Below are 114,380 nucleotides of genomic sequence, written 5' to 3'. Positions count from 1 at the left end.
CAGCCGTTACCGTGTCAATGTCTTCCGCTTTGGCCGCTTGATTCAAATCGGCTGCTTTGTTCTGGTTTAACGTTTCCTGGGCTTGATTAAAGGCATCTGTTGACATATCAGCCTTCTTTGCATCCAATGCCTTCTGAGCATCATCATATTTCGTTTGAATGGCTGATTTTACACCGTCCTGGGCTTTTTGCAAAGCTTCTGGATCGTTATAGCCATCCGTTTGAACGCTCTTAGCAAAGTCCGAATCCGTTGAAACGTCAGGAATAGCGGAAGTTTTTTCCGATGAATCAATGGCATTGGCCACATTATTAAAGTCATTGGTGACTTTATCAATCAAAATTTGCTTATCTTTTGATGTAAGTCCCTTGTTTTGGTTAATTTCATCAATTTTAGCCTGCGCAATTTTGGCAGCGTTTTGACGTGCGGCCTTCTTTTGATCGTTCATCTTTGCCAAGTCGTCTTCGGTGGCTTTTTTAATCTGTTCCACTTCATCAGCATTTTTAACGGAACCGTTCGTTAACGCTTCTGTTGCAGCACTTGTTGCTCGATCAATGGCATCTTTTTGAGCCTGTTTTTGGCCATCTGTTAGATCACCATTTAAATCAATGGCATCCTTGGCCGCTTGGGCTTTTTGATCTAAGTCATCTTTTGCCGAAGTGGATTTCTGCTTTAATTCTTCAGCAGCTTGTTTTGCCCGTTCTTCGACAGATGGCTTGTCTTGATTATCCTTAACAATCTGCTGAATGTCAGCTGTTGGATCGTTTTGCTTCTGCAGATTCCCTAAATCATCCTTATCCTTTGAACCATTAAGGGCTGATTTCGCAGCATCCGCTTTGTCTTGAATCTGCTTCTTTGCTTCCGTCTTTTCGTCTGACGTTAGATTGGTTAATTGGTCGATTACGTCCTTTTGAGACTGCGCCTTGGCCTGAATGGCCGCTTGCGCCTGTTGAATTTGATCAGCCACAGCAGCATTGGCTTGATGGGCTTGATCAATTTCTAGTAACAATGCCTTTGTTGTCTCATCCGTTGTCGCATCAATGGCTGCTTGTGCGTCTTGAGCGTTTCGGATATGTTCTTCCAGCTTTGCCTTTGAAGTGTTTAAAGCATCTGTTTGGGTTTGCTTTTCTTTTTCGTCAAGTGTTGGATCACCCTTAATTTGATCAAGTTTTGCCTGAATGTCATTCGAGCTTTCAATCTTCTGAATCAAAGCATTTTTTTGATCATCCAACGACTGGTCCGCACCCTTTGTATCTGCGGTAATGGCGTTAGAAAAAGTCGTAGCGGCCGCGTCAAAGTCGGAGGCCATCGTTGCCTTCGAGATGGCATCAAGATTGCTTTGATAATCCTTGTTCAACTGCGCAATTCGCTCTTTTTTCTCAGCTGCTGTCAGCGTCGTATTAGCATTGATTGCTTCTGTGGCAGCGTCATATTGATTCTTTGCAGTTGTAGCTGCTTCACCCTTTCGCTGATCAAAGCTTTCGGCAGCCGTGATTTTAACGTCTTGGTAGGCGGGCATTGTACCCGTACTATCTTTCAGCAAACCGTTCAAGGTATTGTTCAGCGAATCAACGGCCCCTTTTTCATCCGTTTGTGACTGATTGTTTGCTGATTCAACGGCTTTCGTCAACTTTTGTGTATCAGCGGTCACTTGCGCTAGCAAGGCATCTTTTTCGGATTGCGAAAGATCCTTATTGTCATTAATTGAAGAACGCATCTGTTGATCAGCTAATGAAATCGCAGCTTCCGCTGCCTTAATTCGATCTGCCATCGTCGGGTTCTTGTGCGCATCTTGTGCATTGGCCACGGCACGAGCAACGATGTCGTCAACGTCTTGGGCATTATCCTTTTCGGCGATGTCCTTTTCAGCCTGGTCAATAATTGTGTCAATATCTTTTTTCTTTGTTTCCTTCGTTTGACTATCCAATGTGTTGTCTTTATCGACATCACTCTTCAAATCTATTCGATATTGTTCCAACTTTTTTGTTGCTTCTGCCTTTGCCTGCTTCGATTGGTCACCAGATTTCAAGGCAGCTGCCAACTCAGTGGTCAAATCGGATTGATTACGCATCTGAATTTTTGGTGTTGGGTAGGCAACATCATTACCAGACGCACCATCGCTTTTATTAGAAGTATAAGCAACTCGCAACGTGTCATCCGTCGTTGTAAAGGCATCTGGAAGTGTAAATGAAAGTGGCGTATCTTTCGACTTACCCCCCTTCACACTCGTTTGAGAGTAGGTATTACCGTTCTCCGTCACCGTTTTAGTTGTATCACTAGTGGCTGATTTATCACCAGTATAGTACTTTTGGATGATACGGAAAGTTCCTTTCATCCCGTCGTCTTGTGAACGTTTTCCAATTTCTACCCAAACGGAATTATTTGATCCGCGAGGAGTTATTGTAATCTGTGTCTTTCCACCAACATAGGCAGCGATGAGGCTGTTTGTTGCCTTATCCTTACGGACAAAAACATTATTAACCTTATAATCGATTGACTGGTTACCATCCTTAGCAACCCCCGTTACCGTTTTCAAGTTAACCCACTTACCCGCAACAGCCGCTTCGGGGTCTGGATTTCCTTTACTATCTATGAAGGTCACATCTTGCACTGAGGCATATTCATCGTGATTACCAGTAGCATTGTCAATGGTTGACTGGGCATCTTTTGTGTAATCATGAGTTGTTGTATTGGTCGTTAATGATGCAGCTTCATCAGCAGAAACCGTCATTCCTTCCCCTACAAGGGGCATGGTAGGTGTTGTATTTAAGAAAGTCGTGCCTGACAAAATCGCAAGTGCCAGCAAGGTCTGCTTCGCTAATTGTTTTTTTGTAAACGGTCGTGATATCATCTTGAACCCCTCAATAGGTTTTTATTTTCATTTAATCCTTGTTAATATTAACTGCTGAAGAGAGAATTTAGGTTACCAAAAATTGAACTTTTATTTCGAAAACGGTGTTTTTCTGTTAAATTTTTGTCAAAATAGTCAATAATTAGTATTGTTCTAAACAATTTTGTAAGATATTATAAATATGTTTAAGAACTTTAGAATTTTATTTATTTTTTCTAAAGAAAAAAGGCACCCCAATGGGTGCCTTTTAAAATTACAATTACATAATCGTCACTGAATAGGACTTATCATCCGACTTTCGAACCAGGATGGCCTGAGTTTCGTTAGCCGTCTTAATCGTAATTTGAACCGGTGCTGATGAAGGGAGAAACTTCACGGCAGCTGAATCGACGTAGTTAGCAAAGGCCTCGATTTCAGTCTGTGAATAGAACTGGGTCGTGACCGTGACCTTCATGGACGTCAGCTTTGAATTCGTGAAGTGGCCAACCGCCGTTGCCCCAGCAATGTTTGGGAAGAAGTTGGCGATATCGTTATTAAAGTTGGTAAAGCCGGTGTTTTCATCCGTTCCAATGGAGGAAGAATCGGAACTCTCCTTCGGGAAGACAACGGTCTTATCATCGATATCCGTCCAGGCCGAAATGTTTGTACCGGACTTTGACGTTGCCTGTGAGTAGAAGGAACCACCACCAAGGGAATCCTCAGAGGCGTTGGCATACATGGCGATCACAATCGGAATGTTTTTCGCCACACCGGTCTGTGCGCGGATCTGCTTAATCAACTTCGGTGCAATCTTCTTACCGTAGGCAATGCGATCAGCTTCCGAAATCGTCTGGTAGTAGTTGGCCCCGTACTGTTCCTTTTGGTAGGTGTCTTGGGTGTTCATCGCCACACCAACGACCATACCGGCCAACTTCAAGTTGGAACCATCCTTGGTCATAAAGTCTTGTTCGGTCAGACTTTGAACGTAGATGGGGTTACGTGACGAATCGGTTTTCCCGTTATCCTTAGGATTTAAGCCTGTCATATTCGAATCAGTTTGACGGGCTAAGAGGCCACTAACCGTGTCAGAAGACAGGTACTGCCCCTCTTGGAAGATGTAGCGCCCCGTCTTGAAATGGGTCTTGGCCAAGTTCAAGAGGCCGGACTCGAAGTCCTTTGTATCAACGGCGTTACCCTGTGAAGTGGCCGTCAGACCACGGGCGGCAGAGGTCAGGTAGTGACCGTCTTTGATGACCGTCTGATACTGACCAGCCCCGTTTTGTGTGAGCTGAACACCCTTGGTCTTTGAAACGGATGGGGAAAGCGTGGCCCGGTTAACAAAGAAAAAGAAGAGTGCCAGGACAATGACAACCCCGGCAGCAATGAAGAGCCAAGTCTTTAATGTTATACGTTTAAGCATGAATCGTCCTCTTTAGAAAAGCGCGCTTTTTAAGCCTGCTCATTTTGTTGTGCGGACAGGAATTCCTGTTCGTTCCATACCGTGACACCAAGGTCTTCGGCCTTTTGCAGCTTCGATCCGGCATCGGAACCGGCAATCACTAGATCGGTCTTCTTTGAAACCGAACCCGTGACGGAAGCACCATGTCCTTCCAGCCAGGCAGCAATTTCGCTACGCGAACTTACTTCTAGTTTACCAGTCAAAACAATCTTTTTACCATAGAAAAATGAATTTTCGTCAATTGGGCCTTGGTCCGACTTGTAGGCCATGTTGACGCCAGCCTGGGAAAGTTCCGCCAGGAGTGCCTGAGCCTCTGGTTCTTTGAAGTACTTGACCAAGGAATCGGCGATGGCCTGGCCAATCCCATCGATGGCCACGACGTCTTCAACGCTGGCTGAAGCGACTTGGCCAAGGTCGGCAAAGGACTGGAGAATTGTTTTGGCTGCCTTGGCACCCACCAAGCGAATGCCCAAGCCAAAGAGCAGGCGGTCGGCGGAGTTTTCCTTCGAAGCGGCGATGGCAGCCAGTAAGTTATCGGCCGACTTTTCCTTAAACTTATCCAAAGTCAACAACTGTTCACGGTTCAAGGAATAGATGGAAGCCACGTCCTTGACCAAGTCCTTGTCGAGCAGCTGGGCCACGATTTGTGGGCCTAAGCCATCAATGTTCATGGCGTTTCTGGAAGCAAAGTGCGTTAGTCCCTCGGCAATCTGAGCCGGACAGGCTGGATTCATGCAGCGCAAGACCACTTCGCCCTCCACGTGGACCAAGTCGGCCCCACAGGCCGGACAAGTCGTTGGAATTGGGTAGGGTTTGGCATCGGCCGGACGCTTTGACAAGACAACCTGACCGATTTCAGGAATGATGTCGCCGGCCTTGTGCAAGGTCACCGTATCGCCAACCCGCACGTCCTTCATCTTCAAGTAGTCCGGATTGTGCAAAGAGGCCCGCTGAACAGTGGTACCCGCCAGCAAAACCGGATCCATGGCCGCCGTTGGTGTGACCGCGCCAGTACGGCCAACCGTCCATTCGATGTCACGAACAACGGTCTCTTCTTCTTCCGGTGGGAACTTATAGGCGATGGCCCAGCGGGGGACTTTGACAGTGTTGCCCAAGTCAACCTGGTCATCAAAGTTATTCACCTTGACCACGACGCCGTCGATGCCGTATGGCAGGCTGTCGCGCTTTTCGGTGTACTCTTTCAAATAGGGCGCGATGGCTGACATCTTCTCAATGACCCGGTTATCGGGGTTGGTTGGCAAGCCGAGCTCGCGGAACCGGTCCAAGAGGCCAGCCTGTGTGCTGACACCAATCTGATCAGGTTCGGCCGTGTAGTACATGAAGGCCGAGAGATTGCGCTTCTTGGTTTCACGAGCATCGAGTTGGCGCAGCGAACCGGCCGCCGCGTTTCTTGGGTTAGCAAAGGGTTCTTGCCCGTCGGCTTCCCGCTCCTCGTTCAACTTGGCAAAGGAAGCCTTTGGCATGTAGATTTCACCACGGGCCTCAAAGGTGACCGGCTCCTTCAAAGTCTTTGGCACATCGTCAATTGTGTTGACGTTAGCCGTGACATCTTCACCGACTAAGCCGTTTCCACGGGTCGATGCCTGCACCAACTTTCCCTGCTCGTACTTCAAATTGATGGCCAGCCCATCAATCTTCAACTCCAGGTTATACTTTGGCTGAAAGCCGAGGGCCTTCTTGGTCCGATCTTCCCATTCTTGGAGTTCCTCCAGTGAAAAGACATCACCCAATGACAGCATTGGCACGGGGTGCTGGACCTTTGGCAAGCCGGACTTGGTTTCGGCCCCACCCACGTTTTGGGTTGGTGAATCCTGGCTAATGAATTGTGGATAGGCCTGCTCTAAGGCCTGCAAACGGGCGTACTGCGCATCGTAGACGTGGTCTTCAACAAGCGGTGCATCCTTTTCGTAATAAGCAATGCCATAATCGGTCAAGCGGTCCTGCAAGGTCTGAATTTCATGCTTGGCCTCTTCGGTCGTTAACTGCTTAATGTCTTTTTGCTCTGCCATGCCAACTTCCTTTCCTACCTGCAAAAAACTATGTACGGGTGGTGAGCCTTGGTCCAGTGGCCAGGTAAGCAATTGCTTCCCCCGCCGCTGTCAGGCTCAGTCACACCTTTTTAAATCATTTTCTCAATTGGCCTTTGTAATCGGTGCAAAGGCTGCCAAGAGCTGCTTAATGCCGTCTTCTGGGAAGGCGACTTTGAGCTCCTGGTCTTCTGAAGAGCCGGTCACGGAAACAACCGTGCCGATCCCCCACTTCTTGTGCGAAACCTTGTCGCCAGCCTGCCAAGAAACTCCTTCGGCACCGGTCGTCTTGCTTTCCGACTTTTGAACGGCCGAGGCCTGAACCGGCCGACCGTTGTAGGTCGTGGCCGTTGCCCGCAAGAACTTGGATGACAAGCCCGGCTGCGTGGCTGCTGAACCAGCAGGATAGGCCTTTTCAATCAAGTCGTCCGAAATCTCATCGATAAAGCGCGACGGTTGGTTGGCCTGGGTCTTTCCGTAGAGCAAGCGGGAGAAGGCGTTGGTCAGAAAGAGCTTTTGCTCGGCACGGGTAATCCCAACATAGGCCAAGCGGCGCTCTTCTTCCAACAAGTCCTCGTCTTGGGCGGCTCTGCCCAGTGGGAAGAGGCCCTCTTCTAAGCCAATCAAGAAGACCACTGGGAATTCCAATCCCTTGGCCGCGTGCAAAGTCATCAAGGTCACCTGACCCGAGTCCTCTTCCACGTTGTCCAAGTCGGCCATCAAGGCCGTCGATCCCAAAAAGTCGGTCAGGGGGTTAATGGCGTCTTCCGCATCGGCATCGTACTTGGCCTCGAATTCCTTGGTAACCGAAATAAATTCGTCCAGGTTTTCCAGACGGGACTGGGATTCTGGATCGGACTTTTGCTGCAGTTCCTTCCGGTAGCCGGACTGGTCCAAAATCAAATCAGTTAACTCGGAAACTTCGAGGAATTCGGCCTGCTGAATGAAGTTGTTCATCATCTCGGCAAAGGCCAGTAACTTCGTAGCCGCAGCTGGACGAATGTCCGGCGCCATTTCGATTTGGTCAATGGCCGAAAGCATTGGCAGGTTGATTGAATCGGCAAAGGCGAAGAGACGATCGATAGTCGTTTGACCAATCGACCGCTTGGGCACGTTGACAATCCGTTCGAAAGCGGCGTTGTCGGCCGGATTAGCCACCAATGACAGGTAGGCCATGATGTCCAAGATTTCCTTGCGGTCGTAGAACTTGTGCCCACCAACGATGGTATAGGGAATGTTGGCCTTCACCAGGGCTTCTTCCATTGCACGGGACTGAGCGTTGGTTCGGTACAAGATGGCAAAGTCGGACAGGGACTTTTTCTGTTCACGCTGCCCCTTTTGAATCTTCCCCAGCACATAGTAGGCTTCGTCTTGAGCTGATTGGGCCCGGTAGTAGGTAATCTTATCGCCCTTGCCGTTTTCGGTCCAAAGCTTCTTTGGCACCCGTTCGTTATTGTTGTTAATGACGTCGTTGGCCGCATCCAAAATGGTTTGTGTCGACCGGTAATTCTGTTCCAAGAAGACGGACTTGGCCTGTGGCCAGTCCTTTTCAAAGTTCAAAATGTTTTGCATGTTAGCGCCGCGCCAGCCGTAGATAGACTGGTCGGCATCCCCGACAACGGCCAGGTTTTGTGAGCCCTGAGCCAGCAAATTAACAATCTTGTACTGGGCATCGTTGGTGTCCTGGTACTCATCAACGTGCAGGTAGCGGAACTGTTCTTGGTAGCGCTTCAAAACTTCCGGCACCTTTTCGAAGAGTTCAATGGTCAGCATGATCAAATCGTCAAAGTCGACCGACTGCGCTTGCCGAAGGGCCTTTTGGTAGGCCTTGTAGACCTCAGCTACCCGTTCTTCGTAATAGTTGCCGGCCTGCTCGGCATAGTCCTTTGCCGTCAGCAGTTCGTTCTTAGCGTTTGAAATCGTGCCTAGAATGGTCCGGGGATCGTACTGGTTAGAGTCCAGGTTCAATTCATTGACCACCCGCTTCACCAAAGTCTTTTGGGCCGATGAGTCTAGGATGGTAAAGTTCTTCCCCAAGCCAATTTGTTCGCCATCCCGACGCAAAATCCGTACAGCCAAGGCGTGAAAAGTCGAGACCCAAATCATCTGGGCCTGTTCGGGATCAACCAACTTGGCAATTCGTTCGCGCATTTCCCGGGCCGCCTTGTTCGTAAAGGTAATGGCCAGAATGCGCCAGGGTTTAACATCCAGGTCCTCAATCAAGTGGGCCACCCGGTGCGTCAAGACACGGGTCTTTCCAGAGCCGGCCCCCGCCATAATTAAAAGCGGTCCCTCTGTCGTACGAACCGCTTCGGCCTGCTTATCATTCATTCCCTTGGTAAGTTCTTCAACCGTCATTTTACCATCCTAAAAGTGTATTCTTGCTTCCTATATTTTAGCATAGACTGGCCAATTTCTCCCGTTTTCAAGGGGCCTTTTCGTCTGCAAAAGTCCGGTAAAGGCAAAGAAAAAAGCCTGATAAATCAGACTTTTTTTACCACTTTATGTTGCTAAATCAAAGCGGTGTAGCTTGTACTTTTCAATGACTTGAACCAATTTAGTAGCGTAATCCGGATCCGTTGCGTAGCCATCGGTCATCAAACCCTTGGCCGCATCCTGATAGGTCTGTGCCGATAGCACGTGGGCGTACTGGGTTGGATTCCAAGAAGTCCCCTGCTTTAACAACTGGGCGTGAGCCAGCATCGAAGCCTGCCAGCTCGGATAGGAAACGAAGGCCGCATCAACCGTCACCCAGGTGCCGTCCTGGTACTCCTTTGTTGGCATGGTGACCGAGGCTTGGCCAGAAGCGGCCTTCACCCCGTAGAGATTATGGGCCTTTTGTGCAAGCGCCGATTGGCCGTAATCCGATTCCAAGGCCGCCTGGGCCAGTGAAATCGAGGCAAAGACACCGTATTGCTGCTGCATCTTTTGTGCATAGGGCGCCCAGGCCTTTAGCTGCTGAACCCGTTGGTCTTCAACTTGGGCCTGCTGCCGATCAGCCAAGAACTGTGGGGTTAAAGCGGCGGCTGCGATAACCAAGGTTAAGAGGGCCAGTAGGGCAATCAAATAGCGACGACGGTCTTTCTTACTTCGTGGTAACTTCAGCCACTTTCTTCGATTTTTTCTGGCCATGGTCCCCTCCTTTCTTGGTCTTTCTAATTTAAAAGTATACAACTTTTCCAAGCATCCTCCAAAAAGCAAAGCTAGGCAAAAGAAAAAAGCCCAGAAACTGGACTTTTTCGGGATTGTCTTACTTCTTGTAGGTTGAGCCCTGCACGTTAATGCTCTTCTTGTTATCCGCCACTTGGAAGGCGACACCACGAATGCCCCCTTCTTTTGCCTGGGCTGAGCTCTTATCATAGAGAAGCACCAAGACGTGATCCTTGACATAATACTTACCAGTCAACTTTTGGCTCGTGTCCGAGGTGCTGTAGAGCGTGTAGGTATCCTTGGTAAACTTGATGGCCGTGCCACCATCCTTATACTTGTAAGTGCCAGAAAGGCTGTTTTGGTCTTCGTAGGCCTTGTAGCCAAAGCCGGCGGCTGCCAGCACAATCACAACAAGGACGACGATCCCCGTAATCCAACGGGCTTTTTTCGAGAGCTTCTTAGGGTTTAATTTTTCAAGTGACAACTTTTTCATGGGTTGATACTTCCTTTCCTCTCTAGGGTAGTCTTCTGAATTGGAATGTCAAGTTTCTTTTACGCCAGTCACAGCCCGTTAAAGTCAACAAAAAAGAGCCGCTTTTAAAAGCAGCTCTTTTTCTTTATTCAAAGTTTGAATCGTCATCCAAGAAGGTATTCAACACTTCTTCGACCATTGCCCATTCGGCATCGTCTTCGATTGGCATCAAGTCGCCATCCTTGGCTTCACCGTCTTCTTCAGGGTTGAAGATGTAGGCTTGAACGTCGACCTGTTCGTCTTCTTCGACGCCGTCTGGCACCAAGAGGATGTAGGACTTGTCAAATTCTTCTGAGTGGAAAGTAAAGAGGACTTCGTACAAAGCCTCGTCACCGTTATCATCCACGAGGGTAATCTTATCAATTTCGGGGTTTTCTTTTGCCATGTTTGCTTCCTTTAGTGCTTAGTTTTTCGTCAACTTACCGTTGGCATCCAAGTAGTTTTGCAAGATGAATTCGGCCGCGATTTTATCGATGACCTTTTTACGCTTCTTACGTGAAACGTCGGCCTCTTCAATCAGCATTCGTTCGGCTTGCACCGTTGTCAAACGCTCGTCTTGAAAGTCCGTGGGCAAAGAAAAGCGGTCTTCAACCATCTTGGCGTATGCCCGAGACGCTTCGGCACGGGGGCCTTCGGAGTTGTTCATGTTTTTGGGCAGGCCCAAAACAACGGCTTTGGCACCGGTCTCCTTGATGATTTCACCAAGGCGGTCCAAGCCAAAGACCTTTTCATCTTCGTTAATCCGGATGATTTCAACACCCTGAGCCGTCCAGCCCATGGGATCGGAAACCGCCACACCAACTGTTTTGGAACCTACGTCTAATCCGAGTATCCGCATTACTTTTTCAAATAGGCGTGCACGAGTTCTTCGATAATCTCGTCACGTTCGTGCCGCTTAATCAAGTTCCTGGCATCGTGCAGGCGAGGAATGTAGGCCGGGTCACCAGACATTAGGTAACCAACGATTTGGTTGAAAGGATTGTAGCCCTTTTCTTCCAAAGCCGCGTAGACCAATTCCATGGTTTCGTGAATATCCTTTGGCTCCTGCTGACCGAAGTCAAAAATAGCGGTTTGATCACTTACGCTCATCGTACACACTCCTTTCTTTAATAAATCTTAAGGCTCTATTGCTTGCCTCTAGTTTAACACGATTCCACATTTAAAATGAGGAATTCCTTAAAAAAGTCGGTGCCGGTCTAGACCTCAAGCAGAGACCCTAACCAACACCGGCTTTTCCATTAACTTAGGCCTCCGCCAGGATTTCCTTGGCCTTTTGCAAAGCGGACGGAATCTGGGCTTGATCCTTACCACCGGCCTGAGCCATGTCCGGACGGCCACCACCGCCACCACCAACGATTGGCGCAATGGCCTTGACCAAGTCACCGGCCTTGACACCCTTGCCATTGGCTTCCTTATCAGCAGCAACCAAGAGGTTGACTTTTTCACCGATGGCAGCGGCCAAGACCAAGACGTTTGAAGCGCCCTTGTCCCGCCAGGCATCGGCCATTTGACGCAGACCATTGGCATTTTCAACCGTTACCTGGGCAGCCACAACGGACAGTCCGTTGATGTCTTCGGCCTTGTCCAACAAGTCCGAAGCCTGCGCGGCCGCTAACTGGGCCTGCAAGGCAGCCAGTTGGTTCTTGGCATCCTTCAGCTCGTTAGCCAAGTCCGACACGCGGTCTGAAACAGCCAGAAGGCTTGGCACCTTGAGGTTCTTTGCAATCGCTTGCAAAGTCTGCTCTTCGGCCTGATAGTCCGTCAAGGCTGGCAGAGCCGTCTTGGCTTCGATTCGACGAATACCAGCAGCAACACCGGCCTCTGAAGTGATTTTAAAGAGGTTCAACTCAGCCGTTGACTGAGCGTGTGTTCCACCATCGAATTCCTGGTTGTAATCGCCGATGGAAACAATCCGGACCGTGTCGCCATACTTGTCGTCAAAGACGGCAACGGCACCCAACTTCTTGGCGTCTTCAATGGACATTTCTTCCCAGGAAATTGGCAGGTTCTTTTGAATCTGCAAGTTGACTTCGTCTTGCACCTTGTTCAAAGTTGCTTGGTCAACTGGTCCTTCGTGGTTAAAGTCGAAGCGCAAGTATTCCGGTTCAACCAATGAACCGGCCTGGTGAACATCCCCACCAATCACGTTCCGCAAGGCTTGATCAAGCAAGTGCGTGGCCGTGTGGTTCAAAGAAACGGCCCGGTGCCGTTCCATGTCCACGGCCAGGTTGACCACTTGGCCGACTTTGACGTCTTCAGCCAAGGTCACTTCGTGGATGTTTTGACCATTTGGGCCGGCCTGAACGTCGGCTACTTCGGCTAAGATGTTGCCAGCTTCATCCTTCACCGTTCCCCAGTCGGCCACTTGACCACCCATTTCAGCATAGAAAGGCGTTTGGTCAAAGACCAACCAGGCGGTTGCTCCAGCCTTGGCGGCGTCCGTGTTAACGGCCACGCCAGAGGCATCATGGGCAATGATGGCCACAATCTTGGCCCCATCAACAGCCGTCTTCGACCAACCAACGTAGGTTGAGTCAACCGTCAAGTCCGTCAACGCCGCGTTTTGAACGCCCATGGCGTGTTCCTTACCGCGGGCGCCACGAGCCCGGTCCTTTTGTTCTTGAAGGGCCTGCTTGAAGCCTGCCATATCAACGGTCATGCCGACTTCTGCTGCCTGTTCGGCCGTCAGTTCAACCGGGAAACCGTAGGTATCCGAAAGCTTGAAGGCGTCTTCACCTGAAATTTCTGTCTTACCAGCCTTCTTGGCCTCTTTAACAAAGTCGTCAAACATGGCCAAGCCAGACTTCAAGGTCTTGTTAAAGCGCTTTTCTTCGGCCGTCATGATGGATTCAATCAGCCCCTGCTTTTCCTTCAATTCAGGATAAAAGGCGTCAAGCGTGCCAACCATGGCCGGAACAATCTTAGCCAAGAAGTTTTCTTGGATACCCAACTTTTGTCCGTGCAAAACCGCCCGGCGAAGGAGTCGGCGAATCACGTAACCACGGCCTTCGTTCGATGGCTTGGCCCCGTCAGCAATGGCAAAGGCCACGGCCCGGATGTGGTCGGCGATGACTTTGAAGGAAACGTTGTCTTCCGTGTCCTTTGTTGTGTCGTAGACTTTACCAGCCGTCAAGGGTTCGGTTGCCCGGATAATTGGCAAGAAGAGGTCCGTGTCAAAGTTGGTCCGGCCGTTTTGGAAGACGGAGACCAACCGTTCGAGACCCATCCCCGTATCAATGTTTTTGTGTGGCAATTCTGGATAAGTTGAATTATCCGTCAAGCCAGGCAAGTGGTTGAATTGGGAGAAGACAATGTTCCAGATTTCCAAGTAGCGTTCGTTTTCCCCACCCGGATACATTTCAGGATCATCGGCAGGCAAGTCCGCAAAGGCCTCCCCACGGTCGTAAAAGATTTCGGAATCAGGGCCGGAAGGTCCTTCTCCGATGTCCCAGAAGTTGTCTTCAACTTCGTAAATGTGCCCGTCGGGCAAGTCGGTCTTTTCTTCCCAGATCTTCTTTGATTCTTGATCCTTTGGGTAGACCGTCACGTAGAGCTTTTCCTTGTCCAAACCGTACCATTCTGGTGAGGTCAACAACTCCCAAGCCCATGGAATCACTTCTTCTTTAAAGTAATCACCGATGGAGAAGTTTCCCATCATTTCAAACAAAGTGTGGTGCCGGGCCGTCTTTCCAACGTTTTCGATATCGTTTGTTCGGATGGCCTTCTGGGCGTTGGTCAGACGGGGCTTTGGTGGGACAACGGACCCGTCAAAGTACTTCTTCAAAGTTGCCACACCCGAGTTAATCCACAAAAGGGAGGGGTCGTTTTCTGGAATCAGTGACTTAGAAGGCACCACCAAGTGGTCCTTTGATGCAAAGAAATCCAAAAACATTTGGCGGATTTCTGCTGATGATAATTCTTTCATCTCAAGCTCCTTTTAAAACAAAATAAAAAGCCATCACAAAGAGCGGACGCGTGACCGTGGTACCACCGCTGTTTGTAATGACTGAAAAAGTCTTACCTCAAACCTTGTAACGCCAGGAAAGCGCCCTTTCGGGCTTGCAATTGGGAGCACGGTAAGGAAATGCCTAACCCCTCTCACCAACCGGGGTCTCGCTAGAAGACACTTTGATCACCGCATGACCAATCAATGTCTTTATTATAGCATAGAGAAGACTCGGCAGACGGCTTAGTAAAGAAAAAAGTCGCCCAAATCCAATTGGGCGACTTTTATAAATTACTTTGAATTTTTAGCACCATAGAGGGCGTAGACAATCAAGCCGAGGACAAACCAGCCGACCGAATAAGCTTGTGCTTGCGCGTCCAGCGTGTAGAAGATGTAGGCCGCACCCAGGGCTGCCAAGGCTGGCAAAACCGGGTAGAGCGGCATCTTAAAGGATGGAACGGGCAAGTCAACGCCCTCGCGCTTCCGCAAGGCATAGACGCCAAGGGAAACCATGATAAAGGCAATCAGGGTTCCAGCCGAAATCAGCCCGGCCAACTCCGTAAAGGAGAAGACGGAACCAACCAGAATGGCAATGACTGACAGGGCAATCAAGGCGTTGTTGGGCTGTCCCTTGTCCGATACCCGGCCAAGGAAGGATGGCAGAAGGCCATCGCGACCAAAGGCGTAGAGCAGACGCGAACCAGCCAACATCATCCCAATCAAGCCGGTAAACATTCCAGCCAAAGCGACGACCGACAGAATGTGGGAAGTCAGCGTGTGACCAGAGGCCAACAGGGCCCAGGCAGCGGGTGCAGCGTTGTTAGCATACTTGCTATAGTGGAACATGCCGACCAAAACAAGGGAAACCGTCACGAAGAGTGCGGTGGCAATGATTAAGGAACCAATGATTCCACGGGGCATGGTCTTTTGCGGATCCTTGGCCTCGGCCGAATTGGCCGCGATGGAATCAAAGCCAATGTAGGCTAAGAAAATCTGTGAAGCACCGGCCGCAATCCCCTGCCAGCCGCCAAAGTCCGTCCCCGGTACGTGGGCCGGCACAAAGTGGGCGTAGTTACTTGGGTGGATGGCCGTTGCCCCGACGATGATGAAGAGGACGATCACGCCAACCTTCAAGACAACCAGGGTGTTTTCCACTTTGGCCGTGTTCTGGGTTCCGCGGTACAAAAGCGTGGCCACAATCAAAACGGCCAAGAGGGCGAAGAGGTCAACCACCCCACCCTTTCCAGCAGAAAAGGGATTGGCCAGGGCCGATGGCAGCTCCCAACCAAAGGAGGAAAGGAAAAGCTTCATGTTGGCCGACCAGCCAGAAGCCACAAAGGCAACGGCGATGAAGTATTCGGCCAAAAGCGCCCATCCAGCGATCCAGCCAAAGACTTTACCAAAGACAACCGATGCCCATGAATAGGCCGAACCGGCAAAGGGCAACACCGAAGCAAACTCGGCGTAGGCAAAGGCCGTTAGGCCTGAAACCACGGCCGCTAAAATAAAGGAAATCGTCACGGCGGCCCCGGCGTGGGTGGCGGCCACAATTCCTGGCAGGGTAAAGATGGCGGCCCCAACAATGGTTCCGACACCAAGTGCCAGCATTTCCTTCACACCTAGGGTCTTTTGCAAGTGCTGATCCGATTGTTCAAAGGCCGTTGGATCAGCCTTTCCGAACCAATTGCCACGCGTTTTTTCAGTCATTTTTCGCCTCATACTCTTTTAATCAAACTAGCCTCTACTCTACCAGCAGCAACCCACCTTGTCAATTAGAACAGCCCATTCCGCCCGCTTTTTCCAACAAAAAAATCCGACCTTTTCGGTCGGACTTGAACAACTTATTCAGCTTCTTCGGCGGGTTCTTCAAAATCAACGGTGTCGTTGACTTTTTTAGCCCGCTTAAAGTACTTGGTAATCAGGTGTGAACCCTTACCCCAAGCGTAGAAGGCCAAAGCCACGATGACCACCATCAAGAAGTCCCATGGGTAGTGAATCCAACCAATTCCGTTGAATTCCGTTGACCCGATGTAGGATTCGATTGACAGGGCAATCAAGTAGAAGAGCAACCAAGAGGAACCTTGGAGCTGCTTCTTCAGACGTGACCAGGCAAAGCCTTGGCGCCACTCGTAGAAGAAGTAGAACGGCAGACCCAAGATAATGATCATAATCACTTCAATGGTCGTTGGCCACATTGCCCAGTAAGTGGCCAACGAAGCCAAAACAAAGGCCAAAGGTGCCATCCACTTCATTGACTTCGACTTGAATGGTCGGGTGAATTCCGGTGCCATTTCACGCAGTGACATCACTGTCACAGGTCCAGTCAGGTAGGCAATCAGGGTTGCCGTTGAAATCACGGCCGCCAAGGTTCCCCATGAACGGAAGAGCGAAACCATAATCATGGACAAGACCGCATCGGTCACCATGGCCATACGAGGAATCCCGTACTTTTCGTTAATCTTTCCAATGAATTGCGGAATGTGCTTATCGGAAGCCATGGCCGCCAAAACACGTCCCGTTGAAGCCGCAAAGGAAACACCGGTTCCGAATGGCGAAATGAAGGCATCCGTATAAAGCAGGATGGACAACCAGTTCAAACCAACCAAGATGGCCAAATCAGCGAATGGTGACTGGAAGTCAATGCCGTGCCAGCCGTACTTGGCAATTTCAGACGGTTCGATTGCCGTAATGAAAGTCGACTGAATCAAGATGTACAGGATCGCCGCAATACTCAAGGAAATCACGATACCACGTGAAATATCCTTGGTCGGGTTCTTCACTTCCGAACCAAAGTTAATGATGGTTTGGAAGGCATTGAAGGAGAAGATAATACCAGAAACGGTCGTGGCCGCAAAGATTGGCGCCGTACCGTAAGGCATAAAGTCATGCATGTTCGATCCATAGTTTGATGGGTGGAAAGAAGCAATCGTCAACATAATGATCGTCAACAACGGCACACCCAACTTAAAGAAGGAAATGAATGACGTAAACTTAGTCAAAAGTGAAACCGACCAATAGTTCAAGAGGGTAAAGATAATGATGAAGCCAAAGACCACCAACAAACCAGGTGTGGTGATCTGATTGTTTTCCAAGAAGTGGTGGGTCCAGTTTGCCCAAGACCATGGCCAAGTAGCCATGTATTGAACAGCCGCCACCGCTTCAATTGGGATCAAGGTGATCAAAGACACCCAGTTGGCCCATGAGGCAATGAAGCCGAGCAAGGAACCGTGTGTATACTGGGCAAACTTCGACATTCCCCCAGACTGTGGAAACATCGTTCCCAATTCAACATAGGTATAAGCAATCACACCAATGACAACCGCACCGACGATCCAAGAAATAATCGCCGCTGGCCCCGCCACACGGGTGGCCTCCCAAGATCCAAAAAGCCAACCAGATCCGATTAAGGAACCAAGACCCAGAAGAACCAGCTGCAATAAACCAATTTTTTTAGATTTCATAATAACCTTTCATCTCATTTTCAAAGTGACCACTCCTATGTGGACATCCGATGGTCACTATTTTACCAGACTGAAAAAAAATTGCAAAACGTTTTTTATTCAAGCAAAAAAGCCACCGGTTTTCCCGGTGGCTTTGGATCTTATACTAAGACCGCCGTTAAAATCAAGATAATGGCCAAACCAGTCAAGGAAATCACCGTTTCCAAGACCGTCCAAATTTGGAAAGTCTGCTTAACCGTCAAGTCGAAGAATTCTTTGAAAATCCAGAATCCAGCATCGTTAACGTGAGAAGCAATCAATGAACCGGCTCCGATTGCCAGGGCAACCAAGACAAGCAGGAGATCACCGTGTGGGTTAGCAGCCAAGATGCCGTTCACAACACCAACGGCCGTGATACCAGCAACCGTGGCAGAACCAACGGCGATTCGGAGCAATGAAGCAACCGCCCAGGCAAAAAGCACAATGGCGACTGGTGACATCGAACCAGAAGAAGAGAAGAGGTCGGCAATCTTAGCAGACATTCCGGAAGTAACCAGAACACCACGAAGTGCCCCACCCCCACCAACAATCAACAAGATACCGGAAACGGCGTTCATTCCTTCGTTCAAGGAAGCACCAACCGTCTTCATGTCACGCTTTTGCATGAGACCCATGGTAAAGATGGCCAAGACAAGGGAGATCGTCATCGCAATCGCTGGATTGGCGAAAAAGTCGATTACCTGGTAAACCATGTCCGGGTTCTTTGGCGTCTTACCACCGGTCACAACCAGCTTGTAGATGGTTGCGATAATCATGAAGACCAAGGGGAAGACCGAAGTCAAAACCGAAAGACCAAAGGAAGGCGTCTTGTCCAAGTCGTATTCCTTCACGTCACCAACGGCTTCGATGTGTTCCTTAAATTGGAAGGCATCCGGTGCGTACTTCTGGGCCAACTTCGTAAAGACCGGTCCGGCAACAATGGCCGTAATCACGGAAACGAAGAGACCAACGATCAACATCAAGCCAATGTTGGCGTTCAGCTGTGAAGCAACCGCCGTTGGGGCTGGTTGTGGTGGCAAGAAGCCCTGGGCAGATGAAAGCGCAGCGGTCATTGACACACCTAAGTAGAGCAATGGCACACCGGCTTCAATGGCAACCGCGAAGACGATTGGGATCAGCAAGACCATTCCAACACCGAAAATCATGGAGATTCCAATGATGAAGGACGCGAGCAAAACCGCCCATTGCAAACGCTTCAGGCCAAACCAGGCAATCAGCGTCTTGGCGATGCGGTATGAACCACCGGCATCGGCAACCAAACGACCAATCATCCCACCAAAGATGAAGATAACCGCGTTTGAACCAAGAATGTTTCCCATTCCCTGGTTACCCAAGACGGCGTCTGGAATCTTAGAGGGGTTCATGCCCAAAAGAAGAGCCAGTACAACAGCCGTAATGACCAAGGAAACGAATGTGTTCAATTTGAATTTGGTGATTAAAAGCAACAAAAGCAAAATGGACAGGATTAACATGATAAATTCCATCGTATTTGTTAGGGTTCCCCCTACTCCTTACTTTTTGTCAGCCGGCCGCGCATGCTTACGCTGGAAGTCGGCGATGTTGTCGTATTCCGTTTGCAACTGACGTGACAAACGGATAAAGATTGGGGCTAACTCACGGTAAGCCTCAAAGTTTTCAGGTTCTGGTTGGTAAGTGTTGGACTTCCCAATGTACTTTGAAATTTCGTACAGGTCGTCGATTTGACCCAGGGCCTTTTGAGCCACCACAACGGCAGCCAAGGCACCGGATTCAAAGGCTTGTGGCACCGTTACTGGCTGTTCGAAGATGTCGGCAAACATTTGACGCCAGAGTGGTGAACGGGCAAAGCCACCCGTTGCCTGGATGGACTTCAATGAACCAACGACTTCTTCTAAGGCCAAGGAAACCATGTAGACGTTAAAGGTAATTCCTTCCAAAACGGCACGGAGCATGTTGGCCCGGGTGTGCGAGTGGTTCAAACCGAAGAAGGAACCGCGGGCGTTGGCGTCCCAAATTGGGGCACGTTCCCCACCCAAGTAAGGGTGGAAGAGGAGTCCATCGGATCCGGCTGGAATCTTCGAAGCGATTTCAGTCATCAAATCGTAGGCATCTTGACCAAGCAAGGCGGCCGTAGACTTTTCAGCATCGAACAGGTTGTCCTTTGCCCAACGGAAGACATCCCCTCCGTTGTTGACTGGTCCACCAACAACCCAGTGGTCCTTGTCCAAGGCGTAGGTAAAAGTCCGGCCCTTTGGATCGATGACCGGCTTGTCGGAAACGACACGGATGGCACCGGAAGTTCCAATGGTAATGGCGGCAACACCCGGTTGAACGGCGTCGACACCAAGGTTTGACAATGGGCCGTCACCGGCACCATAAACGAATGGCACGTCTTCTGGAAGGCCCAAAACAGCAGCCAATTCCTTGTTCATGCCGGTTTCATATTCATATGGTGAAACCGTTTCAGGCAGCTGTTCCTTTTTCACACCAGTGACTTCCAAGGCCTGCTTATCCCAGTCCAGGTCAAAGATGTTGAAAAGGCCCGTTCCAGAAGCAATGGAAATGTCCATCTTGTTTGAACCAAACAAGCGGTGGAAGAGGTATTCCTTAATTCCCAAGTAGTGGGCTGCGTTCTTGTAGATTTCTGGTCGATCGTTCTTTAACCAGAGCAACTTTGACAACGGTGCCATTGGGTGAATTGGCGTTCCGGTCTTTTGGTAGATTTCCATCCCCAAACCAGTTGACTTCAATTCTTCCGTGTAATTAACGGCCCGGGTGTCCGCCCAGGTAATCACCCGAGTCAATGGGTGCCAGTCCTTATCAAAGGCAATCAGCGAGTGCATGGCCGACGAGAAGGAAACCGCTTTAATGGCGTTTCCCTTCCCCAGTTCTGCCTTTCGCACAACGGCGCCCAAGGCATTCGTGAAGGCCACGAAAATTTCATCCAAGTCCTCTTCGGCCATGTCGGTCGTTTCCCGGTAAAGGGGGTAACCGTAGTTAGCCTGAGCAACGACTTGGTTTTGGTCATCGAACAAGACGGCCTTGGTGGACGTCGTCCCCAGGTCGATTCCAATCATGTAGTCCATGTCACGTCTCCATTTTTGGTAAATACAATACAAAATGCTAAGAAAATTACAGTAATGTTACCGCTTACTTTACCTAGCAAACAAAAAGCCCCCGCGGTGGGAGCTTTTTAAATGGCACTTAAAGCTTACTTAGCTGAGTCCATTGCGTGGCCACCGAAGCCGTTACGCAATGCAGAAACAACCTTTCCAGTAAACGTGTCTTCTTGCAATGAACGGTAACGCATGGCAAGTGACAAGTAGATAACTGGTGCTGGAACTTCCAAGTCAAGTGATTCTTCAACGGTCCACTTACCTTCACCAGATGAGTGCATAACGCCTGAAATCTTTGACAACTTAGGGTCCTTAGCGAATTGTTCTTCGATCAATTCCATCAACCATGAGCGAACAACGGAACCATTGTTCCAAAGCTTGGCAACAGCTTCGTAGTCGTAATCGAATTGTGAGGCTTCCAAAACTTCGAAACCTTCGGCGATGGCTTGCATCATACCGTATTCGATACCGTTGTGGACCATCTTCAAGTAGTGACCTGATCCAAGACGACCCGTGTACAAGTAACCGTCCTTTTGGGCGATTGATGCAAACAATGGTTCGATTTCCTTCCATGCGGCTTCGTTGTCGCCACCGATCATGAAGTTACCACCGTTACGGGCACCTGACATTCCACCAGACGTACCAGCATCGAACAAGTTGATACCAGCAGCAGTCGTGCGCTTGTTTTGTTCAAGGTTGTCCTTGTAGTTTGAGTTTCCACCATCGATGATGATGTCGCCCTTTTCCATCCTTTCGATCAACGTGTCGATCGTTGAGTTGGTTGGCTTTCCGGCTGGAACCATGACCCAAACAACCTTTGGTGATGGCAACTTTGAAAGCATGTCATCCAATGAGTTCACGCCTTCAACCTTGTCTGAGTAAGCATCGGCTTCAGCGACAAAGTCCTTGTTCAAGTCAAATGCAACAACTTCGTGGCCATTGTCAACGGCGTTCTTAACCAAGTTAAGACCCATCTTTCCAAGACCAATCATGGCAAACTTCATGTGTATTACCTCTTTTTAATATTTCATCTTTTTACTACATGTCCTATTATATGAAAATCTTTTTCAGAACACAACCATAAATTGAAAATAACTTTCATCTCCGGTATAGTGAACAAAGATAAAGGATAAGAAGATGAAAGAAAGTACAGCCCGGGTCATCTTTGCCCAGCTTGGCAAAGAGCCCAACACCTATAACCAAACCGAACAAAAGTTGGTTGATTACATCACGACAAGCATTGACCAGGCTGCCTCGGACACCATTCAATCAATGGCGGAAAAAACCAAGGTCTCAGCGGCGTCCATCTCCCGTTTTGTCAAAAAAATCGGTTTCTCCTCCTACCGCGACTTTTCCGTTGCCCTGGCCAGCTACCAGCAAAACAAGCCGGCCTTGGACCTCTTTGGCGAAATCCTCGATGACGATAACACGAAGGCCATCACGCAAAAAGTCTTTTCCGGCGCGCAAAACGCCCTGACAATGACCCAGGACGCCCTGCGTACGGAAACACTGGAAAAGGCCCTTTCCTGGTTGATTTCTGCAAAGCGGGTCGGCTTCTTTGGAATCGGTGGCTCCTCAATTGTCGCCTTTAACGCCTACCATAAGTTCTTACGAACACCAATCGACGTCATTTCCCATCCGGACTATGACATTCAGCTCATGCAGGCGGTCAAACTAACGCCTCAGGACACGGCCGTCGTCATCTCCCACTCCGGTCGAAACGACGACACGCTCTTTTTGGCACAGAAGTTAAAGGAACACCGGGTCCCCTTCATCGCCATTACCTCCTTTGCGGACTCACCGTTGGCCCAAATGGCCGACATCGTGCTGCTCTCACTGGCTGAAGAGGTGAACTACCGTTCGGAATCCATGTCTTCTCTGATTGCTCAGCTGACCATCGTCGACACTCTCTTCACCTTAACCGGCTCCAAGTTGCCCAAGGCAACCCAGGCCGTTGTTGACACCATGCGTGACGTCATCGAAGGTACCAGGCGTCACTGATTAAAACCATCAAAAAAGTCGAACAGGATCAAAGCTGTTCGACTTTTCTTTTTTACTTTTTATTTTCAGCCTTTTTCTCGCGGGCTTCGTGGGACGAAAGCGTGAATTCGGATTGCTTTTCAGCGCGTTCCTGCTGACGCTTTTGCTCTTCTAGCTGACCGGCATTGGCCCTTTCAAATTCGTGTTGCTTCTCCATTTTGCTCACCCCTCGAAATGCTTCTTCTCGGCTTCAAAAGCCTCATTGTCATAACGGGCATCCTTGTGCTTTGCGTGATCCACCGCATCACTGTGGTGTTCATGTGTTTCGGAAACCTTGTTTTGGAACTTTTTTTCGGCCGCTTTTTCAAATGATTCACGGTTTTCTTTTAATCCATCACGTTCTGTTGCCATATCATGAACCTCCTTTTCACTACACCCTCATCTTAGCACTCTGAAAGAGACTTTCAAGGCAAAAGAACAAGAAAAAAAGAGCCAAACCTAACGGTTTGCCTCCTTTTCAAGCAGTCAATTAATCTTCTTTTTTCACCATGGCGATGGCCTGGTTCATCAGCATGTCGATGGCTACGTAATTTCCGCCACCCTCGGGCACGATGATGTCGGCGTAGCGCTTGGTTGGTTCAACGAATTGGTTATGCATGGGCTTAACCGTTGCCGTGTATTGTTCAATCACGCCCTCGACCGTCCGACCACGTTCGTGCGTATCCCGTTGGAGACGACGGATAAAACGAATGTCGTCATCGGTATCAACATAGACTTTCAAATCCATCAGGTCACGAACACGGGCATCGTTGAAGAGCAAAACTCCGTCAACAATAATCACATCGCCCGGTTCCACGTGTGTGGTCTTGTTCGAACGCGTATGTTCCGCATAATCGTAAACCGGCGTGTCAACCGCTTGCTTTTGGATCAACTTCTCCAAATCAGCGACAAAACGGTCCGTTTCGATGGAGTCAGGATGATCGTAGTTTGTCTTCATCCGTTCTTCCATTGGCTTTTCGGACTGATCCTTATAGTAGACGTCTTGTTGGAGCAAAATCGGATTGTTATCCGAAAGACGGGTAATCAAAGCCTTCGAAACAGTGGTCTTCCCTGAACCCGAACCACCAGTTATCCCAATCAAAAAAGGTTTCTTTGCCAAAATAGCCTCCAGTTGCCTTGCATGCTGTGCACCTAAATTTTATTATCCCACCTATTTTACGTGATTAAAAAAACAAAAGCTAGTAAAAAAGTCGGTCAATGACCGACTTTTCCAATTCTTATTTTTGAACCTTGATGCGGCTGGCCAAAAGATAGCCAGAAAGCGGAATCAAGATAAACCAGGCGGCCGTCAAATTCAAGGAAAGACCGTAGCCATGATTCTGGTGGAAGAAACCAATCAAGATTCCCGCAACCAAAATGGAAAGGGCCCCGATCAGCTGACGCATGGTCGTGATAATGGCTGTTCCGTGCGAAATCAAGTGCTTTGGCAAGGCGTTTGAGGCAGCCGTCACGGCCGGCATCATGATAAAGGCGTTACCACCCTCCAAGAGCATGGCCCCGGCAATGGCTAAGATGATGACTTTGGTACCAAAGACCGCCAGCATCAAGTAGCCAGCTACCATCATGGTTGAGCCAATCAAGACCAAGGGGCGCAGGCCAATTTGGCCAAGCAAACGGCCGGACTTGGGGTTCAAGTAAGAAAGGAAGGTTGCTGCTGGAATCATCAGCAAGCCCGACCAAAGCGGTGCTAGGCCAAAGACTTTTTGGAAGTACAGGGGCATGATGACCGTGGCGGTGATTAAGCCAGAGTAGGACATTCCCGTCAACAGCATGGCTGGCAAGTAGCCCCGGTGTTCAAAGACGCGCAAGTCCAAAAAGGGATTGTCCTGACGGAGCTGACGGACAACAAAGAAGACCAACAGGGCGATTGACACAAGCAAAGTCACCGCCAAAGTCCAGGACCAGCCCTTTGCTGGCAAGATCGAAACCGTGTACAAAATACCGGCAAAGCCAATCAGCAAGAAGGAGGAGAGGGAGTCAAAGTCCCGCTTGTTCATTGGGTGGGTGTTTTCAATCTGGCTTTGCATAAAGATGCTTAAGACCAGCAAGACGATGAAGAAGAAGGCGAAGAGTACTCGCCAAGTTCCAAACTGCAAAACAATACCGGAGACAATTGGTCCCACAGCCAAGGCCGAAGACATGACGAGGCCAACGGCCCCCATGGCCACCCCGCGCTTTTCTTCCGGCGTGTTTTCCATAATGACGGCCTGGTAGGTTGGAAAGAGCGCCCCAACGGCCACCCCTTCCAGCAGGCGGCCGACGACGACACCAAGAAAGTTTGGCGTGACCATGGCAATCCCCGTTCCAACTAAGAAGACGGCAATAATCAGGTTCAGCAACTTCTTCATGTGCAGGTTATCTAAGAGCCACGGTGAAACCGGCATCACCAAAGTCATTGCTACCATGAAGCCGGACGTCACCCACTGCACGGCAGCGGCATCAATGCCAAACTGCTTCATCAAAATGGGGTAAGCCGTCGTCATCGTCGACTGCGAAATTGACATGGTAAACGATGTCAGCAAGAGCATCAACGAAAATGGGGATAATGATCGAATATTTTTCAAGGTACTTCCCTCCCGAATAGTTTCCTCTAGATAGTTTAAAAGAGGGCCGGCAAAAAGGCAACTACTTTACCATCATTCTAAATAAAAAGGAGCGAATCCAAGTTCGCTCCTTTTTATTTGGTTGATTGCCGCTTGACCATTGTGTAGGGCAAGACGACCTGTTCTTCGTCCAGGCTTTCCTTGTCCATCAACTTCGTCAACAGGCGCATGGCAACGGCGCCAATGTCATACTTTGGCTGATCAATCGATGAAATTTCCGGCCGGGCCACCATGGTAAAAGTCGTGTTGTTGGCCGAGACAATTTCAATCTCGTCCGGCACCTTCTTACCCATGTCCTGCAAGCCGTTCAAGACACCCAGGGCGACTTCGTCGTCATAGGCAATGACGGCTTCGGCACCGGCTTTTTCAATCGCTTCTGCCAGGTTCTGCCCGTCTTGGTAGCTTCTCGCGCCTGCAAAGATCAGCCCCTCGTCCAGGGCAATTCCCCCTTCCGCCAAGGCCTTTTCATAGCCGGCACGGCGGTAATCCTGGTCGATGGCTCGGTCATCTGAGCCAAGCACCAGGGCCAGTCTTTTCTTTCCGGCCTGCAAGAAGTTGTCGGTGACTTCAGCAAAGGCCTTCTTGTAATCAATGTTTACGGAAGGCAACACCCGGCCGTGGTTGACCGAACCTGCCAGGACAACAGGCACATCGGTCGCCTGAATGGCCGCTAAGACTTCGTCTGATAGCTGGCTACCCATGAAGAGCAGACCGTCGATTTGCTTATCCGCCAGGTTCCGCACGGCCGTTAAGGCCCGCTTGGGGTCGTCATCGGTGTTGGTCAGCAAGACGTCGTATTGGTACATGTTGGCCACGTCATCAATGCCCCGGGTCAACTCGGAGTAAAAGAGGTTGGTCATGTCTGGCATGACCACGCCCACCGTGGTCGTCTTCTTAGAAGCCAGGCCACGGGCCACGGCGTTTGGCCGGTAGCCCAATTCCTTGATGGCCGAAAGGACTTTGTCACGGGTGGCTGGGCGAACGTTTTCAGAGCCGTTTACCACGCGGGAAACCGTCGCTAAGGAAACGCCAACTGCAGCAGCGACATCGTAAATTGTGGCGTTTTTCTTTTCTTCGCCCATTGCTAAAACCTCTTTTGTAAGCGCTTAATTCGCCATTTATCATAGCAAAAAAAAGGCCCGTCCGCAAATGGACGAGCGATTGAAACCAGCCAGAAAAGGGGACTTAATCCTCAACTTCTTGGGCAATCCCCTCTTTTTTGTACTGCAAATAGATAATCCACAGGAAGCAGGCGTTCGATAGAATGAAAAAAATCGACACGGCCACAATCGTGAGTAAAATGCTCAGGTCCATGTGGAAGGCCCAAACAAAGAGGGCCGGGTAAATCAATAGGTTTAAAAAAGCCCAGAGTATCTTCAGTCCAGTATATGACATCGTTCTTCTCTCTTCTTCTCTCAATCCTTTGCTTGTAGAAACAACCGCCCACGGCAACGCCCACAGCGGTAGCGTTTCGTATCAACGGGCCGAACCCGGTCAAAGGCGTGCCCGTTTTCGCAAAGGTAGTGGTACTTTTTTGACAGGCTCCGTCTGGCCCCAACGTCCGGCGCATAGCGGCTGCCCCCAACCTGTTTTAGCAAGACTTTGAAATCTCGATTAGCATGCTGGTAGCCGCGTCCTGCTAAGTGTAAGTGGTAGTGGCAGAGTTCGTGCTTGATAATGGCGTCAAAGTCGGCCCGGTCGGCCATCTTGGGATTAAAGTCCAAGTGATGGTCGGACAGATGGTAACGGCCACCGGTTGTTTGCAGGCGGCTGTTAAAGACAGCCTGGTGCAGAAAGGGCTGTCCAAAGGAAGAAAGGGACACCCTTTCAACCCGCTCTTGTAAAGCGACCTGCTCAGGCGTCCCAATTTTCTTCTGCCAGCTAGCTGACTTCTTTACCTGGACCTTTTTTGGTCGCCGGCTAAAAAGATTACTTACCCTGGCGTTCATAAATGTAGTCCGTGACCTTGTTCAAAGTCGTCAATTCGTCGAGATCCTCGTCTGGAATTTCCAAGTCGAATTCGTCTTCGACTTCAACAACGAGTTCGACAACGTCGATTGAGTCGGCCCCAATTTCCTTGACGAAGTCCTTATCCCCCTGAATTTTGTCCTTAGAGACGTTGAAGCGTTTTGCCACTTCGTCTTCGAGTTTCGCATAAATCTGCTCTTTCGATAAGGCCATTGTTCTCTCCTCAAGCTAAATCAAATCGAACTAATACTACCACAAAATCCACCTCTTGCGAAATTTATTTTGCGTTCTTTTTTACCTTCATCTTTTCGGCGTTTTCTTTAATAAAGTCGGCCGTCTTACCAACCAGGTTTTCTTGAACCATGCGTTCAATCTGACCCATTGAATTCGCAACCGCCTTGGCCTTTGCTGAACCGTGGGTTTTAACAACTGGGGCCTTGACACCAAGCACAACGGCCCCACCGTTTTCCTGGAAGTCCAGCTTGTGCTTCAGGGACTTGAAGGCAGGCTTTAGGAGCAGGGCACCCAAAAGGCCGCGCAAGCCGGCCGCCTTAATTGACTGCTTCAGCTGATCTAACATGGTCAGCGCCGTTCCTTCAATGGCCTTCAGCGTTGCGTTTCCGGAAAAGCCATCGGCAACGACCACGTCGGCCGTGCCTTCCATGATTTCACGGGCTTCCACGTTACCAAGGAAGTTGAAGGCATCCGTGTCCTTCATCAACTGGTGTACCGCCTTGTGGACCTCATCCCCCTTGTCTTCTTCGCCCCCGTTGTTCAAGAGACGAACGCGGGGATTTGAGATCCCCATGATGTTTTCAGCATAGAAGCTACCCAAAATACCGTACTGGTAAAGGTGGGAAGGCTTGTTTTCGGCGTTGGCACCGAGGTCCATGAAGACGAACTCGTCGTTTTTGCCACCAAAGCTAGGGAAAGCCGTTGCCAAAGCCGGGCGTTCAACACCCCGAATCCGGCCAACGATAAAGATGGCAGAAGCCAGAATGGCCCCGGTGTTTCCGGCAGAAAAGAAGGCATCGGCTTCGCCGTTTTTAACGGCCGTTGCGGCTTGGACCATGGATGAGTTTGGCTTTTCCTTCATGGCCTTGACGGGTTCTTCGCCCATTTCGATTTCTTCGGTAGTTGGTACCAAAGTCAACCGGTCCATGTTTTGGATCAGTGGCTTAACCTTTTCTTCGGTTCCAAAGAGCAGGAATTCCAGCCCTTCATAACGGTCACGGGCCTCTTCAACACCCTTTACAATTTCATCTGGGGCAAAGTCGCCACCCATCGCATCAATCGCAATCTTAATCACAGTCATTCTCCTTGAACTTTCAGTTTTTTATTAATCAAAATGTCGAAAGGCCGCCATGGTCTCCGACAAATGGGCCACCAGGGCCGCGTTTTCAGGCTTTTCATCCCAGTGCTCGGAACGGACCAGCTTCAGGGCCTCTTCTTGAGCAATCGTCAGCATGGTCAAGTCCTTAACCGGGTCACCGACTTTGAAATCCGGCATTCCCGACTGCTTGGTTCCCAAGATATCACCAGGGCCACGCAGTTCCAAGTCCCGTTGGGCCAATTCAAAGCCGTCGGTGGTCTCAACTAGGGCCGCCAGCCGTTCCTTTCCATAGTCAGTCTTTGGATCGGCTAAGAGGATGGTGTAGGACTGCCGGTCGCCACGACCGACACGGCCACGCAGCTGATGCAGCTGTGCCAGCCCAAAACGGTCAGCATCTAATATTAACATAACCGAGGCGTTGGGCACATCCACCCCAACTTCGACCACGGTCGTTGAAACCAGGACTTGGATTTGATTGTCGGAAAAGCCGGCCATCAAGATATCCTTGTCTTCTTTAGGTAAGCGACCGTGTAAGAGGCCAACGGTGTAATTTGGCAGGGCCTCCTGCAGTTCCTGATAGACGGCCGTGACGTTTTGCACGTCCAGACTTTCCGACTCTTCAATCAAGGGGGTGACTACGTAGGCCTGCGCCCCCTTGGCCAACTCACTTTTAAGCAGGGCCATGGCCTGGTCATACTGGCGGTTGGATAGCTGCCTGGTAATGATTGGCTTTCGACCGGCTGGCAATTCATCAATCACCGAGACTTCCATTTCCCCGTAGGCCGTAATGGCCAGGGTTCGCGGAATCGGTGTCGCCGTCATCGCCAGAATGTCGGGATTGACCCCACCCTCGCGCAACTTGGCCCGCTGTTTCACCCCAAAGCGGTGCTGCTCGTCAATAACGGCCAGCCCGAGGTGGTGGAAGTAGACCCCATCCTGGACAAGGGCATGGGTTCCGACCACAATATCGATATCGCCTGCCTCCAAATCCTCTAGGATCTGCCGGCGCTGGGCCGCCTTCAACCCGGAGGTCAAGAGCTCGACGCGCAAGTGGATGCCGGCCGAATCAAAGAGCTTGGCCAGGCCCTTAGCATGCTGCTGGGCCAGGATTTCCGTCGGTGCCATAATGGCCCCCTGGGCCCCGGCGGTGACGGCCGCATACATGGCAATTGCAGCCACGACGGTTTTTCCGGAACCAACGTCTCCTTGTAGGAGGCGGTTCATGTGCTGGGGGGCGGCTTGGTCGGCCAAAATCTCATCGACCACCCGCTTTTGCGCACTCGTCAATTCAAAGGGTAAGGCCTTAACAAAGTCAGCCACCCTGGCCTTGTCATACTGCAGCGCTTCGCCTAAGAAGGACTGGTCGGCCTGCTTAACCAACTGCAAGCGCATCTGGAAGAGAAAGAATTCTTCAAAGGCGGCCGAACGACGGCCGGCCTTCGATTCGACTTTGTCAGTCGGAAAGTGGGAATATTCGACCTGCTGGTTTTTGTCTAGGAGGCGGTATTTTTCACGGAGCTCGTCTGGCACCAAATTGGGCAACTGCCCGCGCAACTGGCCCCAGGCCTGCTCGACCAGCTCAGCGATGGTCTTGGCCTTAATAGCCTTGGAAACCGGATAAATGGGGGCCAGCCCATCGATGGAAGCCGGCACCAGTTTAATGGCCGTCAAGGCCGCCTTCGCTGCGTTATAGGTGCCGTAAATGGCCACTTCCTGGCCGACTTCCAGGTTTTTAGCGATCCAGGGTTGGTTGAAAAAAGTCACCCGGACGTTTTCGCGATCGACCAGCAAGCCCAGAACCGTTTGCGACCGCTTGCCAAAGCGGCGGACAACGGCCGGTGTGGAAATCACACCCTTAAAAGTGACTTTTTCACCGTCTAACGTCTCGGACGGCAGTCGTTCGCCCAAATCGTCATAACGGTACGGATAATAAGAAAGGAGGTCGTCAATGGTGAAGATCCCAAGGCCCTGCAAGGCCTCTTCGCGCTTCGGCCCAACGCCGCTTAGAACCGACACTTTGTCTGATAAGGCAATCGCCATTGACCAATCCTCCCCTCTTTCAATAAGCATTATTTTACCACCGACAAGAAGGAATTGGAACGTGGCGAGCAGCCCCTTAACAGCAGCAAAAAAGGCAGTACATCGCGCACTGCCTTAAAACTATCAAACTTTTTAAATTTTAGTGAATGTAAATCGTCACGATGGTCAGTAACCCGAAGAAAATACCAGGCACGTTTGAGATGATGATTGGCCAATCCTTGTAGGTCTTCAACCAACCATAACCCGTCCAAAGGGTTGCGTTAATCATTGCAACCGCTGGTTGAACCGGGTTCACTGGGTTTCCGGAGAAGTTGGCGATAATTTGGGGGATGTACGAAACGTACATCAAGATACAAGTTGCTGTGGCAACCTTAGAAAAGAGCTTCAGCATCTTGATTCGTTTTTCGTCAACAACCTTCTTTTCTTCCGGATGGACATAATTATCAACACGCATTCCCATGAATTGTATCTCCTATTCCATTATTCGCTTGAATAATTGACTTTAGTATAACATATTTATCAAATAAACAAGACTTTTTGTTACAAATATGCTCAATAATTATTTTGATGATAATCCCTTTTATCAGTATGAATTGACTTAATTTGATATTTATATAATTATATTGTTCAAATAAACACATTTAAATGTAACAAAGTCGCGTTCCTTCTCCCTTTAAGCTACTTTGGAATAGTAGCAGCAGTCAGCTGCCTTTTTCGTTATGCTAATCAAAGAGAAGCGAAGAATCGAAAAATTTCGTAGAATTTGTTTGAAAGGCGGTGAAGAGATGAATGAAAAGCAAAAAAATTCCGACAAACCTAGAGCTAATCGCCTCACGGAAAGTACATTTGATGAAGTAGAATTTCAGTTTTGCCAAGTTATTAACCGTCTGGACAACATTGATAATCGACTCAAAAAAATTAATCAGAAATTTGATGATCATACGACAAAGTTACACAACTTTGAAATGAACATGGACCGCCACTTCCATTCATTGAACGAAGGCTTAATCGCCCGAATCGAACGGAATAACCGACAACAATGGGACTGGAACATCACCATCTTAATTGCAACGGTGACCTTAGTGCTGACGATGGCCCATTAATCCCCTAATTCAATGAAAGCCTCGGCTATCCAAGCCGAGGCTTTTTACAAACAAAAAAGGCCATCTTCCAGGAATCCTAGAAAATGGCCGAAAAGGTGGTAACCGGAATCGAACCGGTGATCAGGGTGTTGCAGACCCATGCCTTACCGCTTGGCTATACCACCAAAAAAGCGTTAAACAACGCTTATGATTATAAAGAAAAAGCCCGACTTTTTCAACTGTGAAAAGAGCGAAAAGTCAGCGATCCGCGAATTAACCGAGCTTATTATCCAAGAGGACCTGCTGCATGGCCTTTTGAATTTCTTCTGGCTTGACCCATTCCTCGAAGTGATCCGTTTCAATGGGCAATTGCTCGTAGGTCTTGTTCAGGTATTCCTCCACGTTGAGCAAGTAAGAGGAACGAGGCACGTTCATTTTCAAGATCCGCACTTCCTTGATCAGGCCGTGATTGGCGGCGTATTCAGCCCGCGAGTTCTCGGTGACATTACCCAATTCATAGTAGACCGTCCCGTCGTTGCGCGTGATTTCTTCAATTAAATTAAAGGTCTGATTCATTTAAAATGTTCCTTCCTTCTTTTTTAAAGGCCCGCTCGACCATGAAGATGGCCAAAGTGATGGCACAAAGAATCCCAATCATCCCCAAGAGCATGGTGATGATTTCAAAAATCAGCAGCTTGCCGTTTAGAAATTCCGCAAGCGAATAATGCAGGCGGAAGAACCAGACGAGCAAGGGAATGTTGGCCCCGAGCATCCCAAAGAAAAGGGTGTTGATGGCGGTTCCCAGAATCTGTGAACCAATCACCCGCCCCTGCTTTGCCAGGTTTTCTTCAGTAATGGCCGGCGTTCGTTCGACGACTTCAAAGAGGTCGGCGGTCACGGCCATGGCGGCTTCGGCAATGGCCCCCAGCGCCGAAATGACCATCACAATGATGGCCAGGTTTGAAAAGTCGATTCCCACCGCAAGCGACAATCCTTCCAGTTCATCAGAATTCTCCAGCGTATAACCCTGAAGGTGACCGAAATGCTCGGCTAAATAGGCCAACAACAAGATCAGGAAGAGAACCAAAACCGAGGTCTGCCAAGTGATGGACAATACCCGTTGCCGTCCGGCCGAAAGGTAGATGGCCACCGACAAAATCAAGATGGCCATGATGGGCAAGACCACCAAGGGGGCAAAGCCCCAGTTAACCAGGGTAATGAGCAAAAAGATCAAGAGGCAGTTTAAAAAAAGGCCAAAGAAGGTCAGCAAGCCCTGCTTACCAGCAACGGCAAAGAGGGACAGTAAGAGCAGGATAATTAACAAGAAAATGGCGTTCATGATTCGACGCCCCCTCTCTTCTTAGTCAAGACCTTGGCCGTCAAAAAGGCGGTCACCGGCACCGACCAAACAATACCAAGGGCCGAAACAACCGTTTGCAGAATCCCTAGATTCATCGTTTGATCGAGAATATAACTCCAGTTATTGCCGTTTCGAAGCATCAAGACAACCATCGGAATCGTTTCGGCAATGAAAATCATGAACAAAACGTTGGTTAAGGTCCCTAAAATTTCACGGCCAATCGACAGCCCGCCCTGAAAGTAATCGGAGAAGGGACGGTCGGACTTTTCCCGGTGAAGGCCAAAGAGGCCGGCAACGATGTCGCCCGACTCATCCATGACGGCCCCAAGCACGCCAATCACGGCCTGGGCATAGAAGATGGGCTGTGGCACCTGGGTCACGTAAGCCATCGTTTCAAAGTGAACACCCTTGGCCCCGGTTAGAGCAATCACCAAGGCCATGGCTAATAGCGCGAGCAAAGTCGCCACACAAGTGGCGACCCAGGTAATCATGGCCTGAACGCCCCATCCCAAGACAAAGTAGAGGGCCAAGGCCGAGAGGACAATGGCCAACAGAGAAAAGACGGGCAAAACCGGCAAGGACCGGGCCGAGGAATCCCAGAGAATCACGGCCAAGAAGAGCAGAGCGTTGACCAGCACCGAAAGCATCAAAAAGGAAAACTTCCGGGACTTCATGGCCAAGAAAAGGCCAGCAACCAACAAGCCAGTAAGGGCAAAGAGGACGGCATCCCGCTTCGGCATGTCGACCTGGTAGTCCCCCGAAAGCTTCTTCAAGAGCAACTGGTCATGGACTCGGTAGCGGTCACTTTCGGCCTGTGAAGCCGTGTAGGTGTTGTCGACTTTGATTACCCGATTGGAACGGTTTAGCAGCCGAATTGTTAATTCTTGCTGGACCGTGCTGTCCTGGTTACCGTGCTCGTCCGTTTCGCTTTCGGCCGGATGGTTGTGAACGGCCGTCACCTCACCAACCGGTTGCTGGTAGAGGCCGCTGTTTAGGCGACCAAAAAGAAAGCAGAGCAGTGCTACCGCCAGTAGAAAGAGAATTTTTTTCCAGCTTGCTTTCATGAAAGGACCTTCTTTGCAAATTGCTTAAAAGATTACCGCTTTAACCGACGGTTTTCACCGGCCATGGCAACCGGCTTTGATAGGAACAAGACGCGCTGCATCAAACGGGCAGCCTTACCGGGCTCCAAGCCATCCTTGGTCTGGGCCAAATACTTCTCTAGCGACTGCAGGTCAAAGTTAGACGTAAAGCAAGTCGTTAATTCGTGCTGCATCCGGTACTCCAGGATAACGGCCAAGACCGAATCACGGGACCAGGAAGACAGCGTATCGGCACCCAAGTCATCCAAAATCAAAACCGGTGCCTTCTTGGCATCGTCAATCAAGGCCAAAAGGGACTGGTCGCCATTGGCCCCAAAGGAGCCCTTCAAGCGTTCAATCATGGTCGACCAGTGAACCATCATAACCCCGATGCCATTGTAGGCCAAGGCGTTAGCCAAGGCCCCCATCAAGTAGGTCTTGCCCACGCCAAAGTCACCGGACAGATAAACGCCAGGAATAAATTCGGCATCCTGCCCCTTTTCCTTTTGACTAACCAGCCCCGAAAAAGTCGCCACAACAGCGGCCACAGCCGGTGCCCGGCCTTCATCATTGGCCACCTCTTGCACGATTTGATTCAAGTCGGCCTTGGCCACGGCCTTTGGTACGGCAATGGAGCGGAGCAAGGCCGCCTGACGAAGCGTCTTTTTCGTTTCTTCGGTTGGTTCATAGGCCACGTGCGGGTAGCCCTTTTCAACCACCAGGGTTGGTCGGTAACCTGGATAGAGGGCCGGTTTTCCCGCCTCTTCCCGCTTCTTTTCACGAACGAACTCGAAGAGGTCGGTAACAGCCACAACGAGGGCGTCTTTTTTCAAAATGGCTTGGTTTTTTGCAAAGAAAGCCTGAATATCCGAGTCGGCCTGAATGGCTTCAAAGGCCTTGGCCGCCTGGTCGTTGCCCAGCTTGGGGTAACGTTTTTGAAAGTCTTTGAGGACGCTTGCTAAATCTTGCATGGATTAATCCTTCGTTTTATAGTTCTTCATCAAGTCCAGGGCCTCTTTGATTGCCGCCTCATCAACCGGTTGCTTGGCTGCCGTTTCATTGGAGGCAAAGGCCGGCTCCTGCTTATTAAAACTGCTGCGCTGCCAGTTTTTGGCAGCCGGCTTCTTGGCCTGCTGACTGCGGTTTTGATGGGCCTTAATGGCGGCCACGGCCTCTTCTGCCGTTTTCACCCCGGCCTTGGCCCAGGAATTGGCGATGGCATCGACCAGATTTCGCTTCAAATCGGCCTGATCCATGTTCACCAGCACCTGGTAGGTCAGGATGTTAATCGCCGGCACCGGTAGCACACGCTGGTCCAGCAGGTTCTTTAAAATCTGCCGCTCACTGTTGGTGACATAGCCGGCGTTTTGTTCCTTAATCTGCCCGATAAAGTCGACTGGCGACAGGTCGTTGGCCGCTTGATAAAGCGCGTCCAAGGCCTTGTTGCCAGTCTTTTTTGCTGGCTTTGCAGCGGTTGTTTGGCCACTGTCCTGGCTGGCTTTCTGAACCACCGGAGCGGATCCCTGACCAGCCCCCTGATCAACCAGCTGTTCCTTTCGCTGCTTGGAAGACCAAGTCGAAGCCAGGTAGGCTAAAAAGTTTCCCTTGTTCAGCTCGTGGTCGTCCAAGTTAATTGAGCGAGTCACGGCCGTGGCCATTTCGGCCTCGTTCAAACCGTACAAGACCTGCTCGGTCAAAATCAGTTCCCGGGCCTTTTCCAACTTGTCTTTCGTCGTGCCGTGCACGAGCGAGGCCATGCCAGCAAAGTCAAAGGCGACCTTGTCCAAGTCGGTCTTCAAGGCGATTTGGTCCTGCTTCGTCTGAGCAATTGAAAGCTTTGGCTTCAAGGTCGTATCCGGCAGGTCGAAGACGGATAAAAAGGAAGCCGACTGATCGGACTCGTTTTGCAACGGCTGCCCCTGTTCAGCCGCGTAGCGCTTGGCCAAAGTCAGGTAGCGACTCTCCCCCACGTAGTGAAAGAGCAGGCCGGACAGCAGGTCTTCTTTGAAAAAGTCGGCCGCAGACAGGGGTGCCTGCAGCAAGTAGCGCACGGCCGGTTGACCGTTTTGCCAGCCACTGTAGTGCTTTAATAAACCGACCCCCTCCAGTGCCCGCCTGGCGCGAACAAAGTCCGGTGCGGATAAGGAGAGCGTGTCAAGCAACAAGTAATGGTTTGAAAAAGTCGCCGGCTCGCCTGGCAAGGCCGCCCCTTTCTCTTCAAGAAGGAACTGGTAGAGGGCGTAGCCCTTGGGTCCCAAAAAAGGCAGGTAAAGGTTAAAGAGCCGGACTAGGTCGGAAGCCGCCACAGGGACCGCCTGATCAATGACCAATGCACTGGCCGCTTGAAAGTCCTCGTTTCTTTGCTCAATCATGGCTGACCTCCACTGTTGACAGATAGTCGCTCACCTTTTGTTCAAGTTCTTCTGCCGTGCCCTCGTTTTCAATCACGACGTCGGCCTTGGCCACCTTTTCTTGGATTGGCAGCTGGGCCTTGATGCGCGACTGGGCCGCCCATTCATCTAGGTGGTCGCGGGCCATGAGTCGTTCCAACTGCTGCCGCTCTGTCGCTGCCACCACAACGACCTGGTCAAACCAGCCCGTTTGGTCGTACTTTTGCTCATAAAAAAGGGGGATGGCACAGAAGACCACGGCCTCGCCCTTCATCTTGAAAAAGGCCAACTGGTCCCGAATGGTCGATTGAATTTCTGGACTGGTAATTTTAGTCAGCTCCTTTAAAAGGGCTGGGTTGGTGAAGACTTTTTCACCGAGGACCTTACGGTTCAAAACCCCGTTTTGGACGATTTCTTGACCAAAGGTTTCCTTGATTTCTTCTAGGGTGTGGGTCCCTGGTTCGACAACCTGTCTCGAAACCAGATCCGCGTCAACCACCTTGTAGCCGGCCTGCCGAATTTGATCGGTAACCGCTGATTTTCCGGAGGCGATGCCACCGGTAATGGCAATGACTTTCATGAACGAACTCCTTCAATCGCTTGGGCAAAAACCTGGGTCGAGTATACCACTCGGCAGGTGTTCAGGTAGGGGGTGACAAAGAAATCGGCTAAGCCGAGGGTCAAAAGACTCAGCAGGCGCCAGCCGATAAAGGACAGTTCCAGGAGAAAAAGTTCTCGTTTTCGTCCGGTCATCACCCGTCGTGAAATCGTGACATAATCGGTCAAAGAGCCCTGCTTGCGGTCAAAGAGCAGGTCCATCTTGTAAGCGTAGTAGGTCTGCGAGTAGGAAAAGACTTTGACGATGGCTGGAAAGAAGAGAAAGGACCAGAAGAAGAGTTGAATTTTCTGCACGAAGGCCAGGAGAAAGGCTTCTCCAAAACGCTTAGGGGCAAAGCCTTGCAAGGCCACCGCATAGCCGCGCTTGACCGTTGGCTTTTGAAAAAAGTCGACGATCGCCCACTTAGCAGACCAGGTCAACAATAAGAAGAGAGCGCCAAAAAAGGTCTTTGACAAATACCAGTTAGCAGAAGCGTCCTTTGGTGCAAGCACGTAGCCGGAAAGAAGAAGGTAGACGGAACCCCAAAAAAGGACGCTCTTTAAGACTTGGCTGATAATCAATGGCCAGGTGGCCTTTAAGCTGTTTTTGTACTGTTCTTTTAATTGTTTTTTAGCCGTCAGCTTCACGCGCCGGCGGGAAATGGCCACAAATTCTGTCATACTACTTTCAATTCACACTTATTTTTTAATTTGGCACTTGGGGCAAAACGTCGTGCCCCGTTGGCCGACTTTGATTTTGCGCAAAGTCGTTCCACAGCGCAGGCAGGGTAACTTTGCCCGGCCATAAACCTGCAGTTCGTTTTGGAAGTGCCCGGTTTCACCAAAGATGTTGGAGAAGGAATGGACCGTCGTGCCATGATGTTCGGTCGCCCGGCTGATTTCCTTAATGATGTTTTCGCGCAGTTCGCCGAGTTTTCGGGTCGAAATTTTATCGGTCGTCGTTTCCGGATGAATCCGTGTCATCCAGAGGACCTCGTCGGCGTAAATGTTTCCTAGGCCGGCAATGTTTGACTGGTCCAGGAGGAAAGTCTTCACGACCCGGTGACTCTTATGAAAGATTTCCTTCATATAATCCAGAGTCAAAGCGTCCTCGGTTGGTTCCGGTCCCAGGTCCTTTAGACCAGAGACATCGTGTAGCTCTTTTCCCGTTGGCACTAGCGTCATTCGACCAAAGCGGCGGGTGTCGTTGTAAAAGAGCTGCCGGTCGTCTACCAGGTGGAAGGCGACTTCGGTGTGCTTGTGAAGCGCGGCCCCTTCGGGTTCAACCGAGTACTGCCCTTCCATGCGAAGGTGGGAAACCATGGTTTGATCATTGGACAAACGGAAGAGCAGGTACTTGCCCCGGCGATCAATCCGGTCGATGGTCGCACCGGTCAAATCCTTTTGAAAAAGCTTCAAGTCCGACGTCACCACCTTTGGATAAGGCACATCGACCCTTTTGATTTTGGCCCCTTCGACCAAGTTTGTCAGGCCGCGGCGAACCGTTTCTACTTCCGGGAGTTCAGGCATTTCTCTTCCTCCATCTTTTTCACTCGAATAGTCCCAAAAACAATCCATGAAGATTGCAGATGAACCCTTCAAATAAATGATTTCCTAAAGCTTAATTTTACCACAATTTCTAGCCACAACTGGCACTTCAAGCTGGACTTTCAACAGAAAAAAAGTGCGAGGAAGCCATTCATTTTTGCTCTCATTCTTTGTTAAATTGACTTAAATTCCCTTTAAAACTAGCCACTTTCATTGACAGTAAAAAGAATGTCACTTATCATTAATAGGCGTATCAGCGCCTGTTTCAGGCGACTTTTGTAAAGATAAAAAACAATGAAACCTTCCACTATAAGGGCAAACAACCATGGGTAAAAACAGCAGTACAACACAGAAGATGGGCTTTATCAGTCTGATTCTCTTTGGCATTAACGCCATTATCGGTTCCGGTATCTTTCTGCTTCCTTCAACCGGCATGAAGCTCTTTGGGCCGGCCAGCATCCTGGTCCTGCTCTTCGACGGCTGCCTGGCCTTTTTCATCGCCATGTGCTTTGCCGAATGTGCTTCCTACTTTAAGGAGTCCGGTGGTGCCTATGTTTACGCCCGCGAGGCCTTTGGCCGCTTTGTCGGCTACGAGGTCGGCTTTGTCACCTGGGCCATTTGGATCATTGCGGAAGGAACCATGTACACTGCCTTTGCCACGGCCCTCGGTGGTATCTTCCCCAACCTGGCCAACCCGACTGCCAAAGTCGTCATCATCCTCTCCTTGTATTTGGCCCTGATGGCCTTAAACATTTCCGGTGTTCATTTAGCAACGGTCATGCAAAACATCGTCACCGTTGGAAAGCTGGTGCCCATCTTTCTCGTGATCTTAGTCGGTCTCTTTTTCATCAAACCGGTCCACTTTGACCCCTTCTTCGTTCAAAAGCTGACAACCGTGCCCAACTTTGCCACGGCAGCCGTCACGCTCTTTTACATCTTTTCCGGCTTTGAACGGGTGGTTATCACCGCCGGCGAAATGGAGAACGTCCAAAAGAACCTGCCCAAGGCTCTCTTGATTTCCCTTGGGACCGTTGTGGTGGTCTACATCCTGGTCATGGTCACGTCGATTGGGGTTCTCGGGGACCGCTTGGCTAGCTCCACCGTTCCTTTAAAGGACACCATGCAAGCGGTTGCCGGCAACTTCGGCGCTAACCTGATTTCCTTTGGAACCATTGTGTCCATTGGTGGTATCTGTCTGGCCTCTTCCTTTGTTTCACCACGGTCTGGTTTGGCCCTGGCCGAAAACAAGATGATGCCCCAGTACTTAACCAAGAAGAACAAGAAAAACGCCCCTTACGCGGCCATCATCACGTCATCGACGATCTCAATGATCGTGGCCTGCTCTGGTTCCTTTGCGGTTTTAGCGCAGATTTCCGCCGTTTCCCGCTTTGCCCAGTTCATCCCAACCATTTTGGCCGTTTTGGTCTTCCGTAAAAAAAGGCAACAAGACGCCGGAGCCTTCCGCTTACCTGGCGGTCCGGTTATCCCAATTCTGGCCTTGTTAGCTTCTCTTTGGCTACTTAGCCACGTTTCGCTGACAAACTTGCTCTGGGGCTTGGGTGCTTTGATCGTTGCGGTGCCATTCTACTTCCTAACCAAGAAAAACCATGCATAAAAAAAGCAGGCATTGTTCGTAGAGAACAATGCCTGCTTTTTTGTTTTATTTTTTCGACTGATAGCCATCAATAAAATCGAGAATCTCTGTTAAACGCCCCTTTGTCAGCCGGTTCATAAATTTTAAAATCGGGCGACTAAACCAATGATGAACACGACCCCTCTGCTTATCTTCTTCAAAACGTTTTTGACCCAATACAAAGTCAGATGTTTCATTTTTCGCTTCGTTAGAAAAACTCGAATGATAAGAATAGTCTCGATTATAAAGACCATTTTCATAGTTTTTCTTAATTTCATCATGTAGATTCATTGTTCCACCCCCTACTTCTGATGAAAATATCGACTTCTTAACGAATAGAAGATAATTGGCACGAGAACCAATAAAGTCGTAATAATAAAGAGGCTAATCTGCAAATACAGTTCTTGTTGCGTTTGCATTCGTTCGACAATCTCGTAAACATAATAACCAGGAAAGACTTTTTGGATTGCTCCGTAAAGATCTAAAAGCCAGTTATGACCAGGAAAAAAGGAACCCCATGGGGCAATTAAAAGGGAGGCTCCCATACTCAAAGGCATCGCCAGTGCTGAAATCGTTTGTCCATCAAGAATAAGGCCAACAAAGAACCCAATAACAGTCAAATAAAGTCCGAGAATCATGATGAGAATTAACAACACGAAGAAGCTTTTCGTCCAGGGAATCTCCTGATAAGCCGTTCCAATCAGCAGTAAGACGAAGCAAATCATCGCGTTTAACACAAATTGAACGACTAATTGATCCGATAACCATGATTTTAAATCATAATGAGAAACGTGACTTTGCAAGCGATAATACTTTTTTGTATCACAAATCTTTTTCGAGAAGGTCACTACTGAATTACCAGCAATGCCGATTACTGCAGCTGTAAAAAAGAACAAATACTGGACGTTTTCGCCCAAAAAGCTCATCTCCTTACCAATGTTCAACATTAAAAGGTACCAAAAAGCAGGAAAAAGTACCGTAAAAAGGATAAAGCGTTTATTGCGAAAAGTGTTTTTCACTTCCAAATACTTAATCATGCTCGTTCCCCCTTTTGGTTTTCACGTCGATACCACTGTTCAATTGTCTGATTATTCGAATGAATATTGGCCACTAATTCATCTGCCGCGATAACCCCATCTTTCAGTAGCAAAACACGGGTAAAGTATTGGTCAATTTGATTAAAGTCATGTGTTATGGTCAGTACACTACCTGTCACATGCTCAAATGAATCCCAAAAATCATCAATCGATTCCAAGTCCATTCCAACAGTCGGTTCGTCTAGTATCAATAATTTAACTGGACGAAGCATGGCGATTAATAAACAAAGGCGTCGTTTTTGCCCACCAGAAAGTTTTCCAACCGCTGTTTTTAACTGAGATTCCAGATTAAATTGACGAATTTTTTGATTGATTAATTCTCTATCAGTGACTCGCTGAATCTGTGCTGATAACGCGACCTGTTCGTTCACACGATAAGTATTAACTAACAAGTTATCTTGCGGCATGATAGACAAATCGTTTTTGGGGTTGTAATGTCGAATAATCTCACCAGCATCTGGCTTCGACAAACCGACAATCAGATTCACTAGGGTCGACTTTCCAGAACCATTACTACCTAGCAAGGCAATTCTTTCGTGACTATGAATCGATAAATTAATGTCCTTCAAAACGGGTGAATCGAAACTTTTGGACAAATGTTTACTTTCTAATAAAACTTCCCGTGATTGACTTTTTCCTACTAAAAGATAGTCCAAATCAACGGCAAAGATCTCAGCTAGCAAAATCAGCTTATCAATTCCTGGTTCGACTTCGCCATTTTCCCATTTAGAAATAGATTGACGAGAAACAAATAATTTCTTAGCAAGTCCTTCCTGCGACAACTTTTTCTTTTGACGTAATAAGACTAACTGCGTTCCAAATATATTTTTCATAAATGTACTCCGCTTCGTTTATTTTGTAGCTGTCTTTCAGTATAGGGGAGCTAAACCCTTTTACAATAGGGCTTTGCAGATTTCCCGCCCGTATTACGGGCAGAGGTCGCCACTAGATTTAATGTTAAAAAATGCCGCTAAATCCCCCCATTTCTATATAATAGCAAAGAAAAAAAGCTCGCCAATGGCGAGCTTTTAATCAATCAAATAAAACTACTTATTTCGATTCACGCTTCTCCGCCCACTTTGGCTTTCCCTTGTTCTTCTTTTTACGGGCCTGGTGCTTTTGCTTGGCCTTTTTCAAAGTCTTGGGGTCTTCCTGCCTTTTCAAGGCTGCCTTTTTAGCAGCAAAGCCCTGACCGGCTTTTTTAACGGAAGCATCAGCCCCCTGGCTTGCCTTCTTTGCCTGGCCCTTACGGGTGGAAGATACCGATACAGCGGCTGGTCGACTGTCCTCTTCCTCAGATACTTCTGAGACGGATTCAGCCTTTTTGCCCTTTTTATCGGCAACCGAAGCCCAGGAGAACTTCACTAAGTCCAGTTCTTCTGGCAAATACTGTTTGAGCATGCGAATGTCGTGGTCGTTTCCAAGAGTCAACACCTGACCCTTTTGTCCGGCACGGCCGGTACGACCGGAACGGTGTAGGTAGGTCGTCAGATTGCGTGGTAACTGGGCGTTGACCACCAATGGCAGCCCCGTGATATCCAACCCACGGCCGGCCACATCGGTTGCCAAGAGCAAATCCAAGTCACCCTTCTTGAAGGCCTTTAGGGCATCCGCTCGCTTCAAGTGGGACTTTTCATTGTTTCCAACGGACATGACCGAAGCGTGCTCGTGCCGCAAGGCCGCTTGAGCAGCCACCAGGGCATTAATCGAGTTAAAGAAAACCAGGGCCTGAACGTGCCGGCGGGCTAATTCAATCAAGACCTTGTGGCTGGAACGGCCGTCAACGTGGAGGAAGGTGTGGTCGATTGTTTCAGGCGAGCGCTGGCCAACCGAAACCGGCTTGACGCTCTGGCCAAAGAGACGAGCCACCCAGGCCAAATCGACACCGGATGTGGCTGAAAAGAGGGAAACTTGCTGCAAATTGGGCAGGTTTTCAGCGAGTTTTTCCAACTCTGCTGCGTGTTCCTCCGTCAAAGTCGCGTCAGCCTCATCAACCACCAGCATGGAAAAGTGGTTGGTCTTCAAGGCCTTGCCGTCAATCATCGTTTGGATACGGCCGAGCGTGCCGACAACGACGGCCGGCTTATCCTTCTTCAGCTTTTCCGCCTGGCGCTTCCCGTTGGCGCCGCCAATCAGAGCGGCGACTTTGACACCAATCAGGGCAGCATAGGGCCGAATCACCTGGGCTAACTGCGCGCCCAATTCCTGTGACGGCGCCAAAATCAAGAGCTGGTGGCCCTTCTTAGCCAAATCCAAACGGGAGAGCAGAGGCAGGGCAAAGGCCAGGGTCTTTCCTGAGCCAGTTGGGGCCAAGCCAAAAAGCGACTGCCCCTCTGAAAGTGGTTCGAAAAGGGCCTCTTGAATGGGCGTTTTTTGCTCAAAATGTTTCGTAAATTCTTGTTCAAGTTCGGGTAAAATCATGTCATTCTCCACAGCAATATCCGCTGTTTACTTTTCTTTATTATAGCAGTCAAGGCCGTTGTCATAAAAAGGCCGAAGCGACTTTTCCAATAAAAAAACCTGGTCGCCCAGGTTTTTTCTTAATCAGAATATTCAAAGACAAAGTTTGTATTGTTAATCCGGACGTCGTCGCCATCCTTGGCGCCGGCTTCACGGAGCTTGTCGTCAACGCCCATGTGGCGCATCTGACGGGCAAAACGCATGACTGTTGCTTCACGCTGCAAGTTGGTCATGGCCGCCAGCTTTTCAACTTCTGGTCCAGAAATCATCCAGCAATCAAGCTCAGCATCCCAGTCAACCGACAGGTTAACCTTCTTCTCTTCATACTTGTAAAGCTTGGCTTCGCCCTCGGTCTCTTCTTCAACCTTGTAGGCAGCTGGAACCGGTGCCTTATCGAGCATGTCGGCCGTTGCCCGCAAGAGCTTATCGACCCCATCGTGGGTGATGGCGGAGATGGCCATGATTTCAGGCTCGACCTTGAGACCGGAATCTTCCTTGACCTGCTTGACGAATTCCTGGTAGTTTTCCTCAGAATCCGGCATGTCCATCTTGGTTCCAACCACGATTTGTGGTCGTTCTAAAATGGTTGGATCGTACTGCTCCAACTCGGTCAAAATCTTGCGGTACTGCGTGTAGGGGTCCTGTCCTTCGATTCCGGACATGTCAACCAAGTGCAAGATAACCCGCGTCCGTTCGACGTGGCGAAGGAACTGGAAACCAAGACCAACGCCTTCGGAAGCACCCTCAATCAAACCAGGCAAATCGGCCATGACAAAGTCACGGTCATCCTTCAAACGAACCATGCCGATGTTTGGATCGATGGTCGTAAAGTGGTAGGCGGCAATCTTTGGCTTGGCGTTTGAGACAACGGAAAGCAAAGTCGACTTACCAGCTGACGGGAAGCCAACCAGGCCAACGTCAGCCAGAACGCGCAGTTCCAACTTGATGTTACGGACCTGACCTGGTTCCCCGTTTTCGGATAATTCGGGGGCTGGGTTAGCCGGTGTGGCAAAGTGAATGTTGCCACGGCCACCGCGACCACCACGGGCTACCAAGAGGGTTTGCCCTTCGTGGACAAGGTCGCCCAGGACTTCACCGGTATCAACGTCGGTGATGATGGTTCCCTGAGGGACTTTGATGACGCGGTCTTCGGCCGAAGCCCCGGTCATCCCCTTTGTACCACCCTTACCACCGGATTGTGCCTTGAAGTGGCGGTTGTAACGAAAGTCCATCAGAGTCCGAAGACCTTCATCGACTTTCAAAATGATGGAGCCACCATGGCCACCATCCCCACCAAAGGGACCACCCATGGCAACAAACTTTTCGTGACGGAAGGAGACGATCCCATCGCCACCCTTGCCGGCTTTTAATTCTACTTGTGCTTGATCGACGAATGCCATGAACCGGTCCCTCTCCTTTTTATCCAATCGTGCTACAGACATTTAAGTTTATCACAGAACAGACTGCTTTCCTAGCACCAAAGGCCTGATATAGGGATAATTATACGCTTTTTTACTTGGATGAAAAAGGAATCCCAGAACCCATCAAAATACCTTAGAAAGTCCGGGACTTGATTTGAAAGCTAGTCCCTGTTGAGCTGTTTTTTCAAGAGCACAAAAAGGAGCGCCAACAATAGCAGCCCATAGAGGCCAAGCCAGGCCATTTCCGCGGTCGAGCCTTCCAATCCGGCCTGCAAGAGCCAAAAGGGCAGGAGTCGACTCAGCCAGGCCAACCAGTCGGGGTAGTGACTAATGGGAGCCAGGGTTGCCGAAACAATCGGTAGGCAGGCGACCAAGAGGTTACTGCCAAAGAATGGATTCTCCCCTCTTAAAAAAGGCAAGCTCACTAGCAAGCCAAAAAGGATGGCAAAGCAAAGCGAAAGAACTAGCCAGCAAAGCAAGGAAAACGACAGGCCGATGAATTGTCCGGTCAGTGAAAAGAGCAGGTATAAGACGACTCCCTGACCAGCAGCAATCAAGAAGGTAATTTGAATGGCGGTTAAAAGGAAGAGCCGGAGAGCAAAAACAGTGCCAAAAACTTCCTTTAAGAGGCCATTGTCCCGGGCTTTCACCAATAGCTGGGCCATGACCACAATGCTTTGAATCATCATCATTAACGACAGGTAAGGCCAGAGGCCATCCCCCAGAATTCGTTGATTCGTCAGCAAGGTATAGAAAAGCACGGTAAAGAAGGGCTCTAACAAAAAAGTCACCAGGATGGTCTGCCAATTGGAGAAAATCGACAGATTCTTCGCTAATGTTTTAACCAACATTTAGGGCACCTCCAGTTCGCCGGTCACCCGAATCCGTTTCAAAACGGTTCGAAGGGCAAGGCTGGCCTAGCCAGAAGATCATGACGATGAACCAGAACAAAAAGCCGCTAAAGGACCAGCCGTTCCCGTTCTTCAGGAGTTGAATGGGCCAACGAACGGGAATTAAGGGGGCGACTTTGCCAAGAATGGACCCCTGAAGAAGGTTTTGGCCAAAGAGGCCAGAGAGGATTAAAAGCGGGGTGACAAAGAGGCTTTCGTAGACAAAGGCGTTTTGACTGAGCAAAAAGAGCGAAGCCAGAACGTAAGTAATTGGCAAAGCCGACAGCCAAAAGAAAAAGAGCAGAGCAATTGATTGGCTACTAATTGCCGGCCAGCTACCCCCGTTCAATACAAAAGTCGTCAGAATAGCAATTGGTAAGGCAATCAAGCCAAAGGTCGCTGAGGAAGAAACCAGAGCAGCCAGTGCTTGCCACGCGTTTTTCGAGGCGTTGACCAAGTAGACCAGAACGCCCTGGGACCGTTGAAAGTGCAGGATGCCGGCGGCGGTCACGGCGCTGTTCCACATGCCAAAGAAGGCGGCCGTCATGACATCTTGTCCAGTCAACAACGAACCAGTCGCGTACTGGACCAGGTAGCGAAGCAAGAGCAGGCCGACCGTGCTTGTGAGCACCAAAAAGAAAAAGTAAGACTGGCTTCCATAACGCCTGAGGTGAAAGGCATACATTTTGAAAAAGGTCATGCTAACCCCCTAACCGCTTCATGAAGGCCAAGTAGGATTCTTCCAAAGTCGCCGGCCGATCAATTTGTCGGACACCGGAAGCCTGAGCCATTTCTTCGACGGTTCCGGAGAACTGGACCCGTCCGTCATAAAGCAAGTGAATCTCGTCGGCTAGATTACTGACTTCTTGCAAAATGTGGCTGGTCAGCACAATCGCTCGACCACTCTTGGCAATGTCTGCAATTAGTTCTCGTAGGCGGGCAGCCGTTTCTGCATCGACCGCGTTGGTCGGTTCGTCTAGCAGCAAAAGAGAACTCTCCTTCAATAGGCCACGGGCGATGTGCAAGCGCTGCAGCAAGCCCATCGAAAGGGCGGACACCTTCTCTTTCCGCTTTTCTTCTAGGGTCACTTGGCTCAATACCTTTTCAACTCGTTTACGCCGTTCTTTACCCGGAATCCCCATCAAAGTCGCAAAGAAAAAGAGGTTTTCTTCCACCGTTGCGTTTTTATAGAAACCATTACTGCCACCAAAGACCACACTGACCGCTTGATTTAAGACTTCCAAGTGATTGGTTTGATCTTGGCCACCCACCAATACCTGCCCACTATCGGCCGTTAAGTAGCCCGAAAGGATCTTGAGCAGGGTCATCTTCCCTGCCCCGTTTGGTCCGATGAAGGAAATGATTTGACCGGGGACCAGGTCAAAGGACAGGCCCTTTAACACCGGTTTCTCCTGATATTTTTTCGTCAAGTCGCGGACGGATAAAAGGGCACTTCCCCCTTTGTCATTCTTCATACCCACTCTCTCCTTTTATGAGTTACTCCATTATAGCCAGAGCCCTTCAACCAAGTCTAGTTTTTTTCTAATAATATTCTCATTTATTCCGGATATTCATCTTCAAAACAAAAAAGTCAGCAAGCACTTGCTTGCTGACTTTACGATTAATTCTCACTTCTCCACCTTCGACTGCGATAGCGACCAGTGCACTAACTGGGCCGTCTTTTTCGACAGGCCGAGGGCCTGAAGCTCTTCGGGCGAGGCTGCTTCAATCTTGGCTAAGGAACCAAAATTGCTAAGCAACTTCTGCCTGGTCTTTGGGCCGACACCGGAAATGGCGTCCAGCCTTGAAGCCAGGGACTTTTTCGAGCGGGACTTGCGGTGGAAGGTGATGACGAAACGGTGCACTTCGTCTTGCACTCGCTGGACTAGGAAGAAGCCCTGCGAATGGTGGTCGAGTGGCACGATTTCTTCGGTCTTGCCCGAAATCAAGTCGGCCGTCTTGTGCTTGTCGTTTTTGACCATGGCCGCAATGGGGATATCCAAACCTAATTCGTCTTCTAAGACTTCCTTGGCTGCGTGCAGCTGAGCCAGTCCCCCATCCATCAGAATCAAATCGGGCATATCCTCGTGTTCCTTTAACAGACGAGAGTAGCGACGGCGGATAACCTCTTGGGTTTCCGCCCATTCGTCGGCCTGATGGACCGAACGAATCTTGTACTTTCGGTAGAGGTCCTTGTTGGGACGGCCGTCTTCAAAGACGACCATGGCCGAAACAATCTCATCCCCCTGGGTGTGCGAGTGGTCGAAGGCTTCGATCCGATGGCCCATGGAAATGCCCAGGGCATCGGTCACTTCCTTCATGGCCTGGGTGGTCTTTTGCTCGTTTAGCTCCATCAGGCGGAACTTTTCTTCCAGGGCAATCCGGGCGTTCTTTTCAGCCAGGTCTAGCAGGTCCTTCTTTTCACCTCGAACCGGCGTTCGAACGGGCAGATCTAAGCCCTCAGCCAGGAGCTCGGTGTCAATCACCTTCGGCACCAACACCTCCTTTGGCTTTTGAATGTTTTTTTGCAGGTAAAACTGCTGAATAAAGGTCGTTAATTCATCAACACCGTCTGACACCACCGCAAAAGTCTGCTTGGACTGTCGAATCAAGCGGGCCTGACGCAAGAAGAAGACCGAAACGGTCATCCAACCCTTGTCCATGTGATAGTTGAAGAGGTCACGGGGCGTCGAATCCTTTGAAAGCACCCGCTGACTTTCCACCGTTTCATCGATGTACTTCAGCTGGTCACGGAGGTCGGCCGCCCGTTCGAACTCCATCTTTTCGGCTGCCTCGTCCATCTCCTTTGCCAAGCGCTTCTTGACGACTTTGGTATCGCCGGACAAGAAACGCTTAATGCGGTCAACCTGGGCGTCGTATTCGGCCATCGGCACGGTCTTGAAGCAGGCCCCCAGGCACTGGCCCATTGAATAGTAAAGGCAGGGCCGCCCCTGCCGCCCCTTACAGCGACGCAGAGGATAGTTCTTTTCCAAGAAATGCAGGGTTTCTTGGGCGGCAAAAACGTTTGGATAGGGACCGAAGTAGAAGGCCCCGTCCTTTTTCACTTCGGACACGAGGGCCAGTCTGGGGTTGCGTTCCTGGGTGACTTTGATATAGGGATAACCGGTCCCGTACTTCAGGCGGATGTTGTAGTAGGGCTTGTACTTTTTGATTAGCTCGTTTTCGAGCAAAAAGGCCTCTTTATCCGAGTTGGTCACGATAAAGTCAAAGTCAACAATGTTGGCCACTAATTCCGCCGTCTTCCCCTCGTGGTCCTGCTTAAAGTAGGAGCGCACGCGGTTCTTCAGGTTCTTGGCCTTGCCGACGTAGATGATTTTACCGGTGTAGTCCTTCATTTGATAGGACCCGGGTTCGGCTGGTAAAAGAGACAGTTTGTCTTCAATATGTTTAGAAGTCTTTGCTAGCATAGGTCCATTATATCCTTTTAGTAGCAAAAAGACCGCCTGTTGAGCGGTCTTTTGGTGAAGAATTGTTAGCTTAAAGCGCCTTAGTTCTTCTCGTCTTGCTTAATGGCAGCCTTGATAAAGCTGTGGTACAAGCCTTCCGGCTTGTTTGGACGAGAGATGAATTCTGGGTGGTACTGTGCGGCAATGAAAAAGTCGTTCTTTGGATACTCGATTACTTCCATCAACTTGTCATCGGGTGACGTTGCGGAGAAGAGCATGCCGTTTTCTTCGAATTGCTTGCGGTATTCCGTGTTGAATTCGTAACGGTGACGGTGACGTTCTTCAACTTCTGGCTTGTTGCCATAGGCTTCGGCCGTCTTTGATCCTTCCAAGAGGCAGGTTGGGTAGAAGCCAAGGCGTTGCGTTCCACCAAGGTCCGTCACTTCGTTTTGTTCGTTCATCAAAGAGATGACCGGGTGCTTGGTGTCCGGGTTCAACTCGATTGAGTTGGCATCCTTGTAGCCCAAGACATCGCGGGCGAATTCAACGGAAGCCAACTGCATACCCAAACATACCCCAAGGAAAGGAATGTTGTTTTCACGGGCATACTTGATGGCCTGAATCTTTCCTTCGGTACCACGGGCACCAAAGCCACCGGGAACCATGATACCGTCGTAGCCCTTCAAGAGCTTTTCAACGTTATCGGCATCCACCGTTTCGGAGTTGATGTGGTCAATGTGCACATCCGTGTTTTCGCTGTAACCACCGTGCTTCAATGATTCGTTAACGGAAATGTAGGCATCGGGCAGGTCCGTGTACTTTCCAACAACAGCAACCTTGATGGACTTCTTTGGATGCTTGATCCGTTCGACCATTTCGGCCCATTCCTTCATGTCGGCTTCGGGTGCCTTCAACTGCAACTTGTCCAAGACCACGTCATCCATGTGCTGGGCTTGCAAGTTCAAAGGAATTTCGTACAAAGTTTCCACGTCTCGTGATTCGACAACGGCCTTTGGATCGACGTCGGTAAAGGTGGCCAACTTGTTAACCAAACCTTCAGTCAATGGCTTTTCCGTACGCAAGACCAACATGTCTGGTTGGATTCCAAGTGAACGCAACTGCGTTACTGAGTGCTGGGTTGGCTTTGTCTTTGCTTCCCCTGCAGCACGGAGGTAAACAATCAATGACGTGTGAATGTAGAAGACGTTTTCGTTACCAAAGTCGGACTTCATCTGACGCAAGGCTTCGATGAATGGCAGTGATTCGATGTCGCCAACCGTTCCACCAACTTCGACGATCACGACGTCGGCATCCGTTGATTCACCGGCTTTGACAATCTTGTCCTTGATGGCGTTGGTAATGTGTGGAATGACCTGAACGGTTGCCCCGTTGTAGTCCCCACGCCGTTCCTTAGCCAAAACTTCGGAATAGATTCGACCCGTCGTGACGTTTGAGTACATGTTGGTGTTGATGTCCATGAAGCGCTCATAGTGCCCCATGTCCAAGTCGGTTTCCAAGCCATCACCAGTCACGTAAGTTTCACCGTGCTGGTATGGTGACATCGTTCCTGGATCGACGTTAATGTATGGATCCAACTTTTGGATGGCCAACTTCAGTCCACGGTTCTTCAACAAGCGTCCCAAAGATGCCGCCACAATCCCCTTTCCAAGTGAGGAAACGACCCCACCGGTCACGAAGATGTACTTGGTTTGTTTCTTAGCCATAATGCCTCCTGTAGCTCTGCCTTGCTCACGATCTCATCCCGATGGGTTTCGGTCAACCGCTTTATATAAAATAGAAAAACTCCCAAGCAAATGCTTGGGAGCTATAAACGTATTCACATTAAATGTGAGCCCTAATATATATTACTGATTGCCCCTATTGATGTCAAGAAGTTTCCAGAGAAAGTCAGCCGATTTCTCTAGACCAATTTCTCAGCCCTTCCAATGCCAGGGATCGGCGTGCCAAGAAGCATAAGACGCCGTCTTTTCATCCGACAAGCCGACTTTGTCACGGTATTCGGCCAGCAACGTCGAATAGGTCACGATGGGCTTAAAAGTCAGCCCGGCCGCCGCAAAGTTCTGGTTAGCATCCGGAAAGCCGTAGGAGAAGATGCTCAGCACCCCAGTCACCTGGTAGCCGGCTTGCGAAACCGCCTTGGCGGCTTTTAAAACCGACCCACCGGTGGAAATCAAGTCGTCAATCAAGAGTACCTGATCGCTTTCGTTTAAGACCCCTTCAATCTGGCTCTTTGTCCCGTGGTCCTTTGGCTTGGAGCGGACGTAGACCATTGGCAGGTCGAGTGCTTCGGCCACCAGGGCGGCCTGGGGAATGCCAGCCGTGGCCACGCCGGCAATCACCGTGGTCTTCGGATAGGCTGTCTTAACCAAATCCGCCAGTGCTTCAGTAATCAAACGCCGGGTCTTTGGATAGGAAATCGTCTGTCGCAAGTCCGTGTAGATGGGCGAATGAATGCCCGAGGCGAAGGTAAAGAAGCCCTCTTCCTTAAATTGAACAATCTTTTCCTCAATCAACTGGTCGATAATCGTCTTTGCAATTGTCATCAAAACGCCCCCTTAATTTTCTTTCAAGCTGTCTTGCCAGTCTGCTAAATACCGTTCGTAGGCCCTTTTTGGTTGGGCACTCTGATTGATTGGGCGTCCAACCACAATGGCCGAAGCCCCGGCCTTGTGCGCCATTGCTGGCGTGGCCACCCGAACCTGGTCGCCAACCTGATCATCTGACATGCGAATGCCGGGTACCAGGTAGAAAAAGTCATCCCCTAAAACCCGCCTTAAATCTTCAACTTCCAAGGCCGAGCAAACCACGCCATCACAGCCGCTATCCTTGGCCAACTGAGCCAGGGAAAGGACCTGCTCCTCTAAGGAAAGGCGGCAGTTTTGCTCCTTGGAAACGACTTCTTCTGAAGCCGAAGTTAGTTCAGTAATGGCCAAGAGCTTTGGTGCGGGCAGGCCACTTTCGGCAGCGCCAGCAGCCAAGCCCCGCTTGGCTGCTTGAAGCATTTCTTGGCCACCCATGGCGTGGACCGTCACGTAGTCGACACCCAGGCGGGCCAGCTGCAGCATGGCCTTCTCAACCGTGTGCGGGATGTCGTAGAGTTTCAGATCCAAGAAAATGGCGTAGCCCTGTTCCTGGAGTTTTTGTAAAATCCGGGCCCCCTCTTTGTAGTAAAGTTCCATGCCGACTTTGACCGTCTTGCCACGGCCGTCTGGGCCAAGCGCCTTGGCCAATTCCATGGCCGCCTGCTGATTGGCCAGGTCAAAAGCTACCATTAATGGTCGATTCATCATGCTTCCTTTCACAGTTCACGCAGCTGTCCACGAAAATCCGACAGACTTTCGTAGCCCTTTTCAGCCATAATGGCCTGCAACTCTTCCGTTAGGCGGTCGTAGACACCAAGGCCTTCCTTAATCACCTGAGTACCGACCGAAACCATGTCGGCGCCGCAGAGAATGTGGGCGAAGACATCGGCCCCACTGGTTACCCCACCGGTTCCAATAATGGCAATCGATTCGTTCAGGCGCTGACGAAGGGCCCGAACGTTGGCCAAGGCCGTTGGCAAAATCATGGCACCACCCAGGCCGCCAAAGCCACCCTTTGGCTTCGTCACCACCTGTTCCTTTTCCACGTCGACGACCAGGCCGTTTCCAACCGAGTTGACCGTGTTAACGTGCGTAATGGGAAAGTCGTTTAGGACCGCCGCAATTTGATCGAAGTGAACCAGGTCGAAGTAAGGGGGCAGCTTCACGCCGATTGGCTTGGTGAAGAAGGCAAAGACCCGCTCCAGGAGCTTACGCGTCGCGACAAAGTCGTAAGCCGTCTGCGGCTTACCGGGAACGTTTGGGCAAGACAGGTTCAGCTCCGTGATGCCCTGATAATCCGAGTCCTGAACGTCCATTAAGACTTCCAAAACATCCTCTGCGGACAGTCCGGCCACCGAAAGAATGGTTGGCTTGGCCGTTTCCTGCTGCACGTAATCCAAGTAGAAGGGGTAACCCAGGTTGGGCAGCCCCATCGAATTGATGGAACCGTAGGCCAGGTCGTAGTAGCGCGGACTCTCGTTTCCTGTTCGTGGCAAAAGAGTCGCAGACTTGGTCACAATTCCGGCCAGGTTGCTAGTTGCTGCAAGGTCTGCCAACTCTTCTTTTGTCTGGCAGTGAATGCCTGAGGCATTTAAGAGCGGTCCGTCAAAAGTCACTTGGGCGAGTTGGGTGGTCAAATTCTTCTTCGTCATCTTCTTATTCTCCTAATGCTTGGCTTTCCATTTCTTCTACAGTAATTGTCAACGTTTGGCAGTATGCCAAGAAGCTATCAATGGCCGTTAACATGGCCACCCCTTCATCCCGGGCCAGCTTCCGCAGGGCCTCCTTTTCGCTGGCCTCCTCTGCCAGCAAGTCATTGGTATCAACAACCACATCAACTTGTTGACTAGAAAAGCACTCCCTTAGAGCCGCTTCTCCCTCAATTCGTTCAACAACAAAGCCTTCTTTGCTCAACCAGTCGGCCGTCTGCCCACCTGCCAAAAAATGACAGTCGGCTTGAGCCAGTTCGGTCAGCGCACCTTTGGCCAGCGCTTCTTCTTTTGGATTTAGATCCAAGAAAATTCGGCTACCCGTCTGCAGGTCGGGCAACTTGGCCGAGAGGAAGGCCTTCTTCAGGGCTTCCAGATAGGTATTACCGGAGCCAATGGCCTCCCCGGTGGACTTCATTTCCGGTCCCAGGGTTTGGTTGATTTCCGGTAACTTTTCAAAGGAGAAGACCGGCGCCTTGACGTGCACCTGCTGATCCTCCGGCGCTAATCCAGAGCAGTAGCCCAGACTTTTTAAGGAGTGACCCAAGGAGACCAAAGTCGCTAACTGGGCCATCGGCACCTTCGTTACCTTGGACAGGAAGGGCACCGTTCGCGAAGCCCTGGGATTGACTTCAATCACGTAGGGTTCGTTTTCGTGGATGACGAACTGAACGTTCATCAAACCAACCACCTTCAAATGGCGGGCCAACTTCGTGGCCGCCAAAATCATCTTGCTCTGAATGGCAAAGGACAGCTGTTGGGGTGGGTAGACGGCCATGGAATCACCGGAGTGAATACCGGCCCGCTCGACGTGCTCCATGATTCCTGGAATCAAGACGTCCTGCCCATCGGCAATCAAGTCCAGTTCTGCTTCTTGCCCAGTCAAATAGGAATCGAGCAAGACGGGATGGTCCCTTGAGACTTTGACCGCTTCTGTCATGTACCGTTCCAGTTCGGCGGGCTTGTCTAGGACTTCCATCCCCCGCCCACCAATGACGTATGAGGGGCGAATCAACAATGGGTAGCCGATTTTTTCAGCTGCTGCTCGAGCCTCTTCGACCGTCGATGCCGAGGCCCCCTCGGCCTGAATCAGGTCGAGTTCCTGCATTACTTGGTTAAAGCGGTCCCGGTCTTCGGCCTGGTCAATCATGGCCAGATCCGTGCCGAGAATCTTCACACCGGCCTTGGCCAAGCCTTCCGCCAGGTTGATGGCCGTTTGGCCACCGAATTGCACCAAGACCCCGATTGGCTGTTCCAAATCGATAACGTTCAACACGTCTTCTAAAGTCAGCGGTTCAAAGTAGAGCTTGTCAGAGATGGCAAAGTCCGTGGAGACCGTTTCCGGATTCGAGTTTTGAATGATGGCTTCGTAGCCAACCGCCTGCAGGGCTTTAACCGCGTGAACCGTGGCGTAGTCGAACTCGACACCCTGCCCAATTCGAATTGGGCCCGAACCAAGTACCAGAACGGATGGCCGCTTTGTCTTCACCGACTCATTCTCCTCTTCGTAAGTAGCGTAGTAGTAAGGCGTCTTTGATTCGAACTCCCCCGCGGCCGTGTCGACCATCTTGTAAACGGGGCATATGTCAGCAGCCAAACGTTCCGCTCGCATCTGCTCCTCACTTTTTCCAGCAAACTTTGCCAAAGTCGCATCGGAAAAGCCGTAGATTTTCGCCTTTTCCAACAAAGTCCGGTCGGTCGGCTTGGCCAAAAAGGCCTGCTCAATTTCAACAATGTGAGCTAACTTGTCTAGGTAGAAAAGGTCGATTTTGGTGATGGCATGCAGGCTTTCAATGCTCTTCCCCCGCCGAATCAGCTCAGTCAAGAGGAAGAGTCGGTCTTCTTTGGCCGGCATCAGCTCTGCCAAAAGTTCTTCATCCGTCCGATTGTCTAGGCGCTCGCCAAGCAGGTCCTTTTGGTCGACTTCCAGGGAACGGACGGCCTTTTGCAAGGATTCTTCAAAAGACCGGCCAATCGCCATGACCTCACCCGTTGCCTTCATCTGCGTGCCCAGGGTCCGGTCAGCCGTCTTGAATTTATCGAATGGGAAACGAGGAATCTTCGTCACCACGTAATCCAAGGCCGGTTCGAAGACCGCCCAGGTCGTCTTGGTGATCGGGTTCTTAATTTCGTCTAGCGTCAGACCGGTTGCAATCTTGGCCGCCATCTTAGCAATTGGATAGCCCGTCGCCTTGGAGGCCAAGGCCGAAGACCGAGAAACCCGGGGATTGACTTCGATGATGTAGTAGTGAAAAGAAGTTGGGTCCAGGGCCATCTGGATATTGACACCACCCTCAATTTTCAGGGCCCGAATGATCTTCAAGGCCGAATCCCGCATCATTTGATACTCCCGGTCGGCCAAAGTCTGAGTCGGCGACACGACAATGGAATCACCGGTGTGAATCCCGACCGGATCGACGTTTTCCATGCTGGCAACAATCAGGGCGTTGTCGGCCCGATCCCGCATAACTTCGAACTCGATTTCCTTAAAGCCGGCAATCGACTGTTCAATCAGCACCTGGTTGACCGGTGACAGATCCAGGCCATGGGCGGCAATCGCTTGCAGCTCCTCTTCGTCGTGGACAAAGCCACCGCCCGAACCACCCAGGGTGTAGGCCGGGCGGACAACCAGGGGAAAGCCAATCTTTTGGGCAATGCTTTTAACTTCATCCAGACTTTCGGCAATGGCTGATTCCGGCACCGGCTCACCCAATTCGTTCATTAAGTCCTTAAAAAGCTGACGGTCCTCGGCCTGTTCAATGGCCTGTAACTTCGTCCCCAGCAATTCAATGTTCATGGCCTGCAGGAGCTTCGAATCGGCCAGCTCCTTGGCCAGGTTCAAACCGGTTTGCCCACCGAGCGTTGGCAAAATGGCGTCCGGCTCTTCTCTTCGAATAATCTTGGTTAGAAAGTCCTTGGTCAGCGGTTCCATGTAGACCCGGTCGGCCACTTCCTCATCGGTCATGATGGTCGCCGGATTCGAATTGACCAGAACCACTTCGTAGCCCTCTTCTTTTAAGGCCAGGCAGGCTTGGGACCCGGAGTAATCGAATTCCGCTGCTTGACCAATCACAATTGGTCCGGAACCGATCACTAGAATCTTATGTAAATCCTTACGCTTTGGCATGGCGGCCTCCCCCTTGCATTAAGGTGATAAAGTTGTCGAAGATGTACTCACTATCGTGTGGGCCCGGGCAGGCGTCCGGATGAAACTGAACGGAAAAGGCGGCTTTGTTCTTTAGGCGCACCCCTTCGACCGAACGGGCGTTGATTTCCTCGTGGGTGATTTCCAAGTTCGTGCCTTCCAGCGATTCGGCCGCCACCGCATAGCCGTGGTTTTGCGAGGTGAAGTGCTTGGCCTGCTGGTCAATGTCCCAAACGGCATGGTTGAAGCCCCGGTAGCCAAACTTCATCTTATAAGTTTGAGCACCGTTGGCCAGAGCAAAGAGCTGGTGCCCTAAACAGATGCCCAAGAGTGGGTAGGCTTCTTGCAGCTGTCGAATCAGCGGAAAGGCAAAGGCGTAGTCGGTCGGATTCCCCGGCCCGTTTGACAAAAGGACACCGTCTGGCTTTTCGGCTGCGACTTTTTCAAAGGATGTCTTGGCGTCAAAGAGCGTGACGGCAATGCCCCGCTTTTCTAAGGCCTTTAAAATCGAGTTCTTCATGCCAAAGTCGATCAGGGCAACGTGCAGCTGCGCCCCCTCTTTTTTGATTGACGCGGCCGCCTGCTGCTGGCGGGCCCTGCGTGCGGCCAAGAGCTGTTCGTAATCTTCTGCAAAGAGTCGGTCAATTTTTTCTTGGTCCAAGTCGTTGACCAGGACCGCCTTCATTGACCCCTCTTGTCGAATCTCCTTGGACAGCTTCCGGGCATCGACACCCTGAATGCCCACCACGCCGTTTTGACTGGCGTATTCGGCTAGGGACATGACGGAGCGGAAGTTCGACGGCCTCCTGGCCAGTTCCTTGACGATGATGGCATCGACCGCCGGTTGGTCGGCCTCATTATCGTCCAAGTTAATCCCGTAATTACCAATCAAGGGATAGGTGAAGACCATGCTTTGCCCGTAATAGGACGGGTCGGTCATCGTTTCCTGGTAGCCGGTCATCCCCGTTGAGAAGACCACTTCCGTCAGCAATTCCTCATCTGAACCAAAGGCCTCGCCCTGGTAAATCGAACCGTTCTCTAAAACTAAGTAACGTGCCATTCCTACCTCCTCAATCCTTCGAAAATACTGCTTCCCCGTTTACAAAAGTCGTCACGACCAGCCCGTGGACTTTTTGACCGGCAAAGGGCGTATTCTTCCCCTTGGAGTGAAAGTCTTTCGGGTCAATGGTGAAGGTCGTCTTTTCATCAATGAGAACCAAGTCGGCCGGATCCCCTGCCCGTAGCTGCCCGGCATTCTGCAAGCCAAAGGCTTCGATTGGCTTTTGATTCAGCCAGGCCACCGCCGTCTCCAAGTCCACCAGGCCAGAGGCCACGAAGTGTTCGTAAACCAGGGCAAAAGTCGTCTCCAGGCCAACGATGCCAAAGGCGCAGTCGGCCATGGAGCCGGCCTTATCGTCGGCCGTATGGGGAGCGTGGTCGGAGGCAATCAGATCGATGGTGCCATCGAGCAAGCCGGCGATTAGAGCCTGGCGGTCTTCCTTGCTGCGCAAGGGTGGATTCATTTTGTAGTTGGGGTCATCTGCTTGAACCATCGATTCGTCCAAGAAAAGGTGGTGCGGTGACACTTCGGCCGTAATTGGCAATCCGGCTAGCTTGGCCTGGCGGATCAAGTCGACCGATTGTTTACTGGAGACGTGGGCCACGTGGTAGCGGGCCTGAGTTGCGCGGACCAATTCGATATCACGAGCCAGTTGCGTGCTTTCGGACAGGGCCGTTAGCCCCTTTAGTCCCAAGCGTTCCCCTGCCTTTGGATCAACGACGCCGCCATTGGCCAGGCCATTGTCTTCCAGGTGAACGGTGAGGAGGCCGTTGACTTTTTTAACAGCCGTTAAGGCGGTCAACATCGTTTGGGCCTCTTGAATGCCGTGTCCGTCGTTTGAAAAGGCGGCCGCTCCGATGGCCTTTAATTCCGCCAGCTTGGTCAACCGGTTAGACGTTAAATCCTCGGTGATTGCAGCGATTTGGCCAACCTTCACCAGGCCCTTTTCCTCGTTTAAGGCCAGCTGTTCTTTCAGCCGCCCCTCCTGATCCACGACCGGCAGCACGTTTGGCATGGCCAAGACCGTGGTAAAGCCGCCGGCTGCAGCAGCTGCCGAACCGCTTCGAATCGTTTCCTTTTCGGTCAGCCCCGGTTCGCGAAAGTGAACGTGCACATCGACCAGGCCGGGGAGGGCGGTCAGCCCCTTGGCATCGATGATTTCGGCACCGGGCCAGGCCGCTACAGAAGCTCCCACGCCAGCAATTCGCCCGTCTTCGATGACGATGGCGGACAAATGGCCGTTAATTCGAACGTTTTTAATAATTTTGTTCATGATTTCTTCTCCACTAAGCCCCGCTTTTCAAGGATTCGACTCAAAATGGCCATCCGGGCATAAACCCCGTTTTGCATTTGGGCAAAGATCCGGGAATGCTCGCTTTCAACCAAGTCCGAATCAATTTCCACCCCGCGGTTTACCGGAGCCGGGTGCATAATGATGGCCGAATCCTTCAGGTGCTTGGCCCGCTCCTTCGTCAGCCCGTAGGCCTCGTGATAATCGCTCGCCGTATAAGTGGCCACCCCGGCTGCTTGCATTCTTTCCAATTGGACCCGCAAGCACATGAAGACGTCGACTTCGGGCAGTAATTCGTCGACCATTTTAAAACTTCCGTAGGCGGCTAAGTCCTCCGACCACCATGCTTTCGGCCCCGCAAAAGTCAGCTCCATGCCCAGTTCCTTGAAGATTTTGGCATCGGACTTGGCCACCCGGGAGTGACTCAGGTCCCCGACGATGGCTACCCGAATACCTTGAAAGTGGCCGAAGGCCTTTTTGATGGTCATGAGGTCAAGCAGGGTTTGTGAAGGGTGGACCCCAGCACCGTCACCGGCGTTAACCATGGACAGCTGAATTCGGTCATCCTGCACCAAGTCTTTGTACCAACCGGTTTGAGTGTGGCGAATAACGGCCAAGTCCATGCCAATGGCCTGCACCGTCTTGACCGTGTCGGCCAGGCTTTCCCCCTTTTTTACCGAGGAGCCGTTGACGTTCACGTCAAAGCGCTGCAAGCCAAGGCGCTGCTCCGCCATTTGAAAGGAGGTCACCGTCCGCGTCGAATTTTCAAAGAAGAGGTTGGCCACCGAGACCGCCCGCTTCAAAGTCGGCACCGCCTGACCATCCTGATAGGCCAGAGCCAAGTCGACCAAGGCCAGCAAGTCCTCCTTGGACAAGTCCGCTAAATCCACCATGTTTTCTACTTCAACTGCCATCTCTTCCCCCATTTACCCGACAAAAAAAGCCCTGATCTGCGATCAGAGCTTTACCGTTTGATATCTTATTGGGGCCTTCCGCTAACAGCTTGGCTTTTTGCTTGCACAAAAAAGCTGTCCGTCTTCATCTTTTTTGATGGACTGCTCCCAGTTCGCCCGGGAGGGGTCAACCGCAATCGCATACCTTGGTGATTCTCTGATCAGCATTAAAGGTGTGATTCGATTTTTTCTAGCTTACCACTTGTTATTTAAGAAAACAAGGCAATTAAAAAGTCTTTCAAAATCAATCGACTTTAAAAGACCCTTTTCCTAATTATTCAGCTGCTGCTTCAGCCTGCTTAGCCGCCAGGTCCTGCTTCAAATAGTCGTAGAAGCCGGCGTAAGTCAAGTACATGTATGGCAACAAGATGATCATGCCAAGTCCAAAGACCAGGTTAGCCAAAATCAACCAACCCAAGAAGGACAAGATCAAAACAAAGTATTCCCACTTGTGACCGTTCATCAACTGACGGGAACGGGTGATGGCATCACGGAAGCGGATAGCTTCCCCATTAGCCTTGGCATCCTTGTAAACGTAGAAGGCCTGCGAGTAGGCAAGGCCCTTAATGATTCCCGGTACAAAGAAGAGCATGGTCCATAGGACGGTCCAGATGAACTGCAAAAGGCCAACCCCAATCGTGCCCAAGAAGAGACCCTTTTCCCGGTACACTTCAATGGACTGCAAAAATGGGTGGGCCTGCTTTTCTTCCGTGCGGAAGAAGTTCAACAGGGAGTAGGTGGCCGCCGTTCCGGCAAAGAAGGCCAGAATGCCCATGGCCGAACCATCCCCGACTGACAAGTAGTTACCCGTTCCATCCAGCCATGGGAATTGGCCGTTTGCAATCGCTACTGTATCAATCGTCTGGAAGGCCCGGTCTCCAATCCAACCAAAAATAACGGCTGGCAGGGTCACAAGAACCAAATAAATCCAGTTGTTTGCCAATTGTTCCTTAGCCTTCGCCTTGATTTGACGACGTACTTCTCTCTTTGTCATGTTTCCTCCAACGATTCCAATAAAGTATCTCTAATGTAACATGTTCAACCGGACTTTCCAAACAAAAAAGGCGCCCGAAGGCGTCTTTTCAAAAATTATTTGGCATCCTTGCGGTGCCTGATAAAGTAAACCACCAAAACCAAGGCCAGCAATGAGAAACCAATCAAGAGTGGAATCTGCGTATCTGGGTTGATGGTCATGAAGACCAGGGTGATGATCAGCATGAACATGGCGAAGTAATTGGAGATTGGCGAGAGGGCCAACTTGAAGGGGTGCCCTTCCAAGTACTCAGGGTGTTCCTTGCGGAACTTAATCTGTGACCAGAGGATGACAAACCAAGGGACCATTCCTGGCAAAGTCGAGGCCGAGTAGACCATGACGAAGATCTTTGACGAATCATGCCAGATCAGTGGTAACAAGGCGTTCAAGACGATACCGAGCAGGATTCCAGCCGACATGGCCAAAACCGCCACTTCTGGCACGCGACGCTTGGACAGCTTCAAGAACTTAGGTGAAATCTCCTTGTTCATAGCCAGCGTGTAAAGCATTCGCGATGACGAGAAGAGCCCGGAGTTCAAAGCTGAAATGGCCGCCGTCATCATGACGAAGTTGATGATTCCAGCAGCGGCCGTAATTCCAACACGGGCGAAAGTCTCAACGAATGGTGAACCGACTTGGTCCAACTGGTTCCATGGGTAAATCGTGATAATCACAAAGATCGAACCAACGTAGAAAATCAAGATACGGGCCACGATTGACTTGATGGACTTAACAATCGCCACCTGTGGGTCCTTGGCTTCACCAGCAGTAATTCCAATCAATTCAATGGCCTGGTAAGAGGTCATGACAATGGACAAGGCGAACATGAAGCCCTTGATTCCCCCAGCAAAGAAGGAACCGTGTGACCAAAGGTTTGAAAAGCCAAGCGGGTGACCGTGGTTACCAACACCAAGCAAGATGACCAAGAAGCCCAGGATAATCATGAAGACAATCGTCAAGACTTTGATCAAAGAGAACCAGGATTCCATGGAACCATAGGCCTTGACCGTAACCAAGTTAGCAGCCGTCAAGGTTGCCAGCACAATCACACCGGTTACCCAAGTTGGAATACCCGGCCACCAGTAGTCGAGGTAGACACCAACGGCAATCGTTTCAGAAATTCCAACCATCAGCCACTGGATTACGTTGGCCCAGACCGTTAGATAACCAGCCGCCGGGTGAATGTAGTGCTTAGCGTAGTTGGCAAAGGAACCAACCTCCGGATCGATATACAACATTTCACCCAGGGCCCGCATCACAATGTAGAGAACCAAACCTGAAATCAGGTAGGCCAAAATAACGGATGGTCCGGTCCAGGCAATGGTTGAGGAGGCCCCCATGAAGAGACCAACACCAATCGTGCCACCCAATGCAATCATTTCCATTTGGAAAGATGAAAGGGAGCGATTTAATTCTTTATTATTTTCTGCCATAAGAGACACTCCTAAATTTCAGTTCAGTTTTGTGTTAACAAAAAAGGCGTCCCTAGCCAAAAAGCTAGGGACGCCGGCGCGTGGTACCACCCAAATTTGCTACGTTAACACACGTAACCTTAATCTGACCGAGGTAACGGTTGGTCAAACCGGGCATACTTTCACGCGCTACTCGTATGTCGTTTCAAAAGAGGTAGTCTTCACTTAGCCCGACCGCCATTCTCACCAACCATGACGTCGCTGTATACCGGAGCTAACTTACTCGTCCTCTTTACGTTGTGTCTATCATATCCGATGAAAAAATGAATTGCAAGACTTTTTAAATAAAAAATGAAAGAAAAATGAAAAAAGTAGCAAGGGCTGTTAATTTGAAGGCAAAAGAAAAAGCGTAAGACATTGCTGTCTTACGCTTTTTTGGAAATCACCCAAGGTCTCCTGATAAGAATATCAGTGCTTCCGCTCGGATTCGAACCGAGGACCTTGGGATTAAAAATCCCCTACTCTAACCAACTGAGTTACGGAAGCAATCAGTGCTTAGCACAGTAATATAGTTTACAGAAGCCCCCTCAAAAAAGCAAGCGTTTTTGAGGGACTTTTTCTTAAAAATTACTTCTCTTCGTCACCGTCAGAAAGGTCGTCCAAGTCGTCTGAACCAGCCAGTTCCGTCAAGTGCTCATCGATGGATTCGTCCTTTGAGTCTTCGTCATCGGCGTCGTCATCATCGTCCGTCTTGTCTTCTTCCGGAACGTCGTCAAAGTCGTCGTCTTCCGGATCGTCGTCGTTGTAATCGATAACATCATCATCGTTGGCGTTATCGGCAAAGACGTTGACCTTCTTGGCCGTCTTCTTTTTCTTCTTTGGCTTTTCTTCTTCGTCATCGATTTCGTGGATTGATTCATCGATGGCATCGACTGGATACCATGAACGCAAGGCCCATTCGTTGTTTCCAAGGGAAATGAATGAACCATCCGTGTTCAAGTCCGTGTAGAACTGGGACAAACGAGAGCGGAAGCTTTCGTCATCAACACCCAGGAAGTTTTCGATGGCTTGTACCAAGTCAGCAAAGGCCATGGCCTTCTTTTGCTCGGATAGGATGGCTGTGGCAATTTCCACAAGCGCCATTTCTTCTTTTAGTTGACCGTTTTCAATTTGTGACATGGCTTTATATCCTTTCGCACTTCTAACTAGTTAATAATACTGAATTATTGGACAAAATGCAAGGAAACCTGGTATTGTCCGACAACTTCCCCGTTGGCTGAAAGGGCGTAGTTCAGCAGGACTTTACCAGTGCCCGCCTGCTCGTCAATGGCAACCAGCAAATCACGGGTGTTGGTGTCAAGCAGCATCATGCCAGCAGCGGTCTGGTAGGGCTGGTGTTCGACCAGGCCCTCTTCGAAGACCAGCCGGGTCTTAGTCAGGTTCGTTCTGGTAATGGCCACGCGGCCCTCTTCGATTTTAACCAGGACTTTGGTGACCGGTTGTTCCGGCAGTTCCTCTTCGTAGGTCAGATACCAGGCGGCCCCCTTTGCCACCAAGCGGCCTTCTGCTTCTACTCGGTAGGATTCATCCCCCTCGTCTTGGTAAATTTTTGATTCAAAGCTGACTGTAACCGCTTGTCCGACCATTTCTATCCTCATTTTTCGCAAGTTTTGCTGCTTTCTATTATAATAGGTATATCGACGAAGGGAAAGGTGAAACTTTTGGAAAAACTAGCCCAAGAAAAAGTCCTCCGGGACCCCATTCACGACTTTATCCACATTCAAGATCAACTCATTTTGGACCTGATTAACACCAAGGAATTCCAGCGCCTGCGCCGGGTTCAGCAGCTTGGTGTGGCCAACACGATTTTCCACGGGGCCACCCACGACCGTTTCGGTCACTGTGCCGGCGCCTACGAATTAGCACGGCGGGTCACTGACTACTTCTGCCAATACTACGCGACTAAGGAAGAAGGCGATGGCCTTTGGAATCCCGAAGAGCGGATGGTCACCCTGGCCGCCGCCCTCCTACACGACGTTGGTCACGGGGCCTTCTCCCACACCTTCGAGCACCTCTTTCACACGGATCACGAGGCGATGACCCAGCAAATCATCATGGGCGATACCGAAATTCACCAGGTGTTGCTCCAGGAAGGGCCAGACTTTCCTAACAAAGTCGCTTCCGTGATTGCCAAGACTTACCCCAACCAACAGGTTGTCCAGCTCATTTCCTCGCAGCTAGACGTTGACCGCATGGACTACCTCCTGCGTGATGCCTACTACACCGGGGCTTCCTACGGTGAATTCGATCTGTCGCGAATTTTGCGAATGCTGCGGCCATACGAAGGCGGCATTGCCGTCAACATTGGTGGCATGCACGCCGTCGAATCCTACCTGGTGGCCCGCTACCAGATGTATCTCCAAGTCTACTTCCACCCCGTTTCGAGAGGAATGGAAATTCTCTTGGAGCACTTGCTCGGCCGAGTGAAGGAGCTCTTAGCCGCCGGGGAAGAACCCCAATCCCTGGTCGGCCCACTACTGGCACCGGTCTTTCAAGAGGACCACGACCTGACGGTTCACGAATACCTGCGCTTGGACGACAACCTCTTCCTAACGGCCATCAACGGCTGGCAGGATGCCGATGATACCATCTTGGCCGACCTTTCCCAGCGTTTCTTGCGCCGCAAGCCGCTCAAGTCCATCCAAATCAACGAGCAATCGGCCCCTCACCTGGATAGTCTGGAAAAGATTGTCAAAGAGGCTGGCTTCGACCCCCGTTACTACACAGCCCGCAACGATGCCTACGACTTGCCCTACGACGATTACAAGCCAGCGGCTAAAAAGCCTCGGACGCAAATCGAACTAGTTCTGGCCGACGGCAGCCACCAGGAGTTGTCTGAACTGTCGACTTTGGTTGGCGCCATCAAGGGCCGGGCTTCCTTGGATCAGCGCTTCTTCTTCCCAAGAGAGATGCTGGACAATGGCCCGGACGACCTCTTCACAGAGGTCCACGCGGACTTTCAATCACTCATTAAAAACGACACCTTTATTCCGGGTGAAGATTAAAAAAGCAGGCCTCAGCGGCCTGCTTTTTTAACACATCAAACGAATCACCCAATAAAAAAACGCCCTTAGGGGCGTTTTTTTATTATTTTTACTTCACCAAACCGTCCAAGGCTTTCACAACAGCGGCTTCCTGTGCTTCCACCAATTCGACACGGTTTTCAATCATTTGGGCATCGACCACGATTTCGCGGGCGATTCCCGGCTGATCCTTCTTGTCATCAAAGAAGGCGTTGAATTCATCCAACTTTTCACGGCTCTTAAAGATGCGGGCAATCACTGTGATATAAGAAGAGAAGGACATGTCCCCACCGAGGCGGTCAACCAACCAGTCCCAGTTCTCTTGGAACCAGGCCCAGGCAGCATCTTGGCCAACGGGGTTGGCCAAAACACCGGCAAACCAGTTACGCAGATCCTGTGGCTTGATGACAGCTGGGTCCTTAAAGGCAGCAATCAATTCCTTAATTTGCAAAGGATTTGGCGTTGCGGCCAAGGCAGCGGACAAATCCCGCTTCAAGGAAGCGTTTGACGTTTCCTGGTAGTCAGCCAAGAGACCGGCAAAGGTTTCTTGCTGATTGAAGTTCACCAGTTCGTTCTTCAGTACTTCGGTGCGACCATCAGCCGCCAGCTTTTGAGCGGAACCAGCCGCTTCAAATGCCTTGTGAGCCTCTTCTAACAGTGCTGGGTTCTTACCAAAGAGGGCAGCACCCACAACCACTGGCCGAGCCAGTTCATCCGAAACGGAATCGCTTGCCTTCTTGGCCAAGCCAAGGGCTTCAAAGCGTTCTGTCGACAAGCCACGGGTGAAGACTTGCAAGTAGGCTTCCGTCTTGGAGTCTGGTTCGGCAAAGACTTTGACAGCAGAGACGGCCTGGTAGACAAAGTCTTGCACAAGGGCCGATTCCGAGTTGGCCAAGAGTGGCAAGACCGGCAGGATGTCGGCATAGCCAACCTGGTTATCCTGGGCAAGCAAGAGGGCGTTTTGCAGGAACTGAGCCTGGTCAATGGCTGACAAAGTCGTCAACGCCTTGACCTGTTCGGCCAAAATCTCATCATCGTAAGAAACGATGTAGTGACCGGCGTTGCCGACGTTCAAACGGAATGGTCCGTCGGAAGCGGCCTTGATTTCTGCCCAATCACCCAAGTCGGCGCTTTTTTCCGTCAGCAACTTTGGCAAACCAGGGGCTGAGGCAGCCAATGGCACTTGCCAGAGGCGCTTGTCGTCTGCTTGCTTGTCACCAAGAACAAATGGTGTCTGGCGGACTTTGACACGACCGTCTTCGATGGCCACGGACAAAACGGGGTAGCCCGGTTGGTCCAACCAGGTCTTCATGATGGCCCCGATGTCTTGACCGGAAGCAGCCCCGAGGGCGGCCCAGAGGTCATCACCAGTAGCGTTGCCGTAAGCCTTTTTGTCGAAGTAGGCCTTCAAGCCCTTACGCAAGGCATCATCGCCAATCAAGGAACGGAGCATGACCAGCAAGTGAGCGCCCTTGGCGTAAACGATGGCTGGATCGAAGAGGGCGTCGATTTCTTCTGGGTGGTGCACGGCCACGTGGACGGGCTGAACACCTGGCAAGGCATCACGGCGGAAGGCAGCTTGCACGTCGTTTGCGTTGAAGCTTTCCCAGATGTGCCAGTCGGGTTCGATGGCGTCAATGGCCACGAATTCCATCATGTTGGCAAAGGATTCGTTCAACCAGAGTTCGTCCCACCACTTCATCGTTACCAGGTCACCAAACCACTGGTGGGCCAATTCGTGGGCGATCACCGTGGCAACAACCTGCTTCATGGACAGTTCCGTGTTATCGGGATCGACCAAGAGGTAGGCTTCCCGGTAGGTCACCATTCCCCAGTTTTCCATGGCCCCGGCTGAAAAGTCTGGCAAGGCGACTTGCAAGGACTGAGCCAGTGGGTATGGTGTTTGGTAGAAGTCCTCGTAGAATTCAATCGAGCGCTTGGCAATGTCCAAAGCGAAGTCCAAATCCTTTGCAGGGTGGGCCTTGGTTGCGTAGACGCCGACTTTGATACCGGACTTGGTCTTCGTTTCAATCGACTGGAAGTCACCAAAGGCAAAGGCCACCAAGTAGGTTGACATCTTGACCGTCTTTTCGAAGTAGTGGACACCGTCTTCGACGCGTTCTTCTGGCATGTTGGCAATGGCCACCTCACCAGGCTGTTCGTCAAACTTCAAAGCCAATGAGAAAGTCGCCTTGGCTTCTGGCTCATCGATCCCTGGAAAGGCCTGGCGGGAGAAGTAAGTCTCAAACTGTGTTGAAACGACTTGCTTGTCTTGCCCGTCGACTTGGTAGTAGGAAGGGTAAATTCCGTTCATGTTGTCGGTCAAAGGCGCCTGGTATTCGACTTCGATGGTTTGTGGGCCGACTTTTTCGACGTTAAAGCGAATCTGGTCGGCTGCGTCATCAACCGTAAAGTCGACGGCCCGGTCGTTGACTTTGACGGAAGAAACCTTCAAGTCGTGCTGGTGCAAGGCGATGGCTTCACGCTTGGCCTCCCCGTTCACGACGGTCTTTCCCTTGATCAGCTTGTCTGCGCGGGACACGTCGATGAATAAATCATAGTGTTCCGGTTCAAAGAAATCATAGAGACGTTCAATATTTGCCATCAATATACCTACCTTTTTATTAAAGAATTATGAATAAAATCTCACGTTGAATTCATTATAACCAATCGACCGGTAAAAAGGAAGGGGGCCACGCCCTTTCGCCCTTGTCTTTTTTGAAACTTTTGACACATTTCAAAGTCGCCCCAGATAATAGTAGTAACTCCATCTCTTGTAAAAAAAAGGAAGGCCCATGTCCCAACTCTACTTAATTGCCCTACTCTTACTGGCCGTCATCGCAGCCAACGTTGTCAAACCCTTCATCCCCCGCGTCCCGGATGCCCTGGTGCTCATTGCCGTCGGTGGCTTTTTCACCTTCATCCCCGTCTTTCGAGACTTCTCCTTAAATCCGGAATTCTTTCTCTTCTTGATCATCGCGCCCTTGATGTTCCAAGAGGGGCAGGGCATTTCCTTTGCCACCATGAAGAAGCATTTTAACGCCATCTTCCAACTATCGGTGCTACTGGCCCTCTTCGTTGTCGCTGTCGTAGCCTTTTTGACCGACCAAATTCAATCGGCCTGGCCCCTGACTTTGGCCATTGCCCTGGCCGCCATCGTCGTGCCAACCGACGCCGTGGCCGTCAAGTCCATGACAACCGGTTTAAAGATGCCAAAGGGACTAAACCAATCCCTTGAATTGGAATCCCTCTTTAACGACGCCACTGGAATCGTCCTCTTGGATCTGGCCCTTTCGGTCTATCAGCAGGGTTCCTTCGACTTGGTCAGCGCCATCGGCCACTTTGTCGTTGTTGCTTTAGGTGGCCTGATTGTCGGGGCGCTTGCTTCCGGTTTGATTGTTGCCCTGCGCCTCTACCTTTCCTTCCACGCCTCTTCGGCCCAGGCAACCACCATTCCTTTAAACATCCTGACTCCCTTTGCCATCTACCTCTTGGCCGAACACTTCCACCTTTCCGGCATCCTGGCCGTCGTGGCGGCCGGCATTGTGCATAACTACGAGCAGTCCCGCCTGCAGCTAATCGCCACGGAATCCCGGGTGGTTTCCGGAACGATTTGGCAAACCCTGACAACTCTGCTGAATGGAATCGTCTTTGTCATCTTGGGTCTTTCCTTGCCAAAGATTCTCAAGCTGATTGGCGACTTTGGCTTTCAAAAGTCCCTCGGCCTCTTCTGGCTGGCCGTCCTCATTTACGGAGCCATGTACGTTGCCCGTTTCCTCTGGGTCTCCTTCCAAAAGCAGGAACGACTGGTCGGCTTCTTTGGTCACTACCAAACCAAGGACCGGGCGAAACGAGCACAGATTTTCGGCATTGCCGGTGTTCACGGGGCCGTTACCTTGGCTTTGGCCATGTCACTGCCAAACACCGTCAACGGCAAGCCCCTCCCCTTCCAAAATGAAATTCTCCTGGTGGCCACACTGGTCATTTTGATTTCGCTCGTTGCGGCAACCATTGTTCTTCCACGTTTATTGGATAAAGAGGAACAGGCCTATAGCGAAAAGGAATTAAATCAGGCCCCCACGGCCATGATCGATGCGGCCATCATTAAAACTGAACAACGAATTCCTGACCATGCGATCAAGACCGCCATTGTCCAAACCCTGCAAACGCAAAAGCTTACCGTTGGCAGCCCAAAAAGAGGGCAGCACGAGCAAGCTTCCCTGGCATTGTTGACCAAGATCTCCGATCAACTGCAGGCTCACTTGGATGACATGATTGCTGAGGGCTACGACCAAGACATCATTGAGCGCTACAGCCGCTTCCTGCAGCGGGGACTTTTGACGCCAGCCCCCTCTCGGCACCCACTGGTCCGCATTAACCAGCGCCTGCACCACTACCAGCACGAATTTGCCTGGCACTGGAAGACGAAGACTTTCACCAAGGGGCAACGCCTTCGCTACCAAGAAGAACTCATGGCTCACAATCCCAAGGTAGCGGCCATAGTCGCCCAGTGGAAGGATGGTCGACAGGCCATGCTCAAGCTAAACGAAGACGTGCAACAGCTTGCCGACCAACTCCTGTCCCAAGCGCTAAAAGAAGAACTGGAGGCAGAGGAAAACACGGACAACGTGGCCGAAGTACGCCAATTACTCGAACGCTTCTTCCGCATCGTCGCTCACGACTACCAAAGGCAATCCGTCTCCGTCAAAACAGCCGACTACATCCAGGCCTTCGCCGACGAGTACAGCTATCTGTCGACACAGTTAGCCGCCGGCCAAGTCAAGGCCGCCGTCGCCAACGAACTCTATACCGAAATTAACCAAGCCCAAACCCTCCTGCTCATGGAACAAGGGGAAGGCGAAGAAGAATAAAAAAAGCCTGACCAAATCAATCGGTCAGGCTTTTTTTAATACCTTAATCGGCCAGTGCTTCGTACAGTGGCAGGAGTTTCTTTAGTGTCTCCAACAAATAGTCGAGGAGCTTATCTGAGTCTTCGTTCAACAAGGGCGAATCCTTTGGAATTTGACGACCAACCAAGACTTCGGCCGCCTTCACCCGGCCATAACGGTCGACTGCTTCCTGGTATTCGGCCAGGGCGTGCTTGTTGTTTTGCATGTGGTCTTGTGAGATGACAAAGTCGTCGGGCAAGGCCGCGACTTGATCCGCCAAGGCCATCAGCTGCTTGGCAATTCGTGGGCCATCGGATTTGACTTTCTTCATGTTTTCTTCAATGGCCAAATACAAGTAGAGGTGGTCCTCCCACATGCCTAATTCAAAGTGAGCCTCCATCTTATAGCCCCGCTTGTTTGGCGCAAAGGCCACCCAGGTGTTTTCGGGTGAGTTGACTTTGCGCATCTTGTGCTTGGCCACGTGGGCCACCCAGGGGCGGCCGTCTGCCATCAAGATGGGCATGGCGGCTTCAGCAAAGGCCTCAAACTTTGGGTCGATTACCTTGCGGACTTTGTCCATGCGACCGTCTAGAGTTTGGTCGTCAAAGACGGCAAAATCACTCTTTTGAAACATCCTTTTCTCCTCTCATCCAATGGAATTCCGATAACCAGGTCATGATGACAAAACCAATCACCAAAATGGCAGCCACTAAGTTTAGCCAAAGCAAGAAGACGATGATCGATGTCAAGGACTGGTAAAAGCCGTACTTGCCAAACTGAAAGTTAGCCAGCAGCGCAAAAACTTTGTTCAGTCCATTTAGCAAGGCCAAATCAAAGAGTGATCCAGCCAAAGAAGCCAAGAACGGTGGCCGGGCATTTTTGGCTGGTAGCTGGTAATTCATCCAGAGAATCACGAGCCAGAGGCCAATCAAGAGCAGCCAACGGGTCGGCGTCACCCAGAAGGCCAGGCCGGTAATCTCGTGCAGGTAAACATTCAAGATGTTGCCGGCAAAGACCATGACCGTGAAGGCCACGACCATCAATAGGAGCCAGAGGAAGGACCAGAGCCGGGCCAAAATAGGCAGGCCGGTCTCCTCCACGTCAGCGATTCGGTTAAAGGCCTCGCGCAAGACGGTAATCACCCGCGACAGCGACCAGAAAATAAAGAGAATCGACAGGGACCAGTAGGACTGAGTATTGGTTTTAGCCACCGAGGTCAGCACCGGGCTCAAAAAGTCATTGACCGAGCTTGGTAAAAAGTCGGCCATCATGTTGGTCAAGTGGGTCGTTGACACGTGCAGGGCCGAAATTAAGAGCACGACGGCGATTAACAGCGGGAAAAGCGTCAAGAGCACGTAGTAGGCAAAAGTCGGCCCCACCATGCCAACCTGGGACCGGGAAAAGTAGGTGACTAGGTCATTAATGTGGAGCTTTCGATCGAGGAAGCCCCAATATTTTTTGATTGATTTCGTCATAGTACTCTTATTATATAAGAAAAGAACGCCTTTCGGCGTTCTTTTTTCTTGTTCATTTAATTAAACGGATGGGATCTGACCAAGGGCCGTTTGAGCAGCCAAGTTCAAAACTGACCACTGGCGGTCAAAGCCAGGCTGGAAGAAGAAGTCGGCTTCGGCCAAGTCTTCCAAAGTCATCTTGCCCTTGATGGCCAAGGCAATCGTGTTGGCGTGGGCCGTCACGTCTTGCTTTGACAAAATCTGACCACCCAAGATTTCGTGGTTTTCAGGGTTGAAGGTCAACTTAACCAAGATTTCAGGGTTACCGTCCGTTACGAAGGTTGGACGAACCGTTGCCTTGTAGAGGGCAGAAGCCACGTTCAAGTTCATCTTTGACGCGTTGTTGGCGTTCACACCAGTCGTGGCCAACTTGTAGTCAAAGACGGAAAGGGCTGATGAACCGTTGACGCCGGCAAAGGCGCGGGCAGGCTTGTCAATACCAATGTTTTCAACGACGTAGCGTGCTTCCCGACGAGCCGTTGAAGCCAAGGCGATTGGCGCAGCCTGACGGGCTGGGGCAAAGAGTGGCTTGATGGCATCACCGATAGCAAAGACGTTCTTTGCAGAAGTCTGCAAGTAAGCGTTGGTCTTGATGAAGCCACGGGCATCCAAGTCAACCGTGCCTTCCAAGTACTTGGTGTTTGGCTTAACACCAGCAGCAACGATGACCAAGTCGGCGTCAAAAGCCTTGCCTTCGTCATCCTTTACGGCTGAAACCGCGCCCTTTCCTTCAAAGGAAGCAACGCCGTGGCCCAAGTGCAAGTTGACACCGTGTGAAGTCAATTCGTCAGCGATTGGACCGGCCAATTCTTCATCCAAGTAGTTCCCCAATGGACGGTTAATCATGTCGATAACCGTTACGTTCTTGCCTGCTTCGGCAAAGACTTGGGCGGCTTCGATTCCGATGTAACCCGTTCCGACAACAACGACGTTCTTCACGTCCTTGTCGTGCAACTTTTCGTCGATCTTGGTTGCCCAGTCACGGCCGCGCATCAAGAAGACGTTGTCCAAATCAGCCCCTGGCACTGGCAAAGTCATTGGTGACACACCAGACGAAATAATCAACTTGTCGTATGAATCCGTCAACTTCTTACCAGTCGTTTGATCCAAAACCGTCACTTCTTGCTTGTCTGTGTCAATAGCTTCGACCAAGTGGTTGGCCAAAACCTTACCACCGTATTGTTCGATGTCAGCAGGCTTGAAATTGCGCACGGCGTCACGTTCTGTGACCTTGCCCTCCAAGAAGAGTTCCATTCCACAGGACATGAAGGAGATGAAGTCCCCCGCTTCGTAAACCGTCACGTCAACGTCGCTGTAGCGCGTCAGGAGTTCGTGAGCGGATTCGTGTCCACCGTGGGATGCACCAATAATAACAACTTTCATAATAAAGCCTCCAATTAATTCAACTTTTTTCGATAGGTTTATTATAGTTCGTTTCATCACAGAAGAAAAGCCCGAATTTCGTAAAATCCAAACTAAACCAATTGATTAGAACAGGAGTCCGATGCCGTAGTGAATAGCGATGGTAACAAGGCCCACCCAAATATTTCGCCAAATGGCACGCTTAACCATTCCCTGTGAAAATAGGGCGGAAAGCAAGCCGGTTAGGGCCGAAGCCACTACCGTGGCCAAGATGGCTGCCAAATACTGGTATTCAACCGGGAAAATCAGCAGGGCAACCAGCGGGAAGACCCCACCGAGGGCTGCTGAAAAGGTTGATGAAACCGCAGCAGCAATTGGCGAGACATAGTGGCCCAGAGTCATGTCGTACTTAACCGACAAAACCGTTTCCAATGGCTTTTCAGCCAGCAATTCACAGGCGATGGCTTTGGCCGTTTCAGGACTAACCCCACGATCCGTGTAAAAGGCGGCGACGTCTGCCACCTGTTCGTCAAAGTCGGTCTTCAACCGGGCCTTTTCGCGAACAACGGCGACTTTTTCGGAATCGGCTTGGGAAGAAACCGCGGCGAACTCACCAGACCCCATTGAAAGGGCGCAGGCGAAGAGGTCGGAAAGGCCGGCCAAAACGATCACCAAACGGTTGGACGTTGCGGCGGCTACGGAAAAGACCACGCCGACAACGGTCAAAATCCCGTCGTTTGATCCAAGAATTCCAGCTCGAATCGTGTTCAAGCGCTCTTCCATGGTTTGACCAGATTGTTTATTGGCACGCTTTTGCTGCCATTTTTTAAAGATTGCAGTCATGCTCCTACTCCTTACTTAAAGAGTGACCCAATTAAGAAGGTCACGACCATCGTCAAGATTCCAGACAAGAGGTTTCGGATGGCCCCCTTGGTCCGGTTGGCGCCGTTAACAACGGCGGCCAGGTAACCGGTAATCAGCAAAGCAATGAGCACCGCCAAAAAAGTTGCCATGATCCGCAAGTTAGGTGAGGCGACCGCCATGAAGGCCATTGGCAATGCGGCCCCGGTTGGAAAAGTCACAAAGGACACCAAGGCGGCCCCACCGGCTGACACCTGTGACTTCAAGGAGAAGCCGTGTCGTTCACGGACCGTTGTTTCCAGCGGGTCCTTCTTCATCATCTCTTCCGTGGCCTGGGTTGCCAGTTCCTCTGAGATGCCATCGGCCCGGTACTTTTCTTTCACAAAGTTAAATTCTTCGTCGTAATTATTCTTCAAAGCCAATTCTTGACTGTGGCGGGCCTTTTCTTGTGCATCGTGCGATGACCGGACGGAGACGAACTCCCCCATGGCCATCGAGACCATCCCGGCCAAAGTCCCAGCAAAGCCTGACAGCATGATTGCCCCAAGACTTTGACCGGCTCCGGCGACCCCGACGATAATACCAGCAACGGACAAAATCCCGTCGTTGCCTCCCATAACACCGGCCCGAACCAAATTATTGTGGGCCATTAACGATTGCTTCTCCATCAGCGTTCTCCTCTGTTGTTAAGAATGGTTCTAATTTATTATACTAAGGATTCATTTTTCTGTCAATCATTTAGTTTGTTTCATTCTAAGGAAATGTTTGTATTGTTTCATTCTAATGTTATAATTGACATGAAGTTAATATTAACTAGGAGGTTAACATGCTGAATCCATTAAAGAACGTTCTGCAAGAACATCAGCTAAAAGCAACTAGCCAGCGTCTGACCTTGCTTGAATACATGATGACCCACGATAATCACCCAACCGCTGAAATGATCCACAATGATTTGCCCCACATTTCCTTAGCCACCGTTTACAACACTTTGGAAAAGTTTGTTGAGAAAAAACTGGTTGTGATTATTGATGGTATTTCGGATGGCAAGCGTCACTACGATGCTGCTGACCACCCCCACTACCACGTCATCAATACCAAGACCAACGAAATCATCGATGCGGCCAACTTTGACCCAGCACCCTTGATTAAGGCTGCTCAGGCTGCAACCGGCCTCAAAATCACGGAATACCGCATCGACTTGTACGGAGTTGAACCGGATGCTAAATAACAATCAAACACGAAAAAGACCTCTTGGATAAAAATCCAAGAGGTCTTTTAATTTTGCTTATGAATTGTTGCTTGCCACAACCATCTGCCAGAAGGCTTCGATGATCTGCTTAGCAATTCGTCCGTTGGTTCCATCCAAATAGGAATCCATTCCTGGAATGGCCAAGGACATGGCAAAAGGCGTGCCCGGCACATAGACAACCATTGATTCGGTAAAAGTCGTGTGCCCGTTAGTCGACGTTTCGGCCGTTCCAGTCTTGGCATAGACCTTTGGCGTCATGTTGTGCAAGGCCGTTCCCGTGTTGTGAGAAGAAGAACCGTTGGCCACTTGGTACATTCCATCCTTGATGACTTTCCACTCGTCATCAGTCAAGGAAACCTGGGACTGTAATTGTGGTTCGGCGGTCCAGACCGTCTTTTGGTACTTGCCATCCTTGTCCGTCTGCAAAACGGAGCCAACCAAGTGCGGCTGAACCAAATATCCACCATTGGCAATGGCCGAAACGTAACGGGCCAATTGCAAGGTCGTGTAAGAATCATACTGACCAAAGGACTCGTACAAATACTTACCGATGTTGGTTCCGGTCGTCAGCCCCTTATAACCGGCCGTTTCACCTTCGACATCGATGCCGGTCTTGGTTCCAAGGCCGAACTGGCCCAGGCCATTTCGAAGCGTCTGGAAGGCGTCTGAACGAAGGTGCAGAGAAGAACCAGAAGAGTAAGTCTGACCCCCAATCTTCATCCCCAATTGAACGAAGTAGGTGTTGGAAGACGTTTCCAAAGCCGTTCTGGCATCAATTGGCGTCGGCGTTCCGTTCTTGTTCCAGTAAGACGTTATTTCAGGAGTTCCCTGAATCTTAATCGCCTGATCGTTCATGGTGTTGGAGGTTGGCGTCACAACGCCCTTCTGGAATCCGGTTGCTAGAACGGCTGGCTTGATAACCGACCCCATGACAATTGCCTGGTTAATGTTCCCCAGCTGGTTGGCCGTCTTCTTTCCGGTCGAAGAATCCCGACTAACCCCGGCCATGGCGTAAATGCCACCGGTGTAGGGGTTTATGACCGTTGAATAGGCACCCTGAACGTTTCCACCAGGCAGGTTGTCTTCAAGAATCTGTTGGACTTTCTTCTGGTACTCAGCGTTGATGGTCAGCTTAAGCGAATCACCCGATTGTCCCTCGTACTTAATCGATGAAGTCTTCAAGTTCCCCAAAGTCGTCACCGTCGTCTGCGATGGTGAACCCTTCAGCAAGGATTCATACTGCTTTTCCAAAGCCGAGGTTCCTACTGGTTCGTTTTGCGAGTAGCCCTGGGCCAGCAAACGGTGCAGGCGGTCAGCAGGCAGCCCAGCCGATTCGTCGGTCACGGTACCAGTCAAGGACTGGAAGTCCGTGCCCTCAGGATAATTACGGGACCAGGATTCGCCAATCTTCACACCGGGCATGGACGATAGCCGTTCGGCAATCTTGGCCTCGGCGTCGTCTGAAATGTCGGACTCCTTGATATAAGTTGTCGATAAGGCCGAAGCCCCCGACATCTTCTGGAAAATCATCGCCACGTTGTCGTCAACGTTCTTGTCCAAGTCGTGCTTCATCACGTACTGGGCCATGGCCGTGTTCAATTGTGTCGTTGACCAGGCAGAGGCCTCACTGGCGTTTTCCTTTTTAACGGCGGTCTGGACTTTTGTGGCTGCCTTCTCATTTGTCACCAAGTAGTAATCAGCCTTTGAACGGGGGTTCAAACGGCTGGTGTCAATGCTGATGTACTTGGATAACTTTTGGGCCACGTCGGCAATCTTTGTCGTGGTCGTTGTGGCCCCACGGGTGTAGGTGATGGCCAAAGCCGACTGATTGCCCGTGATGACTTTTCCGGTTGAATCATAAATCAAGCCACGGGGGGCGTTCCCCTTTTCAACGGTTTGGTCCGAACGGTCCACTTCAGATTGGTAGCCAGCTCCCTGCTTAATGGTCAAAAAAGCCAGTTGAATTAACAGGGCAGCAATAATGGCAATCACGAGGCCAAACAAGAGCTTTAGCCGTCCAGGCAGGTTGGCCCGGGCGTCGTTTTTGTTGCCATCTTCGAAATAACGGTTACGGTTCATAATAACGCTTCGTCTTTCCAAGAAAATTCGAGTGAAACACTCCTTCTCAATCTCTTATACTTTACCATATTGACCGAATTTTCCGCTAAAATTCGATGATTTTTTGGTATTCTTAAAGCATGACTAATCGTAAGAATCTTTTTGAAAAAATCACTTACTCACCGGTTGCCCTTTCTTTTTGGCTGCCTTTTTTCTTTCTGCTCACCTATTTCATATACCGCCACATGGCCCCCTTTGGTTCATCAACCATTCTAACTGTCGATTTGGGCCAGCAGTACCTGGACTACTTCGCCCAGTTTAAGGAAACCTTGCTAAAGGACCCATCGGCCTTTTTTTACTCCTTTTCCTCTGGCCTAGGCGGAGACATGGTCGCCGAATGGTCCTACTATTTAATGTCGCCCTTTAACCTTTTCTTTCTGCTCGCAAACGCCAGCACCTTACCGGCCTGGATTCTCCTGGTCACCCTGTTAAAAGTCGCCACCGCCGGCTTAACGATGGCCTTCTTCTTAAAGAAAGTCTTCCACCTTGAAGGCTATGCCATCACCCTCTTGGCCATTAACTACCCCCTTTCAGCCTGGTTCATCGCAAACGCCCTAAACCTCCTTTGGCTGGACGCGGCCATTCTCCTGCCCCTTTACATCTGGTCTTTTCACCGCTTTATTCAAAAGCAAAAAACCGGCCTCTTTATTTTGCTCCTAGCCGGTATTCTCATCTGCAACTACTACATCGCTTGGATGATTGGGCTCTTTACCATTCTCTACTTGCCCTTGGCCCTCACCATGGAGGGCGCCTGGAAGCGCAGCGGCCGCCTGTTCTTAAAGCTCTTGCCAGCCAGCCTGCTAGCCCTTGGTCTAACCGCCTGGCTCTGGCTGCCAACCTTGGTCCAATTGCAATTAGGTAAAACAACCCATGCGCCCAATTGGACCCTTGGCTTTGAAAACAACCCGGCCTTTCTCTTCTTTAAATTCGTCCCCGGTTCCTTTGACTTTGACCAAATGCAAACCGGCCAGGCCAACTTCCTTGTTGCCCCCATTGTCCTTTTCTTTTTGTGGGCCTTCTTTTCGGCAAGAACCATCTCCTGGCTGGAAAAGTCGCTGGCCACTCTTGCCTTAGCCATTCTCTTCTTAGCCACGACTTGGACACCGCTCGTCTTGCTCTTCCACGGCGGTCAGTACCCCGTCTGGTACCCAGCCCGCTTCTCCTTTTTGATTTCCTTCCTATTGATTGCGCTGGCTGCCAAAGGCTATCAACAAAAAGAAAAGGGGCAAAACTGGCTGCCAAGTATTCCAGCTCGACTCTTCTTTTTGGTCAGCCCGGTGGTCATTACGATTATCGGCTCCCTCTACTTGGACCAAGTCACCTACCTGGATAAGCCGGAGTTGCTTACCTTCCTTTTCGGCTACCTGCTGCTTTTACTGGCCCTGCTCTTTTCAAAGAACAAGGTCCGTAAAGTCCTCCTTCTTGTTTTAACCGCCGCCTTCTTGTTTGCCAACCTGGCCATGACGTTGAATCACTTGGCTTACTTAAGCCAAAAGGAATACCAAACAGGAGCTCGGCAGGTTGATCAGGCCGGTCGAGTCCTTTCCAAGGACAAGTCCTGGTTCCGCTTGGCCGAAGGGCTGGGACGAACCTATAACGACGCCTTTCTCGGTCACTTCAAAGCCGGTTCCCACTTTTCCTCCCTCCTTCCCGCTCAATCGGCCAACTTCTACCAAACGATGGGACAGATTTCAGGGGATTCCAAGCTTTCCTATAATAATGGGACAACCGTGCTCGACAGCTTACTTTCCTATAAGTACTATTTGACCGAGAGCAAGGACCGTCAGCAAAAGTCGACGGCCTCCTTAAAGAAAAGTACCCGCTTTGACTACGATTCAGCACCGACTTTTGCAGCTGGTAAGGGTTGGGTCATTAAGGAAAACACCGACGCCCTACCCGTCGCCTACGCCGCTTCAAAGGACGCCCTAAAGATGCCCATCAGCCCCCGTTACCCATTAGCTAACCAAGAGCGCTTGCTGACCTACCTCAGCGGGCAAGAAAAGCAGCTATTCATGACCCAGGAACCACTCACCATAGCGGCCACTAACAACCTGGAACCCATGAACCGAATTACCGGTGGCATCATGACACCGATTAATAAGAAAAACGGGGCCTCTCTGGTCTTAACCTACGAGGCTAAGGCAGGTAAAAACTACTACCTGAACCTAGGTGGCGCGCTGGGCCTTTCCAATGTCACCTTGCGTCTAAATGGGCAGAAGCTCAAGCAGGAAAGCGGCTACAACCACACGGTGGCGCTAAACTTAGGAAACGGCCAGCAAACCGGCGAACAGCAGTTGATCATCACCCTTTCGCCTGGTGTGAAGAACCGTTACCTCGACGACTTGGCCCTCTATGCCTTCGACCAGCAGATGGTCAAAGAAGACCTAGCCAAGCTCAAGCAACACCCCTTGCAGATTAAAAAGGCCAATTCCCGGCGCATTGAGGGAACAATCACCAGTACCAAGGACCAGTCCTTGATTATGACCAGCATTCCAGCCGCCCCCGGTTGGCAGGCAAAAGTCGATGGCAAAAGAGTTCAGACGCAGACCGTTGCCAACGGCCTGCTCGCCATAAAAACAAATCCCGGCCAGCACCAAGTCGTCTTAACCTACACGCCGCCACGTTTCTGGCAGGGACTTTGCCTTTCCATTCTTAGCCTAGGCATTGTTTGGCTACTTTTCTGGAGCAAAAGAAAGTTCTCACTTGCACCTAGCAAGCGGCCGTGATATAGTCAGTTTGCTGTATTTTTTATGCCAAAGGCATTGAAAGGATGAAATCATGGCGGAAGAAAAAACATTCCCAATGACGGCCGAAGGCCGTGACAAATTACAAGCTGAGGTGGAAGACTTAATCACCCGGCAACGTCCCGAAATTACGAAGCGAATCCAAATCGCCCGTTCATACGGTGACCTCTCCGAAAATTCGGAATACCAATCAGCAAAGGACGAACAAGCCTTTGTCGAAGGCCGCATCGTGACTTTGCGTAAGATGATTGAAAACGCGGAAATCATTTCCGCTGATGACTCTGCCGCTGACGAAGTTGCCATGGGTAAGACGGTTACTTTCCAGGAATTGCCCGATGAAGAACCCGAAACTTACACCATTGTTGGTTCAGTTGAAGCCGACCCATTGTCTGGTAAGATTTCAAACGAATCACCAATGGCAAACGCCTTGATCGGTAAGCGCCAGGGTGAAACCGTGAAGGTCCCCTTGCCAAACGGTGTCGATATCGAAGTGAAGATTTTAAAGGTCGAAACGGCCAAGTAAGCAAAAAAGGACTGCTGAGCAGTCCTTTTTCTTTTCTCCAAAACAGAAAAAAGAAGGAAGACCCTGAGGGCCTTCCTTCTTTTATTTTATCTTCAATCATTCTTAGGCAAAGGAGTGAATGTTTCCAATGATCATGGCACCGACCACAACCAGAACCGTACCAATCACGATGGCCTTCATCTGCGTTGAGCTCTTCTTTTCCTTCAAGATGTAAATACCACCGAAGGTACCAACCACGATGCACAACTGTGACAAAGTCGTCGCGATGGTCTGACCAATCTTAGGGTTGGCAGCGGCAGCAAACATAAAGATGTTTCCAAGGGCCCAAACCAAACCGGTTACCAAGTTCTTCCAAGTTGGCTTTGCAAACATTGTCTTGCCTTCGCGGAGTACGAAGACGGCGATGAAGAGCGCCCCAATGACCTGACCGATGGCCTGTGGGCCAACGATGGCCGTCATGTAGTTCAAGCCGTTACCGGCCGAACGGACTTCCTCTGAAACGTAACCAATCTTGGCCAAGAAGTTTGGAAAGACAAAGTAGAGCATGAAACCAACCGTTGACATGATCAAGTAGAAAATTGACTTTGAATCAATCTTGGAAGGTTCTGCAGCGGACTTGTCAGGCTTTGAGATAAAGATGGCACCCGTTACAACCAAACCGATTGAAACGATTCCAACAAGCCACATTGCAGCAGACGTCCATTCACCAAGCAAAGTAGCCGCCAACAAGGCGTTCATGATGATCTGGCCGGCCGTTGAAAGGGGTACACCGAGTGAGACGCCCATTTCCTTAAAGAGCAAGAACTGGAAGGCCATTCCCATTGCCCAGACCAAACCAGACAAGAGACCGACAACCCAGATGTCCGTTCCCATGTAGAAGCCGTTTGGCAAAACATAGCCAAACATCGTGATCAAACCGAAGATCAAGGCTCCGGCTGACATTCCCAGCGTTTGTTGTGCGGCTGAGCCACCCATCTTGGTTGAGACAAGACCAACTGACCCCCAGAACAAGGCGGGGAGTAACGCCATAATAATTGCAAAATCCATGTTAGTGGACTCCTTTCACTTGTTTACATCCATTATTGTAACTTAATGTAAACGCTTACACAACCCTTTTTCAAAATTATTTTACATTTATTGCAAAAAAGCATAGTTGAAGGTATATAAAAAAGTCGACCACTTGGTCGACTTTTCTTTTACTTATCGTATTTGGCCAAGTTCCAGTTTTGAATAATCCGGATAATGGCTGCAGGATAATTGGGATCCGTTGCGTACGAATCATCATAGAGGGCCTGGGCCGCGTCTTGATAGTTCGTGGCTGCCAAAACATCCTTAAACTGATCACTGTTCCAAGTGTTTCCCTGAACCAGGGTCTTGGCGTGGGCCTTCATGGAGTCCTTATAGGAGGCGTAAACCGCAAAACGCGCCTTCTTTGTCACCGTCTGCCCGTTTTCCACTTCCTGGGTTTCCAAGACGACGGACTTGCCAGCCGTTGTATCGTCTGTCTTAACACCATAGAAGTTGTTGTACTTCGAGGATAGTTCAGAGTCATCCCAGTTGGATTCGTGGATGGCCTGGGCAATTGAGATTGAAGGCAGGATACCGTACTGGCTCTTCAAGTCCTGTGCATAAGAAGCAATCTTCTTAATGAAGGCCAAGCGGCGGTTAAACTCCTGCTTACCTCCGTTTTCAGCCAGCAAGACAGCGGTTGAAACGGGCAAACCGTTTTCCTTCAAAGCAGCGTAATAGCCCTGCATTTCCTTGTCCGTCCGCTTTAACAAGTCGCGAACCAAGTCGTTGGCTGACTTTTCGTCCTTAATCTTGTAAATGCCCGGCATGACCAAGTCGTAAAGGGTCAACCCAGACTTGGCATTCAAGAAGAGCTTTGGATACTTCTCCTTCATTTCCTTCATCAAGTCCTTATCCGTATAGGCGGATAGAAGGGCTGATTTAGAAACGTTAGCTGCGTCTGCCAAAGTCTGCGCCGTCTGCTTGTCCGTCTTGTTGCCATCGATGTAGGTGTAGGACGAATCAAGCACGGGTTCCTCACTTGGTCCCTGAGCTAATTCTTGGTAGACGTTGTCAATGCTTTGAACGGGCGAGAACAAATAAGTACCGGCCGAAATCGACTTGGCCCCGTAGCGTTTGGCATAGCGAGTCAGGTACTTGCCATTGCGGATCAAGCCCTTAGCCTGCAGCTTCTTCCCCACTTGTTCAACGGAGTCCGAAGAAGACAGCTTCACCTCGGTCAAAGTCATGTCGTTGGGATTTTTGGCTGCATAACCCTCGTGGTTAATATAAAGGCCAGCGCCCACGCCAAGAACCAGCAGTGCCAAGAGCACAAAGATGCCGTTTCGAATCGGATGCTTTTGCTTACTGCGTCTTCTTTTTGTAAATTCGGTTTCCATCGTTTTGACTTTCCTGCCTATCATGGAAAAGACACCCCCGGTTAACAGGCGGTGTCTATCTCATTTTCAATTCGTCTTTTTACTTCATCAATGACTGCACATCACGAGCAATCATCAACTCTTCATCCGTTGGGACAACCAAGGTCTTAATCTTGGCATCCGCAGCCGAAATGTCGGCTTCTTCTCGGCAGCCTTCGTTCTTTTTCGCATCAATCTTGATGCCAAAGTAACCGAGACGGTCAGCGACTTCTTCACGAACCCAGTCGGCGTTTTCACCGATACCAGCAGTGAAGACAATGGCGTCGGCCCCATCCATCTTGGCCACGTATTGCCCGATGTAGGAAACCACACGGTCAACAAAGATGTTAATGGCCAATTCCGCCTTGTCATTGTCCTTACGAGCGGCACGCAAGTCGCGCATGTCAGAAGACAATTCAGAGATTCCCTGCAAACCAGATTGCTTGTTCAAAACGGTCAGCATGTCATCGTTTGACAAGTTTTCCTTACCTTGAATGAAGGAAACCAAAGAGGCGTCCACATCACCAGAACGAGTAGCCATCGTCACACCGGCCAATGGGGTGAAGCCCATTGATGTGTCAAAGGACTTGCCGTTCTTAACCGCCGTAATCGAAGCACCGGCACCCAGGTGGAGGGTGATCAGCTTCAAGTCTTCGAGAGGCTTACCCAAGAGTTCGGCTGCCTTACCGGCAACGTAACGGTGAGAAGTTCCGTGGGCACCATACTTACGAGCCCCGTACTTTTCATAGTACTTGTAAGGAAGTGAGTAAAGGTAGTTCACCTTTGGCATGCTCTGGTGGAAGGAGGTGTCAAAGACAGCCACTTCCGTTGCCTTAGGCAAGAGCTTTTGGAAGACGCGAATACCCATGGCGTTGGCTGGGTTGTGCAATGGCGCATAGTCGGCCAATTCATCAATCTTTGCCAAAACGTCATCTGTGATCAAAACGGACTTGTCAAAGTATTCACCACCAGCAACGACACGGTGACCAACCCCAACGATTTCGTTAAAGTCTTCAATGATGTCAAGTGCTGACAGCTGCTCTAACATCATGTTAATGGCCACGCTGTGGTCCTTGATTGCAGTTGTCGTTTGGAACTTGGCCTTTTGACCCTTGACCGTCACTTGGTCACTGGCCTCTGCCTTATCGTTTGCTTCGAACTTGATCGTAAAGATGGCATCGTCCATCCCGATTCGTTCAACCAAACCTTGAGCAATCACTTCTTCAGCAGGCATCTCCAACAATTGGAACTTTAATGAAGATGAACCAGCGTTAACGGCCATAATCTTTGCCATGAATTTTCCACCTATCCTTCGTCTAATCAGCGCTTTTTTCTTTATTCAGTTTACCCCAGTCGCCTAAATCTTGCAAAAATTCTTCCAGCGCCTGGCTCTCCTTTACGGATGGGTATTGACCAAGCATGACTTCCGTCGTTGGCTTGGCCCCGTGCTTACGCAAAACGAGTATAGCCTTTTGCTGATTTTGCTGTTGAAAGAAGCTTGCTGGCAAAGTCAAGAAGGCTTTCAGCTGAGCCTTTTTAGCAAAGAGTTTCAAAATGCTTTCGTGCTTGTTGCCAGAAAGAATATCAGCAGGCACCACGAGGTAGGCCCAACCATCTTCTTTCAACAGGTCAACCGCCTTTTCAATCATCAAGAAATGAGCGTAAGACTTTTCGTCAGCAAAAGCCGTCACCATCCCCTTTGGTGCTTCATTTGGGTAGTAGCCGATTGGCAGGTCACCAATAACCACGTCTGCCGGAAGAAGCTCTCCATCAGGAAGTCCAATGACATCCCCCAGGAAAAAGTCGGCCTGGTTATCAGCCAGTAAGTCCGCCGTCACCGATGCTAACGCCAGTTGGCTATCCGCAATGTCAATCCCGGCAGTCTTGATGGCTGACTTTTTAGCCTGGAGCACTTCTTGGACGGTCCACAGCAAGTTGGCCGAGCCAACCGCTAAGTCAAGAACCGTCGCCACTTGACCATCCTTCTTTTCAAGGTTGGCCGTCTTGGCAACCAAGTCACCAAGCAAATAGCCAATGCCATCGGGCGTCAGTTGGTCGTTCGCGGGCACCTTATCTTCACGATCGGCCTTTAAAATTAAGAGTTGCAAGATGTGACGCTTCTCTTGAAAGGAAAAGGCAGACCAGTCAATGGTAAAAAGTTCCTTTAGGGCCAACTGGCTATCGGCCGACAGGACTTCCTTATCCTTTTCGGTTAACCGTTCTTCTTGCAAGGTAGCCAAAGTCTGAACCAGCGCTTGACGTTGGCTCACCCCTTCACTCTTCTTGACGGTGTTGACAACCTGATCGATTGCTTGGAATTGTTCTGGAATATTTACTTTTGTCATGCCCTTATTTTAGCCCCTTTTAACCTGCTAGACAAGCGTTTCAGATAAAAGGGGGCGACTGACTTGACCGGTCTTTCCTTCAATTAAAATTCGCTCATTCAAAGAATCAATGTAGTAGGAAAAGCCAGCCCATTTCCCCTCCGCCCTTTGACTTTCCAAGTAGTCGGCCAATGCCCTAATTTGCACAACGTCAAGCTCCTGTCTGCTTGTTACAGCCCTAATGCTTTGAACACGCATCTGAAAAAAGGCCAGTTGGGCCAGGTATAACACGGTCAGCAGTACTAACAAGAGCAAGGTGGGAACCAGGATGTAGGCCGGCCGTTTTCTACCCTTTTTCATTGATTATCCCCGCTTTCCTTTGACAAGAGCAAAATTGCTCGTAAGACGTCCCCCTTTTGGTTTGTCACCTTCACCTCCTGATAGCTCTCCTGACTGACAAAGTCCAAAGAAGAAAGCCCCTTTAAAAGCACCATGCGACCGTTATGCCGACCATCAATCACCAATTGATCACCTTGCAACCGCAACCTTCTTTTCCCCTTCTGCCCCTGCTTTTCCAGCTTCAATTCGTGCACTCCCTCCGCCAGCAAACGATAATGTTGGGCTTCGATTTGCTGGCAGGCCGCCTGCAGGTCCTCTTCTTGAAGAATTGCTGGCCGACTTTTTAGTGCTTGTTCTAGTCCAACCAGAGCGGTTAGAAGAGCCGCTGTCACCAGCAAACTCACCAACACCTCAATAAAGGTGAAGGCCGGCCAAGTTCTAACCTTCCACCTGTGCTTCGTCATTTTTTCGCTCAAGCTCCTTTCTTACCTGCTGAAAGTTTTCCAAGGCCTCTTGTTTAGCCTTTAGGGTTTGTCGGTAGCGAGCCTTCTCACGCCGCACTATCGTTTGCTGGTTCTTAGCATCTTCTGCTTCAGCCAAAACGGCCACCGTTACGATTGCTAACGCAAGCAAAGCCTCGGCTAAGACAAAGGCCGAACGACTATTCTTCTTTAAAATATGCATTTCCACCTCCAAAGACAATGACCAAACGCAAGCGCTGCTTGCCCCTATTAAAATAAAGGGACTGGGGACTAATAAAGCCGCTTTCTTGCACACGAACACGCCCTTCCTTTTCAAGATGAAGGTTCCTCGGATAATCAATCCGCTGGTTCAAAAGCCGCACTCCCTCCTTGGAAAAAACGACTTCCTCTTTTATCCCTTGTTCCTGTGCCTTCTTTCGGGCAGCTTGCAAGCCCCCTGTCACCTGACTTTCAAAGGTGGCTAAAGAGGATCTTTGCGATCCCCTTGGTAGTGTCATGCCAAGCGTCATCAACAAGGCCACCAGCGATAAGACCATGAGGGATTCAACTAGGGTAAAGGCCAGCCGCTTCTTACAGACGGGCTTCATGACCCTGAATCCGAATCTTTAGTTCCTTGGCCTTCTTCAGCTGAGCAGCGGTCAAATACTTTTCTCGCTCTAAATCGGCATAGGAAACACTTGCCTGATCCGGATGGTCATTTAGATACAAATCAACCTGTGTCTGAACCGTTCCAACCATGGCCTTTTGATGGGTTTGTTCCGCCCGGTCCCGCTGCTTGTTCAGATTTGGTAGGACAAGCAGCATTAATAAGGCAATGATAAAGAGGACGACCGTTGCTTCAATCAGTGTGAAGGCCGGCCTGGCCTTTGGTAAAAAATAACCTTTCGATAAGCGCTTCTTCATACTGGATAACCTCCCAAATTTTGATAAAGGGGCAGTAACATGGCTAAGTAAATCAAGAGAATAATCAAGCCAACGAGGGCAAAGAGAACCGGCTGCAAGAGGGTGAAAAAACGTTTCACGAATCGGTCGAAGTGGTCGAATTCGACTTTGGCATAGTAGGTCAGGTAGGCGGCCAAGGTCTGCTCATCAAAGCCGCGGTTCAGATAGGCCGAAAGTGTCGGTTGCAAGTATTGCTGCTGCCTTAAAAAATCCTCTAGGCTACCGCCAGCCGCTAAGAACTCCTGGGCCGCTAAGGCGACCGAACGGTTTAACGAAGCTTTTTCATTCGAGTCCTTAGCATAAAAAGCAATGATTTCGGGCAGAGGCAGCCCGGCCCCAAGCAACAGCCCTAACTGTTCAGCAAACAAAGCCGTCATCAAAAAACGAACAGGCGAAGCCAAAACGGGCAGACCTGAAAGCAAGAGCAAGCGCTTGAGCGCCGGCATTTTGAGCAGGACCCAGTATAAAATCCCCAAGCCAATAGCAAAGAACATCAAGAAGAAAAAGAGACCGTGCAAGGCCAGCAAGGCGAAATTGCCTTGGCCTGCCTGAACCGAAACCTGGGTCAACTGCTCAAAGACTGGGTAAAGCGTCTTTTCCAAGCCAAGGGTCATCAAAAAGAGCAAGAAAATAAGAAAGACCGGATAAGTCAGGGCCTGTTTCAACTGTCTCTGATAACGCTTCAGCTGATTCATCTTCATAGCCAATTGCGACAGGGTTTCTGAAAAACGACCGTGAGCCCTTGCCAGAGTCAAATAATCCAGCAAGCCATCGGCCAAGATATCCTCAAAAGCCTTGTCCAGGGGCTTTCCAGCAGCCAGCCTGCTCTGCAAAAGCGAAATGGCCGGCCGCCACTTTTCCTGACTACTTGAAAGCATGTCTAAGCCCTGCCCAAGCGGATAGCCCGAGGCCATTAGTTCGGCCAAACTAGTTAAAAACGCCGTCTGTTCGCCCTGTTTCAACAGTTTTTTTCTTCTTTTCATTAACCACCCCTCCTCACTGCCAATCCACCCGTTCCAAAGTCGCCCGGAAACCACCCGCCGAATCCCTTTCCAAGCGCTGATAAACACTGGTCAGCAAGGCTTCACGAACCAGTGCTTCCGAAAGTCCCAGATCAACCAGGCGGTGCAGAACCTGCCGGGCAGAATTAGCGTGAATAGTTGTCAGCACAAGGTGCCCGGACAGGGCCGCCTGCAAAGCTGCCTTGGCCGTTTGGCCATCCCGGATTTCGCCAATTGCTAGGATGTCGGGGCGGTGTCGCAGGGCGACTTTGACGAGCTCTTCATAAGAAACACCGGCTCCTTCATTGACCTGCAGTTGTAAGAAAGTCGGCTGCACCACCTCGACCGGGTCCTCGACGGTTAAAACCAAGCGGCCCCGTCCCCAGACATTCAAAAGGGCGTAAAGCGACGTTGTCTTCCCCGATCCGATTGGACCAGCCAGCACAAAGAGTCCGGCTGGCGGTCGCTGGTCCAGCAAACGCTGCCACTCTGTTTTCTCTTGAAAACGCTGCTCAATCAGCTGGTTGCCAATAATCCGCAAGGCCATACTGGCCCGATTTAAAAAGTCGCCAACGGCAGACACTCGAACAAAGGCAGCACCAAGGGCAAAGCGGCCCAGCTGCGGTCGCCGGTTTTCAGCCAAATCCATGCGAGCCCGGTATTTCAACAAGGCCATCAGCGACTGGGCAAAGTTCTCAGCTAGCCAGTCAATGACCACCAGTCCAGCCGGCCCCTGCCCGGACAACTGGTAGCCGCCCTTCTTTGGTAGTAAAAAGAGGTCGGAGAAACGCTTTGATAAGGCGGTCGCTAACAAGTTATCCAAATAATCGGCCACCAAAAGCCCACCGTCAGCCCTTGGCCAAGTCACTTCTTTTCTTGCCATCGCTTACCATCCCCCTTTATTTCAATACCACGGTTTGCAATCAAAAAAGACATACAAAAAAAGCCGTTTTCAAAAAACGACTTTTCCAGTTGAATTCAATTATTCTTGCCCTTGGGCGAGGGTGGCTTCAAAGGTCGATTCGAGCAGGGTCGCAATGGTCATCGGCCCAACGCCCCCTGGCACCGGTGTCAGCCAGCCGGCCCGGTCGGCAACGGCGGCTTCAACATCCCCGCAGGCCTTACCATCTACCAAGTTCATGCCGACATCCAGCACCACGGCCCCTTCTTTAATTTGTTCTTTTTTGATGAAACCGGGGATTCCCACGCCAACTGCCACAATATCGGCCTCTTGCAAGAGGGCCGTCAGCGTTTGCTCATCCGTATAACGGTGGGCAATCGTGACTGTTGCGTCGGCATTTAAGAGCAGGGCCGCCATTGGCCGGCCGAAGAGTTGTGAACGGCCGACCACGACCGCCTTCTTACCACGGGGGTCAATCCCGTAGTGGTTCAAGAGGGTCATGACCCCCTTCGGTGTAGCCGCAACCGGATAAGTGCTCGTCTCGTTTGCAAAGAGCCGGCCCTGATTCGTGACACCTAAGCCGTCAATGTCTTTTTCCGGGGCGACCATGGCGAAGACCGCCGCATCGTCAACACCGGCTGGCAGAGGAGCTTGAATCAAAATCCCGTTGACCGATTCATCGGCGTTTAATTCGGCGACAATCCGTTCAATCGATGCCGTCGTGGCATCGGGGGCAACCGCAATGTCTCGAGTTTGGATTCCGACTTTGGCGGCTGCTCGCTGCTTCATTCCGACATAGAGTCGTGAGCCGTCGTCATTTGGATCAAAAACCACTGCCAAAGTCGGCTTAACTTCCGCCCTTTCGACCAGGACCGTCAACTGTTCCCGCATTTTTTTGGCAACTGCCTTACCATCTAAAATCTTGGCCATTTTTTGCTCCTTCATCTCGCCGAACCGGCACAACTGTTGTAAAATAAGTTTATTATTTATTTTAGCAGAAGCATTTTAACAAAGCAGTAACACTTAAGGAGAAACCATGGCCGATCAACGAATTTCTTGGGACCAGTATTTTATCGCGCAATCCGCCATCCTCTCAACCCGTTCAACCTGCACGAGACGGCACGTTGGCGCCATCTTGGTAAAGGATCACCGAATCATCGCTTCCGGTTATAACGGGGCCGTTTCCGGAACTCCCCACTGTACCGAAGTCGGCGATTACATTGTTGACGGCCACTGCATTCGGGCCGTTCACGCCGAACAAAACGCCCTCATGCAGGCCGCTTCCATGGGTATTCCGGTTGAGGGCTCGACCCTTTACGTCACCGACGCCCCCTGCGTCTTTTGCACGAAGTTGCTTCTGCAGGCTGGGATTCAAAAGATTAATTTCATGCGCGATTACCGCAATGACGACTTTGCCGAAAAGCTTTTGGAAGAAAAGCAGGTTCCTCTGGTTCAGGTGCCTTTCGAAGCGCAGACGGCCGATCAAATTAATTTAGCCCAATTCATTAAATAAAGAAGGAATGACCATCGGGTTGTTCCTTTTCTTTTGGCCAGAAAGTTTTTGCAGCTTGTAAAAGTCGCAAAAGTTTTGCATACTTAATAGAAGAATTTGCAAGGAATTGAGGTTGTCACATGAGCAAGAATGAAGAACAGTACCTAAACCTGGCCCAACGGATTTTAGACGAGGGCCACGAGAAGGGTGATCGTACAGGAACGGGGACCTATTCGATTTTTGGAACGCAGATGCGTTTTGATTTATCAGAAGGTTTTCCAATGTTAACCACCAAGAAGGTCTTCTTCAAGCTCATTAAGTCCGAGCTTCTCTGGTTCTTGCGTGGTGACAACAACATCCGCTTCCTCTTGCAGCACAACAACCACATTTGGGATGAGTGGGCCTTTCAACAGTGGGTTTCATCAGACGAATACGATGGACCGGACATGACTGACTTTGGTCTAAGAGCCGAAAAGGATCCGGAATTCAAAGCCGAATACTTGAAGCAAAAGGACCGCTTTGTCCAGCTCATCTTGGAAGACGACGACTTCATGGAAAAGTTTGGCTACATTGGTGAAGTTTACGGGAAGCTCTGGCGTTCATGGGCATCGGTGAAGCCCGGCGGTCAAGAAGTGGACCAGATTTCAAACCTGATTGAACAAATCAAGACCAACCCCAATTCTCGTCGTTTGATTTTAACGGCCTGGAATGCCGAAACAACGCCGCAAGCACCGCTGCCATCCTGCCACGTCCTTTCCCAATTCTACGTGGCCGATGGCAAGCTTTCCGCCCAACTATACCAGCGCTCGGGCGACTTCTTCTTGGGCGTGCCCTTTAACATCGCTTCCTACTCCCTGCTGATTCACATGATTGCGGCACAAACGGGGCTCGAAGTCGGCGACTTTGTCCACACGATTGGGGACACGCACATCTACAAGAACCACGTTGATCAGGTCAAGGAACAGCTTTCCCGGCCCATGCACCAGCTACCTAAGATTTGGCTGAACCCAGAAGTGAAGTCCATCTTTGATTACACCATGGACGACATCAAGTTGGTCGACTATGAATCAGAACCAGCTATCAAGGCACCGGTGGCTGTTTAAATCCCATCAAAAGTGATTCTTTTTCCTCGTCGATTTAACAAAAACTAGTACAAGTTCACAAAAAATCATCATTTTAAAAAGGCCCAATAATATTGGGCCTTTTTTGTGCAATAAAAAAACACCGTCCCCACGGTGTCTTCTGAAAGTTGGTCAAACAACTATTCTTAAAGTTCTGACTGAAATATAACACCATCTACTCATCATGTAAATTTTCGTGTCCCCCGATTCCCCGTCGGGGGTCTTTATATCGGTAAATGGCCTGTGCTATGAGGTTAAGAAAACAGAACATATTAAAAAGTCGTTCACTCTCGTGAACGGCTTTTTTACTTACTTTAATTATTGATTCTTCTTAGTTAAGAAGAAGGCTAATCCAGCAAGTCCTGCTGAAACGCTGGCCATAAGGCCAAATCCAGCAACCCCGTTCTTGCCCGTGCTTGGCAAAGGAGTAGTCGCTGATTGCGTACTTGCTGTGGAATGATTAACAGTTGACTGTGTCGTATCGTTCGTCCTAGTTGCGGCATTCGTTTTATCGGATGCATTTGAATTCGTTGACGAATTGTCCGAACTCTTGGAGCCGTTGGTGTTATCAGAACCATTGGCGTTGTTTGAACCATTTGATCCATTCGTCTTGTTTGAATCCTTGGAAGCATTATCCGAATAGACAACGTTAACGGTCTCGTCCTGTTCACTTTCGTCATCCAACGTTGGCTTTTCATCCGCAATTGATGAAACGGACTGGCCGTTAACCTTTGGATTTGTGTAACGGTTATCGATTTCGCTTGGAACCGTGACTGCTGGCAGTTCACTTTGTGAAGCATCATCAGCCACCCAGTCGCCCTTGGTTTCTTCACCAGTAAAGAGGTTCTTTGTCACCTCACGGTGGTATGAAATGGACTGTTCTGTTGACTTCTGTCCTGCAATTGCCTGACCATTTGCGTCCAGATAGTTAATCGTCCGCTTAACGGTCTTGTGTTCCGTGGTAGTTTGAGTCTTGGACTTGTAATTGATGGTAAACTGATCGTTGCTACCAGTACCAAGGTAAGAACTTCCATAAACATTAACTGCTGAATCATTTACCGGTACATCTGCAACCAGATTGCCATCAATGGTTTTAAAAGGCGTACTAGTATTCAATTTATCCGCATAAATAATACTGCTATTAAAGAAATAGTTACCATTCACCGTTTCCGACCCATCTTGATAGGCTTGACCAGTTGAGGATGAATTAAGGGGAGTTCCCTGCATCGTCACATTGGCGGTTGTTGAATCAAAGGAAACCTGATCGCTTGTTAGTGGTAATTGATAAACAATACCATTTAACCAGCAGTAGCCACCAAAGTGGGACAATGCTTGCTGGTGACCCCAGGTCGTTGAGGAATCGTTATTAACAGCATTATTAATAACATTAGCATCACTATTGTCTTGAGTATAAGCAGTCCAATAGACTTTTTTGACACCATCTTCAGTCTTAACAAAAGCCTTTCGATGCAAGGTAAAGGTTTTGTAAACGTGTTGATACTCTTTACCGTCAACATTAATCGTGACATCCATTGGGAAATTCAAGGTGAACAGTCCAGCAGGAATTCCACCGGTATTGCTTTCGTCGTATGTTCCATCAGATGGGTAGCTGCTTGCATTGATAAAGTAATTAAAAGTATCGTCCGCGTGGGCAACAATCATATTACTTGAAAACAGCTGGCTAGTCTGTGGCAGACTAGCAGCCGCACCCATTACGGCAAATGAAGCAACTGCTAGAACAACCCAGTTCTTCTTAACTTTGTGTAAAATACGGTGCTCACGAACTTCTTCATAACGTGTTAAACGTGTTGACATGCTGTGAACCTCTCTTTAAATAAATTTAGCCGATTAATTAAGAACATTTCTAATTAACTCTTTCTATGTTTCTATTATGGGACCTTTTCCGTATTTTTTCAAGTGTTACAAGATAATTTCATTATAAATAATAAAATTTTTAAACAAATTCGCATTCAACAGTCCAACCGCTTGCTGATGCTTTTTTCCAAGTTTCTTTTAATTTCCGGACGATTCCTTGATGTTTTGTTATTTAGAATAAAAAAGCCGTCCCATTAGTCGAAACGGCAGACTTTTCATTTAGAAAAAAAGACGAGGGTCACCTTCCCGTGCCTCCGCCTCTAATCCTCCTTCCGCCCTAGCCATTCACCTGGTAGTCGGAAAGGTGTTTTTTGTTTTTGATTTTGTTCACTTCAGCTCGCACAACAGAATCCTTATCCTTGTTTTCCAATAACTGATTCCAGGCGGCCAAATCCTTCTTATTTAATTCACTAACCGAAGAGCCCGGTACGATTCGGGCGACTTTGACATAGGAACCCTTGTGCACAACCATGACGTAGGGATCGTCATAGCCAGGATTCACACCGGTTGAAAGGGTCAGCTTCCACCATTCCGAACCCATCAGGTTATCGGTGAACCAAGCCGTCCATTGCCCTCTGTTCTTGTTCGTGGGCTTCACGACTTTTTCTTCAGGAAGCTTCGTATAAGCCGTCTGATAGCTCAAGAACGGATTGACCCGATCAATCTGTTCGAACCCGTTTTGGTAGCCAAAAGTCAGTGTTCCAGCCCAGATGACGATTAGTCCAATGATAGCTGCAAGGGCAACCGTCGTCTTCTTGTACCATTTCTTTTTCTTGCGGTCACCATTCACTCGGTTAGCGATGGTGTCGTCTTTTTTCGTCATTTGTTCTTCTCCAAACACTAGTTTTTCAAAAGAGAGACCAAAAAGCTGACTCAACTCACGCAAGACATCCAGGCTTGGATAATTCTTCCCGCGCTCCCAGGTCGAAACCGTCTGCCGGCTGACGTGGACTTTGTCCGCTAGTTCCTGCTGGGTTAAAGAATGTTCTTCGCGTAATTGTTTAATATCTGCTTCAAAGCTCATCTCTTTCTCCTAACATTAAAGTCATTTTCCACTCTTAATACTAGCAAGAAAGACTAGCCTTTGGAAAGCAAGCGCAACTAGCATCGTTGATTTCGCTTCTTTTTATGTATTGAAAAAGAAAAAGCCACCGTCCCCACGGTGGCTTTTCGGAAAGGATGAATCCATTCACTCGTTACTATAGCAACATTATTTTAACACAACTTCTAGCGCATCAAGAAATAAGACAGCAGGTACAGTCCCCAAATATGGGCTGGATAGAAGACGTAGAAAAAGTTTTTAACACCCGGGCCCTTTTGCCCATTGTAGAGGGCGATTGGAATCAAGGCAAAAATCATTAGCCATTGGTAGGAACCGGTCAGCAGATACAGGACCGCAAAAAGACTGATAATTCCCATCTGCCAAGGCTTGGAATTGCGGGCTAAGTAAAGCAAGGGAATCATGTAAATCATGATCGAATTTTCCGCTAAGGCGGCGTTCGGCACAAAGGTCATCATGACTTGGGCCAGGACCGGTCCAAACGTTCCTGGCAGCGCTGTAATAAGCAAAACCGGGATGGCTAACAGGAGGGGGAGCAGCATGAGAAAAACACCCTTGAACAGCTGGCCGACTTTCTTATCTGCTTTAAAAGTCGCAAAGGCATCAATCCCAGCCATCAGCACCGTTCCCAAGAACAAGTCGCGGAAAATATTGTTGATTAATTCAACCCCGACCGCCGAAGGAAAAAGCTGACTCATGGCCATGTTTCCAAGAGACATGATGACCACCCCTGAATACAAGCGCCACATGTACTTCTTTTTGCTGTGCGTATGGCTAAAGCCAACAACAGACAAAAAGAAGAAAAGCGTGGCCACCGGCCGACCAAAGTAATCCACCCAAGTTGGCACAACGGTAAAAAACATTTGGTGCACGTGGTCGACAACCATCAAAATAATTCCGAGGATTTTCACATCAAAAGTGGTCATCCCCTTTTTCAGATATGACATTTTCATACTCCTTAACGCTATAATCTTCCATTATTGTAGCAAGAGAAGAAAAGCCCCCGCGCTAACAGAATTGTTAGGTTGGGGGCTTTATAAAAAATCACTTTGCTGATAGTCGCTTACCTTGCGCTATGGCATCTGCTTCCGTCATCGTGACAATGTTTGCCTTATTGGTTCGAGCAGGCATACGGCTTGTATCGTACCAATAAACATTGGAGCTACCGCCACCAGTTACATACACTGTTCGACTAGAAGCAGCATCGTTGGTAGCAGCGCTTTGCTGTTGTTGCTGTTGCTGTTGCTGTTGCTGTTGCTGTTGCTGTTGCTGCTCAGCTTGACGCTTCTTTTCAGCTGCCGCCTGTTTTTTTCGAGTGGTGTCAGCGCGCTTTTTTGTTTCCTTTTGTTCTTTTGCGCTAGTAACAACGTTGGTTGCACGTCCCGTTGCATAATCAATTTGAGCATTCGGGGACACGTTGTCCAAGGTAACGTGTGTAACACCGTCTTGGTCAACGCTTTCTTTATCGGAACCCAATTGAATCGTCAAAACTTTTCCATTTTCGTCCAATCCTACATAAGATAATTCAACCTGTCGTGGAATGAGCTCATCGCCTTGATATACTGGTTTAACCAAGTAGTCCAACCAATAGTGGGGATGGTTAGCCAGCCAAGAATCTAGGTGATTTTCATAATAGAGCATGGCACTCTTATTACCGTCATTCATGCCACGATAATTTCCAGCATTCATCCAAGCCGTTTCAGGGACGAGGTTTTTCGGTTCATCATTTAATCCGCTGAATTGATACCCAATTAAATGACCGCGATTCATTAACCACGCCTGTTTTGAACCATCGCCATAGTAAAATTTAAAGTTATGCCAACCAACCGGGTTATACGTCAGTCGTGCTGCACGCTTCTTCTTTGGTTCATCTTTATCTTGAAGTTGAATATGCGAATAGGTATCTCGTTTCAAAGAATCGAGCGCACCCATTTCATGCTGTTTTTTGCCAGTGAAAGTCAAAATTGCAGCAGGTTCTTGAACTGAAATCTTAGGTTTATTCGATTCCTTTGATTTCTTAGAAACTGTTTTTGCTGACTTCTTTACACCAGTATTTTTCTTAGTTTCTTTTGCTTGTGGTTGACTAGTTTGACTAGCTTGATCATTATTATTTGTTAAGCCAGTAAGGGCAAAGAAAACAAGGGCAATAATGAAAAGCCACTTCCCTTTTTTCTGCAGCTTTAAGCCATTCTTTTTATTCTTCCGCCATTCGATGATGCCCCAAACAAGTGACGTTATAAATACAATTCCCATAACGTCTGCAACATTATTTTTTGGATCTTGAACAATTGCTACCAGAACAGAAAGTGATAAAGATACCCAAAATAGAATTTTCCCTTTTAATTGTATCTTTTGGCCATTCTTGCGATTCTTTCGCCATTCAATGAAAAGCCAAATAACGGAAATAAACCAAAGTAACCCAACAATTCCTTCAAACATACCCACCTCTTATACTTTTTCTCTCTAAAGGTATAAAAACAATACCTTTTCATTCTACAGAAAGAGGTAATAAAAAGAAGGAGAGTAGTCAAATTGACAAGAACCTGTAAATAAATTAACGAAACAAAAAAAGCAGCAATCTTCCGATCACTGCTTTCAAGTCATAGCCCCAGAGGGAGTCGAACCCTCGATTTCGGCCTGAGAAGCCGACGTCTTAACCACTTGACCATAGGGCCATCAAATTAGCACTACACTAGTTTACTAAATTCTCCATAGTCGGTCAAGATGGGAAGGCGCTTTTAGCCAGTTATTTTATTTCTGGCTACGGTTCGACTCCCGCTTTAGCTATCAACTTTTCTAAGAAAAGGTAAGATTCAGAAACGGAATCCAAAATAAGCCCCCTTTTCCCGTATAATGGGGCTGTATAGGGTGCCACAACCAGTCGCACCGAATCCAATTAAAGGAGCAGCACGATGATTAACGTTTCGCACCTGAACAAGTCCTTCGGCGACCATCAGGCAGTCGCCGATTTGTCCTTTACGATTAAGCCGGGCGAAGTTCTTGGCTTGATTGGCCAAAACGGTGCTGGAAAGACCACGACTTTCCGCATGATTTTAGACTTTATTGAGGCCGATTCTGGCAGCATTACTTGGGACGGTCAGCCGATCTCAGACGAAGAACGGCGGCAAATTGGTTTTTTGCCAGAAGAACGTGGTCTCTATCAAAAGGAATCAATTGAAGAACAAGTTCTTTACCTCGCAGCCCTGCACGGCATGGACAAGCAAGCTGCTAAAGAAGCGCTAACCGACTGGATGAACAAACTCCAGGTCGTGGGAAAAGTCGACGACCTGGTCCAGACTTTGTCAAAGGGAAACGCCCAAAAAGTCCAAATGATTCTGGCCCTTATCTTTAAGCCCCGCTTTATCATTTTAGACGAGCCCTTTTCTGGTTTAGATCCGGTCAACGCCGGCATCTTCATGGACACCATCAAGGAACTGAAAAAGCAGGGCGCCATGATTATCTTCTCCTCCCACAACATGGATAACGTGACGGAAATTTCCGACCACTTGGTCATGCTCAAACAGGGCCGAACGGTTCTCCAGGGTAATGTCCAAGCGATTCGCGAATCCTTCGGGCGAACCCGGCTGTACGTGGAGGCACCCGACTTGACCGAAGCTGATTACTCCGCCATGAATGGGGTCGAACGCGTGCAAAAGCAAGGGGTTGGCTACCTGCTCTACCTAAAAGATGAAGCAGCCGGTCACACCATCTTCGATCAGGTGACAAAAAACGGCTACATCCCCGCCTTCTCCCAACAGCCACCAACTCTGGCCGAAATTTTCAAGACGGAGGTCATGACCCATGAATAAGCAAATCCAACTCGTCGCCAAACACACCTACCTGAGCCGAATTAAGAAAAAGTCCTTCTGGTGGCTTTTGCTCGCCCCCTTTGCACCGGTTCTGGTTGGGGCTGTCGTCGGCTTTGCCGTTTCCTTCTTCTCGTCAGACAAGAGCGCCGAAATCGCCGTGATTGCCCCCACACAAATGCGTCAGGCCATTAAGAGCGATCAAAAGGAACTGAAGCTAAAGGTGAACAACGAAGACAATGAGGAAAAGGCGAAGAAGGCCCTTGAAAAAGAGGACATCGACGCGGTCTTGATCATCAAAGATGATCAGGGAACCCTACTGACCCAGCCAAAGTCCGAAGACGTTGATACCTCGAAATTAAAGACTTTCCTGTCGACTTTGTCATTGTCCGAAAAGGCCGCTAAGTACCAGCTCAGTAAAGAACAGTTGGTCGATTTGACGGCCCCCTTCAAACTGACCGCAAAGGTTCAAGACAAGAACCAGAGCAAGAACTCCGAAGCCGCTGACACCGTCAAGCAAATGCTGACCATGGCCATCGGTATTCTGGTCTTTGTCATTGTTTCCATCTACGCTTCCATCATCGGAAACGAAATTGCCAATGAAAAGTCCTCGCGGATCATGGAAACGCTCCTGGCCGCTTCGTCAGCGAAGGCCCAGTACTACGGTAAGATTATCGGTGTCGCCGGCCTTCTTCTCACGCAAATTGGTATTTACGCCGTTGCTGGAACAACCGCCGTTGTCTTTTCAATGAACGCTTCCTGGGCCAAGGGCATCGCCCCTTACCTGTCTGCTTTGACACCCGGCTTCTGGTTCTTCACCCTCTGCTTGATTGTAATTGCCACGGCCTCCTACTTGGTCATTGCCGCCATCGCAGCTTCTTTGGTCAACGACCAGAGCCAGATTTCACAGGCCATGACACCGGTTTCCATGTTGGCTTTGATTCCCTACGTGGTCGCCATCTCAAGCTCAGCGTCCTCCGGTAACAACACCTTTGTCAAAGTCCTCTCCTACATTCCCCTGATGGGCCAGTCCATCATGCCAAGCCAAGTGGCCAATCACTATGCCAACTGGTGGCAGGCAAGCCTCTCCCTCCTTCTTGCAGTAGTCGGGCTGGTCTTCTTACTCCACTTCGGACTACGCCTGTATAAGAAGAACGTCCTGTCTTACTCCGAAGAAAACATTACCAAGCAATTGCTAGCTTCCATCTTGCCAAAGAAGTGGAAGCAGAAAAAGTCCTAAGCGACTTTAACAGCAAAAGAAAAGGGCCAATCCTTACGGATTGGTCCTTTTTTAATACTTTAATGAATTACTTAAACCAAGCGTTAACCTGTCTCTTGTGTGCCTTGATCCAGTCATCGGCAGCCTGCTTAGGTGACTTACCGTTTTGGATTTCAAGCATCACGGACTGCATGTCATCTTGCGTCCAGTGGAAGTTCTTCATTACCTTGTAGACGTCAGGGTTGGTTGACTTCAGGTTCTTACGAACCACCGTCTTAATGGATTCTTCACCACCCATTGTCTTCTTAGGGTCTTGCAGGAACTTCAAGTGGTACTTATTGAACATCCAGTGTGGCGTCCAACCCGTTACAACGATTGGTTGCTTGTCCTTATAAGCCTTATCAAGGGCAGCCGTCATGGCACCCGATGATGAAGCCGTCAACTTCCAACCACTCAAGTTTGAGTAGCTATCAATGGTCTTTTGCGCAGCGTTCATCACACCGGCTCCGGCTTCGATACCAACGATTTCCTTATTGGCCTGGTTAGTCAAATCAGAAATCGAGTTCACGTCCATATAGTCCGGAACAACGAGTCCCAAACGCACGCCTGACAAGTTGGTCCCAAGAACATCAACCTGGTCCTTATACTTTTGCAACATGGCCTTGTGGGTCGTTGGCAACCAAGCGGAAACCGTTCCATCGATTTGCTTGTTGGCAACGGATTGCCAGTTAACCGCGTTGTCCAAAGGCGTCGTCGTTACGTCGTAACCGTGCTGACGCATGGCCTCAGCCAAAACGTTTGTTGAAGCAACTTCGGAATCCCATTCAACGTAACCCAGGTTGACCTTCTTACCGGATTGTTGTGCGGCTGTGAAAGCCCCAACGGCACCGGAGATAACAAAGATGGCGACCATTGCCCAAGCGGCCAGCTTGCGCCACTTTGGCAACTTTGGTGTTGTCACTGGGTTAGTGTTCATCTTTTGAACGAAACGATCAATGATGATGGCCAGGATAACCAGAGAGATTCCGTTAACAAAGCCAGCTCCAACGTCGGCGTGTTGCACAGCTGACAGCACACCACGACCAAGGCCTGGTGCACCAATCATGGAAGCCGTCACGACCATGGACAAAGCCAACATAATCGTCTGCTTTGAACCGGCAATGATGGAAGGCTTAGCGGAAGGCAATTCCAACTTGAAAAGCTTTTGCCAAGTCGTTGATCCGAAGGAATCAGCTGCTTCAAACAATGATTCGGGGACCTGCTTCAAACCAAGGTATGTGAAATTCACTACCGGTGGCAAAGCAAAGATAACCGAAGAAAAGGTTCCTGGCACCATTCCGATACCAAAGAAGGCAACGGCTGGAATCAGGTAAACGAAGGCGGGCATGGTCTGCATGAAATCAAGGATTGGCTTGATAACGGCATAGGCCTTTTCCGACTTTGACGTCCAGATTCCCAAAGGAATTCCGATGACAAGAGCAACGATTGAAGAGGTCAAGACCAAGGTAATCGTTTGCATCAAATCCGACCAGAGGCCCTGGTTGGCAATCAAGGCCAAACCAAGCACTACCAAGGTTGGCAAGCCGTACTTCTTTGGCGTTGTGAACCAGGCCAAAAGCGCCAAGGTGATGATGAAAATGGGTTGTGGAACGGCTGACAAGAAGTTGGTCATGGCATCCATAAAGGCTTGGCCAGCCCCTTGAATGGCATCAAAGAAACCAGACCAGTTCTTTGTCATCCAGTTCACGCCATCAGAGACCCATTGGGCCAATGGCATTTTAGCAATGGAAAATAAACTAGGCATTCTCTTGTCCGTCTCCTTCCGTTTGTGCTAAGGCTTCGATCACGGCACCACGGATAATGATTCCACGGAGCTTGTTATCATCGTCAACAACGGCCACTGGCGTGTGGGCGTCGTAAATGATGGTCATGATGTCAGCCACCAGCGTATCCGGCTTAACCGTTGGCATGTCAGACATGACATCGCGGAGGTTGAGCTTTTCACGACGGGCCTTCACGGCGGCGTCTGAGGTAATGTAACCGGCAAACTTACGCTGACCATCGACAGCAACCAAACCGGAAACTTCTTCTTCCTGCATGCGGTGCAAGGCCACGTTAGGTCCGTCAGAGTCAATGTTGACCGTCAGGCCTGGGAACATGATTGATTCGGCATTCAAAACCTTTGAACGGTCAACGTCTTCCACGAAGTTTTCAACGTAATCATTAGCCGGGTTCGTCAGGATTTCTTCACCGGTACCGATTTGCTGCAACTGACCATCCTTCATGATGGCAATGCGGTCACCCAAACGAAGGGCTTCGTTCAAATCGTGGGTGATAAAGATAATTGTCTTCTTCACGTTTTGCTGCAAATCCAAGAGTTCGTCTTGCATTTCGTGACGAACCAAGGGATCCAAAGCCGAGAAGGCTTCGTCCATCAGCAAAATGTCCGGATCGTTCGTCAACGCACGGGAAAGTCCGACACGCTGCTGCATCCCACCAGACAACTGTGAGGGGTACTGATCCTTAAAGGAAATCAACTTTGAGTTTTTCAAAGCCTTTTCAGCCCGTTCCTTACGTTCTGCTGCTGGAACACCCTGGATTTCCAAACCGTATTCCGTGTTTTCAAGAATTGTCCGGTGTGGGAAGAGGGCGAAGTTCTGAAAGACCATGGACATCTTCTTGCGACGAATGTCCAACATTTCCTTCTTGTTATAGTGGGTGATGTCTTTTCCATCTAAGATGATCTGACCAGAGGTTGGTTCGATCAACCGGTTTAGCAAACGAATCAACGTTGACTTACCGGAACCAGAAAGACCCATGATGACGAAGATTTCCCCTTCGTTCACTTCGAGGTTAATGTCGTAAACACCAACCGTCGAACCAGTCTTTTCAAAGATTTCGTTCTTAGACTTATTTTCCTTAACCATCTTCAAAGCAGCCTTCTGCTTCTTACCAAAGATTTTGGTTAAGTGCTTGATTTGCACTTTTGGCATAAATCCTCCTATAAGTTGACTATCTTATTAATTTAAAATAAACTAACAAGTGACCACCTGTATAAAAAGTCAGATGGGCAATAGTGACCACCTACTATATTACAGGAATGGGCACTTTTGTCAAATGAAGATTAAAACGTTCATTACTTTGTTAAAGGATTTCACAAGATGCCTAAAATCAAAGAACCCCGCTACCACAAGATTGCACAGGATATTGCAGAAGCAATCGTTACCAAAAAATTTGAAGTTGGCCAAAAACTTCACGCACGGTCAACCTTGGCCGCGACCTTTGGCGTTTCGGCTGAAACAGCCCGCAAAGCCATCTCGGTTTTAGCCGATTTGGACATCGTCAAGCCCGTCCACGGTTCCGGCGTTGAGGTCCTTTCCAGGGAACGGGCTCGTGACTTCTTAGCCCAGGCCAAGGAGTCTAGAAACCTCCAGGAAACGCACAGTGAAATCAAGGAATTGATTGCCCAGCAAAAAGAAGGCCTTCTTAACTTAGACCAGGCCTTTTCCCTTCTGCTTGACCAAACCCAGCGGGTTCGTTCACAAAACCCCATGTCCCCCTTTGAATTCGTGCCAAGTAGCACTTCCGATAAGCTCAACCAATCGATTGGTTCGTTAAACGTTTGGCAAAACACTGGGGCAACGATTGTCGCCATCCTTCACGATGACGATTTGATTCTATCGCCCGGGCCATACGCCAACATCTTACCTGGTGATACTATTTACTTTATCGGTTCCGATAAGACCGTCGAAGCCATGCAGCAGTTCTTTGATGGACCAAACAACAATTAGCTAGCATCAAAAAAGGCAGACCGCTTGGTCTGCCTTTTTCTTTACTGTCAATTTAGCTGATTATGATCGGTTCAACCGGTCTTGGTAACGCTTCGTTTCATCTTCGTAGCCCGGCTTACCCAAGAGGGCAAACATGGCCGTCTTGTAGGCTTCGACACCTGGTTGATTAAAGGGGTTGATGGCGAAGAGATAGCCGGAAATGGCCACGCTCATTTCAAAGAAGTAAATCAACTCACCCAAGCTGTATTCGTCTTGCTTGGCCAGGCGAACCGCCATGTTGGGGACACCCCCGTCGATATGGGCCAGTGCCACACCATCGGCTGCCGTTTGGTTGACCTCGTTTAAAGTCTTCCCCTCCAAGTAGGCTAAGCCATCCTCATTGCCTTCAAGCTTTGGAATGGCCAAATCCTCTGCCACTTGATCCAAGCGGACAACGGTCTCAAAGAGGTCCCGACGGCCTTCTTGAATGTACTGACCAAAGGAGTGCAAGTCAGTCGAGTAGTTAGCAGAAGTTGGGTAGATTCCCTTTTGATTCTTGCCTTCCGATTCCCCCATCAGCTGCTTCCACCATTCGGCAAAATACTGCAGTGACGGCTCCCAGTTGGCCAAAATTTCCGTGGTATAACCCTTGTCATAGAGGATGCGCCGACTCGCGGCGTATTGCAGAGCGGGATTTTCTTCCAATTTCTTTTCAGAATAGAGGGTTTCAGCAGCGGCAGCCCCTGCCAAAAGCGCCTTGATATCGATGCCGGCCACGGCCAAGGGCAGCAAGCCAACGGCGGTTAAGACGGAGAAGCGGCCACCAATGTCGTTTGGCACCACTAAGTTGTCATAACCGGCTGCCTCCGTTTCCGCCCGTAAAGTCCCCTGCTTAGCATCCGTCGTAGCGATGATGCGTTTGGCGGCACCGGCCTGCCCGTAACGCTTAACCAGTTCTTCTTTAAAGAAGCGGAAGGCCAAGGCAGCCTCGGTTGTCTGCCCCGACTTGGAAATCACGTTTACCGAAAAGTCGGCATCCCCAATCACCCGCAGTAACTGCGTCAAGGCCATCGAAGACATCTGGTTCCCAGCAAAGTAGACCTTGGTTTGATCTTCTTCTGCCAAGTCGTTGTACCAAGGCGAGCGCATAAATTCGAGGGCCATCTTACCACCAAGATAGGAACCACCGATGCCAATCACTACCAGGACTTTTGATTCGCTTTGAACCTTTTTGGCTAATTGCAAAATCTTTGCTTCTTCGGCCGGGTCAAAATTGGAGGCCCAGTTCAGCCAATCGGTGTAGGCAGCCCCCGCCCCTTTCTTTTCAAAGAGCAGCTTTTGGGCAAGGGCCAGTTGGGGCTTTAATTCCTCGTATTCATGCTCTTTTATAAAGGGGGCAAGGCCGAAGGTATCGAATTGAATGGCGGTCATCGCGGGCTCCTTTCGCACTTGTAATCGTTTCTCTTCATCCTCATTATAGCATTTGTAAAAAAAGAAAGGACTTGTTTAAATTTAATAAACAAATCCCTTCATTTTATTCATTATCAGTTGGTTGGCCAGCTAATTCCAGCGGAATTTCCTTCTGTTCTTCGGACGTTCCTGGCAAGTACTTGGCCTTAAAGTTGACAGCGATGTGCGCCAGCGTGCTGGTTTCACTACCGTTTGGCTTCTTGGACAAAGTTGGTGCTTCCATCAGCTTCAAGCCCTTCTTAGACCTGGTCCAGAAGGTCGTTGTTTGCGCAACCTGCACCTTGGCACGGACTTTCTCGTTCTTGATTGCCAAGGTCGAAACTCCTGACAAAGTCGAGCCGGCCTTGTAATCGTGGGCGTTCATGCCGTCTAAGACATCGCCAACCATATCGATGGTCTTTTGGAAACGCTCGACTTTATCGGTGTAATCGGCCGCACCGTTAATTACTGTCAAGAAGAGGTGGCCGTCCTTATCCTTCACAATTCCCGTGTAGGAGGCCCCGGATTCGGGGGTTGACCCGGTCTTCAAGCCCAGCAACTGGAGGTTGTTTGGATTATCCAAACCGGCTTGCATGCTAGCAAAGGAAGCACCAAAGTCGGACGCCTGGCTGACTTTGGCCTTGTTCTTGGTATAAGTCAAGTTGGCCGAATTGGTCAGCGTCAACAGGCTAGGGTCCATTTGCACAATCTTCATGGCGATTTGCGCCACTTGACGGGCCGAAGCATGGTTATAAGCAGAAGAGGAGGCCGACGAAATCTCGTTATCAAAGGCGTCCCCGTTTTTCTGTCCAGCTCCGTTGTACCATTCAGACCCCGTTAACTTCAGTTCCTTGGCAAGCGACTGCAGGGTTGCTTGATCCTTTGACTGGTCACCAGACAAGTAAGTAACCAAGGCAAAGGCCGCGTCGTTAGCGGAATTGGTAAACATGGCCCAGTAAAGGTCTCGTACCGAAACCTTATCCCCCGCCTTAATGGAAAGGTGGGAGTAGAGCGAGTTGTTTTGACTGGATAGATCAGCGGAAGATGGAATGGTAACTTTATCCGACCAATTCATCTTCTTTTCATCAATGGCCTTTAAAATGCCGTAGGCAACTAGCATCTTTGATTGCGAGGCAATCGCCACCTGCTTGTCCGCGTTCTTTTCACCAAGAACCTGACCGGTTGTCAAATCAACCACCAGAGCCGACTTGGCATCAACAGACAGCTTGACCGGTTCTTCAGTCTTAGCCGTGGTCTGCACGACCGTCTTATGAACGTTTGGCCAAAAGACCATGGTCAGGGCTGCCAAAACGGCAATAACCAGGGCAATGCTGGCCCAAATCAAGTGGGCTTTCTTATGGTTCCGACCATTGACCGGTTGGAACTGCGCTGTTTTTTTCTTCTTAAACATGTGACTGTTCTTCTTTTTCTTGTTTCTGAGGCAGGTTAATGATGAAGGCCGTTAGTTCGTCACTCGATTCCGCTCGTACCTGACCATGGTGCTTGTCGACGACGCCTTTGACAATGGACAGGCCAAGGCCGGTACCACCGGTCTTGGTGTTTCTTGAGGATTCGACCCGGTAAAAACGGTTAAAGAGCCGGTTCAAGGAATCCTCTGGAATGGCTGGTCCATCGTTGACCACCCGAATTTCAACCTGCCCATTCTCTTTGGCCTGACCGGTTAGCTTAATAAAGGAAGCGCCCTGACCGTACTTAAGGGCGTTTTCAACTAAGTTGATCAAGACCCGGGCCAGCTTTTCGGAATCGCCAGCCATCACAATCAGTTCTGGAGCGAGCTGTGTCGTGAGGCGAATCCCCTTCTTTTCCGCTTCAACGGCGTAGTTTGCTAAGACTTGGTCAAAGAGGTCACCCAGTGAAAAGTCGTTGATGTTCAACGAAATCTGTGAGGACTGCAGCTTGGCGAACTCAAAGAGGTCTTCGACCAGCATCTTCATCTGGTTGGCCTTATGGTAGGCCGTTTCCAAATACTTCTGCTGGTCTTCCTTTGCTAAAGCCGTGTTGGCCGTCACCACCAAGCCCAAGTAGCCAATAATGGCCGTCAAAGGGGTTCGCAAATCGTGGGAAATGTTGGTCATCATTTCCTCTTTGGAGGCCGCTTCCTTTAACTGCTCCTGGTGTTCTTCTTCAAAACGGGCTAGCGTCAGCTCAAAGAGGGCTTCTAAATCGCGATCGGCCGCCTTTTTAGCCTTTGGTAGCTCGAACTGCTGATTTTTTTCAAGCAGGGTTTGACGCAATTTTGCTTGCAACTTTGACAGGCGCACCTTCTGCCTGGCCTGGTTCAAGACAAGGACCAAAGAGAGGCAGAAGAAGAGGCCAACAAAAAGGCAAAAAGCAGGCCAGCCAGTCCAAGATGACCAGCTGGGCCTTGCTTTTAAGAGGTCAAAGAAAAGCACCCAAGCCGCTGCCAGGATAAAGCCGGCCGCAATCATTAATTTCAAAAGGGCCTGCATGAGAATTGTTGCTTTTTTGACCATGTTAATTCACTTCAATTTTGTAGCCAACGCCCCAGACGGTCTGAATGACTTGGTCGCCACCGGTCGCTTCTTCCAACTTGTCACGAAGGTGAGACACGTGGACCATAACCGTTTTGGCTGATACCACGGATTCTTGCTGCCAAACACGTTCAAAAATATCGTCAGCAGAAAAGACCCGGTTGGGGTGTGAAGCCAAGAGGTAGAGGATACCAAATTCCAGAGCCGTCAAATTCACCAGTTCGCCATTGGCCGTCTTCACGTCGTGGGAATCCTTGTTAATCACAAGGGAGGCCACTGTCAAGACGTCTGGCTTTTGTTCCTGAACCGCGTTTTGTGAACGACGAATCAACGAACGAATCCGGGCCATGACTTCCAAGGGGTTGAATGGCTTGGTTACATAATCATCGGCACCAGAGATCAAGCCCTGGATCTTATCCATGTCAGAAGACTTGGCCGAGAGCATCAAGATTGGAATGTGGGTATCCTTACGGACTTCCTTCAAAACATCGAAACCAGTCATGTTTGGCATCATGATGTCTAGAACCATCAAGGCAATGTCAGGATTGGTGTTGAACTTTGACAAGGCTTCCTTGCCATCCTTTGCAATGAGCGGTTCGTAGCCTTCGTTTTTTAAGTAAATTTCTAGTAATTCAGCGATCTCTTGATCGTCATCAACAACTAAAATTTTCATGTTAGCCTCGCTTTTCTTCCTCTTGCTTCAGCCGTTCCTGTTGGGCCAACTTCGAGATGGCCAAGATACCACCCTGCTTCAAGCCAGCCTGCTTACGGTTGAGCAAGTAGATGGCAAAGGCGATGAAGAAGACAACGGCGTTGCCAACGACTGGCAAGATTGGGTTAATGACCTTTGGCAAGAACAGAATCAAAGTAAAGCCACCAATCCAAAGCAAAGCAACGATGATTAGCAGTAGCCAATTTGGAATTTTCTTTGGCTTTGCTTCTTCAGCTCGGCCAGGCACCAAAAATTGCATGGCCTTGGTGTAGATGATTCCACCCCAAATGGCCAGCAACAAAGTCGACGTAATCCCGATGCCTTCCGAACCTGACTTTGAGCCAGAAAAGCCCATTGTCACGGTGAAGAAACCAGTCAGGAACATAATCAACACAAGGGTCGTGTCCGCTGCCAGAAAGGCAAAGGAGTAATCGTGGAAGCCCTTGGCCCAGCGAGCCGGGTTCAAGAACTTTTGCAGCGCTTCGGCTGGCGTCCCATAGAGTTGGGCGGCCGTGTGGCCAAGCTTTTGCCCTTCGGCTAGCTTTTCTTCCACTTCCCCTAAGAGTTCCTCTTTTTCCTCTTCGGAAAGTTGGTCGTTGTCAGCCAAGCCCTTGTTTAAGCGGAAAAGAAAATCCTGGTTCTTCTTTGTTAATTTGTGTTCGACTTCTGTCATCGTCTCACCTTTTTTCTATCTTTAGACGTTAAATCGGAATTCAATGATGTCGCCATCTTGAACTACGTATTCCTTACCTTCTGAACGAAGCTTCCCCGCTTCCTTCACGGCCTTTTCGGAACCATACTTGTCCAAATCGGAGAAGGCAAAGGTTTCGGCACGGATAAAGCCACGTTCAAAGTCGGAGTGAATCACACCGGCTGCCTGTGGTGCCTTCGCCCCAGCCTTGAAAGTCCAGGCCCGGGTTTCCTTTTCACCAGCGGTAAAGAAAGTCCGCAAGTCCAAGAGGTGGTAGGCGGAACGAATCAACTTATTCAAGCCAGGTTCGGAAACACCGGCCAATTCCAAGTAATCCGCTTTTTCATCATCGTCCAACTGCGCGATTTCCTCTTCGGCATTGGCTGAAAGGGCGATGACTTCGGCCTTTTCGCTATCAGCATATTCCTTGATTTGCTTGAAGTAGGGCGAGTTTTCCGGATCAGCCATGTCGTCTTCGGCAATGTTTGCAACGTAAAGCGTTGGCTTTGACGTCAGCAAGAACAAGCCCTTCACGACTGCCTTTTCTTCGTCAGAAAAGTCAATGGAGCGGACGGCCTTACCAGCTTCCAAAACCGGCTGAATCTTTTCCAAAACAGCGGCTTCAGCCTTGGCAGCCTTGTCGTTTCCCTTGGCTTGGCGGGCGACTTTGGCATAGCGCTTTTCAACCGACTCCAAATCGGCCAAAATCAACTCCGTGTTGATTGTCTCGATATCATCCAGGGGGTCAACCTTTCCGTTAACGTGAATGATTTCATCGTCGTCAAAGGCCCGGACAACCTGAACAATGGCGTTTACCTGACGGATGTTTTCCAGGAACTTGTTCCCCAGTCCTTCCCCCTTGGAAGCGCCCTTAACGATTCCAGCAATGTCGGTGAATTCAAAAGTCGTTGGGACGACTTTGTCAGCCGGAATTAATTCTTGAATGCGGGCCAAGCGGTCGTCTGGCACTTCCACAATCCCAACGTTTGGTTCAATCGTGGCGAATGGGTAGTTGGCCATTTCCGCCCCGGCCTTCGTAATTGCGTTAAATAGTGTTGATTTACCAACGTTTGGCAAACCAACGATACCAGCTGTTAAAGCCATGTGAGTGTCTCCTCTTTTGACTAGTCTTTTCTTTCGTCGGCCTTTTCTAAGACCTTTTTCAGACGCTTATCGAAGTTAAAGCGGGTCAACATGATGGTTCGTTGACAAGCTGAACAAGTCAGCTTAATATCGGCCCCCATGCGGTTGATGATCCAGGCGTTGGTCCCACAGGCGTGGGGCTTTTTCATCTCGACAAGGTCGCCCAATCCATACTCTTTTTTCAAAACCATTAGTCAACCTCGATGGCAAGAATTTCCATGATGCGTTCCAAGTCACGCGCGGACACGTAATTAATTTCAATCTTTCCAGAACCCTTTTTACCGGCGTTAACTTTGACCTTTGTGCCAAACTTTTCTTCCAGGCGGAGGGCCAAGTCATCGGCAAATGGCGATGGCTCTTTAACTGACTTCTTCGGCTGATCGCCCTGGTTAACCTTCTTGACGAGGGCTTCAACCTGACGAACGTTCAAACCTTCCTTCAAGATAGTTGAAAGGACGCTGTTTAACTGTGCCTCCTTTTCAAGGCCCAGCAAGGCACGGGCCTGTCCCATAGACAGTTGGCCTGCTTGGACCAATTCCTGGACTTTGTCAGGCAGCTTCAACAAACGCAGGGCGTTTGCCACCGTCGTTCGTTCCTTACCGACCCGGTCGGCTAACTTGGACTGCGTTAAGTCCAGTTGGCCCATCAAGTTTGCATAGGCCCGGGCCTCTTCAATCGGGTCCAGGTTGTCGCGCTGCAAGTTTTCAATCAAGGCAAGGGTGGCCATGGTCTCATCGTTAGTTTCACGAACAATGGCCGTGATGGTCTTAACGCCCAGAGTCTTGGTGGCCCGGAAACGACGTTCCCCAGCGATGATTTGGTAGTTCGCCCCGGCCTTTCGAACGATGATTGGCGTCAAGAGGCCGTTTTCCTTAATTGATTGGGCTAGTTCCTTAATTGATGCTTCGTCAAAGTGCAAGCGTGGTTGGAAGGGGTTAGCCACGATCTTAGCCAAGGGAAGGTCAACGACTTTTTCAGTGGCGTCGGCCGAACGGGTAATCGTTTTCGAATGTTCGAGGGCTTGCTTGGAAATGCCGTTGGATCCAAAAAGCGAATCCATGTTCTTTCCTAAGCCACTTTTTTGCTTAGCCATATTGTTCGATGACCTCCTTTGCAAATTCCGTATAGAGACGGGCACCCGTTGACTTGGGATCAAAGTCAATAATGGCCTGTCCGTAAGATGGTGCCTCTGAAAGTCGAACCGAACGCGGAATCACCGTTTGGTAAACCCGGTCCTCAAAGTAGCCCCGGACCTGTTCGGAAACTTGCTTTGCTAAGTTCGTCCGACTGTCGTACATGGTCAAGAGAATGCCGGCCATCTCCAATTCAGGGTTTAAGCCCTGGCGAACCAGTTCGATTGTGTTAATCAACTGGCCCAACCCTTCGAGCGCGTAAAATTCCGTCTGCACGGGAATCAACACGGCATCGGCCGCTGTAAAGGAATTAATCGTTAACAGACCAAGCGAAGGTGGATTATCGATAATGACATAATCGTATTTTCCTTGCACCTTCGTCAAAGCCTGCGACAGGCGGTACTCACGCTCGGGCATGTCCACCAACTGGACTTCGGCCTCGGAAAGCTGAATGGTGGTTGGTAGAATGTCTAGGCCTTCCGTTGAAGAGGGCATGATGGCCTTTTGTACTGGAAAGTCCTGTACCAACACATCATAGATGTCATGCTCAAGCGTGGACTTGTCAACTCCCACACCTGACGAGGCGTTCCCCTGCGGATCGGCGTCCACTAAAAGAACCTTCTTACCCGCCTTTGCCAAGGCAGAAGAAAGGTTAATACTGGTGGTTGTCTTTCCGACACCACCTTTTTGGTTGGCCAATGCAATGATTTTTGCCATCGTTCGGCTCCTTTACATCGTTTTACAGGGGTTTTTTCGTGGGAGTTCCAGCTTGTCTTGGATACTTTTTGGGCGTCTTTTGTACCTTGTCAACAACTTGGATGACCCGTGGATCGCCATTTGGTAAGGTGAAGCTGTCTTCTGAAACCATTTGACCACCCAAAGTCAAAAGCGCCTTTTGACCAGCCTTCATCTCGTCTTGACCGGCCGATCCCTTCATTACCAGGAATTGGCCCCCAATTTTAACAAAGGGCAGTGTATATTCGGCTAAGACTTGAGTGCGGGCAACAGCACGAGCCGTTGCATAGTCAAAGGACTCACGCATCTTTTGGTCCTGACCAAGGCCTTCGGCACGGCCGTGCAAAACGGTCACACCATCTAAACCAAGCTTTGTTACCATTTCCTTTAGGAAATTCACCCGCTTGTTTAAAGAATCAACCATGGTGACTTGGAGGTTTGGTAGCGCGATTTTCAGTGGCAAGGCAGGAAAACCAGCTCCAGAGCCAACGTCAATCAAGCTGGCCTTCCCCTCTCTTAAGTTTGGGACCTTCAGTGCCAAAGTCAATGAATCAAAAAAGTGCTTTAAATAAACTTCTTCTTTTTCCGTAATGGCCGTCAAATTAAAGGATTGGTTGGCCAAAACTAATTCATTAAAATAAGTTTCGAATTGGTTTAACTGTTTATCAGACAGGGATAGTCCAGCTTCGGCCAGTTGATTTTTAAAACTTTCTGGATTCAAATTCTTCCTCCAAACCAGGCCATTTTCCCTAGTTTACTATTATCAAGAATACCTAAAAAAGAGCCGATAATCAAGGGAATCGCCCTTTCTTTTTCCTAACAAAAAAGCCAGAGTTCCCCTCCTGGCTTTTTTATTTTTAAAAGTCAAAAGCCCTAAAAATTTCTGCTTAAGAAATCAATTTAAGAATGGAAAGCCTTTGCAAAATCCCTTTGCAAATCGGCATTTTGACTCTTTTCAAAATAAAGTTGGCTGCCATTGTTTGTCTTGGAAACATAGACAACGGGCTGATTATTTTCAACAGTAAAAAAGTACAGAATACTTTTCATACTCTGTGACCTTTCAGCTGCCACAGCCACGACGTTTAACCCCTTTTGCTCAGTCTCTGTGGGATTCCAAGAAGCCTTTCGTTGCTCACCCTCAAAAACCATTTGGTTCGTCAAACGGCCGCTTTCAAGATCTTCCGGAAGTAAAATCCCGTAATAATTTGGTTCCTTACCATCATAGGTACCAACGTACTCCTGCTTCATTGACTTCTGCCAGACAGCCATTGATGAGGAAAGGACTTGATTCTTCTTTTCTGACCAAAAACGATTTGCTTCTTCAGCCGTCGAACCGCTCTTGGCCGATGATGAAGAAGTGATTTTAGCAGAACTGGTTCGATTTTCTTGCTTACCGTCTTCTCGGCGACTATTCTTTCCAAGAACAAACATTAGACAAACAACTCCTACCGTCAGAGCAATTGTCAAAGTCCAAATTAGGCTTTTCTTCATGCTTCTCTCCTTTTGAAAACATCTTCTCTATCTCTTTATTTTACACGAAAAAAGCAACTCATTGCTGAGTTGCTTTTCGTTGATGCCCTCGGTGGGAGTCGAACCCACACGGTGTTGCCACCACTGGATTTTGAGTCCAGCGCGTCTGCCAATTCCGCCACAAGGGCAATATAAAGTATAAATACTTTATTAGGGCGATAGAAGGGGATCGAACCCTCGCATGCTGGATCCACAAACCAGTGTGTTAACCACTTCACCACTACCGCCATGGCAGGGATAGAGGGAATCGAACCCCCATCAACGGTTTTGGAGACCGCTATTCTACCATTAAACTATATCCCTAAGTTAGTATAATAATCAGTCAGAAACTGAACAACATGCTAGGGACTCGCACCCTACAAGACACTCTTGTCCATGCTGTAAAAATAAAAAAGAGATGAGAAATGGACGCTACAGGGATCGAACCTGTGACCCCCTGCTTGTAAGGCAGGTGCTCTCCCAGCTGAGCTAAGCGTCCGAAAGAATGGAGAAGAAGGGATTCGAACCCTCGAAGCGGCGTTAACCGCTTACACGGTTTCCAACCGTGCTCCTTAAGCCTGACTCGGACACCTCTCCAAAACTCTTCTTTATTTTTATATGTACAGGCATCGCGTCGTCCTATCCTCGCAGCCAGCGTTCCGGCAACTACTTTTGGCGCT

104 protein-coding genes and 8 tRNA genes (1 of these 112 running past the window's edge) are annotated in these 114,380 nt (G+C 49.8%); 13 read left to right on the top strand and 99 right to left on the bottom strand.

Features of this window, described 5'->3' with window-relative positions:
* From G6R28_RS00560 to gnd, 15 genes are all read right to left on the bottom strand, one after another.
* A protein-coding gene (locus G6R28_RS00560; protein WP_213792301.1) for a DUF1542 domain-containing protein crosses the window boundary here: on the bottom strand, positions 1-2,848 show its 5' portion. It extends 2,096 nt beyond the left edge of the window; the window shows 2,848 of its 4,944 coding nt (coding positions 1-2,848); the start codon lies at positions 2,846-2,848; the stop codon falls past the left edge of the window.
* A gap of 259 nt (positions 2,849-3,107) precedes the next feature.
* Positions 3,108-4,247, bottom strand: a complete 1,140-nt coding sequence (locus tag G6R28_RS00555) for a CamS family sex pheromone protein (RefSeq protein ID WP_213792300.1) — start codon at positions 4,245-4,247, stop codon at positions 3,108-3,110.
* A 29-nt stretch (positions 4,248-4,276) separates the two neighbouring features.
* Positions 4,277-6,316 (bottom strand): NAD-dependent DNA ligase LigA, encoded by a 2,040-nt coding sequence (gene ligA / locus G6R28_RS00550; RefSeq protein ID WP_213792299.1) that lies wholly within the window; start codon positions 6,314-6,316, stop codon positions 4,277-4,279.
* Positions 6,317-6,439: 123 nt separating this feature from the next.
* On the bottom strand, positions 6,440-8,692 hold the full coding sequence (pcrA, locus tag G6R28_RS00545) for a DNA helicase PcrA (protein WP_213792298.1): 2,253 nt from the start codon (positions 8,690-8,692) through the stop codon (positions 6,440-6,442).
* Between the two features lie 144 nt (positions 8,693-8,836).
* Complete coding sequence (locus G6R28_RS00540) at positions 8,837-9,466, bottom strand: glycoside hydrolase family 73 protein (protein WP_213792297.1); 630 nt, start codon at positions 9,464-9,466, stop codon at positions 8,837-8,839.
* 118 nt (positions 9,467-9,584) lie between these two features.
* Entirely contained in the window at positions 9,585-9,977 is a 393-nt protein-coding gene (locus G6R28_RS00535; RefSeq protein ID WP_213792296.1) for a hypothetical protein, read from the bottom strand.
* A gap of 124 nt (positions 9,978-10,101) precedes the next feature.
* A complete protein-coding gene (locus G6R28_RS00530; RefSeq protein WP_213792295.1) occupies positions 10,102-10,401 on the bottom strand; it encodes a DUF1292 domain-containing protein in 300 nt (99 codons plus the stop codon).
* Between the two features lie 18 nt (positions 10,402-10,419).
* Positions 10,420-10,854, bottom strand: coding sequence for a Holliday junction resolvase RuvX (gene ruvX, locus G6R28_RS00525; RefSeq protein ID WP_213792294.1), 435 nt, complete (start codon positions 10,852-10,854; stop codon positions 10,420-10,422).
* Positions 10,854-11,105, bottom strand: coding sequence for an IreB family regulatory phosphoprotein (locus G6R28_RS00520; protein WP_213792293.1), 252 nt, complete (start codon positions 11,103-11,105; stop codon positions 10,854-10,856). Before G6R28_RS00520 ends, ruvX begins: the two co-directional genes overlap by 1 nt.
* A gap of 154 nt (positions 11,106-11,259) precedes the next feature.
* Complete coding sequence (gene alaS / locus G6R28_RS00515) at positions 11,260-13,941, bottom strand: alanine--tRNA ligase (protein WP_213792292.1); 2,682 nt, start codon at positions 13,939-13,941, stop codon at positions 11,260-11,262.
* Between the two features lie 312 nt (positions 13,942-14,253).
* Complete coding sequence (locus tag G6R28_RS00510) at positions 14,254-15,669, bottom strand: APC family permease (RefSeq protein ID WP_213792291.1); 1,416 nt, start codon at positions 15,667-15,669, stop codon at positions 14,254-14,256.
* Positions 15,670-15,803: 134 nt separating this feature from the next.
* Positions 15,804-17,423, bottom strand: coding sequence for an APC family permease (locus tag G6R28_RS00505; RefSeq protein ID WP_213792290.1), 1,620 nt, complete (start codon positions 17,421-17,423; stop codon positions 15,804-15,806).
* A gap of 140 nt (positions 17,424-17,563) precedes the next feature.
* The gene (locus G6R28_RS00500; RefSeq protein ID WP_213792289.1) at positions 17,564-18,946 is read right to left on the bottom strand and encodes a gluconate:H+ symporter; all 1,383 of its coding nucleotides are present in this window, start codon (positions 18,944-18,946) and stop codon (positions 17,564-17,566) included.
* Positions 18,947-18,973: 27 nt separating this feature from the next.
* Positions 18,974-20,527: a gluconokinase gene (gntK, locus tag G6R28_RS00495; protein WP_213792288.1), complete on the bottom strand. Its 1,554-nt coding sequence runs from the start codon at positions 20,525-20,527 to the stop codon at positions 18,974-18,976.
* A gap of 125 nt (positions 20,528-20,652) precedes the next feature.
* On the bottom strand, positions 20,653-21,561 hold the full coding sequence (gene gnd, locus G6R28_RS00490) for a phosphogluconate dehydrogenase (NAD(+)-dependent, decarboxylating) (RefSeq protein WP_213792287.1): 909 nt from the start codon (positions 21,559-21,561) through the stop codon (positions 20,653-20,655).
* Between the two features lie 133 nt (positions 21,562-21,694).
* On the opposite strand from gnd, the gene G6R28_RS00485 reads away from it, so the two are divergent.
* Positions 21,695-22,558: a MurR/RpiR family transcriptional regulator gene (locus G6R28_RS00485; protein ID WP_213792286.1), complete on the top strand. Its 864-nt coding sequence runs from the start codon at positions 21,695-21,697 to the stop codon at positions 22,556-22,558.
* 52 nt (positions 22,559-22,610) lie between these two features.
* Here G6R28_RS00485 and G6R28_RS00480 read toward each other — a convergent pair whose 3' ends face one another.
* The 11 genes from G6R28_RS00480 to G6R28_RS00430 all read right to left on the bottom strand — a co-directional run bounded on the left by G6R28_RS00480 (position 22,611) and on the right by G6R28_RS00430 (position 30,995).
* The gene (locus G6R28_RS00480; protein WP_213792285.1) at positions 22,611-22,754 is read right to left on the bottom strand and encodes a hypothetical protein; all 144 of its coding nucleotides are present in this window, start codon (positions 22,752-22,754) and stop codon (positions 22,611-22,613) included.
* Between the two features lie 5 nt (positions 22,755-22,759).
* Positions 22,760-22,948: a hypothetical protein gene (locus G6R28_RS00475; RefSeq protein WP_213792284.1), complete on the bottom strand. Its 189-nt coding sequence runs from the start codon at positions 22,946-22,948 to the stop codon at positions 22,760-22,762.
* A 118-nt stretch (positions 22,949-23,066) separates the two neighbouring features.
* Positions 23,067-23,696: a uridine kinase gene (gene udk / locus G6R28_RS00470; RefSeq protein ID WP_213792283.1), complete on the bottom strand. Its 630-nt coding sequence runs from the start codon at positions 23,694-23,696 to the stop codon at positions 23,067-23,069.
* Between the two features lie 118 nt (positions 23,697-23,814).
* On the bottom strand, positions 23,815-25,125 hold the full coding sequence (locus G6R28_RS00465) for an MFS transporter (RefSeq protein WP_213792833.1): 1,311 nt from the start codon (positions 25,123-25,125) through the stop codon (positions 23,815-23,817).
* 149 nt (positions 25,126-25,274) lie between these two features.
* On the bottom strand, positions 25,275-26,282 hold the full coding sequence (locus G6R28_RS00460; RefSeq protein WP_213792282.1) for a substrate-binding domain-containing protein: 1,008 nt from the start codon (positions 26,280-26,282) through the stop codon (positions 25,275-25,277).
* A gap of 103 nt (positions 26,283-26,385) precedes the next feature.
* The gene (locus G6R28_RS00455; protein WP_213792281.1) at positions 26,386-26,595 is read right to left on the bottom strand and encodes a hypothetical protein; all 210 of its coding nucleotides are present in this window, start codon (positions 26,593-26,595) and stop codon (positions 26,386-26,388) included.
* Positions 26,596-26,615: 20 nt separating this feature from the next.
* The gene (locus G6R28_RS00450; protein WP_213792280.1) at positions 26,616-27,149 is read right to left on the bottom strand and encodes a SprT family protein; all 534 of its coding nucleotides are present in this window, start codon (positions 27,147-27,149) and stop codon (positions 26,616-26,618) included.
* Positions 27,130-27,381: an acyl carrier protein gene (gene acpP, locus G6R28_RS00445; RefSeq protein ID WP_213792279.1), complete on the bottom strand. Its 252-nt coding sequence runs from the start codon at positions 27,379-27,381 to the stop codon at positions 27,130-27,132. The genes G6R28_RS00450 and acpP overlap by 20 nt, the downstream gene beginning before the upstream one ends.
* Positions 27,382-27,445: 64 nt before the next feature.
* Positions 27,446-28,474 (bottom strand): phosphate acyltransferase PlsX, encoded by a 1,029-nt coding sequence (gene plsX, locus G6R28_RS00440; RefSeq protein ID WP_213792832.1) that lies wholly within the window; start codon positions 28,472-28,474, stop codon positions 27,446-27,448.
* Between the two features lie 33 nt (positions 28,475-28,507).
* Positions 28,508-30,571, bottom strand: coding sequence for an ATP-dependent DNA helicase RecG (gene recG / locus G6R28_RS00435; RefSeq protein WP_338017250.1), 2,064 nt, complete (start codon positions 30,569-30,571; stop codon positions 28,508-28,510).
* A 109-nt stretch (positions 30,572-30,680) separates the two neighbouring features.
* A complete protein-coding gene (locus G6R28_RS00430; protein ID WP_213792830.1) occupies positions 30,681-30,995 on the bottom strand; it encodes a SemiSWEET family transporter in 315 nt (104 codons plus the stop codon).
* Positions 30,996-31,506: 511 nt separating this feature from the next.
* On the opposite strand from G6R28_RS00430, the gene G6R28_RS00425 reads away from it, so the two are divergent.
* Positions 31,507-31,644: a hypothetical protein gene (locus G6R28_RS00425; protein ID WP_213792278.1), complete on the top strand. Its 138-nt coding sequence runs from the start codon at positions 31,507-31,509 to the stop codon at positions 31,642-31,644.
* A 93-nt stretch (positions 31,645-31,737) separates the two neighbouring features.
* Here G6R28_RS00425 and G6R28_RS00420 read toward each other — a convergent pair.
* From G6R28_RS00420 to mutM, 9 genes are all read right to left on the bottom strand, one after another.
* Positions 31,738-31,808: transfer RNA gene (locus G6R28_RS00420), tRNA-Cys, on the bottom strand.
* Between the two features lie 88 nt (positions 31,809-31,896).
* A complete protein-coding gene (locus tag G6R28_RS00415; RefSeq protein WP_213792277.1) occupies positions 31,897-32,199 on the bottom strand; it encodes a hypothetical protein in 303 nt (100 codons plus the stop codon).
* Entirely contained in the window at positions 32,183-32,962 is a 780-nt protein-coding gene (locus tag G6R28_RS00410) for a YibE/F family protein (protein WP_213792276.1), read from the bottom strand. Before G6R28_RS00410 ends, G6R28_RS00415 begins: the two co-directional genes overlap by 17 nt.
* On the bottom strand, positions 32,959-34,047 hold the full coding sequence (locus tag G6R28_RS00405; protein ID WP_213792275.1) for a YibE/F family protein: 1,089 nt from the start codon (positions 34,045-34,047) through the stop codon (positions 32,959-32,961). Before G6R28_RS00405 ends, G6R28_RS00410 begins: the two co-directional genes overlap by 4 nt.
* Before the next feature lie 32 nt (positions 34,048-34,079).
* Positions 34,080-35,036: a primosomal protein DnaI gene (dnaI, locus tag G6R28_RS00400; protein WP_213792274.1), complete on the bottom strand. Its 957-nt coding sequence runs from the start codon at positions 35,034-35,036 to the stop codon at positions 34,080-34,082.
* Between the two features lie 3 nt (positions 35,037-35,039).
* A complete protein-coding gene (locus G6R28_RS00395) occupies positions 35,040-36,437 on the bottom strand; it encodes a DnaD domain protein (RefSeq protein ID WP_213792273.1) in 1,398 nt (465 codons plus the stop codon).
* Positions 36,430-37,035, bottom strand: a complete 606-nt coding sequence (gene coaE, locus G6R28_RS00390; RefSeq protein WP_213792272.1) for a dephospho-CoA kinase — start codon at positions 37,033-37,035, stop codon at positions 36,430-36,432. Before coaE ends, G6R28_RS00395 begins: the two co-directional genes overlap by 8 nt.
* Entirely contained in the window at positions 37,032-37,733 is a 702-nt protein-coding gene (locus G6R28_RS00385; RefSeq protein ID WP_213792271.1) for a DUF975 family protein, read from the bottom strand. The genes coaE and G6R28_RS00385 overlap by 4 nt, the downstream gene beginning before the upstream one ends.
* A gap of 18 nt (positions 37,734-37,751) precedes the next feature.
* Positions 37,752-38,582 carry a bifunctional DNA-formamidopyrimidine glycosylase/DNA-(apurinic or apyrimidinic site) lyase gene (gene mutM, locus G6R28_RS00380; RefSeq protein ID WP_213792270.1) on the bottom strand — a complete coding sequence of 277 codons (831 nt, stop codon included), beginning with the start codon at positions 38,580-38,582 and terminating at the stop codon, positions 37,752-37,754.
* Between the two features lie 343 nt (positions 38,583-38,925).
* On the opposite strand from mutM, the gene G6R28_RS00375 reads away from it, so the two are divergent.
* The gene (locus tag G6R28_RS00375; protein WP_213792269.1) at positions 38,926-40,215 is read left to right on the top strand and encodes an APC family permease; all 1,290 of its coding nucleotides are present in this window, start codon (positions 38,926-38,928) and stop codon (positions 40,213-40,215) included.
* A 45-nt stretch (positions 40,216-40,260) separates the two neighbouring features.
* Here G6R28_RS00375 and G6R28_RS00370 read toward each other — a convergent pair whose 3' ends face one another.
* The 22 genes from G6R28_RS00370 to G6R28_RS00265 form a co-directional block, all read right to left on the bottom strand.
* Positions 40,261-40,524, bottom strand: a complete 264-nt coding sequence (locus tag G6R28_RS00370; RefSeq protein ID WP_213792268.1) for a hypothetical protein — start codon at positions 40,522-40,524, stop codon at positions 40,261-40,263.
* Positions 40,525-40,535: 11 nt separating this feature from the next.
* Positions 40,536-41,270: a multidrug ABC transporter permease gene (locus G6R28_RS00365; protein ID WP_213792267.1), complete on the bottom strand. Its 735-nt coding sequence runs from the start codon at positions 41,268-41,270 to the stop codon at positions 40,536-40,538.
* On the bottom strand, positions 41,267-42,163 hold the full coding sequence (locus tag G6R28_RS00360; RefSeq protein WP_213792266.1) for an XRE family transcriptional regulator: 897 nt from the start codon (positions 42,161-42,163) through the stop codon (positions 41,267-41,269). The genes G6R28_RS00365 and G6R28_RS00360 overlap by 4 nt, the downstream gene beginning before the upstream one ends.
* A gap of 217 nt (positions 42,164-42,380) precedes the next feature.
* Positions 42,381-43,751 (bottom strand): DEAD/DEAH box helicase, encoded by a 1,371-nt coding sequence (locus G6R28_RS00355; RefSeq protein WP_213792265.1) that lies wholly within the window; start codon positions 43,749-43,751, stop codon positions 42,381-42,383.
* Positions 43,752-43,870: 119 nt separating this feature from the next.
* On the bottom strand, positions 43,871-45,190 hold the full coding sequence (gene obgE / locus G6R28_RS00350) for a GTPase ObgE (protein ID WP_213792264.1): 1,320 nt from the start codon (positions 45,188-45,190) through the stop codon (positions 43,871-43,873).
* Positions 45,191-45,372: 182 nt separating this feature from the next.
* Positions 45,373-46,062 (bottom strand): hypothetical protein, encoded by a 690-nt coding sequence (locus G6R28_RS00345; RefSeq protein WP_213792263.1) that lies wholly within the window; start codon positions 46,060-46,062, stop codon positions 45,373-45,375.
* Positions 46,052-46,801 (bottom strand): hypothetical protein, encoded by a 750-nt coding sequence (locus G6R28_RS00340; protein WP_213792262.1) that lies wholly within the window; start codon positions 46,799-46,801, stop codon positions 46,052-46,054. Before G6R28_RS00340 ends, G6R28_RS00345 begins: the two co-directional genes overlap by 11 nt.
* A 1-nt stretch (position 46,802) precedes the next feature.
* Positions 46,803-47,576 (bottom strand): ABC transporter ATP-binding protein, encoded by a 774-nt coding sequence (locus G6R28_RS00335; protein WP_213792261.1) that lies wholly within the window; start codon positions 47,574-47,576, stop codon positions 46,803-46,805.
* A gap of 153 nt (positions 47,577-47,729) precedes the next feature.
* The gene (uvrC, locus tag G6R28_RS00330; RefSeq protein ID WP_213792260.1) at positions 47,730-49,529 is read right to left on the bottom strand and encodes an excinuclease ABC subunit UvrC; all 1,800 of its coding nucleotides are present in this window, start codon (positions 49,527-49,529) and stop codon (positions 47,730-47,732) included.
* 80 nt (positions 49,530-49,609) lie between these two features.
* Positions 49,610-51,232, bottom strand: a complete 1,623-nt coding sequence (locus tag G6R28_RS00325) for a CTP synthase (protein WP_213792259.1) — start codon at positions 51,230-51,232, stop codon at positions 49,610-49,612.
* A gap of 210 nt (positions 51,233-51,442) precedes the next feature.
* Positions 51,443-52,072: an orotate phosphoribosyltransferase gene (gene pyrE / locus G6R28_RS00320; RefSeq protein ID WP_213792258.1), complete on the bottom strand. Its 630-nt coding sequence runs from the start codon at positions 52,070-52,072 to the stop codon at positions 51,443-51,445.
* Between the two features lie 12 nt (positions 52,073-52,084).
* Positions 52,085-52,816 (bottom strand): orotidine-5'-phosphate decarboxylase, encoded by a 732-nt coding sequence (pyrF, locus tag G6R28_RS00315; RefSeq protein WP_213792257.1) that lies wholly within the window; start codon positions 52,814-52,816, stop codon positions 52,085-52,087.
* A gap of 11 nt (positions 52,817-52,827) precedes the next feature.
* Positions 52,828-53,763, bottom strand: coding sequence for a dihydroorotate oxidase (locus G6R28_RS00310; RefSeq protein ID WP_213792256.1), 936 nt, complete (start codon positions 53,761-53,763; stop codon positions 52,828-52,830).
* A gap of 4 nt (positions 53,764-53,767) precedes the next feature.
* Positions 53,768-56,947 (bottom strand): carbamoyl-phosphate synthase large subunit, encoded by a 3,180-nt coding sequence (gene carB, locus G6R28_RS00305; RefSeq protein ID WP_213792255.1) that lies wholly within the window; start codon positions 56,945-56,947, stop codon positions 53,768-53,770.
* On the bottom strand, positions 56,934-58,025 hold the full coding sequence (locus G6R28_RS00300; RefSeq protein ID WP_213792254.1) for a carbamoyl phosphate synthase small subunit: 1,092 nt from the start codon (positions 58,023-58,025) through the stop codon (positions 56,934-56,936). The genes carB and G6R28_RS00300 overlap by 14 nt, the downstream gene beginning before the upstream one ends.
* Before the next feature lie 10 nt (positions 58,026-58,035).
* Complete coding sequence (locus G6R28_RS00295) at positions 58,036-59,298, bottom strand: dihydroorotase (RefSeq protein WP_213792253.1); 1,263 nt, start codon at positions 59,296-59,298, stop codon at positions 58,036-58,038.
* The gene (locus tag G6R28_RS00290; RefSeq protein ID WP_213792252.1) at positions 59,295-60,230 is read right to left on the bottom strand and encodes an aspartate carbamoyltransferase catalytic subunit; all 936 of its coding nucleotides are present in this window, start codon (positions 60,228-60,230) and stop codon (positions 59,295-59,297) included. The genes G6R28_RS00295 and G6R28_RS00290 overlap by 4 nt, the downstream gene beginning before the upstream one ends.
* A gap of 313 nt (positions 60,231-60,543) precedes the next feature.
* Positions 60,544-61,263 (bottom strand): DUF975 family protein, encoded by a 720-nt coding sequence (locus G6R28_RS00285; RefSeq protein WP_213792251.1) that lies wholly within the window; start codon positions 61,261-61,263, stop codon positions 60,544-60,546.
* Positions 61,264-61,358: 95 nt separating this feature from the next.
* Complete coding sequence (locus G6R28_RS00280) at positions 61,359-62,735, bottom strand: amino acid permease (protein ID WP_213792250.1); 1,377 nt, start codon at positions 62,733-62,735, stop codon at positions 61,359-61,361.
* A 451-nt stretch (positions 62,736-63,186) separates the two neighbouring features.
* Positions 63,187-63,260: transfer RNA gene (locus G6R28_RS00275), tRNA-Lys, on the bottom strand.
* A gap of 81 nt (positions 63,261-63,341) precedes the next feature.
* On the bottom strand, positions 63,342-63,893 hold the full coding sequence (gene rpoE, locus G6R28_RS00270) for a DNA-directed RNA polymerase subunit delta (protein ID WP_213792249.1): 552 nt from the start codon (positions 63,891-63,893) through the stop codon (positions 63,342-63,344).
* A 44-nt stretch (positions 63,894-63,937) separates the two neighbouring features.
* A complete protein-coding gene (locus G6R28_RS00265; RefSeq protein ID WP_213792248.1) occupies positions 63,938-64,360 on the bottom strand; it encodes a YwiB family protein in 423 nt (140 codons plus the stop codon).
* Between the two features lie 66 nt (positions 64,361-64,426).
* On the opposite strand from G6R28_RS00265, the gene G6R28_RS00260 reads away from it, so the two are divergent.
* Positions 64,427-65,779, top strand: coding sequence for an HD domain-containing protein (locus G6R28_RS00260; RefSeq protein ID WP_213792247.1), 1,353 nt, complete (start codon positions 64,427-64,429; stop codon positions 65,777-65,779).
* A gap of 88 nt (positions 65,780-65,867) precedes the next feature.
* On the opposite strand, the gene G6R28_RS00255 is transcribed toward G6R28_RS00260, so the two are convergent.
* Positions 65,868-68,402: a M1 family metallopeptidase gene (locus G6R28_RS00255; RefSeq protein WP_213792246.1), complete on the bottom strand. Its 2,535-nt coding sequence runs from the start codon at positions 68,400-68,402 to the stop codon at positions 65,868-65,870.
* Positions 68,403-68,592: 190 nt separating this feature from the next.
* Between G6R28_RS00255 and G6R28_RS00250 the strand changes: the two genes are divergently transcribed.
* On the top strand, positions 68,593-70,668 hold the full coding sequence (locus G6R28_RS00250; protein WP_213792245.1) for a cation:proton antiporter: 2,076 nt from the start codon (positions 68,593-68,595) through the stop codon (positions 70,666-70,668).
* 43 nt (positions 70,669-70,711) lie between these two features.
* On the opposite strand, the gene G6R28_RS00245 is transcribed toward G6R28_RS00250, so the two are convergent.
* From G6R28_RS00245 to G6R28_RS00225, 5 genes are all read right to left on the bottom strand, one after another.
* Positions 70,712-71,320 carry a DUF1054 family protein gene (locus tag G6R28_RS00245; RefSeq protein ID WP_213792244.1) on the bottom strand — a complete coding sequence of 203 codons (609 nt, stop codon included), beginning with the start codon at positions 71,318-71,320 and terminating at the stop codon, positions 70,712-70,714.
* The gene (locus tag G6R28_RS00240; RefSeq protein ID WP_213792243.1) at positions 71,304-72,161 is read right to left on the bottom strand and encodes a YihY/virulence factor BrkB family protein; all 858 of its coding nucleotides are present in this window, start codon (positions 72,159-72,161) and stop codon (positions 71,304-71,306) included. The genes G6R28_RS00245 and G6R28_RS00240 overlap by 17 nt, the downstream gene beginning before the upstream one ends.
* Positions 72,162-72,221: 60 nt before the next feature.
* Positions 72,222-73,583 (bottom strand): FAD-dependent oxidoreductase, encoded by a 1,362-nt coding sequence (locus tag G6R28_RS00235; protein ID WP_213792242.1) that lies wholly within the window; start codon positions 73,581-73,583, stop codon positions 72,222-72,224.
* A 105-nt stretch (positions 73,584-73,688) separates the two neighbouring features.
* Positions 73,689-74,405 carry a VIT1/CCC1 transporter family protein gene (locus tag G6R28_RS00230; RefSeq protein WP_213792241.1) on the bottom strand — a complete coding sequence of 239 codons (717 nt, stop codon included), beginning with the start codon at positions 74,403-74,405 and terminating at the stop codon, positions 73,689-73,691.
* An 11-nt stretch (positions 74,406-74,416) separates the two neighbouring features.
* Entirely contained in the window at positions 74,417-75,091 is a 675-nt protein-coding gene (locus tag G6R28_RS00225; protein WP_213792240.1) for a VIT1/CCC1 transporter family protein, read from the bottom strand.
* 158 nt (positions 75,092-75,249) lie between these two features.
* On the opposite strand from G6R28_RS00225, the gene G6R28_RS00220 reads away from it, so the two are divergent.
* Entirely contained in the window at positions 75,250-75,651 is a 402-nt protein-coding gene (locus G6R28_RS00220) for a Fur family transcriptional regulator (RefSeq protein WP_213792239.1), read from the top strand.
* 57 nt (positions 75,652-75,708) lie between these two features.
* Here G6R28_RS00220 and G6R28_RS00215 read toward each other — a convergent pair whose 3' ends face one another.
* Positions 75,709-77,751, bottom strand: a complete 2,043-nt coding sequence (locus G6R28_RS00215; RefSeq protein ID WP_213792238.1) for a peptidoglycan D,D-transpeptidase FtsI family protein — start codon at positions 77,749-77,751, stop codon at positions 75,709-75,711.
* 119 nt (positions 77,752-77,870) lie between these two features.
* On the opposite strand from G6R28_RS00215, the gene G6R28_RS00210 reads away from it, so the two are divergent.
* Both G6R28_RS00210 and greA read left to right on the top strand, forming a co-directional pair.
* Positions 77,871-80,516 carry a YfhO family protein gene (locus tag G6R28_RS00210; protein WP_213792237.1) on the top strand — a complete coding sequence of 882 codons (2,646 nt, stop codon included), beginning with the start codon at positions 77,871-77,873 and terminating at the stop codon, positions 80,514-80,516.
* A 52-nt stretch (positions 80,517-80,568) separates the two neighbouring features.
* The gene (greA, locus tag G6R28_RS00205; protein WP_213792236.1) at positions 80,569-81,057 is read left to right on the top strand and encodes a transcription elongation factor GreA; all 489 of its coding nucleotides are present in this window, start codon (positions 80,569-80,571) and stop codon (positions 81,055-81,057) included.
* A 102-nt stretch (positions 81,058-81,159) separates the two neighbouring features.
* Here greA and G6R28_RS00200 read toward each other — a convergent pair whose 3' ends face one another.
* The 12 genes from G6R28_RS00200 to G6R28_RS00145 form a co-directional block, all read right to left on the bottom strand.
* Positions 81,160-82,104 carry a GRP family sugar transporter gene (locus G6R28_RS00200; RefSeq protein ID WP_213792235.1) on the bottom strand — a complete coding sequence of 315 codons (945 nt, stop codon included), beginning with the start codon at positions 82,102-82,104 and terminating at the stop codon, positions 81,160-81,162.
* Positions 82,105-82,253: 149 nt separating this feature from the next.
* Complete coding sequence (locus tag G6R28_RS00195; protein WP_213792234.1) at positions 82,254-83,465, bottom strand: glycoside hydrolase family 73 protein; 1,212 nt, start codon at positions 83,463-83,465, stop codon at positions 82,254-82,256.
* Positions 83,466-83,544: 79 nt separating this feature from the next.
* Positions 83,545-84,777, bottom strand: a complete 1,233-nt coding sequence (locus tag G6R28_RS00190) for an acetate/propionate family kinase (protein ID WP_213792233.1) — start codon at positions 84,775-84,777, stop codon at positions 83,545-83,547.
* A 22-nt stretch (positions 84,778-84,799) separates the two neighbouring features.
* Entirely contained in the window at positions 84,800-85,828 is a 1,029-nt protein-coding gene (locus tag G6R28_RS00185) for a class I SAM-dependent methyltransferase (RefSeq protein ID WP_213792232.1), read from the bottom strand.
* A gap of 27 nt (positions 85,829-85,855) precedes the next feature.
* Positions 85,856-86,167 (bottom strand): hypothetical protein, encoded by a 312-nt coding sequence (locus tag G6R28_RS00180; RefSeq protein WP_213792231.1) that lies wholly within the window; start codon positions 86,165-86,167, stop codon positions 85,856-85,858.
* Positions 86,164-86,610: a hypothetical protein gene (locus tag G6R28_RS00175; protein WP_213792230.1), complete on the bottom strand. Its 447-nt coding sequence runs from the start codon at positions 86,608-86,610 to the stop codon at positions 86,164-86,166. The genes G6R28_RS00180 and G6R28_RS00175 overlap by 4 nt, the downstream gene beginning before the upstream one ends.
* A complete protein-coding gene (locus G6R28_RS00170; protein WP_213792229.1) occupies positions 86,585-86,830 on the bottom strand; it encodes a hypothetical protein in 246 nt (81 codons plus the stop codon). The genes G6R28_RS00175 and G6R28_RS00170 overlap by 26 nt, the downstream gene beginning before the upstream one ends.
* Complete coding sequence (locus tag G6R28_RS00165) at positions 86,808-87,137, bottom strand: hypothetical protein (RefSeq protein WP_213792228.1); 330 nt, start codon at positions 87,135-87,137, stop codon at positions 86,808-86,810. The genes G6R28_RS00170 and G6R28_RS00165 overlap by 23 nt, the downstream gene beginning before the upstream one ends.
* 61 nt (positions 87,138-87,198) lie before the next feature.
* Positions 87,199-87,531: a competence type IV pilus major pilin ComGC gene (locus tag G6R28_RS00160; protein WP_213792227.1), complete on the bottom strand. Its 333-nt coding sequence runs from the start codon at positions 87,529-87,531 to the stop codon at positions 87,199-87,201.
* A complete protein-coding gene (locus G6R28_RS00155) occupies positions 87,528-88,553 on the bottom strand; it encodes a type II secretion system F family protein (protein WP_213792226.1) in 1,026 nt (341 codons plus the stop codon). Before G6R28_RS00155 ends, G6R28_RS00160 begins: the two co-directional genes overlap by 4 nt.
* 13 nt (positions 88,554-88,566) lie before the next feature.
* Positions 88,567-89,454: an ATPase, T2SS/T4P/T4SS family gene (locus G6R28_RS00150; protein ID WP_213792225.1), complete on the bottom strand. Its 888-nt coding sequence runs from the start codon at positions 89,452-89,454 to the stop codon at positions 88,567-88,569.
* A 99-nt stretch (positions 89,455-89,553) separates the two neighbouring features.
* A complete protein-coding gene (locus G6R28_RS00145; protein WP_213792224.1) occupies positions 89,554-90,402 on the bottom strand; it encodes a bifunctional 5,10-methylenetetrahydrofolate dehydrogenase/5,10-methenyltetrahydrofolate cyclohydrolase in 849 nt (282 codons plus the stop codon).
* A 106-nt stretch (positions 90,403-90,508) separates the two neighbouring features.
* Here G6R28_RS00145 and G6R28_RS00140 point away from each other — a divergent pair, with 106 nt between their 5' ends.
* Positions 90,509-90,985 (top strand): deoxycytidylate deaminase, encoded by a 477-nt coding sequence (locus G6R28_RS00140; RefSeq protein ID WP_213792223.1) that lies wholly within the window; start codon positions 90,509-90,511, stop codon positions 90,983-90,985.
* A 119-nt stretch (positions 90,986-91,104) separates the two neighbouring features.
* Positions 91,105-92,067, top strand: coding sequence for a thymidylate synthase (locus G6R28_RS00135; protein ID WP_213792222.1), 963 nt, complete (start codon positions 91,105-91,107; stop codon positions 92,065-92,067).
* A 336-nt stretch (positions 92,068-92,403) separates the two neighbouring features.
* Here the strand turns inward: G6R28_RS00135 and G6R28_RS00130 are convergent, their stop codons facing one another.
* The 5 genes from G6R28_RS00130 to G6R28_RS00110 all read right to left on the bottom strand — a co-directional run bounded on the left by G6R28_RS00130 (position 92,404) and on the right by G6R28_RS00110 (position 97,695).
* Positions 92,404-93,900 carry a mucin-binding protein gene (locus G6R28_RS00130; RefSeq protein WP_213792221.1) on the bottom strand — a complete coding sequence of 499 codons (1,497 nt, stop codon included), beginning with the start codon at positions 93,898-93,900 and terminating at the stop codon, positions 92,404-92,406.
* Positions 93,901-94,237: 337 nt separating this feature from the next.
* The gene (locus G6R28_RS00125; protein WP_213792220.1) at positions 94,238-94,984 is read right to left on the bottom strand and encodes a helix-turn-helix transcriptional regulator; all 747 of its coding nucleotides are present in this window, start codon (positions 94,982-94,984) and stop codon (positions 94,238-94,240) included.
* Positions 94,985-95,187: 203 nt separating this feature from the next.
* Complete coding sequence (locus G6R28_RS00120; RefSeq protein WP_213792219.1) at positions 95,188-95,973, bottom strand: TraX family protein; 786 nt, start codon at positions 95,971-95,973, stop codon at positions 95,188-95,190.
* Positions 95,974-96,064: 91 nt separating this feature from the next.
* A complete protein-coding gene (locus tag G6R28_RS00115) occupies positions 96,065-97,273 on the bottom strand; it encodes a DNA/RNA non-specific endonuclease (protein WP_213792829.1) in 1,209 nt (402 codons plus the stop codon).
* Between the two features lie 350 nt (positions 97,274-97,623).
* Positions 97,624-97,695 (bottom strand) — tRNA-Glu (locus G6R28_RS00110).
* A gap of 237 nt (positions 97,696-97,932) precedes the next feature.
* On the opposite strand from G6R28_RS00110, the gene G6R28_RS00105 reads away from it, so the two are divergent.
* Positions 97,933-98,829 (top strand): ABC transporter ATP-binding protein, encoded by an 897-nt coding sequence (locus G6R28_RS00105; RefSeq protein WP_213792218.1) that lies wholly within the window; start codon positions 97,933-97,935, stop codon positions 98,827-98,829.
* Complete coding sequence (locus G6R28_RS00100) at positions 98,822-100,066, top strand: ABC transporter permease (protein WP_213792217.1); 1,245 nt, start codon at positions 98,822-98,824, stop codon at positions 100,064-100,066. The genes G6R28_RS00105 and G6R28_RS00100 overlap by 8 nt, the downstream gene beginning before the upstream one ends.
* A 67-nt stretch (positions 100,067-100,133) precedes the next feature.
* Here G6R28_RS00100 and G6R28_RS00095 read toward each other — a convergent pair whose 3' ends face one another.
* Both G6R28_RS00095 and G6R28_RS00090 read right to left on the bottom strand, forming a co-directional pair.
* Positions 100,134-101,849: an ABC transporter permease/substrate binding protein gene (locus tag G6R28_RS00095; protein ID WP_213792216.1), complete on the bottom strand. Its 1,716-nt coding sequence runs from the start codon at positions 101,847-101,849 to the stop codon at positions 100,134-100,136.
* Complete coding sequence (locus G6R28_RS00090; RefSeq protein WP_213792215.1) at positions 101,842-103,038, bottom strand: quaternary amine ABC transporter ATP-binding protein; 1,197 nt, start codon at positions 103,036-103,038, stop codon at positions 101,842-101,844. The genes G6R28_RS00095 and G6R28_RS00090 overlap by 8 nt, the downstream gene beginning before the upstream one ends.
* A gap of 168 nt (positions 103,039-103,206) precedes the next feature.
* Between G6R28_RS00090 and G6R28_RS00085 the strand changes: the two genes are divergently transcribed.
* Positions 103,207-103,836, top strand: coding sequence for a GntR family transcriptional regulator (locus G6R28_RS00085; protein WP_213792214.1), 630 nt, complete (start codon positions 103,207-103,209; stop codon positions 103,834-103,836).
* Between the two features lie 60 nt (positions 103,837-103,896).
* Here the strand turns inward: G6R28_RS00085 and G6R28_RS00080 are convergent, their stop codons facing one another.
* From G6R28_RS00080 to G6R28_RS00005, 16 genes are all read right to left on the bottom strand, one after another.
* Positions 103,897-105,246 (bottom strand): glucose-6-phosphate isomerase, encoded by a 1,350-nt coding sequence (locus G6R28_RS00080; RefSeq protein WP_213792213.1) that lies wholly within the window; start codon positions 105,244-105,246, stop codon positions 103,897-103,899.
* A 103-nt stretch (positions 105,247-105,349) separates the two neighbouring features.
* Complete coding sequence (locus G6R28_RS00075) at positions 105,350-106,675, bottom strand: D-alanyl-D-alanine carboxypeptidase family protein (protein WP_213792212.1); 1,326 nt, start codon at positions 106,673-106,675, stop codon at positions 105,350-105,352.
* Positions 106,668-107,759 carry a sensor histidine kinase gene (locus tag G6R28_RS00070; protein WP_238479170.1) on the bottom strand — a complete coding sequence of 364 codons (1,092 nt, stop codon included), beginning with the start codon at positions 107,757-107,759 and terminating at the stop codon, positions 106,668-106,670. The genes G6R28_RS00075 and G6R28_RS00070 overlap by 8 nt, the downstream gene beginning before the upstream one ends.
* A gap of 1 nt (position 107,760) precedes the next feature.
* A complete protein-coding gene (locus G6R28_RS00065; RefSeq protein ID WP_213792211.1) occupies positions 107,761-108,450 on the bottom strand; it encodes a response regulator transcription factor in 690 nt (229 codons plus the stop codon).
* A 1-nt stretch (position 108,451) separates the two neighbouring features.
* Entirely contained in the window at positions 108,452-109,162 is a 711-nt protein-coding gene (locus tag G6R28_RS00060; RefSeq protein WP_213792210.1) for a DUF1129 family protein, read from the bottom strand.
* A 21-nt stretch (positions 109,163-109,183) separates the two neighbouring features.
* Positions 109,184-110,284 (bottom strand): redox-regulated ATPase YchF, encoded by a 1,101-nt coding sequence (gene ychF, locus G6R28_RS00055; protein ID WP_213792209.1) that lies wholly within the window; start codon positions 110,282-110,284, stop codon positions 109,184-109,186.
* A gap of 20 nt (positions 110,285-110,304) precedes the next feature.
* A complete protein-coding gene (locus G6R28_RS00050) occupies positions 110,305-110,514 on the bottom strand; it encodes a DUF951 domain-containing protein (protein ID WP_213792208.1) in 210 nt (69 codons plus the stop codon).
* Positions 110,514-111,416, bottom strand: a complete 903-nt coding sequence (locus tag G6R28_RS00045) for a ParB/RepB/Spo0J family partition protein (RefSeq protein WP_213792207.1) — start codon at positions 111,414-111,416, stop codon at positions 110,514-110,516. Before G6R28_RS00045 ends, G6R28_RS00050 begins: the two co-directional genes overlap by 1 nt.
* On the bottom strand, positions 111,409-112,173 hold the full coding sequence (locus G6R28_RS00040; RefSeq protein WP_213792206.1) for a ParA family protein: 765 nt from the start codon (positions 112,171-112,173) through the stop codon (positions 111,409-111,411). Before G6R28_RS00040 ends, G6R28_RS00045 begins: the two co-directional genes overlap by 8 nt.
* 22 nt (positions 112,174-112,195) lie before the next feature.
* Complete coding sequence (rsmG, locus tag G6R28_RS00035) at positions 112,196-112,912, bottom strand: 16S rRNA (guanine(527)-N(7))-methyltransferase RsmG (RefSeq protein ID WP_213792205.1); 717 nt, start codon at positions 112,910-112,912, stop codon at positions 112,196-112,198.
* Positions 112,913-113,091: 179 nt separating this feature from the next.
* Positions 113,092-113,682, bottom strand: a complete 591-nt coding sequence (locus tag G6R28_RS00030) for a DUF4767 domain-containing protein (protein WP_213792204.1) — start codon at positions 113,680-113,682, stop codon at positions 113,092-113,094.
* 83 nt (positions 113,683-113,765) lie between these two features.
* Positions 113,766-113,849: transfer RNA gene (locus G6R28_RS00025), tRNA-Leu, on the bottom strand.
* Positions 113,850-113,875: 26 nt separating this feature from the next.
* Positions 113,876-113,948 (bottom strand) — tRNA-His (locus tag G6R28_RS00020).
* A gap of 2 nt (positions 113,949-113,950) precedes the next feature.
* Positions 113,951-114,024: transfer RNA gene (locus tag G6R28_RS00015), tRNA-Trp, on the bottom strand.
* A 102-nt stretch (positions 114,025-114,126) separates the two neighbouring features.
* Positions 114,127-114,199, bottom strand: a tRNA-Val gene (locus G6R28_RS00010).
* 7 nt (positions 114,200-114,206) lie between these two features.
* Positions 114,207-114,297 (bottom strand) — tRNA-Ser (locus G6R28_RS00005).
* Positions 114,298-114,380: the final 83 nt, after the last annotated feature.

This window comes from Fructobacillus papyrifericola, assembly GCF_018437235.1.
GTDB classification, from domain to species: Bacteria; Bacillota; Bacilli; order Lactobacillales; family Lactobacillaceae; genus Fructobacillus; species Fructobacillus papyrifericola.
The sequence above is the reverse complement of the archived record's forward strand: the minus strand, read 5'-3'. Positions and strand labels throughout refer to the sequence as shown.

What these genes read in the sequence shown, in the direction of transcription:
- pcrA (WP_213792298.1), bottom strand. Translation starts at nt 8,692, where the DNA reads ATGACGGTTGAAGAACTTACCAAGGGAATGAATGATAAGCAGGCCGAA.
- G6R28_RS00135 (WP_213792222.1), top strand. Translation starts at nt 91,105, where the DNA reads ATGAGCAAGAATGAAGAACAGTACCTAAACCTGGCCCAACGGATTTTA.
- G6R28_RS00395 (WP_213792273.1), bottom strand. Translation starts at nt 36,437, where the DNA reads ATGATTGAGCAAAGAAACGAGGACTTTCAAGCGGCCAGTGCATTGGTC.
- pyrE (WP_213792258.1), bottom strand. Translation starts at nt 52,072, where the DNA reads ATGACAATTGCAAAGACGATTATCGACCAGTTGATTGAGGAAAAGATT.
- G6R28_RS00455 (WP_213792281.1), bottom strand. Translation starts at nt 26,595, where the DNA reads ATGTCATATACTGGACTGAAGATACTCTGGGCTTTTTTAAACCTATTG.
- G6R28_RS00040 (WP_213792206.1), bottom strand. Translation starts at nt 112,173, where the DNA reads ATGGCAAAAATCATTGCATTGGCCAACCAAAAAGGTGGTGTCGGAAAG.
- G6R28_RS00145 (WP_213792224.1), bottom strand. Translation starts at nt 90,402, where the DNA reads ATGGCCAAGATTTTAGATGGTAAGGCAGTTGCCAAAAAAATGCGGGAA.
- G6R28_RS00290 (WP_213792252.1), bottom strand. Translation starts at nt 60,230, where the DNA reads ATGGCAGTTGAAGTAGAAAACATGGTGGATTTAGCGGACTTGTCCAAG.
- G6R28_RS00375 (WP_213792269.1), top strand. Translation starts at nt 38,926, where the DNA reads ATGGGTAAAAACAGCAGTACAACACAGAAGATGGGCTTTATCAGTCTG.
- G6R28_RS00100 (WP_213792217.1), top strand. Translation starts at nt 98,822, where the DNA reads ATGAATAAGCAAATCCAACTCGTCGCCAAACACACCTACCTGAGCCGA.
- G6R28_RS00155 (WP_213792226.1), bottom strand. Translation starts at nt 88,553, where the DNA reads ATGAAAAGAAGAAAAAAACTGTTGAAACAGGGCGAACAGACGGCGTTT.
- G6R28_RS00465 (WP_213792833.1), bottom strand. Translation starts at nt 25,125, where the DNA reads ATGCTCTTGCTGACATCGTTTACCATGTCAATTTCGCAGTCGACGATG.
- G6R28_RS00095 (WP_213792216.1), bottom strand. Translation starts at nt 101,849, where the DNA reads ATGCCTAGTTTATTTTCCATTGCTAAAATGCCATTGGCCCAATGGGTC.
- G6R28_RS00230 (WP_213792241.1), bottom strand. Translation starts at nt 74,405, where the DNA reads ATGACTGCAATCTTTAAAAAATGGCAGCAAAAGCGTGCCAATAAACAA.
- G6R28_RS00340 (WP_213792262.1), bottom strand. Translation starts at nt 46,801, where the DNA reads ATGACCTTTTTCAAAATGTATGCCTTTCACCTCAGGCGTTATGGAAGC.
- gnd (WP_213792287.1), bottom strand. Translation starts at nt 21,561, where the DNA reads ATGAAGTTTGCCATGATTGGTCTTGGAAAGATGGGTCTTAACTTGGTT.
- G6R28_RS00430 (WP_213792830.1), bottom strand. Translation starts at nt 30,995, where the DNA reads ATGCGTGTTGATAATTATGTCCATCCGGAAGAAAAGAAGGTTGTTGAC.
- G6R28_RS00480 (WP_213792285.1), bottom strand. Translation starts at nt 22,754, where the DNA reads ATGGAGAAGCAACACGAATTTGAAAGGGCCAATGCCGGTCAGCTAGAA.
- G6R28_RS00300 (WP_213792254.1), bottom strand. Translation starts at nt 58,025, where the DNA reads ATGGCACGTTACTTAGTTTTAGAGAACGGTTCGATTTACCAGGGCGAG.
- G6R28_RS00325 (WP_213792259.1), bottom strand. Translation starts at nt 51,232, where the DNA reads ATGGCTAAGAAACAAACCAAGTACATCTTCGTGACCGGTGGGGTCGTT.
- G6R28_RS00130 (WP_213792221.1), bottom strand. Translation starts at nt 93,900, where the DNA reads ATGTCAACACGTTTAACACGTTATGAAGAAGTTCGTGAGCACCGTATT.
- G6R28_RS00410 (WP_213792276.1), bottom strand. Translation starts at nt 32,962, where the DNA reads ATGAACGCCATTTTCTTGTTAATTATCCTGCTCTTACTGTCCCTCTTT.
- dnaI (WP_213792274.1), bottom strand. Translation starts at nt 35,036, where the DNA reads ATGCAAGATTTAGCAAGCGTCCTCAAAGACTTTCAAAAACGTTACCCC.
- G6R28_RS00220 (WP_213792239.1), top strand. Translation starts at nt 75,250, where the DNA reads ATGCTGAATCCATTAAAGAACGTTCTGCAAGAACATCAGCTAAAAGCA.
- alaS (WP_213792292.1), bottom strand. Translation starts at nt 13,941, where the DNA reads ATGAAAGAATTATCATCAGCAGAAATCCGCCAAATGTTTTTGGATTTC.
- G6R28_RS00085 (WP_213792214.1), top strand. Translation starts at nt 103,207, where the DNA reads ATGCCTAAAATCAAAGAACCCCGCTACCACAAGATTGCACAGGATATT.
- G6R28_RS00285 (WP_213792251.1), bottom strand. Translation starts at nt 61,263, where the DNA reads ATGACAAAGAGAGAAGTACGTCGTCAAATCAAGGCGAAGGCTAAGGAA.
- G6R28_RS00365 (WP_213792267.1), bottom strand. Translation starts at nt 41,270, where the DNA reads ATGATTAAGTATTTGGAAGTGAAAAACACTTTTCGCAATAAACGCTTT.
- pyrF (WP_213792257.1), bottom strand. Translation starts at nt 52,816, where the DNA reads ATGAATCGACCATTAATGGTAGCTTTTGACCTGGCCAATCAGCAGGCG.
- G6R28_RS00170 (WP_213792229.1), bottom strand. Translation starts at nt 86,830, where the DNA reads ATGCATATTTTAAAGAAGAATAGTCGTTCGGCCTTTGTCTTAGCCGAG.
- G6R28_RS00190 (WP_213792233.1), bottom strand. Translation starts at nt 84,777, where the DNA reads ATGGCAAAGATTATGGCCGTTAACGCTGGTTCATCTTCATTAAAGTTC.
- G6R28_RS00045 (WP_213792207.1), bottom strand. Translation starts at nt 111,416, where the DNA reads ATGGCTAAGCAAAAAAGTGGCTTAGGAAAGAACATGGATTCGCTTTTT.
- ligA (WP_213792299.1), bottom strand. Translation starts at nt 6,316, where the DNA reads ATGGCAGAGCAAAAAGACATTAAGCAGTTAACGACCGAAGAGGCCAAG.
- G6R28_RS00460 (WP_213792282.1), bottom strand. Translation starts at nt 26,282, where the DNA reads ATGGGCGAAGAAAAGAAAAACGCCACAATTTACGATGTCGCTGCTGCA.
- gntK (WP_213792288.1), bottom strand. Translation starts at nt 20,527, where the DNA reads ATGGACTACATGATTGGAATCGACCTGGGGACGACGTCCACCAAGGCC.
- G6R28_RS00505 (WP_213792290.1), bottom strand. Translation starts at nt 17,423, where the DNA reads ATGAAATCTAAAAAAATTGGTTTATTGCAGCTGGTTCTTCTGGGTCTT.
- G6R28_RS00385 (WP_213792271.1), bottom strand. Translation starts at nt 37,733, where the DNA reads ATGACAGAATTTGTGGCCATTTCCCGCCGGCGCGTGAAGCTGACGGCT.
- G6R28_RS00295 (WP_213792253.1), bottom strand. Translation starts at nt 59,298, where the DNA reads ATGAACAAAATTATTAAAAACGTTCGAATTAACGGCCATTTGTCCGCC.
- G6R28_RS00180 (WP_213792231.1), bottom strand. Translation starts at nt 86,167, where the DNA reads ATGAAAAAGGGTAGAAAACGGCCGGCCTACATCCTGGTTCCCACCTTG.
- G6R28_RS00200 (WP_213792235.1), bottom strand. Translation starts at nt 82,104, where the DNA reads ATGGATTTTGCAATTATTATGGCGTTACTCCCCGCCTTGTTCTGGGGG.
- G6R28_RS00265 (WP_213792248.1), bottom strand. Translation starts at nt 64,360, where the DNA reads ATGGTCGGACAAGCGGTTACAGTCAGCTTTGAATCAAAAATTTACCAA.
- G6R28_RS00310 (WP_213792256.1), bottom strand. Translation starts at nt 53,763, where the DNA reads ATGACGAAGAAGAATTTGACCACCCAACTCGCCCAAGTGACTTTTGAC.
- G6R28_RS00105 (WP_213792218.1), top strand. Translation starts at nt 97,933, where the DNA reads ATGATTAACGTTTCGCACCTGAACAAGTCCTTCGGCGACCATCAGGCA.
- G6R28_RS00115 (WP_213792829.1), bottom strand. Translation starts at nt 97,273, where the DNA reads ATGGGAATTGTATTTATAACGTCACTTGTTTGGGGCATCATCGAATGG.
- G6R28_RS00160 (WP_213792227.1), bottom strand. Translation starts at nt 87,531, where the DNA reads ATGAAGAAGCGCTTATCGAAAGGTTATTTTTTACCAAAGGCCAGGCCG.
- G6R28_RS00530 (WP_213792295.1), bottom strand. Translation starts at nt 10,401, where the DNA reads ATGGCAAAAGAAAACCCCGAAATTGATAAGATTACCCTCGTGGATGAT.
- G6R28_RS00485 (WP_213792286.1), top strand. Translation starts at nt 21,695, where the DNA reads ATGAAAGAAAGTACAGCCCGGGTCATCTTTGCCCAGCTTGGCAAAGAG.
- G6R28_RS00125 (WP_213792220.1), bottom strand. Translation starts at nt 94,984, where the DNA reads ATGAGCTTTGAAGCAGATATTAAACAATTACGCGAAGAACATTCTTTA.
- G6R28_RS00225 (WP_213792240.1), bottom strand. Translation starts at nt 75,091, where the DNA reads ATGGAGAAGCAATCGTTAATGGCCCACAATAATTTGGTTCGGGCCGGT.
- recG (WP_338017250.1), bottom strand. Translation starts at nt 30,571, where the DNA reads ATGCTTATTGAAAGAGGGGAGGATTGGTCAATGGCGATTGCCTTATCA.
- G6R28_RS00030 (WP_213792204.1), bottom strand. Translation starts at nt 113,682, where the DNA reads ATGAAGAAAAGCCTAATTTGGACTTTGACAATTGCTCTGACGGTAGGA.
- greA (WP_213792236.1), top strand. Translation starts at nt 80,569, where the DNA reads ATGGCGGAAGAAAAAACATTCCCAATGACGGCCGAAGGCCGTGACAAA.
- G6R28_RS00335 (WP_213792261.1), bottom strand. Translation starts at nt 47,576, where the DNA reads ATGAAGAATGACAAAGGGGGAAGTGCCCTTTTATCCGTCCGCGACTTG.
- G6R28_RS00415 (WP_213792277.1), bottom strand. Translation starts at nt 32,199, where the DNA reads ATGAATCAGACCTTTAATTTAATTGAAGAAATCACGCGCAACGACGGG.
- G6R28_RS00345 (WP_213792263.1), bottom strand. Translation starts at nt 46,062, where the DNA reads ATGTTGGTTAAAACATTAGCGAAGAATCTGTCGATTTTCTCCAATTGG.
- coaE (WP_213792272.1), bottom strand. Translation starts at nt 37,035, where the DNA reads ATGAAAGTCATTGCCATTACCGGTGGCATCGCCTCCGGAAAATCAGCG.
- G6R28_RS00140 (WP_213792223.1), top strand. Translation starts at nt 90,509, where the DNA reads ATGGCCGATCAACGAATTTCTTGGGACCAGTATTTTATCGCGCAATCC.
- G6R28_RS00210 (WP_213792237.1), top strand. Translation starts at nt 77,871, where the DNA reads ATGACTAATCGTAAGAATCTTTTTGAAAAAATCACTTACTCACCGGTT.
- ruvX (WP_213792294.1), bottom strand. Translation starts at nt 10,854, where the DNA reads ATGCGGATACTCGGATTAGACGTAGGTTCCAAAACAGTTGGTGTGGCG.
- G6R28_RS00370 (WP_213792268.1), bottom strand. Translation starts at nt 40,524, where the DNA reads ATGAATCTACATGATGAAATTAAGAAAAACTATGAAAATGGTCTTTAT.
- G6R28_RS00070 (WP_238479170.1), bottom strand. Translation starts at nt 107,759, where the DNA reads ATGGTCAAAAAAGCAACAATTCTCATGCAGGCCCTTTTGAAATTAATG.
- G6R28_RS00195 (WP_213792234.1), bottom strand. Translation starts at nt 83,465, where the DNA reads ATGGAAACCGAATTTACAAAAAGAAGACGCAGTAAGCAAAAGCATCCG.
- G6R28_RS00185 (WP_213792232.1), bottom strand. Translation starts at nt 85,828, where the DNA reads ATGACAAAAGTAAATATTCCAGAACAATTCCAAGCAATCGATCAGGTT.
- G6R28_RS00500 (WP_213792289.1), bottom strand. Translation starts at nt 18,946, where the DNA reads ATGGAATTTATCATGTTAATCCTGTCCATTTTGCTTTTGTTGCTTTTA.
- G6R28_RS00280 (WP_213792250.1), bottom strand. Translation starts at nt 62,735, where the DNA reads ATGGCAGAAAATAATAAAGAATTAAATCGCTCCCTTTCATCTTTCCAA.
- G6R28_RS00075 (WP_213792212.1), bottom strand. Translation starts at nt 106,675, where the DNA reads ATGTTTAAGAAGAAAAAAACAGCGCAGTTCCAACCGGTCAATGGTCGG.
- ychF (WP_213792209.1), bottom strand. Translation starts at nt 110,284, where the DNA reads ATGGCTTTAACAGCTGGTATCGTTGGTTTGCCAAACGTTGGTAAATCA.
- G6R28_RS00535 (WP_213792296.1), bottom strand. Translation starts at nt 9,977, where the DNA reads ATGAAAAAGTTGTCACTTGAAAAATTAAACCCTAAGAAGCTCTCGAAA.
- G6R28_RS00060 (WP_213792210.1), bottom strand. Translation starts at nt 109,162, where the DNA reads ATGACAGAAGTCGAACACAAATTAACAAAGAAGAACCAGGATTTTCTT.
- G6R28_RS00540 (WP_213792297.1), bottom strand. Translation starts at nt 9,466, where the DNA reads ATGGCCAGAAAAAATCGAAGAAAGTGGCTGAAGTTACCACGAAGTAAG.
- G6R28_RS00255 (WP_213792246.1), bottom strand. Translation starts at nt 68,402, where the DNA reads ATGGCAAATATTGAACGTCTCTATGATTTCTTTGAACCGGAACACTAT.
- G6R28_RS00520 (WP_213792293.1), bottom strand. Translation starts at nt 11,105, where the DNA reads ATGAGCGTAAGTGATCAAACCGCTATTTTTGACTTCGGTCAGCAGGAG.
- G6R28_RS00120 (WP_213792219.1), bottom strand. Translation starts at nt 95,973, where the DNA reads ATGAAAATGTCATATCTGAAAAAGGGGATGACCACTTTTGATGTGAAA.
- G6R28_RS00510 (WP_213792291.1), bottom strand. Translation starts at nt 15,669, where the DNA reads ATGACTGAAAAAACGCGTGGCAATTGGTTCGGAAAGGCTGATCCAACG.
- acpP (WP_213792279.1), bottom strand. Translation starts at nt 27,381, where the DNA reads ATGGCCTTATCGAAAGAGCAGATTTATGCGAAACTCGAAGACGAAGTG.
- G6R28_RS00175 (WP_213792230.1), bottom strand. Translation starts at nt 86,610, where the DNA reads ATGACGAAGCACAGGTGGAAGGTTAGAACTTGGCCGGCCTTCACCTTT.
- rpoE (WP_213792249.1), bottom strand. Translation starts at nt 63,893, where the DNA reads ATGTCACAAATTGAAAACGGTCAACTAAAAGAAGAAATGGCGCTTGTG.
- G6R28_RS00235 (WP_213792242.1), bottom strand. Translation starts at nt 73,583, where the DNA reads ATGAAAGTTGTTATTATTGGTGCATCCCACGGTGGACACGAATCCGCT.
- uvrC (WP_213792260.1), bottom strand. Translation starts at nt 49,529, where the DNA reads ATGCTAGCAAAGACTTCTAAACATATTGAAGACAAACTGTCTCTTTTA.
- G6R28_RS00090 (WP_213792215.1), bottom strand. Translation starts at nt 103,038, where the DNA reads ATGCCAAAAGTGCAAATCAAGCACTTAACCAAAATCTTTGGTAAGAAG.
- G6R28_RS00165 (WP_213792228.1), bottom strand. Translation starts at nt 87,137, where the DNA reads ATGACGCTTGGCATGACACTACCAAGGGGATCGCAAAGATCCTCTTTA.
- G6R28_RS00450 (WP_213792280.1), bottom strand. Translation starts at nt 27,149, where the DNA reads ATGAACGCCAGGGTAAGTAATCTTTTTAGCCGGCGACCAAAAAAGGTC.
- G6R28_RS00555 (WP_213792300.1), bottom strand. Translation starts at nt 4,247, where the DNA reads ATGCTTAAACGTATAACATTAAAGACTTGGCTCTTCATTGCTGCCGGG.
- G6R28_RS00355 (WP_213792265.1), bottom strand. Translation starts at nt 43,751, where the DNA reads ATGATTTTACCCGAACTTGAACAAGAATTTACGAAACATTTTGAGCAA.
- G6R28_RS00240 (WP_213792243.1), bottom strand. Translation starts at nt 72,161, where the DNA reads ATGACGAAATCAATCAAAAAATATTGGGGCTTCCTCGATCGAAAGCTC.
- mutM (WP_213792270.1), bottom strand. Translation starts at nt 38,582, where the DNA reads ATGCCTGAACTCCCGGAAGTAGAAACGGTTCGCCGCGGCCTGACAAAC.
- G6R28_RS00405 (WP_213792275.1), bottom strand. Translation starts at nt 34,047, where the DNA reads ATGAAAGCAAGCTGGAAAAAAATTCTCTTTCTACTGGCGGTAGCACTG.
- G6R28_RS00215 (WP_213792238.1), bottom strand. Translation starts at nt 77,751, where the DNA reads ATGAACCGTAACCGTTATTTCGAAGATGGCAACAAAAACGACGCCCGG.
- G6R28_RS00050 (WP_213792208.1), bottom strand. Translation starts at nt 110,514, where the DNA reads ATGGTTTTGAAAAAAGAGTATGGATTGGGCGACCTTGTCGAGATGAAA.
- G6R28_RS00250 (WP_213792245.1), top strand. Translation starts at nt 68,593, where the DNA reads ATGTCCCAACTCTACTTAATTGCCCTACTCTTACTGGCCGTCATCGCA.
- G6R28_RS00150 (WP_213792225.1), bottom strand. Translation starts at nt 89,454, where the DNA reads ATGGCAAGAAAAGAAGTGACTTGGCCAAGGGCTGACGGTGGGCTTTTG.
- G6R28_RS00065 (WP_213792211.1), bottom strand. Translation starts at nt 108,450, where the DNA reads ATGAAAATTTTAGTTGTTGATGACGATCAAGAGATCGCTGAATTACTA.
- G6R28_RS00245 (WP_213792244.1), bottom strand. Translation starts at nt 71,320, where the DNA reads ATGTTTCAAAAGAGTGATTTTGCCGTCTTTGACGACCAAACTCTAGAC.
- G6R28_RS00080 (WP_213792213.1), bottom strand. Translation starts at nt 105,246, where the DNA reads ATGACCGCCATTCAATTCGATACCTTCGGCCTTGCCCCCTTTATAAAA.
- G6R28_RS00475 (WP_213792284.1), bottom strand. Translation starts at nt 22,948, where the DNA reads ATGGCAACAGAACGTGATGGATTAAAAGAAAACCGTGAATCATTTGAA.
- obgE (WP_213792264.1), bottom strand. Translation starts at nt 45,190, where the DNA reads ATGGCATTCGTCGATCAAGCACAAGTAGAATTAAAAGCCGGCAAGGGT.
- G6R28_RS00425 (WP_213792278.1), top strand. Translation starts at nt 31,507, where the DNA reads ATGAACATGGACCGCCACTTCCATTCATTGAACGAAGGCTTAATCGCC.
- G6R28_RS00360 (WP_213792266.1), bottom strand. Translation starts at nt 42,163, where the DNA reads ATGAAAAATATATTTGGAACGCAGTTAGTCTTATTACGTCAAAAGAAA.
- carB (WP_213792255.1), bottom strand. Translation starts at nt 56,947, where the DNA reads ATGCCAAAGCGTAAGGATTTACATAAGATTCTAGTGATCGGTTCCGGA.